The sequence below is a fragment of the Campylobacter sp. RM16188 genome (assembly GCF_012978795.1).
Lineage (GTDB): Bacteria > Campylobacterota > Campylobacteria > Campylobacterales > Campylobacteraceae > Campylobacter_A > Campylobacter_A canis.
This window is the reverse complement of the sequence record NZ_LIWQ01000001.1, coordinates 113039-202294: the sequence shown is the minus strand read 5'-3', so window position 1 is coordinate 202294 and position 89256 is coordinate 113039. Positions and strand designations below refer to the sequence as shown.

Here is an 89256-nt window from a genome sequence, read left to right as displayed (position 1 = left end):
ATATCGTACTTGCCCAAGACGGTCTTAGTGCGCTAAATGAGCTAAAACAAAGCGGATTTAAGCTCTATGCGACGGCAAGTGGCGGCAAAAACGTAAACGAGATGAAATTTGGTTCAAAAACGGCTCTCATAATGGGCAGCGAGGGTGAAGGAATGCCAAAAAAAGCGATCCTAAAGTGCGACGAGTGCGTCGGCATAAAGATGAAAAACGACTGGGATTCGCTAAATGTAAGTGCAGCTTTTGCCATAATTTGCAATAGGATTATAAATGAATGAAATTAGTATATTACGAGAGATAGGGCTAAGCGAAGCAAGTAGAAAAACACATATCGAAGCGGAACATTTAGGCTATATCGCCGATAAAAATTTTGAAAAATTGGCAAGACTGAATGTGCATGGGTTTGTTAAAATTTTAAAGCGCGAATACGATATTGATTTTGAGCAGTGGCTAAACGAATACAACGCCTTTATGGCGGAGCACGGAGAAGAAGTTAAGCACAAAACCATAACAATATCGCCTAAAATTCCCGCATACACGGCAGATGGGCATAGATCATCTGGAGGATGGCTCTGGATGATTATCGTACTTATCTTAATCGGCTTTGCGATATGGTTTTTTGAAGGATATAAATACATAGGAAATATCTCGAATTTATTCGAAGATAAAAATCGCAGTGTAAGCTACTCAAATAACGTAGTAGTAAATGAAGCTAAAAATAACCTTGGGTTAAAAGACACAAACCTAACTCCAAATTCACCATCTTTAAAACCAAAAGAATCCGAAAAAGAAGAAAAAATAAACGAGCAAACCGAAGCGGCTTTAATCATCGCCGATCAAACGGCAAAAGAAGAGGTAAATACGACATCAGAGCTTAAAGATGATACAAAAACCCAAGAAGCAGAGTTAAAAACAGAAGAAAAAGCAACAAAAGAAGAAACACTTGAGACAAATTTAAAAGATGAAGCAAATGCGACAAATTTAAATAATGCAAGCGTGGCAGAAAGCGGCTCTAATGAGTACTTAACCTCAAATGTAGATGAATTTACAATAACTCCTAAAAGCAAAGTTTGGGTCGGCATCATAAATCTTGAAGACGGCAAGAAAAAAACTCTAAATAGCGAGAAACCAATAACAATAGAAGCTAACAAAAGACAGCTTATAGTAACAGGTCATGGAAACATCACTTTAAACATAGGCGATGAAAACATAAAATTTGACGCGGTAAATCCTAAGCGATTTCACGTAGAAAAAGGCAAAATAACCCTTATAACCTTTGATGAATTCGTAGAGCTTAATAAGGGCAAAAAGTGGTAAGAAAATTTATCATATTGGCCATAGCGGCAACTTTAAATTTCGCTTCAAACGTAGTTAGCATAGCAAACGGTCTGCTTGGCTCAGAGAGCTCAAAAGTAGCGAGCCTGTTTGGCGACGGCAGAGACTTTATAGACGAAAACGGCAATGCCGATATAGCCAAAATTTCAAATTTACTCAAGTCAAAATCGCTTCTTACACTCTCATATAAAAATCAAGCCAATCTTGATATAGTTTTTATTAGCGAACAAAAATCGCCGCTGCTTATGATAAAAATTTTAAAAGACGCGTTAAGTCGTCTGGGTTATAATGAAATTTTAACGACGGAATTTGCAAATGCGGATAGCGCAATTTGGGGCATTAGACTAAATACCAAATTTATGCTTGATCCGGGTTCGCTTTACACGGCTTTAAAAGAGACAAACACATTCATAGAAGGCATTGAAAGAACAAGCGAATTTAGCTATAAGTATTTGATAGACATTTCAAAGTCATCGCTAAATTTAACTCCGGTCGAAATAGGCAAGGAAATCGAGCTTTCAAAGCCGCTTGAGCCGTATTTTATCGATATAAACGGAGCTTCAAAGGTCAGCATAAGCGCTCAAGCTGGCGATAGCTGGTTTGCTCTGGTTAGAATTTTGGATAAAAACTTAAACCTTATCGATGAAAAACGAAATTCCAAAAAAACAAATAAAATGAACTTAGCTATCCCAAAAAATGCAAAATATATAACAATAGATGATTTAAATAGCCTTGAAAATATAAAAAGAGGTCTTAAAATTTACTTACAATAATTAGGAGAATTTATGTTCAGCGAAATTCGTTTCAATACAATCGAGCGCTTGCCAAACTACGTTTTTGCCGAAGTTAATGCTATAAAAATGGCAGCCAGAAGAAACGGAGATGATATTATCGACTTTTCTATGGGAAATCCCGAAGGCAGAACTCCTCAGCATATAGTCGATAAGCTTTGCGAAAGCGCACAAAAGGATAAAACTCACGGATACTCCGTATCTCAAGGAATTTATAAGCTTAGACTTGGGATTTGCAACTGGTATAAGAAAAAATACGACGTGAATTTAGATCCTGACACCGAAGTTGTGGCAACAATGGGAAGCAAAGAGGGTTTTGTGCATCTTGCTCACGCCATCATAAACCCCGGCGATGTCGCCATAGTGCCTGATCCTGCATATCCGATACACACGCAAGCTTTCATCATCGCAGGTGGAAATGTCGCCAAAATGCCATTGGTTTACAACGAAAAATTTGAGCTTGACGAGAATAAATTCTTTGAAAATTTACAACACACCATCAACTCAAGCTCACCGAAGCCAAAATACGTAGTAGTAAATTTCCCTCACAATCCTACAACCGTAACCGTTGAAAAGAGCTTTTACGAGCGCTTAGTAGCGCTTTCTAAAAAAGAGAGATTTTATATCGTCTCGGATATCGCTTATGCGGATCTTACATTTGACGGATACAAAACGCCGAGTATTTTTGAAGTAGAAGGTGCAAAAGATGTCGCCGTTGAGTGCTACACCTTATCAAAAAGCTACAACATGGCCGGTTGGAGAGTCGGCTTTGTATGCGGCAACAAACGCCTTTGCGCCGCACTTAAAAAGATTAAATCATGGTTTGACTACGGCATGTTTACACCTATTCAAGTTGCCGCTACTTACGCGCTTGAGAGCGATCAAAGCTGTGTTGAAGAGATTCGTCAAATTTACGATAAGCGACGCGAAATCATGCTTGATGCGTTTGCAAACGCAGGCTGGCAGATGCACAAACCGAGCGCAAGTATGTTTATCTGGGCGAAACTGCCTCCACAAGTAGGAAATATGGGAAGTTTAGAATTTTCAAAACAACTTCTTACAAAAGCTTGCGTAGCGGTAAGCCCCGGTGTCGGATTTGGCGAAGCGGGAAATGACTACGTAAGACTTGCGATGATAGAAAACGAAAATCGTATCAGACAAGCGGCAAGAAATATCAAAAAATATCTTAAAGAGTTTTAATGAACGTAGCGATACTTGGAGTTGGAACCGTCGGCGCAGAAGTTGCCAACATACTGATAAAAAATCAAAAACTAATCACCGCAAGAAGCGGCAAAGAGATAAAACCCGTTATAGGCGTGGTTAGAAATTTAAACAAAACCAGAAACACGACTATCCCGCTAACCGATGATATAGAAAGCGTCATAAATCGCGATGATATCGATGTGTATGTAGAGCTTATGGGCGGAGTAAACGAGCCTTACCGCGTAGTAAGTGAAATTTTAAAGCGAGGCAAAGCTGTCGTAACGGCAAACAAAGCTCTTCTTGCGTATCATCGCTTTAAATTGCAAAATTTAGCGTGCGATACTCCTTTTGGATTTGAAGCGAGCGTTGCAGGCGGAATTCCTATCATAAAAGTCCTACGAGAAGGACTGAGCGCGAATCAAATTCTATCGATCAACGGCATAATGAACGGCACGAGCAACTATATCCTTACCTCTATGATGAACGGCGGAGTTAAATTTGAAGATGCGCTTAAAAAAGCTCAAGAGCTTGGATATGCAGAGGCTGATCCTACATTTGACATAGGTGGATTTGACACGGCGCACAAGCTGTTAATCCTTGCAAGTATAGCTTACGGTGTGCACGGAAACCCCGAAGACATACTCATCGAAGGCATCGAGAAAATAACAAAAGAGGATATATTTTTCGCCAACGATTTTGAGTATGTCATCAAGCTACTTGCCATAGCAAAACGAGTGGGTGACAAGATAGAGCTTCGCGTCCATCCTGCGCTTGTGCCAAAAGACAAGATGATAGCCAAAGTTGATGGTGTGATGAACGCCGTTAGCGTAATCGGCGATGCGGTAAATGAAACTATGTTTTATGGTCCAGGAGCAGGCGGAAGCGCAACGGCAAGTGCGGTTATAAGCGATTTAATCGATATCGCAAGAGAGATCAAATTCCCGATGCTGGGATACAAAGCTCCGCTTGAAATCATGCAAACAGAGCTACTTGAGCAAGACGAGATAAGAACGAAATATTATTTCAGACTAAAGGTTGAAGACAAGGTCGGAGTCCTTGCTAAAATCACAAATTTGATGAGCGAAAATAACCTCTCGATAGATAGCTTCTTGCAAAAGCCTCACGTCAAAAAAGAAGATGACGCAACGCTGTTTTTTACCACTCATACGAGCCTTGAAGCGGATGTTAAACGAGTAGTAAAAATACTAAAAGAGCAAGAATTCGTAAAAGAAGAGCCGTTTATGATGAGGATTGAGTCTTAAGTGGGACTTAGCGAATATCTTTTGGGGAAAAGCGCAGAAAGCGATGCTTGCGACTTTTTACAAAAAGAAGGATGTCAAATTTTAGATCGAAATTTCAGCTGTAAATTCGGAGAAATAGACATCATAGCCAAAAAAGATGAAATTTTGCATTTTGTAGAGGTAAAAGCAACTCAAGGCGATTATGAAGCGGCGTACAGGCTAACCGGCTCTAAAATGCAAAAGATATTAAAAGCGGTTGATTATTATCTGCTTAAAAATGGTCTTAATAGCGATTTTCAGGTTGACCTGATAACAATTGAGAATAATAAAATAAACTGGATAAAAAATATCAGCTTATAATTTTTCTTATTATCTTAAATTTAAACTTATTTATGTATAATTGCAACCAAATTTCAAAAGGAGAAAAAGATGGGAAAATACATAGAACTAACATCGGAAAATTTCGACATAGCTAAAGAGGGTGTTGCATTGGTAGATTTTTGGGCGCCTTGGTGCGGACCTTGCAGAATGCTTGCACCTGTTATAGATGAGCTTGCCGAGGAATTTGACGGTAAAGCTAAAATTTGCAAAGTAAATACTGACGAAGTGCAAGATCTAGCTGTAGAATTTGGTATCCGCTCTATTCCTACGCTACTATTTTTCAAAAATGGCGAAGTAGTTGAGCAAATGGTCGGAGCACAATCAAAACAGGCAATCGCGGATAAAATCAACTCACTTCTTTAATGAGTGCAAAAAGACGGGGGGTGTCTTTCCCCCTGACATCTGTTTTCGCATCGTTTTTTGGTGCATTTTTAGTTGCTTCGGTCTTTGCTTTTAACAATTACAGATTTTCAAAGTATAAATTTATAGATTTTAGCTCTTTGATCTTTTACGAAAAAAGTGAAATTTTTTCTCCCAAAGATAAAAAATTTCTGCTTGTCGTATTTAGCTCAAACATGCCTAACTTAAATGAAATTTTAGAAATTTCAAACAAAAATTTGCCTATAGTTGCTATAGACATATTTCAAAAACGACTCGCAAATGAAGGAAATTTAAGCTATATAACATCAGACATCAATACTATTTTAAAGCTTATGAATCTCCTAAACATTACAACTTTGCCAAGTAGTGTTGAGGTGATCCATCAGGATAATAAAATTTATAAACAAGATTCAAAAATAAATAAAATTTAAGGAAAAATCATGTTAGATTTAGCGATTATCGGTGGCGGTCCTGCCGGACTAAGTGCCGGACTTTACGCTACTCGCGGCGGGCTTGGAAATGTCGTAATGTTTGAGCGAGGAATGATCGGAGGACAGATAACTGGAAGCTCTGAGATAGAAAACTATCCTGGTCAAAAAAACCCAGGCGAGAGCGGACTTGACTTCATGAGTACTTGGAGCAAGCAGTGCATGCACTTTGGACTTAAACACGAAGCGGCAAACGTCTCTAAAGTATCAAGAAACGAAGACGGAAGCTTTAAAATTTCTCTTGAAAACGGCAAGGAGATGAACGCAAAAGCCGTTATCGTAGCTACTGGCTCAACGCCTAAAAGAGCCGGATTTAAAGGCGAAGACGAATTTTTCGGCAGAGGCGTAAGTACGTGCGCGACTTGCGACGGATTTTTTTATAAAAACAAAGAAGTTGCCGTTCTAGGTGGTGGCGATACGGCTCTTGAAGAGGCGATTTATCTATCAAATATCTGCTCAAAAGTATATTTGGTGCACAGACGAGACGGATTTCGCGCAGCTCCTACAACCGTAGAAAAGGCTAGAAAAAACGAAAAGATCGAATTTGTCACAAGTGCGACAATAAAAGAGGCTTACGGCGATAAAATGGGCCTTGGCGGACTAACTCTAAATACTAAAGAAGGCGAGCGAGACTTAAAGGTACCCGGAGTTTTTACTTTCGTTGGACTTAACGTAAATAATCAAATTTTGCTTCAAGATGACGGCAAATTCCTTTGCGAGATGAGCGAAAACGGCGAGATGATCGTGGATCTTAAGATGAGAACGAATGTGCCTGGATTATTTGGCGCAGGCGATATCCGTATAGACGCTCCTAAGCAGGTAGTTTGCGCTGCGGGAGATGGCGCAATGGCTGCTCTTTCAGCTCTAAGCTACATAGAAAATTTACACTAAAATTGAAATTTGACCGAGCAAGTTCGGTCAAATTCGCTCTATTTTAATATACTTTCATCAAAAGTCGTTGTTTGTTATTTGCGACTCAAATATAAATTTAAAAGAGAAATTTGGCTTCTATTGCAATTAAAAATTTGATAATTCTAGTTGCAACTAGACGCTTAAATTTGCCATAAAAACTTATTTGATATGCGCAAAAGTGCAACTCAAATTTTACTCGATTTTACTTAAATATACTCCGAAAAGTTTTAGGATAAATTTAAATAAAATCAATCCGGGTAAGATCGCTTTAATATTCACTAAAGCGATCCGCCGGACTCAAAAGCTAGTTATTTAGGATTGTTAACGCTAATTACCTCGTTACTCTCATCAAGATAAAGTCTAGCCGCCTCTTTTATATCGTCATTGCTTAGCGAATTTATCGCATCTTCTTGCCACTTAAGATCAAAAAGCTCGCTGTCATACAGCCTATTTGCCGTGATATTTTTAAGCCAAAATTCAGGCTGATCGTGAGTTTGTTTAATTCGCAAAATGGCTGATTTTTTATAGTTTTCAAGCTGCTCTTTCGTTGCACCCTCGCTCTTTAGCTTCTTAATTATCGCTCTAACGCCACTTATCACATCATTTGTATTTTTTGGCGAGCAAGTAAAAGATATATTTGCGTTTGAACGATCATAAGGCTCCTTGCTAAGCTTAACAGCGACTGAAAATCCATAAGTTTCGCCTTTATCTTCTCTTATGTTTTCATAAAGAGCCATTTTAAAGACTGCGCTTAGAGCTTGAGCTTTTATGGCGTTTAGTTGCGAAAATTTCACGCTTTCGTTTTTAAGATTGATAACCACGTCAGATCTAGGAGTAATCTGATAATCGCGCTCAAATTTATGCACGCCTTTTATGCTTCGCACACCGTCATCTACGAAATTCTCTTTGCTGTTTTTGCCCGGGATAGTGGCTATATATTTTGCGATTAAAGGCTCTAAAGTCTCCACTTCAAAATCGCCTACGAAAATAAAATCAAACGAACTAGCATTAGTAAATTTGTCATTTACGATTTGCCTTAAGCTCTCAAGCTCAAGTGCTGCTATATCGTTCTTTTCAAGCGGTCTCATGCGCTCGTTATTATCATATAAAAATTTCGTAAATTCGTTGCTAAATTTGTGCTCGGGCAAATTTTCTCGTTTAGTAAGTCTTTCGGTAGCGACGGTCTTAACCTGCTCAAGCGTCTTTTGATCAAGGCGCGGTGAGTTAAATTCAAGATGAATCGCCTCAAGAAGCCACTTGATATCCGCACGATTACTCTGTCCGTAAAAACCTTGCGAAAGTAGATCGATACGTTTATCATATCCTACATATTTGCCGTTTAGGATTTTAGCCAGCTGATAGTTATTAAACTCCCCTGCCCCGCTTTCGTTTGAAACCTGCACGGCAAATCTGCCAAGCTTCGGATCGCTTAAATTTGAAACTCCGCCCTTGCTAACCGCCGCAAAAGTAATGTGATCCTTTTTGGTTTTAAGAGGTTTTAAGATCGCCGTAGCCCCGTTTTCAAGCTCAAGAGTAAAGATACCGCTCTTTTCGTCAAAACTTTTTGAAACTATCTTTTTTGGCTTTATATTTTCATCTACCAAATTTTTAGGAAGATTTGAAGATGAAATTCGAGTATCATAAGGCTTTGCGTTAGATTTTATCTCATCAAATTTGGTCTTTTCAAGCTTAAAATTTTTAACGCTAAAAACGCTTACCGTTTCATTTTTAAGAGCCAATATTCGTCTAAATTCGGCATTTACCTCATCAAGAGTAACCTCATCTAAAAGCTTAAGCGCTAAATTTCTTGAGTCGGCTTCGCTTTGCAAGATGCTTCCCGCATCAAGAGAATTTAAAATTTCATTAGCCATATCTTCCGATTTTTTAGTTTTTGACTGAGCGTATCTGGCGTTTATAGAAGTTTTTAAATTTATCTTCGTATCGTTAAAATCACTCTCATTAAAGCCAAATTTCCTCACTCCTTCAATCACGCCAAGCATATCTGATAGCGCGTCTTCATAGTCGTTTTTGATCACATTTGTGCTAAAGCTAAACATGCTTTGGCTAAATTCAAGCGGTGAGGAGAAAAATCCCGCACGAAGAGACGAGCCCTCATCTATCATCTTCTTTTCATAAAGCGTTGAAAAAAGTTGCGAGATAAGCATGCGAGTTAAAATTTTGCGTGCATTTACCTCGCTATCTCTTGGCAGATACTCGTCAAAAAAGGCTATACTAATACTATCCGAACCGGTTTCGTTTGAATCATAGTTATAGATGTTAAATCCTGATTTTTCAGGGATTTTTCTGCTTGGCTGAAGATAGGAATTTGTATTTTTGACACTTGAGAAATTTGACTTGATCATCTGCTCTATCTTGCCTTTATCAAAATCCCCTGTAGCCACGAATTCCATAAATCTAGGCTGATAAAGTCTCTCGTAAAAGGCTCTTATCTCGCCTACGCTTACATTTCTTATCACGTCCATATCGCCGATTGGCTCTTTGCCGTCATAAGCGCTTTTTGCGTACCAGTGCTTTGCTTGCTCTTTATAAAGTCTGTATGAAGGGGTATTTCTTGAGCGCTCCTCTTCGATGATGATACCCCGCTCCTTTTCAAGCTCGTTAGCATCAAAACTTATACCGTCCATCCAGTTTGAAAAAACTTTAAAAACGTCATTTAAATTCTCGTCATTAACGCTTATTTTTAGGTTATAACCCGTAGCGTCATAGCTCGTATAAGCGTTTAAATCGGCACCAAAAACCACGCCAAGACTTTCAAGCTTCCTAATCAGATCATTTTTCTTAAAATCCCTGCTTCCGTTAAACGCCATATGCTCCACAAAGTGCGCCAAGCCTCTTTCGCTTGCGTTTTCGTCGATTGAGCCAACTCTAATCGTAAGATAAAAATAAGCCGTATCTTTTGGAAGAGAATTTTGCTTAATGTAGTACTTAAGCCCGTTTTCAAGCTCGCCTTTGGTTATATTTGCATCCCACGACATAGCAAAAGCCGCTACCGCCGTCAATAAAAATAGTAAAAGTTTCCTCATTATTTTCCTTTGATTTAAACAAACCGAAATTATATAAGAAGTTTTTTAAAGATAGGAAAAAGTATTACTCAAGAGTGGTTACTAAATGAGCTTTTTATAAATTTTATGCTAAATTTTACAATCAAATTTTCAAAAAGGAAGCGATATGGTAAGAGTTGGAATTCACGGCGCAAGCGGCAAAATGGGAAAAATGATCATAGAGTGCTTGAAAGAAAACAAAGATGCAAAACTAACAGCCGCTTATACGATAGAGCCGATTGATTTTAGCTTACCGAAAGATGTCATAGTAACCGAAAATTTTAAAGAGCTGTTTGATAACTGCGATGTAGTAATTGATTTTACCATCAAAGAGGGTGCGATAAATTTGATAAATTATGCCAGAACCAACCCAAAACCGCTGGTAGTAGGCACAACCGGACTTGGCGAAGAGGGGGCAAATTTACTCAAAAGCGCAAGCCTTGCCATGCCGATCCTATATGCTACAAATATGAGTCTTGGAGTTGCTGTGCTAAACCGCCTTGCAAGCATAGCTTCAAAAGCGCTTAGGGAATTTGATATCGAGATAGTCGAGCAGCACCATAGGCACAAAAAAGACGCTCCAAGCGGTACTGCCATAACTTTGGGCGAACGCGTGGCGGAGGCTAGAAATTTAAAGCTAAAAGATGTGATGATAAGCGGCAGAGAAGGACTTGTAGGAGCAAGAAGCAAAGACGAGATAGCCTTGCTTGCCATTCGAGGAGGCGATGTCGTGGGAAGACATACGGTGGGATTTTATAACGACGGAGAATTCATAGAGCTAAATCACACCGCAACCAGTCGCGCTACCTTTGCAAAAGGCGCTATAAAAGCCGCCATCTGGATAAGCGCTCAAGAAAACGGGCTTTACGGCATTGATGACTGCTTAGGGCTTTAAGAGTGATAAAATTTAGCCTAGATAATACCGAAGAATACGAAAAAGAATTCGGCAAGGAATTTAAAATACCGCCGAAAAATGAGCGAACGGCTTTAAAAAAAGGCGATTTGGTAAAGCTTATTTTTAGATTTGAGGATAGCGATTTTGCGCAAGTTGAGCGAATGTGGGTTGTGGTTGATGAAGCAAAAGACGGCTGTTTTGTCGGAATACTTGATAATGAGCCTTTTACCAAAGGTAGCGTTGTAGCGGGAGATCTCATAAAATTTGATCATACCAACGTGCTTGAAATTTATAAAGATTAATTTAAAACAAAAGGATAAAAATGTGTGCGATCGTCGGGATAATAAATTCTAAAAATGCGGCTAAAACTGCGTATTACGCGCTATTTGCTATGCAGCACAGAGGGCAAGAGGCCAGCGGTATAAGCGCAAGCGATAACGGTCAAATCACTACTTTTAAAAAGCTAGGGCTGGTAACTGAAGTCTTTGACGAGGAGAGTTTTAAGCTGCTAAAAGGCGATATGGCGATAGGTCACAACCGCTACTCAACCGCCGGCAATGCATCTTTTGACGATGCTCAACCGATTGCTGCAAACTATAGTCTTGGCTCTATTTCGCTCGTGCATAACGGAAATTTAGTAAACAAAGACGAGACAAGAGAAGCCCTTATCAATGAAGGAGCGATATTTCAATCAAATATGGATACCGAAAACATCCTTCATCTAATCGCAAGAAGCAACAGTCAAAGCCTAAAAGAGCGCATTATAGAGGCGGTTAAGAAGATTGTAGGCGCTTATTGCTTGTTAATCCAGTCGCGACATAAAATTTTTGCCATACGAGATAGATACGGCGTGCGTCCGCTCTCACTTGGAAGGCTAAAAGACGGCGGATATATCGTAGCTAGTGAAACTTGCGCATTTGATCTGGTTGGAGCGAAATTCATAAGAGACATAAAAGCCGGTGAGATGATAATCTTTGAAAACGGCAAAGACGAATTTGAGAGCATTCAACTTTTTGAGTCCGAGCCTAGAATTTGTGCGTTTGAATACATCTATTTCGCGCGTCCTGATAGCGTGATAGAAGGCAAAAGCGTCTATGAAGCCCGCAAAAGAATGGGTGCGGCACTTGCTAAAAAGAGCAAAATCAAAGCCGATTTCGTAGTGCCGGTTCCTGATAGCGGTGTGCCTGCGGCGCTTGGCTTTGCAAACGAGAGCAAAATTCCCTTTGAGCTTGCCATAGTGCGCAACCACTACGTAGGCAGAACTTTCATAGAACCTTCTCAAGAGACACGTGATCTTAAGGTAAAGCTCAAGCTAAACCCTATGTCAAGCGTGCTTGAGGGCAAAAGCATAGTCGTCGTAGATGATAGCATCGTGCGAGGCACCACTTCTAAAAAAGTTGTAGAGCTGTTGCGTGCGGCGGGCGCTAAAGAGGTGCATTTCAAAGCGGCTTGCCCCGAGCTAAAATACCCTGAAAGATACGGCATAGACACTCCAAGCTTTGAAGAGCTGATAAGCGCAAACAAAAACGTTGAAGAGGTGCGTAAATTTATAGGTGCGGACAGCCTTGAGTTTTTAGGCATTGACGAGCTAGTAAGTAGCCTTGGAGACGAGCGCAGATACTCTCTTGTAAGCTTTGACGGGGATTATTTTATAAAATAAATTTTATAAATTCGGCAAAAATTTGCCGAATTTAAACTATAATAAACCTAACTACAACTTAGCTTCGTAACAAAAGTAGGCTTCTTAAAATAAGGCGGATAAGGCATAGAGACGCTAAAATTTCTAAATTCTTTAGCTTTTAAATTTTTAGCGATGCTAAATTTATACTCAACGGTATTTGGTCTTTCGTCTTTGCTATCGCCTAGTTTCATCCAAGAAAATAGTGAAAGCCCGCTTGGTTTAAAGAGAGATTCACCCTTGAGGCTTTCTCGGTTGAGCGGATCGTTGATAAGCTTGATAATAATCTTGCAATTTGCTATATCAAATGATCCTACATTTCGCACGACGCCTTTAAAAACTATAGTTTCGTTTATCAAAACGCGCTGATTGGTAACTTTCTCAAGAACGGCTTTTTTGGTGTATTTATCAACAACAAACATTAAAAATACGCCTATTAAAAGAGTTACTACGAAATTTATAACGACAAGAGAGATAAAAATTTTTCTATTTTGTTCGTGTTGCGAAAGATAAATTAAAAGCGCAGAAAGCAACAATAAAGATACAATAATAAGAATATGAAAAATATTAAAATAACCAGCCATCAATAACACTCCGAAGTAGCTATTATATCGTAATTTTCAAATCTAAATCCATCTATCACGCTTTGCTCTTGCGTTGTTTCGCCTGCATCAAGGCTCTCTTTTAGCACCAAATTTGACCTTAAGAAAGGCTTTAGTTTATTTAGTTCATTTTTTATAAAATTTGATGATGGAGTATAAAATTTAAGCTTTATACTGCAATATTTAAAAGAATTTGCTGATAAATTTGTAAGATTTAGATCCACAATCAAAGTATTTGAGTATGTAAGCTGCTTTGTGTCCGTTATGAGCACGCTTCTTTGCCTTAAATTTTCATCTAAAAATTTATGCAGATAAAACGCGCCGAATAAGAAAGCAAAGATAGTTAAGATAAACATCAAAACGCCTGCTACCGGATGCTTGGACATGATATAAAAGCAAGCAAAAACGATAGTAAAAAAGAGTAAAACAAGCCAAACATAAGAAGCAAAATCAATCCATCCAAGATGAGTGAGATAAAAATTTATCCCCTGCTTGAGCTCATTTATCATCTCTTGAGTTCTTCTCCTCTATCCCGCTTATCCCCATGCGTCTTGCAAGTTCGGCTTTAACGCGCTCAGGATGAATTCCGTGCAGTGCAAGCGCTACAAGCAAATGAAAGCACAGATCAGCCGCCTCGTAAATCATATCGCTTTTGGATTTTTCAAGCATTTCCTCAAGCAAATTTTGCTCTATTTTTTGATTTTCCTTAGGCTCTGAGGATAAAATTTTACTCTCGTTCTTGTATTTTGAGACATCCTTACAAGCCATCACAAATTCGGTTGCCTCTTCCCCGACTTTTTTAAGTATAGCATTTTCGCCCTTTGCAAAAAGACTTGCAACGTATGAATTTTTAGCGTCCGCATTTAGTTTGCGCTCAAGTATAGTGTGATAAATTTCATCGATTACGCCGTAATTTGGCTTTGTAGATAATCTTGAATCGGAGTTTAAATTTTTAGCCTCTTTAAATTCTCCCTGCAAGCCAAAATCCGCTTGATCTTTAAGCTCAAATTCTTTAAAAAAGCAGCTCTTTGCGCCCGTATGACAAGCCACTCCACCAAATTGCTTAACTTTCATTAAAAGCGTGTCGTTATCGCAGTCAAGATACATAGACTCGATCTTTTGGATATTGCCGCTCTCTTCGCCCTTTTTCCAAATTCTATTTTTAGTGCGAGAAAAGTAGTGAGCAAAGCCCGTTTGTACGCTTAAATTTAAAGCCTCTTCGTTCATATATGCAAGCATTAAAACTTCGTTCGTTGCGCTTTCTTGCACGATTACAGGCAAAAGCCCCGCAACCTTATCCCAATCGATTTTCATTTAATCCCTCTCATATATGCTTAGAGCAAATTTAGCGATATCAAATTCGCAAAGCGAGTCGCCTTGCTATAAAATTTGATACAGATCGCTAAAAATTAGCGATCTGTGAATCAAAATTTATTTTATCTATCCATAACCGACTGTTTGGCTTTATCTTTGGTATCAACCCAGATATTTGGCACCGCACCGCCAGGAGTTAGGAAAATTTTAGCGTCTTTGTTATCGCGTAACGCTTCGTTAAATTTGCCTTGAGTTTCGATCTGTTTTAACTCAAGTAAGTTGCCATCCAAGCTCTTTGCAACCTCTCTGTTTGCGTATGCTTGTGCGTCAGCTTCTATCTTAACGGCATCGGCTTTACCCTTTGCTTCGATGATAGCTGCTTTTGCCGTACCTTCAGCAAGAGCGGCTTTTTTAAGAGCCTCTTGATTTGCTCTTTCTACTTCGTATTTGGTTCTTTCCGCCTCTTGTTTTGCGATTTGAACGCGCTCGATCTGCTCTTTTACCTTTTCAGGAAGTATGATCTCGCGAAGTTGGACCGTAAGCAACTCAACAGGCTTATTTGGCTGAGAATCGATATCTTTACGAATTCCGTCATCAATCGCGGCCGCTATCTCGTTTCGCTTAGTAGGAAGCTCTTCTGCGGTATATTTACCAGCTATACTTCGCACTACATCGCGCACGACAGGATCTACGATCTTGTTTTCCCAGCTTAAGCCCCAAGACGCGATAGTCTGAGGTGCATTTTCAGGGTTTAGGCGATATTGAACGGTTATATCGATACTTACAGGCAAGTTTCTAGCGTCCAAAACTGAAATTGAGTTTTTACGAATAATTCCAGCTTGAGATTGGGTCGAAAATTTTTGTGCCTCGCCCATATCTTCGCCCGAAGTATAGTTTATAAGGCGAACTCTCGTATCTACGATGATAACCTTTTGTATAAACGGGATAAAGAAGTGAAAGCCTGGCTGCATAGGCGACGCATCGTATTTACCTGCAGTTGCCTTGATGCCGACTTCGCCCGAATTTATCACCACAAAAGGCTGAGTGATGGCTAAGACCGCTATAATCACGATGATAACGTAAGCAAGTCCTGACATTTTGCCAAAATTTTTAGGCAAATTCGGGGTTTTAAAATTTAGCTTTGGCCCTTGATTATCATTGCCGCCACCTCCGCCGCTATTTGAGTTTCGTTTTTTAAAATAATCATTTAAATCTGCTGGCATTTATATCCTTGTTTAGAATTTTAAATATAAGTTAGCATTGAAGCGTATTTTGGATTTCGTCCGTAAACTACGTCAAAATAAGCATCTTGCAGCTTTTTAGTAACTTCACCTCGTCTTCCGCTTCCGATAACCCTAGCGTCGATACTACTTATCGGAGTTACTTCAGCTGCCGTTCCCGTGAAGAAAGCCTCATCGGCCACGTAAGCCTGATCTCTCGTGATACGCTCGCGGCGAACTTCATAGCCTAAATCTTTTGCGATTTTGATAACGGTATCTTGAGTAATGCTTGCTAGGCTATTGTCATTTGGAGGAGTTACGATAGTGCCGTTTTCCACTATGAAAAAGCACTCACCAGGACCTTCTGCTACGAAGCCTTCACCGTCTAAAAGCAGCGCCTCATCGTATCCAGCATCTTTTGCTTCGTAATTTGCCATTTGCGAGCTTAGATAGTTTGAACTGGCTTTGGCTCTATTCATTTGCCCTGACGGATTTAGCTTGGCAAAGCTTGAAATTTTAACTCTAATACCTTTTTCAAGTCCCTCATCGCCAAGATAAGCGCCCCACTCCCAAGCTGCGATTGCGGTTTGAACGGGAGCTTTTGTGTGAGCTAGCCCCATTATGCCGTATCCTAAAAATATAAGCGGGCGAATATATACGTTGCCGTTAAATTTATTAGCCCTTAAAAGCTCTATTTGTGCGTTTTCAAGCTCTTTTTGAGTGTAAGGGCAATTTAAAATTGTCATTTTTGCAGACTTTAAAAGCCTATTTGTGTGATCTTGTAATCTAAATATCGCTAAACCTTTATCGGTTTTATAGGCTCTTGTGCCTTCAAAAACGGCATTTGAATAGTGAAGAGAGTGAGTTAAAACATGAACTTTAGCCTCGTCCCATTTTATTAATTTTCCATCCATCCAGATAAATTCCGAAGCATTCATCTTGTGCCTTTCATCTTGTAAAATTTACGGAGTTTAGCAAAATAATCTTTAAAATTTAATTGTTTTGTAAATAAACACGAAAAAGCGCCATTAAAACCTTGTAAATACAAAAGTAAATCATATAGCGACACCTACAAATAAAATTTACAAATTTAAGAATATAAAAAAGAAAAATTCCAAAGATAAAAATCTAAATAAGGACATTAAATTCAAGATAAATTTAAAAGAAAATTAAAGAGCCAAGCGGTATCGCTTAGCTCAAATCGGGAGTATTATTTAGAGAATGCCTTTTCTATACTAAACGGAAACGCTTGATAACCCATAGCGTTTGTCATTTTAATCTCGATTGAAGGCTCTTTTGCACCCCATTCAAATTCGTTGATATGCGGACTTGGTACGCCTACAGGTTTGCCTGCTGCGATGTCAAACTGCATTCCGGCAACTGCCGAATAAGCAAATACGCTATCAAGGTCGTCTTGGTACTCAGCAAGGCTAGTTACCGAGCTATACCAATCAGCTCCTCTTTGTTTGCCGTATTCCCAAACTTGCTCTACGGTTTTAGCCTTCTCATCTACCTTATAAACTACCGCGCGAGAGTATTTCATGCCCGCTATTGCAGGTTGTTCAAATCCTCTGCTGTCGCCGTTATCAAATACGGTTAGATACACTACGCCTTTTTTGGATTTGCTATCGATTCTAAACGCGGTGTGCTGAGTGTATTGCCAGTCAAATCCGCCCGTGTCGCTTTCATATCCCGGGCATTTTGTGTAGTCATCTTCACAAACGATCTTTTTGCCGTTTTTATCTATAGGCTGTAAAAGAGCGTCTTTAAATTTATCGCCCCAGCCTTTATGCCCGCCGATTATCCACTTAACTTTCTTGTCGCGTCCGATTTTGATAACCGCATTTTGATGGCGTGAGCTTATGATGATACTATCGTCGCTTGGGTCGTGATCCACGCTATTTACATGAGCCCAGTTACGTCCCGGTCCGCTTCCTACGATATCGCCCCATTTGTCGTTTTGATCCATTTGCATTAGCTCATCGGAGGTTGCGGTATGTCCCGCTTTGCTAGCGTCGATGTTTAAGCAAACGGCTCCTTGGTCAAGCACTTTTAGCACGACGTCTCTGTAAGGATCAAGGATATCATAAAGCCTCCAATCATCAACCACGTTTCCGTCTCTATCAACCTCTACGATCACGTCTCTAACGGTGCGAACGTTTTTGCCGTCAGCCCTTTTGTAGTTTGCGTTAGCAACGCGAAGCAAGTAGTGTCCGTTATCCATAGGATCCATAGAGTGGCTGAAGTCGTTATAGCTTGCAGGAAGTTCGCGGTTAAAAATTTCGCGTCCTAAGATGTCGTATTTAACGTATCTTTGTCCATATCCCCAAGTGATAGCTCCGTCTTTATTTTGTTTAAAGCCCATCATAACGCCTGCGTTAAAAGGCTTTTTAAGGTCGTAAATTTTGCTAGGCTCAAGATACCATCTAACTTCACCTTTGGTATCAAGGATAAAGTTGCTAGGCGTATAGTTCCACTCAAGAGCGCCGCCTGCAGGGTTGTTCCAAACTACCTTAGTGCCTTTGCCCGTTTTATTATAGAAGTTATTTACATAGTAAAGTCTATTTTCAAATTTCTTACTTGGAGCTTTTGTAACCTCAATCTTATCAAATAAAGCTCCCTTTTGGCTTGGATGTCCCGTAGCCTCAAGATAGATAGCCGGAGCGTAAATTTTATACGTCTCTTTTACCCTCTCTTCTTTGCCTTTATAAGTTTTTGTATATTCTACTTCAACCGTATTTTGATAGTCGGCATACATACCAAATACGGGAATTCCGCCGTGAGTGCGAAGGTGCTTGTTGGCTACGTCATAGCTTATTAATTGTCCGCCAGGTTTTGGGACGATAGTTACTTTGGCGTCTTTTATGTCGTATCCGCCGTTTTTAATAACAGCCGTTAAAGGTGCGCTATCATAAGGATTTACTACAACTTCTCCAAGTTTCCCCGTAATAGCGTAATCTATGCTATGTTTTGAATTATAAATTTTTAGTATATCCCCCAAGAAGATCTTGGGGGAGGGAATTTTAGTAGTTATTATTTTTTGCTTTTAACTTTGCGGTCAAATGCTTTATCAAGATGTATAGGTATGGCTTGATATCCTATGCCTGTTCCTTCAAATTTCATTTGAAGACCAGGCTCGGTAGATCCCCACTTAAATTCAAGCAACTCAGGAGCAGGCTCTCCTACAGGAACGCCTTTTGACAAGTCAAACTGCATGCCCGCCGTTGCAGAATAAACTAGCAATGAGTCTTTATCGTCATGGTATTCAGTAAGGCTCGTAACCGCACTAAACCAATCTCCGCCTCTTTGTTTGCCGTATTCCCAAACTTGCTCTATAGTCATTTTGTTTTGATCTATCTTATAAACAACACCGCGTGAATACTTCATACTAGCAAGAGCAGGTTGTTCCATGCCGCGGCTATCTCCGTTATCAAAAGCGGCTAGATAAAGGATATCTTTATTTGTTTTTGAATCTATAATAAACGCCGTATGTTGTGTCCAAGTCCAGTCAAATCCGCCTTTTTCGTTTGTGTATCCAGGGCATTTGCTATACTCGTCCTCGCAAACGATTTTGTTTCCTTTGCTATCGACAGGTTGCAATAGGTATTTTTTAAATTTCTCACCCCAACCTTTGTGAGGACCGACTATCCATTTGATTTTCTTATCGCGTCCGATTTTTACCATCGCATTTTGGTGGCGGCTGGAAACTACTATAGAATCATCATTTGGATCATAATCAACGCTGTTTACGTGAGCCCAGTTTCTGCCTATTCCCGTTCCTGCTATATCGCCAAATTGATTATTTTCATCAAGCTTAGCCAGCTCGTCAGCTCCTATAGTATGTCCGGCTTGAGAAGCATCGACGTTTAAGCAAACGGCTCCTTGGTCAAGAACCATGATAGCATCGGCTCTATAAGGATCCATGATCTCATAAAGTCTCCAATCGTCTACGACATATCCGTCTTTATCAACCTCTACTATCGTATCTCTAACGGTTCTAACGTTTTTGCCGTCAGGGCGTTTTGTGTTAGATGAGCCGACTCTTAGTAGATAGTTGCCGTTTTGTGCGTTATTTAAAGAGTGAGAAAAGTCGTTATAAGCAAGCGGAAGTTGGCGATCAAAAATTTGTCTTCCCATCAAATCGTATTTAACATATCTTTGTCCAAAGCCCCAAGCAAGAGCTCCGTCATTATCTTGCCTAAATCCCATTTGAATACCGGTTCTGTAGATATTGCCAAAATCCAAAAGCTTGTCTGAGTCAAAATACCATCTAACCTCGCCTTTTGTATCTACTATAAATGAATTTGAAGCGTCATTCCACTCCAAAGCGCCACCTGAAGGGTTATTCCAAACGGCTTGAGAGCTTCTGCCCGGAGCTTTTCCCGGAACGTTGTTTATAAGATATAATCTATCTGCAAATTCCTTATCTGCTTTTACAACGGTTACTTTTTCAAAAGGAACTCCAGTTTGCATAGTAAGTCCTGACGGAGTAAGTCCTATGCCACCTGTCGTTACTTGATACTTTTCGGTAATAGTTTCATCCTTAAAGCCCATGGCTGATTTAGTATAAGTAACTTCAACCGTATTCTTATAAGACGGATATAGCCCAAAAACCGGGATACCGCCGTAAGTTTTTACCGTTTGGTTATCTACCTTATAGCTGATAGTTTGACCTCCCGGTTTTGGAACGATAGTTACTTTAACGTCTGATAAAACATAGCCGCCGTTAGTGATGATAGCTGTTAAAGGTGCATATCCGTAAGGATTCATCTTAACAACTCCAAGCTTGCCTTGTTGTTGATAATCATTCTTTGGACCGCTTGGACCGCCTATAGCAAGAGAAGAAGTAGTTAAGCCTCCGACTAGTAGCCCTGCCACAACAATTGATGAAAGTAAATTTCTAGCCTTCATACGGACTCCTTTAATTATAGATTTTGTAAATTTTACTTTAAAAGTAAAATTTATCAAACCTACCTATCAGGATAGAATACAAGATAGATTTTTTGACTTTTTTAATACTATTTCTTATAAAATTTTATTAGTGTAATTTTAAAAAAATTTACTAACATAAAAATCACACAAATATTAAAATATCTTTAAATAATTTTACATAATATAAACTTCTTATAAAATTTAAATTTGCGAACAGTTATTAAAATTTGAACTGAATTTTATCATTAAAATATGACTAAAATACCTAATTATAAATTAATACAACAAAATATCTAAAAAATAATCAAGCTAATAAAATTATATAAATTTAAATGTTGCTAAATAATAGTTGTGGCTTTATCAGCAGATACGGATCTTAAATTTAAAAACAAATTTATATTATTTTTTCCTTAAAAAACTTTTGTTTATATGATTATAACTACCGATAGATTATATAAATTTTAGATATATAGTCATAAAATTAAATTAAAAAATAAATTTTATATATATTAAAGATTATAAAATTTCAGTTGTAACAAAAGTGTTGATTAATCTAAAAATATGTTTTTACTTTAAGTCGGTTGTTAAGTTAAATCTTACTCGGATTACAAAACCGCAATCCGAGTAAAAATTTTATTTAAAAGCTTTTTGCAGATCGATAGGAAGCGCTCGGTAGCCGATAGTAGCAGCACCCATCTCGGTAAATTTAATCTCCACTTTAACATCCTGAGTACCATATTTTACTTCATTTAAAATAGGTTCGGTTTTACCCATTTTAAGAAGTTGTTTAGCTAGACCTGCAACAGCAGAGTAGATAAACATCGAATCATACTGCGGCTGATACTCCACAACAGAAGTTATAGGGCTATACCAGTCAAATCCGCGCTCTTTACCGTATTGCCAAACCTGCTTAACAGTCATATTTTTCTCGTCTATTTCATATTCAACGGCACGACTGTATTTTTCGGTGGCAAATGCAGGCTGTTCATTATGCCTAGCATCACCATTATCAAATACGCTTAGCATAAATTTTTCAGGCTTACTCTTTTCGTTTATTTTATAAGCAGTATGAGAAGTCCAAGAGAAGTCAAAATCGGTATTTTCGCATCTTCCATTATCATCACAATCAAGAGCTTTGCCGTTCTTATCAACAGGAGTTAATAACTTTTTGGCTAGTTTTTCATTCCAACCATTTTTTGAAGCAAGTATCCACTTGACCTCTTTATCTCTACCTATTTTTACGACAGCACTTTGATGACGGATAGAAAGGATGATACTATCGTCTGTAGCATCATAATTTACTGAATTTATATGAGCCCAATTTCTACCTATACCAACTCCTGGTATATCCCCCCAAGGGGCATTCGGATCTTCAAGTTCTTCTTTGTTTGTAGTTGTTCCGGCTTTATCTGCATCAACATTTAAACATACCGCACCCTGATCAAGTGCCAAGATACCCACATCTCTATAAGGATCTAAGATCTCATAAATTTTCCATTCATCTATAACTTTTCCGTCCTGATCAAGTTCTATGATAACATCACGAACAGATCGGACATTTTTGCCATCTGCTCTTTTTTGATTAGCGCTTGCGACCCGCATTAGATATGTGCCTTTTGCGGTTTGCTCTATATGGTGAGAGAAATCTATATAAGAATTTGGCAATACTCTATCAAATACTATACGTCCCATTAGATCGATTTTAATATATCTTTGACCCATACCAAAGAGCATATATCCATCTTTAGTTTGCTGAAAGCCCATAATATTACCCTTGCGGTATAAATTATCCGGATCGCGTATAACGTCAGACTTCATGTACCATCTTATATCGCCATTTGTATCTATAATCCAGTTCATGGCTTCAAGATCCCAAGGTAAAGCGCCTCCTTCAGGGTAATTCCATAATGTTTGTCCTGCATTTGGTAACGAATTTCTAATCAAATGATTTATAAGATAGAGTCTATCTTTAAATTTCTCATCCATTTTTACAATATTTGCTTTTGGCAAAGAAGTCTGCTGTCCTGTGCCGCTTGTATTCATAAATATAGCAGGAGCGTGAATTTTATATGTTTCGCTCATAGCTTCGCCATTTCTTTTGTAGCTAACTTCTACATTATTCACATGATCAGCATATAGTCCCCAAACAGGAATACCTCCGTGCGTTAAAACATCCTTGTCTGATACTAAATATTTTATATCTATACCTTTTTCACCCTTTCCTTTTACGACAACTTTGACATCCTTTAAGTTGTACCCGCCGTTATAAATGATAGCAGTAAGAGGAGCCATTTTATAAGGGTTCACAAGAACCGCACCAAGCTTTCCCGGTGCCTTATAGCTAACAGGACCGCTAGGTCCACCTAATGCAAGAGCATTTGTCACTATAAGCAAGCTTGCAACTATTGCTGATGAAATCAAATATTTTGTTTTCATAATCGCCTCCTTGGTTGGTAAATCTACATATGCATTTTACTACTATATATAATTTTAGCAAAGATTACTAACACAAAAACCACACGAGAGTTAAATTTATCTTAAAATAAATTTAGAATTATTATTTAATTTATTATATTAATATTTGTGGTAAAATTTATCTTAAATTTATTTTCGTGTTATTTTTGTGGAAGTTCGGTTGTATAAAATTACGATATCAAATTTATTCCAAAGGAGTTTAGATGAAATCTCTACTTACAAAAACAACTAAAATTTTAGCTGCAGTTGCGCTTTTGGGCGCCGTAAGTGCTAATGCTTTTACAGAAGGTAAGGATTATATGGTTCTTGAAAAACCTCTGAGCGTAGAGAAAGGAACTCTAACTAAAGTTTTTAGCTACGCTTGCCCGTTTTGCTACAAATACGATAAAAGCGTAACTCCGAAAGTAGTTGAAAAAGTATCCGGCCTAAAATACGTGCCGTATCACTTAAAAACCAAGGCCGAATACGGAGAGGCTGCAAGCAAAGTTCTTGCCGTTTTGGTAGTTAAAGACCAAGAAAAAGGGGTAAATTTACTTGACGATAACTCAATGTTCAAAAAAGCGAAATTTGCTTACTACAAAGCATATCACGACAAAAAAGAGAGATGGAACGACGGCAAAAATCCAGAAGCCTTCATAAAAGCAGGGCTTGATGCTGCGGGAATGAGCATGGATGAATACAACAAAGAGCTTGAAAATCCAAAAGTAATCGAACTTCTTAAAAAATGGGACGAGTCTTACGAAGTGGCTAAAATTCAAGGCGTTCCAGCGTTTGTAGTAGACGGCAAATACCTTATCTACACAAGCACCATCACTTCGGTAGACGGCTTTGCCAAGCTTATAGAAGAGTTGCTTAAAAAATAGGCTTTCAAGATGAATATAGTAAATAAAATTTCAGCTTGGCAGGATACTAGATTTCCTTGGTTGCTGATGGCTTTTGCGAGCATTGCGCTGGTTTTACTGGCGCACTCACTCTTTCAAAAGTACGTCTATATGCCGCCTTGCGAACAGTGCGTATATATAAGATTTGCTTTTTTATGTATGGCATTTGGCGGTTTGGTAGCGGCTATCAATCCTAAAAATTTAGTTCTTGCGTTTATAGGATATGTGTTTGCGTTTTGGGGAGCGATCCAAGGGATAATGTATAGCGTTAAGCTAGCCAAAATTCACACTGCGGTTCATAGCGACGATCCTTTTGGAGTTCAAGGATGCTCAACGGATCCCGTATATCCGTTTAACCTACCGCTTCACAAATGGGCGCCTGACTGGTTTTTGCCTACGGGAGATTGCGGATACGATAACCCTATAGTTCCTGACGGAGTGGCTTTAAGCGGATTACAAAAATACCTTGTAGACTTATATCAAGACGGCTGGTATCTAATCCCTTCAAAACACTTCATGTCAATGGCGGACTGCACGCTTCTTGGCTTTGGTCTATGCTTTATAATCCTGCTTGCAATGGCGGTATCTAAAGTCATAACCTTAGTTAAAAACCCTAAATAATCTAATAAAAGGTCTGAATTTTCAGACCTTTTTAGATATACTGCTTGCCTAAACAAGGAGTAGTCCGGTGGGTATTGATATATTTAACAGATACAACTTCAAAATTTATATCATCATAATCCTATCCAGCCTGTTTGTGATACTTCTTGGCGCAAACGTATATAAAAACGCCAAACACCACATCGCGACCCTTTCAAATACAAACAAGATAGCCACTAGCGAAAACATCGTGCAGATATTTCAAATTTGGCTTGATGAGAGGATAAATTCTCTTGTGAAAGCCTCTAAGCTTATACAAAATGCCGATATTTTAGACGATGAAGAGCGTATTAAGAAATTTACTCAAGCCTTTTTGGGCGACTTGGGTGAATTTGATCTGGTTCAGCTTTTAAAAGATGACGGAGAGATCTATATAAACGGCGAAAAATTTCCAAAAAGCCCCAAAGAGATAAATTCCAGACTAAGCCTTATCTGGTATCTGGAGACAAAAAACAGTAACAAACCTACGGTAAATTTCATGCCCGAGCATGCGATTTTAGAGCAAGAGACTTTAAATTTATGCGTACCAAACTACAAAAACGGTAAATTTGCAGCGGTTTTATGCGGAGTAGTCAAAGTAAAAAGCATATTTGACAACATAAGCAACTTCAAGCTTCCTCCCAACTCATACTCCTTTATCGTAACGCACAGCGGCGAAATTTTAACCAAGATGAAAGATGAAAAGTTCAAAACGCAAATTGAGGATAAATTTCAAGAGCTGTTTTTAAAAGACGAGGACATAAGCAGCATAGTTGTGGATTCAAATTTCATATCCATAGCGGAAATTCCCTCGCTTAATTGGTTCATAGGCGCAGGCACGGACAACGCAAAAGAGACAAAAGAGCTGCTTGAAGCAACGACCAAAAACGCACTTACGTTACTTTTTGCGTTTATCGCGCTTGCCTTTATCGCAAATTCGCTTCATAACTTTATGTATGCCAAAATCAAAAAGCGTCAGGATGAATACGAAGCCATTCTTGCGCACAAAGCCAAGATGAGCGAAGCGGGCGAGCTCATAAGCGGGATAAATCATCAGTTCATTCAGCCCGTAAATTCGCTAAATTTAGCCATATCAACATTGCTTATGCTAAAGCGAGAAGGCAATCTTGACGAGCAGATGCTGCAAAACATACTTGAAAAAGGGCAAAAGTCCATATTGCTACTAAGCAATACCATAGATATCTTTAGAAATTTTTACAAAACAAGCGAAAACATAAGAGAATTTAGCGTCAAGCAGAGCATTAAAAATCTCTTAACTCTTATGCACACCGAGCTTACAAGAGCCAATGTGCATGTGGTTTTAAGCGAATTTGAAGATAAAAAAGTAAATCAGATAGAAAATATAATCCAGCAAATTTTACTTATCTTAATCCACAATGCAAAAGACGCTTTGGTGGATAAATTTAAAGACGATATCAAGTCAAGAAGAGTGCAAATAGATGTAAAATTCGATGAAAACAGGTGTTATATAGATGTCATCGAATTTGGAAGCGGGGTGAGCGAATCGATGAGCCACAAGATATTTGACGAGCCAAAAACTACTAAAAAACAAGGCAGCGGCATAGGACTGTACTTCGCTAAAAAGCTTGCCAACAGAAAGATAAACGGAGATATTAAGCTTGTAAATAGAGCGCTTCCTACGGTATTTGAGTTAAATTTCGATGTTGATTTAAAGGGCGATAAATGAATAACGAATCTTTAAAATTACTAAAAAAGCTATCGATTTTGATCGTTGAAGACGACGATATGTCAAGAGAGCTTATAGCAAGCGGGCTAAAGCCGTATTGCACTAGTGTTAGAGTCGCCGCGGATGGATGCGAGGGGCTTGAATGCTTTAAAAAACAAAAATCAGACATCGTCATAACGGATATCCATATGCCGATAATGAACGGATTTGAGATGATGAAAGAGATTTCAAGGCTTAAACCTCATCAAAAATTCATCGTCTTTACCTCTTACGATACGGATATAAATTTGATGAAAAGCATAGAACAAGGTGCTGCGCTATTTTTAAAAAAACCTATCGACATCAAAGATCTTCGCTCAATGATAATTGCGTTAACCTACGAAAAAGACGAAAAATTAATCAAAATCAGCGACGAAATAAGTATAAATTTAAAAGAGGAGAAAATTTATAAAAACGGAGAGGAAATTTATCTGACATATCTGCAAAATAAATTTTTCTGGCTCTTTGCGTATAACTTAAACAAGCTTGTTAGCTACGAGATGATAGAGGAATTCGTCTATGAAAACGAGGTCGTGAGCAAGGGTGCTATACAAAATATCATCTTGCGTCTAAAGCGAGAGCTTGGGATAAAATTTAAAAATATCTCAGAAGCGGGTTACATCCTAGTAGCAAGCCAAAAAGAGTAAAAGGGCTTGCAAAATTTGATTGGAAATTTAAAAGAATTTTGCCCGCTTGATAAATAAAACGGGCAAAAATGCTAAATGATTAAATTTAGCAGGCTATCAAATACAAAATTTTAATGCTAGATGGGATTTATCTCGCTACTTCTTGCGTTATAAACGAACCAACTTAAGATCATAACCAAAAACACCGCTCCAATCAGAGTAAAAGAGCCAAATCCAAAAAGAGATATTGTATCTCTTGCTTCATTTGATCCAAAGAAATTTGCATTATCTGGCGCAAAAACAGCAGGCAACATCTTATGAAGCTCAAGACCGAACGGAAAACTCACAGTAAGCTCGTGGATGTTAAAATTCTCAGCACCGTTTGAGTAGCTAAGACCAAATATCACGCCCAAAAATATAAACGCATATGCGACAAGCTTTACGATGAATGATTTTGGATTTATCATCGCTATAATCGCGCCAAAAGCGATGAAAATAAGCGCAAATCTAAGCTGAACTAAAAGCAAACTGTTTGCAAAGCTAAAGCTAAGTGCAAAAAGACCAAGCACAACCGCGAGCAAAATCGCCCACGGAATTATCGTGCGCTGCAAATTATAAACAAAGCAGACAAAGCCTTTATTTTCTCTATTATAATCAACCATGGCGCAGACTTATTTAGCTATAAGAAATTTGACGATTTCGCTTAGCTTATCAATGCTTGTAGCCGAGCTTAAATTTATCAAATATTTGCCGTTTACCACAAACGCTGGCACTCCGCTAATAACGGCAATATCATAGCCGTCATCCCAGCTAGTTAAAATCTCTTGCGCTCTTGGCGAATTTAAAGCCTTCTCATAATCGCTTTCGCTCACGCCCGCGGCCTTTAAAGCAAGCTTGATCACGTCGCTTTTGTCGCCTTTTAAACCGCCTTTATCGTGTTGAGCTCTATAAATAGCAAATTTCGCTTTTTTAAATTTTGATTTATCGTCAAAAAGACCGACTCCGCTTTGCTCGTCAAGCGCCATCATGGCGGCTAAAATTCCGCTTACGGTCTCGCCGAATTCGCCCTTAGTCTTTAGATGATAAGGCTTAAACTCAAGCCCTTGGATACTAGCTACAACTTTTCCCGTGACTGATTTATCAAACTGGTAGCAGTACTTACATCCGTAGCTAAAAACCTTTACCAATACGTTTTGTCCGATATTTAAAGGCTTATCAAGGACCAAATAATCCTTATTTTCCTCAAACGCTGCCGCAAAGGAGCTCAAAAGTCCAAAGACAACTAAAATTCGCACAAATTTGCTTAGTATTTTCATGCAACTTCCTTTCTTACTAATGACTTGCAAAATACTACAAAAGAGATGATAAATTTGAGGTTAAAATTGCTCTCTTTCATCTTGCCATACAACATCGCTTGTATATCTTGGAAGCCGCCATGCACCACCTGCTACACCCTTACAAAGCCCGGTTGTGCCCTCGCTAGCTCTTACGAATTTCTCTCCGTCCCAAACTTCGGTTCGATAGTAGTAGCAGTCCCCTACTCCTCTTATCTTTTGATTTGCTCTAAGCTCGCCTTTATAGTAGTCGTTTAAGTCGTTATCAAAGGTCTGAATCACTTTAGTAAGTCCGGCATCCATGACAGCAAACAAATCAGATTCGTTATAGGCGCTCATAGAGCAGCGAGTTTGCACAAGAGAGTGGGTTTCGTTTAGCTTATGCACCCAGATATCGCTGTGCCCGTGATCGTAAAACATACTAAAGCAGTCGTCTTTATTTGTAGTTGATTGAAGAAGTTTATATATCGGCTCATAACTCGCTTCGCCTATCCTTATGGTCTTTTCATCGCCTATCGTAGCAGCCGCGTTTATGACAGGCGCTTCTGCTGGCTCATAGGGCTTCATACCTTCTAATCTTCCTTGATACTCAAGCGATTTTAGCCAGACGGCATTAAAGCCCTTTGGCGATAAAACAAGAGTAAAATCCCTTATCTTAAACTCAACTTTAGGGTTTCCTTTAAGCGCTTTTACGAGAGCCTTTATCTGCTTTTCATCAAGCCTTGCCGTATCATCTCCACTTTGCGTTATATCAACCTTGCCGTAGCTTTTACCGTCTATAAAAAGCTCGGCGGTTTTATCCTTATCCATATCGACTCTATCGTCATTTATCTGGACATATCCGTAAATTTCACTCTCCTCGCCCGCTTCTGTGGCAAACATAACAGAAACAAGCCCTCTGTCTTCATCGCTTTGATAGCCAGTGATCCTGCAAGCGCCGGTGTTATCGCAAACTACAAGCCAGTCTTTATGCTCCAGATACGTGCCGTCAAACCCCTCAAAACCAAGCAAAGTAATCGCACAAAACGTGCAAGAAGCTAAAATTCGTGCAAATTTATTCATAATTTTCCTTTCGGTTCAGTTATATATGTGGTTTAGTTTTAAAATTCTAATGATGTTAAAAAGGCTGTTTAGATCAGCCGCGATCCTTTTATCTAAATTTTTACTAACGATACTTTGATGGATATCAGGCTCAAAGCTATCGATGCCTCTGTTTATCTTGATGTAAATTTTATCTTCAACAAAGCTTATTCCGATAGGAACTCTCATGTTTTTAGCAAGCTTTACTATGGACTCCATTAGCGCAGGAGTTAAGATATACATCGCGTTTTGAATATCGGTCGTATATACCTTAAAAAGCTCGTTAAATTCAGCATTATCGACGATGATTTCTTTAGCCGAAGGTTCATCGGGCTTGCCGCCAGATAGCACAAAAGTCTTTGACTCTATCTTTTTATTAAAACTCGCTACGAAAAATAACCCCTTAAAAAACCTTACCTCAACACTCTCTTGCTCCATAGTTACGGGATTAAAGAAACTATCTTTACCGATTAAATTTAAATCGCTAAAGCCAAATTTAACCCCGTCTATCTCTCCGCTTACAAGATCATTTCCAAACTGTTCGGTTATGCTAAAGAACAATCTACTTTGCATAATATAAATTTATATGATTATTCATCTCATATTTAAACCCAAGCGAGTTAAAATAGCTCTCAAGATAGAATTTTTTATATTTTTTCGCAAATTCACTTTTTTCCTTTTTTGCAAAATAGAAGAAAAGATTATGATAAAAGATACAAGCAATGATCAAAGAGAGCATGAGAGCTAAAATTTGACCTAAATTTTTACCTTGCAAAAAGCCTATGTGCATACTTGGCGGAATTTGAGTAAAAATTTGATTAAGGATGTAAAAAACGCAGATAAATATCGCTAAAGTAACCGCTATGCGATATGAGAAAAATTTAGAAAGTATGAGCTTTCGCTCTTTTTCAAGCTCAAGTAGGGTTTTCAAATACAACCTTTTAAATTTGATTGATTATATCAAATTTAAGCTTTCAAAAAGGGTTTTTGGTGGGTAAATCCACCCTGTTAAAAGATAAAGGATAAGCCCGACAAGCGTTTGGCTTATCGGGTTAGGTTTATTTTTCTTTAAAATACTCCGCTTCAAGCTTCTCAACCTCTTTTATAGCTTTTCTTTCGTAAAGCTTAAATTCAGGCGAATAGTACTGAAGCACGGTTTTTAAGCCTTTGTGCCCCACTTCCAAGTGGCAGCTTGCACAACCTATTTTATTTTCCGTATCTAGCAAACTTACGTAATGCTCGTGCATCTCTATGGCTTTTTTAGAAAATTGCTCGTTGGTTAAGTAGTTTGGATGACACTTTATACATCCGTCATCAAACACATACCTAGCTCTATGCTTCATATTGGCAAGCCAATACGGGCTAGTTTTGTTAAAATCATCTGTAAAAAAGTGCTTATACCCCTCGACTACGCCGTTTCTAGCCTTAGTGTAGATATAATTCACAAGGCTATCATGCGGTAAATGGCAATCCACACAATCAACTTTAATTCCCGTCTTACCCGCTCCGCCATGCACATCTTTTCTATAGGCTATCGCCATAGGTATCATCTCGTGGCAAACTACGCAAAATTTCTCATCGCTAGTTGCCTTCAGCGCTCCGTAAGTTACGTATGAAGCGGCAAGACCCAAAAAGCCTCCGATAACCACCCATAATAAAATCTTTTTCATGGCGTCTTCCTCATCCACTGCTTAACCTCCCTCTCATGACACTCGTCGCACATATTTACCGACTCTTTGTGCTCTCTGTGACACTCGTCGCAGTATAAATTCGGACCGTCATGAACGGAGTTATGAGGATTGGCTTTTAGCAGATCCATGTAAGCAAGGCGCTCTGCCATGTATTTTTTACTCTTATGACAGGCGAGACAGGATCTCTCTCCCGGATCTTTAAATTTTTGAGGATCGTCTCCTTGCTCTGCGTGACAATTTAAGCAGTTAAACATAAGCACGCTGTGATGATCCTTGATGGGATATTTTTCTAAAAGCTCTTTCGTCATTCCTAAATTTTTATCGGCAACCTTGGTTGCATTGCCGTCGGCTGCCGATAAATTCGATATAGCCATAAAAAAGATACTAATTAATATTAAGATCTTTTTTTGCATCAATATCTCTCCGATAAATTAGATATTTTCTCCGGCAATCATACCAAATACCAAACAATCGGTAATAGCGTTACTTCCTAGGCGGCTCGCTCCGTGAGTACCACCCGTAACCTCTCCTGCCGCATAAAGATTTGGAATCGGCTCATTTGTCACAGAAGATATAACTTGCGCTTTTGTATTTATCTTTAATCCGCCCATTGTGTGGTGAACTTTCGGAGCTCCTCTAACCGCATAAAACGGTGCTACGGATATATCTATACCTTTTGTTGTTTTAGCATCTACAGGTTTTCCAAAGTCTGCGTCTTTGCCCTCTTTTACAAAGCCGTTATATCTCTCAACCGTCTTTTTAAGCTCATCGGCAGGGATTTTAAACTCGGCTGCAAGTGCGTCAAGGGTGTCAAATTTTTTCACTAAACCCGCTTCAAGAGCTTTTTCGTAATGCACAGGAAGCATGTGAGTAAGCGCTCTTGAGTCGCAGAAATTTATAGGATAGTTTCTGTCATCCTCGCCTTTTTCATAAATTACTTTAAACATCGCTTCACTTCTGGTTCTTCTGTCTGCCAGCTCGTTCATGTAGCGTTTGCCTGTTCTTGGATTTACAGAAATTCCAAACATAAACGCACCGTTTACGTTAAACATAGATCCAACGCCAAATCCAGGCTCATCAGCGCAAGCCCAAGGTCCGTATTGTATCCAGCTTGGTTGAACAGGATATGCACCCACTCTAAACGCCGCTAAAAGTCCGCCCGCAGTTGAGCCGGGTTGGTTAGTAGAATCGGTCTCAGGAGTAATTCTTGGATCTTGAAGTCTTCTATAGACTTTATCTCGGCAAAATCCGCCGCTTGCTAAAACAACCGCTTTTTTAGCTTTAAAATACTTCACGTCGCCGCTTTTATTTTCGGTATCATCGCTTAATAATTTGCCGTCAAATTTATAGTTTTCTCTTGCCATAACACCGATTACCGCACCTTTATCATCTAAGATAAATTCATCAAATTTAGTTCTTTTTTTGATAGTTGCGCCTTCCATTTTTTCAAATGTTTCAATCATCGGAAGCACTATACCCGCACCGCTTCCATTTTGGGTTTGCAAGCTTCTTGGAACCGAGTGTCCGCCTGCGTGAGTGATTTGGTCGATATATTTCGCACCGCAGTCAAGTGTTAATTTATAAGCATCTTGCGCTCTTTGTCCGATTATCTCTAAAAGCTCTTTGTGGTTGATACCGCGTCCCGCTTTTAAAGAGTCTTTCATAAATAGCTCGGTGCTATCTTTGATGCCCGCCTTTATCTGCAAATCGCTGTTAGGCACGGCGAAAATTCCTCCGTTGATAACGGAATTTCCTCCAAGGCGACCCATCTTTTCAAGCAAGACTACTTTGTTGCCTTTTTTAGCAGACGTTATACCCGCAGCCAAAGCCGCAAAGCCAGAACCAATGATCACAACGTCAAATTCCTCATCCCATTTAACGTCTTTAGCGTTCATAGCAGCATTTGCATTAACGCCACCTAGCGCTAGCATACCCGCGCCTACCGCACTAATCTTAACAAAATCCCTTCTAGATAGATTTTGATTTTTCATTATATCCTCCTATGAATATGGTTTGAGATATTGTTTAAATTAATTATATCAAATGGCTTAAGTTCTATCCTGAAATAACAAACTATGCTAAAAAATAAAAATATTTTATATTTATTAAGCGTTAAAAATACAATCAATATCGTCATTTTTGAGTTTTATTTATGAATTTAAATATCAAATAACACTCTCGTTTTTCTTATTTTTTGTCCAAATTTTATTTATTTTCTTAAAATATTATTAAAATGAATAACTAGATTTAAGTTTTAAAAATAAATTATTTAATATTTTTAAAATTTGCCTGACATTACTTTTAATAAATCAAATTTGGCTATAATTTTTCAAATTTTATAAGGAGAACAGATGCCTTTCGTAAATATCAAAGTTTCAGCGCCCGAGCCTACTAAGGAGCAAAAAAAGCAAATTATCGCCGAAGTTACCGACACTCTAGTAAGAACGCTAGATAAAGACCCTGCTGCGGTGCTTGTGATGATAGAAACACTTGAAGCCGAAAGTATTGGCAAAAGCGGACTTAGCTTGGAAGATTTAAGGAGTAAAAAATGAGTTGCAAGAAAAAAGAAGCTTGCGAAGTAAAAAGTGAATTTAGCAAAGAAGATATAGAGCGCAAAGTGACACTTGCGACAGGTGATAAAGCGCCAAATTTCAGCCTTGAAAATCAAGATGGAGCAAGTGTGAATTTAAAAGACTTCATCGGTAAAAACGTCGTGCTTTATTTTTATCCAAAGGACAATACGCCCGGATGCACCACCGAAGCTTGCGAATTTAGCGCGATTTACGATGATTTTATCGCTCAAGATACGGTCATAATCGGAATAAGTCCTGATAGCGTAAAAAGTCATGCGGGCTTCATACAAAAGCAAAATTTAAAGCATATTTTACTCAGTGACGAGAACAAAGAAGTAGCTAAAGCCTACGGGGTTTGGCAAGTTCGCAAAAACTACGGCAAAGAGTATCTTGGCATCGTTAGAACAACATTTGTTATAGGCAAAGACGGTAAAATTTTAAAAGTTTATAAAAGCGTAAAAGCCAAAGATCATGCAGCAAAAGTGCTTGCCGATTTGATCAAGTAAGATAAATTTAACGAAGTCAATTTAATATAGGCTTCGTTAAATCTTCGTTGCAAAAAATTACAATTAATTAAATATATAATAAACTAGATCTTGAAAAAATATTTTCTTAAATACTAAACTTATTAAAAATTTTTAATATTATTATGGATTATTAATACAATTTTAATCAAAAGGAAAAACAATGCCTCTGACACAAAGTCAAATTTCGGCTTTATACATAGCTTTATTTGGTAGAGCAAGCGAAGGTGCCGGTAACAAATTTTGGCTAAACGGATCAAGAAATTCAAATTTAAGCATGGAGGAAGTGGCTAGCGCCATGCTTGACACTGTTGCTTCAAAAGACTTTTTCGGAGATAGCCTTAAATACTAATGATAAGTTTATTGAGCATATCTATACAAATGTTCTTGGAAAGAGTGCAAACACAGATAAGACAGGGAAAGATTTTTGGATAGGCAAGCTTAAGGAAGGTGCCAGCAAGGGATTTATCGTTAGCGAATTATTGAAAGCCACACTAAATCCGGTCTATGCCAAAAGCACGGATCCCGACACAAAAGCTGCCCATGAACTGCTAACTAATAAAATTATTGCTTCAAATATCGTAGCGGATAGCATATAAAACATTTCTCAAGCTGAAGCAGGAATTAAGCAAGCCTTAAAAGCATTTATAGAAATAAATAATGCCATAACACCAACTGCAAAAATAGAAGATATCAAAAAAGCGATTGAAGACAATAAAGCAAATTTATCTCTTGATATTAGTAAATTTCAAACATCTATTAGCCAAAATTCAAAGATAAAAATTTTATCTGAAGCAACAGGCAGGAGCCAAAACGAGATCAAAGAGCTTCTTCCAAAAGAAGAACCAAAAGAACCTCAGAAAAAGTCTAGTGAGATCAAAAAAATCACTACAAATGATGGCTGGGTAAAGCTATTTGACGATCAAGAAAGAGCTGTAAAAATAGATGGAGTAAAAACTGTATATAAACAAGATGGCAAATTTTTACTGACGAAAAAGCAACGAAGCCACTTAAAATAAAAGGACTAGAAGAGAAAAAAGATGAATTTGGCAGCGTATTAGATAAAGATCCTGACGGCTTTCAGCTTGGATTTGATGATATATATACGCTAAAAAACACTATAAAGATAACTCATGTAAAGATTGACGATAAAACACAATATATCTTTAAAAATCCTCTTCCCGCAGATAAAGAAACCCTTACAACAGGAGTTGAAGCTGTTATTTCTCGCAAACAAACGATAGTAACTCCATCAGGAATAGTTGAAAAAATAGCAAACGGAAGTTATTATAAAGGTATAAACGATAAGGCTTTAGAAGCAAATGCAAGAGATGGAGATATGCTAAAACATAGTAACTACACAATTACTATGAAAGGTGAAAAAGCTGTAAAAAGTATAAAAACAGACGACTTTGAGCTTATCAAATCTTCTAGTTCTAAACTAGGCTTAAAAGATGCAAAAACTATAGCCGGACTTACCAAAGCAGAGCTAAAAGCTGGTTTTAGTAGTTTGAAAGCCGATGAAAATGATGAAATTAAAATAAACAAAGTGACATATATACTTAAATCAGGTGGTGATATCAAAGCTCTTAAAGACAGTAGCGTAGTTACATTTGATGATCAAGTGATTCTTAGCCCTTCTGCTTCAAGTAGCCTAACAAATGGAGCCATAAAATCAGCAGAATTCACATTAGCTCAACTTAAAGCATTTACTTTAGCACAATCTAATCCTGAAAAATTTGCGAACTTATCTATCAAGCTCATAGATCAAAATCCACTTACAAGGACAGATCTAAAATTTGTAGAAACGTTTAAAGATAAACTCGCAAACGAATCCATAAATAAAGTAGTTTTAACTACTAATGAAATAAATGAATTTATTGCCAGTGGACTTATCTCTAAATTTGCAAACAAAGCTATAAAGGTATCCAATAACGATCCTGTTACGCATGAGGCTCTTCAGCAATTTAAGAAATTTGAAAGCAAATTTGAAGATTTCAGTAAAATTAGCTCAACTCCTGCAGAGACTCTTAAAACTGAATTTACAGTTCAAGAATTTTTATCATTAACTGATGATAATCTATATAAACTACCTTTTAATAAAGTGACATTAAAGGATAATGATATTAATCCTATCATAATAAACTACACAGACTACTCTAACTTAGGTCTAAGGTTTGAGAGTATACTTTATAGATTAAAAGATGGTGAAATAAAAAATTTAAAAACAGATCATTATTATGTTGTGCAAAGATTGCTAGATGATAATTTTATATCAAAATTTGCTAATAACTCTATCACAATTTCAGAACCAATGAATATGCATAGCGACTGGCATATTGTCAAAGAAAATATGAATAAAATAGCTGAAAATAGAATTCCAAAAATTATTTTATACGAAATAACATCAGATAGCCTTGATGATGCCTTTGCTTTTCTCACTTCTAACTTATCAAAAATTAAAAATAAAGCTATAGATATAATAAATATGAACAGAAAAATAACAGGAAATATAGATAAGATAATTTCTAATCTGGATAAAATAGAAAAGATTGTTACATATGACAATATTAAACTATCACTATCACAATATGATCAGATAAAAGACAAAATTTTTACTCCTGATGATTTTTCAAACCCTAATGTAAATATATTAAATATTACTAGTGGAGTTAAAAGCTCAAGTAACGCTGATGATTTTAAAAAGATACTTGATGAAAAAATTGAATCTTTTACAATTGAATTTGCTGACAACCAAAGAATTATAGATATAAATTCAATAGATAATGCAGAGTCAATAGTAAAAATTATACAAAAAGCAAATTTTGGTCCAGATGTATATGGTTTTAAAATCACAAATCCTGCTGACTTTTTTAATATAAAGAGCAATCATAATACCTATAACAATAAAATAGCAGCTGTTGCATTTAACGATGGAGAGAATGTGTTTAGCTTGGATGGTATAAATAATTTATACTTTACAATGAATGACAATACTACTATCGTCATACCATCAAACAATACCACTGTCATACTTAAAGCAAATAGTTTTCAAGAATTTGAAAAGAATGGACGCTATGATATTAGTGGTTTAGAAAAACTAGCATCTATGTATCTTAAACTTGTAGACAGTAAGAATCCAACAAAAAAGCTATTTTAAAAGCAAACATAACCTCAGATCAAAATAATCCGATAATATTAGAATACGATAGCAATTACCATGATGACGTATTTGCTAATTATAACAAACTAACATTTGATACATCTAACCACATACTGTATAAAAAAGTATCAGGCGAAATAAAAGGAAAAGATGCGACAGAGGTATATGAGATAGCTGATTATGCAGGGGAAGCTGAATTTGCGGGTAGAGTAAAAATAATAAACTTCTCATCACAAGATAAAATCAGATATAATACAATAACAGAAAAATTTGTAGAATATAGTAGCTCAGCTCTTAATATAACAGCAGAGAAAAACTTATACAAAGCAACTCTTGATATAGACAGCAAAGACTACTCAAATACTGATTTTGGTTCTCTATTTTCTGCTTCAGGCACTCCGTTTTCTCTTAATGCGGCTGCGAATGCTTCAGCATACATCATAGTAAAAGATGATACTCAAAATATCTCACAGCTCTACAAATTCCAAAACGATAACAATGAAACCATTGAGCAAAACGAAGTAAAATTTATAGGAACTGTAGATACTGATTTAGGAGTTAATGATTTTATAGCGTAAGATAAGCCCGAATGGGCTTATCTCTACAACCATTATTTTAATCTTTTGACAAAACTATCTTAAGTCCAAATCCAACTAGCAAAGCGCCCATAAATCTCTCTATGCCTTTTTTAAATTTATAAAATTTACTTACTAAAATTTCGGTCGAAAACAAGCAACCAACCGCCATAAACCAAACTAAATGCACCAAAGATATCAAAGCCCCAAAGCTAAGCTGCACCCATATTGGAGTATTTGCCGTGATAAGCTGAGTGAAAATACTAAAAAATAAAATAGTCGTTTTGGGATTTAAGACATTAGAAACAAAGCCCATTTTAAAAGCCTCAAACGCCGAAAATTTCTCATTTTCTACACAGCTTGCATTAATATCAACAAGAGATTTGGAAGTAAAAGTTTTATAGCCGATATAGATAAGATATGCGGCACCCAAATATTTAATGATAGAAAAAAGCGTGATAGACTGGGATATAATGAGAGCAAGCCCCGCGATAGAGTATCCTACGTGAACCCAGATCGAAGCGGCTATGCCAAAAGCCGAGTAAATTCCTGCCTTTCTTCCGTGCATAATAGAATTTCTAACCGTTATGACAAAATCAGGTCCTGGACTAACGGTGATGACAAAAATTATAAATATAAGCGCTGAAAACTGGCTTGCATAACTAAAAATATCCATAAATTTTACTCCTTTACCACTTCAAATTCGAATAAAATATTACAAAAAAATTATGAAATATTATATAAAGGCATAAAATTAAATTTCTGCTGAAAGATTTGTTTTTATTAATGTTTTATATTTATATCGGAAAGTTTGTGTATATTGAAGATGGTGCGGATGAAAGGACTTGAACCTTCACGCCGTGAGGCACCAGATCCTAAGTCTGGCGTGTCTGCCAATTTCACCACATCCGCACGTGTATAAAGAATGGAAGTTTATCTAAAAAATATTAAATAAACCAAATGGTACGCCCAAGAGGATTCGAACCTCTGACCTACGGCTTAGAAGGCCGTTGCTCTATCCAGCTGAGCTATGAGCGCATAACAACAAAGTGGCGCGCCCGATAGGAGTCGAACCCATAACCTACAGATCCGAAGTCTGTCGCTCTATCCAATTGAGCTACGAGCGCCAAAGTGGGGTGAGTGATGGGAATTGAACCCACGACCCTCAGGACCACAATCTGATGCTCTAACCGACTGAGCTACACTCACCACATAGATGGTCGGGGTGAAAGGATTCGAACCTTCGGCCCCTTGGTCCCAAACCAAGTGCGCTAACCAGCCTGCGCTACACCCCGAAGTATGTGTGCCCTACTTCATTGAAAAAGCGCATTTTAACCAAAATTCAGCTCAATGTCAATAAATTTTAGATTAAAATTTATTTTTTAGCTAGATATCTTCATTTAAAACTTAAAAACAACCAAATTTAACTAAATTAGCAAAATTTATCTAAAAATTTACATATCAAATTCTAAGTTTTACGAGCTCATCTTTGACGCTCTTTTGCACCCGAAAACTATCTCTTATCTTTGAAATAGTTTTGTTTTGCACAAATTTATCAAGCCTTTTACTCTCAAGCAAATTTAAAACAGGCTCTTTAAATTTGATAAAAATTTCAGCCAAAGCCCATGCCATAGCCATTTTGACATAGTATCTCTCGTCTTTTTCATTTATGCAAATTTCAAAAAATTTATTAAGCTCAAATGCCGCCAAATTTCTCATATAATAAACATAGAAAAAGCGCTTTTCATACTCCAAATTTGAGCTAAGACACTGCGAAAGAAGCAAATTTACAAATCTACTATCCTTAAATTTTATCGCGTCAAACTGATCGCAGATCGCCCAATTTGGCATAGTTTTTACAAATTCGCTTGCAAGAGCAAATTTACTCTCGTCATCTTTTAGATTGATGATTAAAAACGCTTTTATCGCAAATTCCTCATGAAAAACAGGCTTAAAAAGACGAATTTCTTCTATGTCTAACTTGAGCGAAAAATCTTTGGCTATCTTTTTAAGCATAGGCGTTCTCACGCCCAAAATTTCAGGCTGAGATATTAATTTTTGTGAAAAAATCCTAATTTTTTCTTCCTTATGAGTTTGTAAAATTTCAAATAAACTATCCTTAAACTCCACTGCTATCCTTTTTGAGTAATTTTTTAAGCTTAAAATACATATAAACCAAAAAACATCCCGCCGTAAAATAGACGTTAAAAAACATGCCGACCCAAATATCTACAAGCACCCCTTGTAGTACATAAACCACAAATGAAAATATGCAAATTTGAAGCACGATCAGTCGCATAGCGTTTAATACAAACGCCATTGTAGGTTTTTTTATCGCTTGCAGGGCGCTGCCTGAGATATTTATGACTCCGTATCCGAAAAATGCGAAAGAATTTATAAGAAGGTAGCTTTGTCCCGCACTTAAAACCTCGGCATTTGTATCAAAAAGCGAGATGATATAAGTGCCGCAAAACACGCAAAAAGCACAGGCGAACAAACAAAAATAAAGTAAAATTTTAAGCGCGCATTTATAGCACTCTATCACACGCTCATACTCTTTGGCGCCGAAATTTCGAGATATGATGCTAAGAACGGCGGCGGCTATGCCGATGGTAGGTAGGGCGACAATCTGCTCGATCCTAAGCGCGATACCGTATCCTGCAACCGCGTTTGTGCCGTAATGGCTTATAAATTTTAGCAGTATCAGTCCGCCAAGCGACATGGAAAGATAGTTTAAGCATGCAGGCACGGCTTGCCTTAAAATCTTAGAGTAAATTCGCCAATCAGGCAAAAACATAGCCGGATTTTGAAAATCAATCATACCCGTTTCACGAACTTTTTTAGACAGATAAAGAGTGCCTAAAAACTGCACGCTTGCCGTCGCAAAAGCTATCCCACCCACTCCAAGATCAAAAATATATACATAAACATAGCAAAAAAGAGCGTTGATAAAAAGCCCTACAAACAGCCAATTTCTAAGCGTTTTTGTATCCCCAAGCGCGACTAAAACGCCGTTTAATCCCTTGATAGCCAAGAAAAACGGCGAAGCCAGAAAAATCACTCTTATATACTCAAGCGCTTCGCTTAAAAACTCATCGTTTGCACCCAACAAAACAAGCAATTTAGGCGTGATAAGATAGCCTAAAATTCCCATTGAAATAGCAAAAAGAAGCACGAAAGCAACGCCCTTTTGAGCGTAAATTTTAGCTAAAAATTCCCTTCTTTGCCCAAGCGAATTCCCAATCAGCGCAGTAAGAGCCGAACCGAATCCAAGCCCGATACCGACGACGCTAAGATAAAGCAAAAAGCTCATCGACATGCCCGCAACCGCAGTCGTTGAGATCGTAGAAGCAAAGTAAGTGCCCGTAACGTTATAAAGAGTGTTAAACATCATAGCAAGCCCTGCAGGCGTAGCTATGGTGATGATAAGCGGGCGAATCGGGTCTTTTACGAGGTTCAAATTTTGCCTTTTTGCTTAGTTGCGGACAAATTTTAGCAAATTTATTCAGCCCATAGGGTTAAATTTCTAAATTTATATAGGTCTTTTGATTAAAAACGAATTTAATCGCAGCCTGTATGACTTTATAAATTCCACAAATAATGCGTTATAAACATTTTATTTTGGGCTATTTGCAATTTATCGGCAAGCAAGCTACTCTGCAAAAAATCATTGCGAAAAACTAGCGAATTTAGGATTACAAAGATCAAGTCTTACTCATAAGGCAAATAGTTTAAATTTGATGACAATACAGCTTTAAGCCGTTCGGACTATAGGCATATAAGATAAAAGCAGATTTATATTTTATAGATTTCAAATTTGTCGCCCGCATAAAAGCGAGCGAGCAAAATTTGATTTTTAAATTTTAGGCTTTACTTTCGTCTTCAAGTCGTTTTGCTTTTTTGCGAGCATAGATGTTTAAAAGCTCGACCGCAAGCGAAAATCCCATCGCAAAGTAGATATAAGCCTTAGGCACGTGCAAGCCGAGTCCTTCGCCCACAAGAGCAAATCCGATCAGGATAAGGAAGGCAAGAGCGAGAATTTTAATCGTAGGATTGTTATCCACGAAATTTGATATCGATTTTGAAGCAAACATCATCACACCAACTGCGATGATAACAGCTAAAATCATAATCTCGATGTGATCTGCCATACCGACCGCCGTTATAACGCTATCAAGCGAAAAGACTATATCAAGGATAGCGATTTCAGTGATGATAACTAAGAAATTTGCCTTTTTTGCCGTCTCTTTGTGCGATTCGCCGTGCTCGCCGGTTACGTTTGAGTGTATCTCAAGAGTTGATTTGGCAATAAGGAAAAGTCCTCCTAAAATAAGCACCAAATCACGCCCCGTAATCGTAAAATCAAATACGCTAAAAAGCGGTTTTGTAAGCTTCATGATCCAAAATAGCGAAAGCAACAACAATATACGAGTAATCATCGCAAAACTTAGCCCCATCAGTCTAGCCTTATCGCGCTGATGAGGAGGGAGCTTGCCGACTAAAATCGCTATAAATATGATGTTATCGATACCCAAAACTATCTCAAGTCCGGTAAGCGTAACTAGCGATAGCCAAGCTTCAGGAGAGCTGATCCATTCAAACATTCCGATATATCCTTTGTAGAAATTTAAATTTGATTATATGTAAAATTTGGTTTAAACTTTATGAAATTTTATTATTAAATCAAAGCGCCTTAATATCTCGCACAAGAGCTTCCACATCCTCTTTTACGCTGGACCAGCTTGTGCATACTCTGATGAAATTTCCCCCGTCTTTCGTCTTGTAAAAATTTGCAAACAGATATTTTTTACTCAGCTTTTCAAGCTGCTCATCGGTTAGGATAAAAAACTGCTGATTCGTATAAGAATTCGCCTGAGCTTTTATGCCTTTTGCCTCAAAAGCTTCTCTTATCTTAAGTGCGTAAGAGACTGCATTTTTGCAAATTTCAAAGTATAAATTATCGCTAAAAAGCACGTCAAACTGAAGCCCAAGCATCCTGCCTTTAGCTAAAAGTGCTCCTCGCTGCTTCATAATATGCCTAAAATCTCTTTTAAGAGCGTCATTTGTGATTACAACGGCTTCGCCAAACATCGCTCCGCACTTCGTGCCTCCTATATAAAAAATATCGCTAAGTGTTGCGACATCGCTTAAATTTAAATCGCAATGCTTGCTCGTAAGTGCGTATCCAAGACGCGCGCCGTCTATAAAAAGAGGTAAATTTCTTTGTTTGCAAACCTTACTTAGCTCGCTAAGCTCTGCCTTAGAATAAAGCGTGCCGCTTTCTGTAGGAATAGAGATATAAACCATCCCGGGAGCTACGGTGTGACATCTTACGGGATCGTTTTCGTAAAGCTCGCAATACTCCTCAACCTGAGCGGCACTTATCTTGCCGTCTATTGAAGGCAGGATCAAAACCTTATGCCCGCCGGCTTCTATCGCTCCCGTTTCGTGTACGGCGATGTGTCCGCTATCAGGAGAGAGCACGCCTTGATGAGGTCGCAATATAGAAGCTATAACGACTGAATTAGTCTGTGTGCCGCCTACTAAAAAATGCACATCCGCATTAGGCGTACCGCAAGCCGCTCTTATCTTGTCCGCTGCGCTTTTGCAGTATCTATCATCGCCGTATCCCAGAGTTTGATCATCGTTGGTTAAAGCAAATTTTTCAAGTATTTTTGGATGAACTCCGCTTGCATAATCGCACTGAAAATGTATCATATTTCCTCTTTGTTATTTTATTCAAGCCCGAATTATACAACAAAATTATTTTTAAGGTTTCAAATTTAATTAATCAAATTAATTTTTTTGACATTTATTTAATTCTCATTAAGCTTTTTTTATTAATTCATTAACTAAAATAACAACGATTATTAAAATCCATACTAAGGAAAAAAATGAAAGTATCTATGGCTTTATCTATTTTACTGGTTTGTCCGATTATCTTATCGGCAAATAACGATCAAAATTCGCCGGTAAATTTAAAAACATCCAAGATTGAAGAGGTGGCTGATTTGGATATCACCGAAAAAACCGGCTCATACACAACCTCTCAAATGACTACCGCAACAGGACTTGAGTTATCCATAAGACAAACTCCTCAATCGGTAAGCGTAGTAAGCAATAAGCTTATAAAAGATTTGGCTTTAAACGAAGTAAGCGATGCTCTTGGATACTCAACGGGAGTTTATGTAAATTCCGAACTGGGCAGAAAAAATATGCAAATTCGAGGTTTTAATATAGACAATGTTCAAGAAGACGGAGTCGCATCTTCAGTCGCAACTTCACTCCAAGGAGATCTTGGTTACTCAAAAGAGATGAGTTCTCTTATCTTTTACGACAGAATCGAGGTTTTAAGGGGCGTAGCGGGTCTTACTCAATCAAATTCGGAGCCAAGCGGAACTATAAATCTAATACGCAAAAAACCTACGAAAGAATTTCAAGCATCAGGCAGCTTAAGCGCTGCAAGCTGGAGTAACTATGGAGGAAATTTCGATATTTCGGACAGCCTAAATTCAAGCAAGACTATAAGGGCTAGATTTATAGGAAGCTTAAACAAAACAGGATCTTTTAAAGATACTATATCGGGACGAAAAGAGGCTGCAGGAGTGATGTTTGGCTTTGATATAGGCGATAATAGCGTATTAAATGCCGGCACTATATATCAAAAAACAGCCGGAGTGTATGACGTTTATGGAATTCCTTCAGTTGACGGCAACGGAAATTTATTAAATTTAGATAGAAAATCTTATTTTGGAGCCGATTGGAGCCAAGATAAATATCAAAAAATAAATACTTTTGCGGATTTAACTCATTTCTTTAGTGACGATTGGAGCTTATCGGGCAAGATTAATTACACCAAAAGCGAGGGAAATTTTAAATTCGGACAACTTTGGGGAGTTAATCCTTACGGCCAAAGAACTCACTTTATAAGAAGGCAAAAATTTGAAAATTCGGGCGATGAAATAAATTTCAAATTAGATTTAGTCGGAAAATACGAACTACTAAATCAAAATCACGATTTTTTTACAAATGCCGGAATTTCAAAAGAGAAATTTACCACACAAAGCAAATGGGGTAGAAATTTGCAAGGATATTCGATATATGACTTTGACGCAAAGAGCATACCTGAACCAAATTGGGATTTAAACTCAAATTTAATCCTTAACAACAAAAGCCTCACAACTATATATCAGCAGTCCGTAACAAGCGGAACAAGGATCAATTTTACGGATAATTTACATCTGCTGGCAGGTGTTAGATTTAGCAGAGTTAAAAGAGAAGGCGCAAGCGAAAATTTACTAAGAAATATTTCTACAAATAACCAAATAATGACCAAGAGCAAATTTACTCCTTATGCAGGTCTTACTTGGGATTTTGCTCAAAACCACTCTTTTTATATAAGCTACGCAGAGATATTTAAGCCTCAACCCGTAAAATCAAAAGACGGTAATTATATAGAACCTTTGGTGGGTTCAAGCTACGAAACGGGTATAAAATCGGAATTTTTTGACAAACGCTTAAATACGGCTATCGCTCTCTTTCGCATAGAGCAAGAAAATAGAGCCACATCTGATATAGCGGATCCGACATCGTTTTTTGCCGACGGAAGAGTAAGAAGCGAAGGATTAGACATTGAAATTTCAGGCGAAATTTCAAAAAATTGGCAAATTTTTGCAGGATACACTTTAAATAAAAGTAAATATGTAAAATCAGAAATCACGAGCAGAGATACCGATACTACAAAAGGAGCGCTTGCGAATGCATATACGCCAAGACATATATTTAGGTTGTATACGAGCTATCAGGTGCCGACATTTGAGGCTCTTAGAGTATCTACAGGAGTTAGATATCAGTCAAAAACAAGCTCAAAATACAAAAAGACGCTTGCACTTACTCCACCCGATCAAGAAGCTTACGCTCTTTGGGATGCAAACATAAACTATAAGATTAATAAAAATTTCGATATAGGATTTAACATCAAAAATATAACCGATAAAAGATACTTTTTAAATACAAGCACAAGAGTTGCGGGAGGAAGAAATTATTACGGAGATCCAAGAAATTTCACACTAACTATCAACTATACTTATTAAATTTAAATTTTCAGGTCTATCTTGTAGACCTGAAAATAAAAAACCGCTTTAAATCTTACATAAAATAATTGTCTATTAAGAAGTGTAATGCTACAATTTGTGGTTTTATTTTTGAGATTTTATAAGAAATTTGGTGACCCATACGAGACTCGAACTCGTGTTACCGCCGTGAAAGGGCGATGTCCTAACCGCTAGACGAATGGGCCACTGAATTGCCGAAATGTGATTTTATCTCAACAATATTTAAAAATAGCTTAATAAAAAGTGAGTAAATGTATAAAATATTAAAAAATTTGTTTTTTGTAGCGATAGTTTTTTTGATTTCGGGTTGCGCTTCGCTTAAAACCCCTAAAATTTCAAACAGCTTTCAAATCACGATACTTTCGCCGGCTATTAAAATAAACGACGTAGGGTTTTTGCATAAGAGTAAAAATTCCATAAATTTGCAAATTTATAGCTCGGGTATAAATACGCTAAATATCAAAATTAACGATAAAATTTGCACAAATCAAGTGTGTTACGAAAAGCCGGAATTCAATAAAAAATTCTTAGGAAATGAACACTACGAGGAGCTTTTTAGCGAAATTTTGCAAAGAAAGCCGATATATAACCAAGCGAATTTAGAAACAAATTCGTGCGGATTCAAACAAGATATAAGCAAATATTCATTAAAATACGAAGTTTGCCATGAAAAAACAAGTTTTCAGGACACAAAAAATCGTATAAAAATAATAATTAAAGAGCTTAAATGAAATATATCGGAGCGCACGTAAGCGCAAGCGGAGGCGTAGAAAATGCGCCTTTAAATGCGATGAAAATCGGCGCAAACGCATTTGCATTGTTTGTTAAAAATCAACGCCAGTGGAGTGCAAAGCCGCTAACAAAGGAAAATATCAGCCAATTTAAAGAAAATTTGCGCCTTGCAAACATAAGTCCCAAGCACGTCTTACCGCATAATAGCTACTTAATAAATTTAGGCCATTTTGACGATGAAAAACGCCAAATTTCAATAGACGCTTTTTTAGACGAAGTCGCACGCGTAGAACAACTCGGGCTTGAGCTTATAAATTTTCATCCGGGCTCGCACTTAAAAGAAATTTCAACCGAAGCTTGCTTGGACAACATCGCAAATTCTATAAATTTCATCCTTGAAAATAGCCAAAACGTAAAACTTGTCATCGAAAACACGGCAGGTCAAGGAAGCAACCTCGGCTTTAAATTCGAACACCTCGAATACCTCATCAACAAATGCAACGACAAATCCCGCATAGGCGTTTGTCTTGATACGTGTCATACGTTTGCCGCGGGTTATGACATAAAAGAAAACTACGATAAAACCATGAAAGAATTTGACGATATAGTAGGTTTTAAATATCTTTGCGCGATGCACTTAAACGACACCAAATTCGGTCTTGGATCAAAAAAAGATAGGCACGAGAGTCTAGGCAAAGGGTGTTTGGGCTCTAAGACTTTTGAAAACATAATAAAAGATAAAAGAACTGATGAAATTCCTCTGATACTTGAGACTATTGACGATAGTATTTGGGCGGATGAAATTAAATTTTTAAGAAATTTTACAAATTAGGAGGTAATTTATGAAAAAATATCTGATCGGCTCTTTGGTAGCCTGCACTTTTTTAAGCGGTGCGGGATTTAAAATTTCAGAACAAAGCAACGACGGAACGGCTCTTTTAAACTCAAACGTCGCCACAAGCTTTGGTCCTGACGCATCTTATTACAACCCTGCAAATATGATGTTTTTAGATGATTCTAGGCACTATTTTGAAAACTCGTTTTCGTATTTGCACCTTAACAAGATAAAATTTACCGATAAAAGCGGTCAAAAATACGAATCAAAAGCGGCAAGAGCGTTTGTTCCGACATTTCACTTCGTATCGCCTGAATACTACACAAACTGGAGATTTGGTCTTTCTTTATTTGCTCCTGCAGGAATTGCCATGAGATGGGATCATCCTGCCGCCAAAGCAACCGCACAAAAATTTCAGCTAAAAGTTTTTGAAGTAAATCCAACCGCAGCTTATAGGATAACTGACGATCTTGCCATAGGTTTTGGTCTAAGAGCGCTTTATTCTCAAGGTAGGGCTTCAAGCGAAGCGATGATACCTAGGGCTGGAGCAACAAGTCGCACACTAAAAGGCGACGGTATAAATTTTGGCTACAACGTAGCGCTTACCTATAAACCTACCGAAAATTTCAGCCTAGCTGCGACTTACCGCTCAAAAGTAATGATGAAACTAAAAGGAGATGCTAAAATAGACGTGCCGGTAGGCGCTGATTACGATAACAAAGCAAGAGTAGAAGTCCCTATGCCTGCTGCTCTTGTTTTGGCTACTTCATACAAATTTAAAGACACGACGTTTATGTTTGCTTATGAGAGAACCTACTGGTCGGCGTGGAAAGAGCTAGACTTTAACTACGATAACGCAACTGCGGCTCAAAACGCAAATCCATTCTTTCAGGCATATGACAAAGCCCACCCAAGAGATTGGAAAGATACCAACTCATACCGCCTAGGTGTGGCTCACGATGCTACAAACAAGCTAAGAGTAATGGCAGGCTTTATGTATGACGAGGCGGCTTCTCGTGCCGATAAAACAGGATTTGAGCTACCTGATACTAAATCATATGTCTATTCCGCAGGTTTTAACTACAAATTTAGCGACGACTTGGAATTCGGACTTGCTTATATGTACCAAGACAGAAAGGCTAGAGAGGTTACTAGGACTATAGATTTTTATCCGAACGGGAAATTTGAAAAAGCAAACGCCCAAATCGTAAATCTAGGTGTGAAATATAAATTTTAAGGCACAAAATGAGTTACATTTATCAAAATTTCTACGAGATGTTTAACGCCTCTTACTATAAAGGCAAAAAGAGCATAGCCATATACGGCGAAGGATACAAAAGAAGCTACGGCGAGCTAAAATTCGAGATAGACGCTATAGCGGCATATCTGCAAAGCTCAGGCGTAGGTTTTGGCGACAAAGTGGCGATGATAGTTTCAAATTCGGAAGAATTCATCACATCTTACTTTGCTATTTCGGCTATCGGAGCGGTAGCCGTGCCTATCAACACCTTCTTAAAATACGAGGAATTTGAATACATACTAAACGACTGTTCGGCTAAAATTCTCTTTGCCGCGGCAAATTTAGCCAAAGAGATCAAAGGGCTTGAAAACAAAACAAACATCAAAAAGATAATCTGGATAGGCGATTTTGAAAATTTAAACGAAACAAACATCAGCTTCAATCAAGCCAGAATGTGCAAGATAGAGCTAAATTTGACCAAGCAACCGACTCTTGACGATCTGGCTCACATCATCTACACCTCAGGCACTACCGGCAAGCCAAAGGGTGCGATGCTAAGCTACCGTAACGTATTTTCAAACATCATGGGAGCGATGGAGCTTTTTTATATCGGTAAAAAAGATAGATTTATGGTCTTTTTACCGATGTTTCATAGCTTTACGCTTACGGTCATGATACTGCTTCCGATATTTTCGGCAAGCTCGATGATACTCGTTAAATCGGTCTTTCCTTTTTCAAACGTGCTTAAGCAAACTCTGCTTAAAAGAGCTACGATATTTCTTGGCGTGCCGGCTATTTACACGGCTATCGGCAAGGCGAAAATTCCATGGTATTTTAAGTGGTTTAACTGCGTAAGGCTCTTTATAAGCGGCGCAGCACCTTTAGCGGAACAGACCATAATCGACTTTAAAAAGAAATTTCCGCGCGCAAAACTTCTTGAAGGCTACGGTCTTAGTGAGTGTTCGCCTGCGGTCGCGATAAATCCAAGTAATAGACAAAAGATAGCAAGCGTTGGGCTTCCGCTACCGGGATATGAGATAAAAATCGTAAATGACGAGATGATGGAAGTGCCTGTAGGCGAAGTGGGCGAGATCATCGTAAAGGGCGATTGCGTCATGCAAGGCTACTTAAATATGCCTGACGCAACGGATGAAACGATAATGAACGGCTGGTTAAGGACGGGCGATCTTGGTAAAGTCGATGAAGACGGATATCTATTTATCGTGGATCGCAAAAAGGATTTAATCATTTCAAAAGGCATTAACGTATATCCAAGAGAGATCGAAGAAGTTCTGTTTAAGATCGAAACCATCGAGGCTGCGGCAGTAGTAGGCATACGCGATGCGCACGCGGACGAAGAGGTCGTGGCGTTTATACAGTTTAAAGACGATATGAGCACGGATGAAAAAACCATAAGAGCTCATCTTAAAAAGCATTTGGCTAATTTTAAAATTCCAAAACATATACATTTCGTAAAAGAGCTGCCTAAAAACGCTACGGGCAAGGTTTTAAAACGAGTTTTAAAAGATCAAATCGCAAAGGGCGAACTAAGTGAAATATCTTCTTGAATTTATCGGCTCAAACGCCAAAGACTCAAATTTAAGCGCGCTCATAAACTGCAATGAAAACGAGGCTAAAATCCTTCAATTTCTAAGCAAAGCCTACATAGACGGCAGCGCTCAAAACAGCGTTTATGACGTGCTTAAAGCTATATTTGGCGACGAGAGCGGATATAAATTCCTAAATCATTTGGAAGATATCAGATCACTTATTGATAACGGCTGGATAAATCAAAGCTTTAGTATATTTAAAACCGCCGAAACCAAACCCAACCAATCAAATTTACTAACGCTTTTGCACGTAGAAATTTCACTCTCTGCGGCGTTTTTAAAAATTTTAGAAAACGGCGATGTTAGTATTAAAATGCCCCAAATAACCGCATACGATGATCACTTAGAATACCTTAAAGATCAATTTTTACGTATCGAGCTTTATGCAAGACTTGCTCTTTTTGATCCAAATAGCACAAATGAGGCTAAAAATAGGCTTCAAAAAGAGATTCAAACTCTTGGCGAAACGATAAAAAAGCGACTAAATTTAAGCAAAATCGCCCTTGTTGTAGAGCAAATTTTTAAAGAAAATTCGCTTGATGAAAATGAGCAAATTATCTTTTTAACTCTTTTAAAAGAAGAATATGCTGGCGAATTTGACGGAATGCGAGATCTAAACGCTCTTGTGGGAATTCTAGGCGGAGATGAGTTTCAAAGAGCGAAAAACAGATCGCTGCTTGATGAGGGCTCAAAGCTGATTGAGAGCGGGTTGGTTGATTATGACGAGGTTTTAAGCGCACTTGGAAACATAACGCGAAGTTTTTTCATAAATGATGATATTTTGCAACGCATAATGCATCCTAAAAACGAGAAAAAAAGCAAAAAACTTGAGCTTGCCAGCATAGTCAAAGAACAAGATATTTTTGAGCTAATCGAACCTAGCTCAAGCATCGAAGATGTGGTTTTAAACGACAAGACAAAAGAGCTAATGGATGCGATTTTAAAGCAAGTTGATAAAAAAGTCTTAACGCGTCTTTCAAGCTGGAGGATCAAATCTCGCCGCGCCATAGACGTTAAGATCATCTTTTACGGAGCTGCGGGAACAGGCAAAACGATGAGTGCAATAGGGCTTGCAAAGAGTCTTAAAAAGATGGTTTTAAGCTTTGACTGCTCTAAAATTTTAAGTAAATACGTAGGCGAAAGCGAACAAAACGTTCGTAAAATTTTTGATACGTATAAGGAAATTTGCGCTAAAAGCAAGAGCGAGCCAGTGCTGCTTCTAAATGAAGCCGATCAGTTCTTAAGCACAAGGACGGAGAGTTCAAGCGGGGCTGATAAGATGCACAATCAAATGCAAAATATATTTTTAGAGCAGATTGAGAAATTTGAAGGCGTCTTAATCGCTACGACGAATTTCTTGCAGAGCCTTGATAGTGCGTTTTCAAGAAGATTTGACTATAAAATAGAGTTTAAAAAGCCTGATTTTGCGGCACGCCTTGCGATTTGGCGAAAAGTAATGCCTGAAAATGCGAGCTTTGAAGATGGATTTGATATAAAAGAGCTTGCCAAATTTGACTTAAGCGGCGCGCAAATCATGCTTGTGCTTAAAAACACGGCTCTTAAAGTTGCCATTAGAGATGATGGAATTTTTACTCTTAAAGACTTTGAAAACGAGATTAAACGCGAAATTTCAAGTGCCTTTGACGAAGAGAAAAAAGTAGGGTTTTAAACTAATATTTTCAAATACAAAAAAATAAAATCAAGCAAAATTAGCTTGATTTTATGTAGTTCTATTAAACCGCAGCCTTTGGCGAGATGACCGAGTTATCTAAATTTGGCTCGGTGTTTTCTTCCATTATGCGTAGTTTTTTGCTTCGCTTTATCTTTGCATCATCCTTAAATATCGCTCTAACCTTATCCATACCCGCATAAAAATCGCGCATCAAAACAAGGCAGATATACTTACCAAAAAACGTAGGTTTAATCACTCCGTTTTCTTCATAGATAGCATTTACAAGTTTAAGCAAATTTAGCTCGACAAAGAGCTCCTTATGGATGTTTGCACGGTTAAATTCATTGTATTTAGCTATATCGACTCCACCGTCAAAAAGCTCAGTTAAGAATATGTATTTAAGGCGATCTTTTTTAGTAAAGCTACATTTTGCGATGACCGGGCTTTCGTGGTTTTTAACCATTCTGCCGTAATCAAGCAGATTAAACGCGTTTATGAGAAGCTCTCCGTTTAAGAAGCTAAACGCACCGCTTCCGACTCCAAGATACTCGTGATGGCTTCCTACATATTCATCTCGTAAATTTGCATTATCGCGACCAAACGCCCAAGCGTTGCTTTGGTGATAATCACTGAAATTTTCACAAATTAGCTCATAAAACTCGCGCTCGTTGTCGCTATCATCCACGCCAAGAGATCTGGCTATAGCATCGCGAGTAAGGGGTGATTTCATAAGCGGATAGAACGTTATCTGCTCCGGAGCAATTGATTTTGCGATTTTTATATCCGTTAAAAGCTGCTCTTTGGTTTGATTTGGAAGATTGAAGATAAGATCAAGGCTTATCGTAGGCAGCACTCCCATAGCCTTTTTTAGCTTTTCTTGCAACACTTCGCTTGAGCCGAATCGATCATATCTGGCTACTTTTTTTAAGATGTCATCGCTAAAGCTTTGCACGCCTACACTTAGACGGTCGATCAGTCCTTGAAATCTCTTTAAATTTTCAGGCTCTATGTGGTTTGGATCGCTCTCGCAGGATATGTCTTTGATATCAAAGAGTTCTTTTGCAAGCACAAGCGTCTTTTCAAGCTCAGGTTCATTTATAAGTGTGGTTCCGCCACCGACATACATCGACGTGAAGTTAAATCCCGCCTCTTTAACCTGTCTCATTTCTTCGCGTAAATTTGCAAAATAATGCACCGCAAGCTCTTGTTCGTAATGATACTTATGAAATGAGCAGTAAGGGCAAAAAGTGTGACAAAACGGCACGTGCGCATATAGCATATATTCGGTATCGGGCTTTGGAATTTTGTTAAATTTGTTATCCAAAATGTTTATATTTAGTCCGTTATAAAGTGACTTTTGCATAGAATTATGAGCATAATTAACTGCAAATTTCTCTATAATATTCTTAAAACCCATAATTAATTATCCTAACTAAAATATTTTTTAAACTTTAAATAGTAGCTAAAATTTTATTAAATTCTTCTTTTTATTTATGACGTTGATCTATAAACCAACCGCCAAGTGCTAATTTTACATATATAAAATCAAATTTCAATACATCTTGTATTAGCGGATTATTTTATAAAAAAGCTATAAATTTCAAGCTTTATAATTTAATTTAGAGCTAAAACAAAAGTCAAATTTACTATAAAAGCTTTTACAATCCGGATAAAATTTGATCTTATAAAACCTACTTTAAGATAGCCGCTTACGATATTTTACTTTACTATAAATTCATTTTTTATAGATAGCTCAGGCTTAAAATCGCTCTTTATATTTAACTCTTCCGTTTTAAGCAAAAAATTATTTTAAATTTTTAAAATTAATTGGAAGCTCTAAGTTTAAGCCCTTAACTATCCTTATACACTCTTGCAGATCGTCAATCGACTTGCCGGTTACTCTTACCTCTTCGCCTCTTATTGCGGCGCTTACTTTTAGTTTGGCGTCTTTTATAGCTTTTGTGATCTTTTTTGCGTTATCGCTATCAAGTGTGTCATTTAGCTTAAGAGTAGCTTTTATATTTCCTCCGCTTGCGCTTTCTCGTTTGGTTTCGCTAACCGCTACAGGAGGGATATTGCGCTTTATAAGCTTTGAGATGACGATATCTTTTAACACGTCGATTTTATTATCGCTTGAGCTAAGAAGAGTGATAAATTTGTCCTTTTCGTTTAGCTCTATTTCAGCGGCGATACCTTTAAAGTCATACCTTGCGGTAACTTCCTTTTTGGCGGTTTCAAGTGCGTTTTTCACCTCCATCAGATCAACTTGCGCACTTATATCAAAGCTATGTTCGCTAGCCATTTAACTCTCCTTTATAAAATCTTCTATATTTTTTACTATCAAATTTATGAGCTTCTCGCGCGCTTCTTTGCTCGCCCATGCAACATGCGGAGTGATTATCAAATTTTCTTTGTTTTTGATATTTAAAAGCGGATGGTTTTGCCTCATCGGCTCACTTTCAAGCACGTCTATGCAGGCTTTTAAATTTCGCTCGTCTATCGCCTTAGCAAGTGCGGCTTCATCAACTATCCCGCCGCGTCCGAAATTCATAAGCACTGCGCCTTCTTTCATCAAATTTAGCTCTTTAGAAGAGATTAAATTTACAGTTTTTTCATTAAGAGGGGCGTGTATGCTTACGATATCGCAGCTCGTTAAAAGCTCGTCTAAATTTTGCCTTTTAAACTCGCCATTATCGTTTGCTCCGCTTGTTGAGTAGTAGCTCACGTTTGCGCCAAAAGCCATAGCTATCCTAGCCACGCTTCGTCCTATCTCACCAAGTCCTATGATGCCGAAATTCTTGCCGCTTATCTCGCCGATAGATCTATCTAAATTAGTAAAAATTTCGCTCTTTACCCACTCGCCGCTTTGCACATAATCATCATAAAATTTAATGCGATTTACTAACGCTAACAAACAAGCAAAAGTATGCTGTGCGACACTGTTAGTCGAGTAGCCTGCGACATTTTTAACGGCTATGTTTTTAGCTTTTGCATAGTCTAGATTGACATTATTCATGCCTGTTGCGCTTATGCAAACGAGCTTTAAATTTGTCGCGTCCATAACGTCACGGCCAATAATAACCTTGTTAGTTATCACGACATCAGCGCCCTTTAAACGCTCTATGGTTTGACTCTTACTCGTCTTATCATAGCTTACAAACTCGCCGAATTTGCCAAAAACATCAAGGCTAACGTCACTTCCTAAAGTTGAAGCGTCAAGGCAGACTATTTTCATGTTTACCCCTTTATGTAGTGTCCCACGAATTTAGAAGCGTTGTTTAAAATGTCTCCGCCTTTTCTATACCCGAGCGCGCAAGCCTCATAAGCAAAAAATACTCCCGCCTGATAACTATCACCTCTTTCGTCTTTGTTAAATTCGTAAAATTCTTGATACACGGCTCTATTTTTCTCGTATTCGCCATCACTGCTAACACTAACGCTTCCGTCAGCTTCTATAATGCTAACGTTTGCTCCTTCACGCCCAAATATAGGCTTTTTAACACATTTTTTACCTACTAACGGTTTGTCTGAAGCCTCAAGCAAAAGCGGATGATTTGGGTAAAGATCCCAAAGAATTTTTAAAATACCCTTGCTTTGAAACATCAGCGTATAAGCAGGATTTAAGATAATGGCTCTTTGATTTGCCATTATATTTTTAAGAATTAATGCAAGCTCACCCTCCTGCACGGCGATATCCTCCCATGGAATTAGCTTAAACCAGTATTCGTAATTTTCACCACCCTTAAATATACCCTCTTCGTCGTTAAATTCAACCTCATCGACATAGGCAAAATTCGTATGAAATCCGGCCTCTTTAGCGATATATTCAAGTAGTTTTACGCTCTGTTCATCCTCAACACTGCCGGCAATAGAGCTAAAGAGAATTTTCCAACCCTCATAAAGCTTGCTAAATTCGCTTGTATCCTCACTAAGCGTTACAAGACGCTTGAAATTTTCTTTCAAAGCTTCGTAAAGATCGTTAAACTGCGAACTCTCATCCATGCCGTTAAATTTCAAAATCGCCCACTGAATAATCGCGGTTTCAAATATCGCAGTCGGCGTATCGGCGTTAAATTCGATTAGTTTTATCGGCTTTCCGTTAAGTCCACCTGCCAAGTCAAATCGCCCGTAAAGATGCCAATGAACCTCGTTTTCCCAGCTTTCTTTTACAAGATCGACAAGATTAAAAGGTATGCCAACCTCGTGATAGAGGTTATTATCTATTATATGCTGCCCTGCGGTTACAAACATATCGTATAGCTCGTTTGCCGCCTCATAGTAGGCTTCAGCCTCCTGTTCGCTAACCTCCACAAGCTCATCTGAAATATAGGAGCTATCGTCACTATCGGTATGCCAAGCAAAGCCTATGCTTTCTAAAAACGCCTTATCTAAAGGCTTAACTTTTTTTAAATTTATCATCATCCACCTACCGATTGATTAGTCTTGCTTCCACTACCGAAAAATCCGCTCTTGCCGCCCGTAGGCTTGCTCGCCGAGCTTGTAGCCTTGGCTTTATTAAAGCTATCAACGCTTCTTGAGTAAGTTGAAGGATTTTTATAAGCGCTCTGGCGGTGGTTTTGAAAAGCTTGATTGTTAAAGAGCTTATTTCCTATCCAGCTTCCTATCAAATATCCCGCGGCAGAAGCCAATATAGCTTCGCCAAGACCAAGCCCACCGCTACTAAGCTGCGCATCAGGCTTTGTCAAATTTGAAGTGCCGTTATCGATCTTAGCGTTTTCTTCGGCGATTAGCTTATCCATCTCCTCTTTTGTTAGCACTCTTTCAGTGCCGTCAAGCTGCTTTAGCACGACTCTGGTTTCGCTGCTTGGATACTCTTCAAGCACCTTATAAGACCCTTTCGCCGTCTCTTCGATGATAACAAACGCTCCTTGCGCTTGAGTATCCTCGCGCACTACGCTTTGATCTTCTCCTCCTCCGCTACATCCGGCAAGTCCCGCCATAACTATCGCGCCAAATCCGCCTACAGCGGCATAAGTTGCAATTTTTTTGATTCTTTTCATACTTCACCTACTATCTGTTTTATTGATTTTTCGTTTCTTACCCATATCACGCCGTCTTTAAATTTGATAAATTTCGACTTGCCGATATTTTTAATGATCATTTTTTGTATCTTTTTTTTCTTTTTATTTTTTGAATTTAGTCCATTTAAAAACTCACTCAAGCTAAGCCACTTTTTGATCTTAGCTTTATCTTTTTCTTCGCTTTTAAATTCACTATAAACTTGAGTTTCATGAACTTCTTCGCCTTCGTCAAATTCCACATCGATCGGGCGGATATACTCGCCGTTTTGTCTTGCTAAAAGCGGTCGCTCAAGCATTTGTAAAAAATATCTAAATTTCTCGTCTCGCTCTTTATAAATTTCAGATATTTCATCTTTATTAGCGATTAAAATTTCCTCTTTTTGAGCGTGCAAACGATCCTTATCCTCTTGTAAATTTCTATTTTGCTCTTTTAGCTCTTCAAGCTGCATTAGTAGAAATTTGACAAATTCGCTTTTTTCTTCTGTAGTTTCGCCTGAATTTTCACTAACATTTTTTGTAGATTTTTTAGCGCTCGGCTTGGTTGTTTTAGATTTTGTTTGTGGCTCGTTAGCGGACTTATCGTCTTCAATTAAAACGTATTTAAAGCCATTTTCGTCGATTGATTTTAAACTTTTTCGTCTTATCCTGTTATAAATCGCCTCTTTTGTTATACCTAAAACTTCGGCGGCTTCGCTAACGGATAACTTACGCATAAATTTCCTTTTCTTTAAAAATGCAGATATTATGGCAAATTTAGGCTAATAAAGAAGTTAAACTAACTAACACGAGGTTAGTTAGTTTAATTTGGTTAGAGTTTTGACTCGTAGCGTCTAAGCATATAAAGACGTTTAAGCATTTTTTTACGAGCTGAAATTTTTTGCTTTTTGCGAATTTCAGTCATAGGCTCGAAAAATCTTCTTGCGCGAACTTCCGTTACGATAAGATTTCTGTCGACTTGCTTTTTGAATTTCCTATACGCTTCGTCAAAAGACTCATTAGGATGTACCTTGATTCCTGGCACGACCCTCACCACCTTTCGATTAAAATAGAGTGCGATTATACTTAAATTTTATTAAATTTCAAAATTTGATCCAAATTCTACTATCGTTTAAATTTAGCTCGCATATCACCCTTTTACTTTATTATATGCTCGGCCGCTATCATAGCCGAAGTTATACAATCAGGCACAGAGCAGCTTGTAAGCCTGCTATAGCCGTGAACTCCGCCCGTAGCTTCGCCAACCGCATATAGATTTTTAATAGGACTATCATCATAAACGCCAAGAACTTCAAAATTTAAATTCGTTCTAACACCGCCTTGAGTGTAGCTTATGCCCGGAGCTCCCAAGATAGCGTAAAACGGCGCTTTTGCTATCGGCGCAACGCTCTTTTTGCTTAGATCTTTCTTAAAGTCGGTATCTGCTTTTTCGCTTATTAGCTTATTATATTTTTCTATTTCGCTATTTAAAGTTTGCAAATTTAGCTTAAATTCCTGCGCAAGAGCCTCAAGCGTGTCAAATTTCTTAAGCTTTCCGCTGGTTATAAATCCTTCAAGACGCTTTGGATCGTGACTTGAATTAAAGCCGACACTATCAAAAATAATCACAGGAAAGAGTGTCGAATCATTATTTTGCATATTTTCCAAGATATTGTTTGACAGAGTTTGTCTATCGCCGTCCTCGTTCATAAAGCGTTTTGTGTTTTTGCCGTCTACTATGATAGAAAATATCAAATCCTCAGTAGGAATTCCAAACGAATATCTCGCGAGGCTAAGCTGTACGGGCGTAGCTCCGGCTTTTAGCATTATCTTAAGAGCTCCCGCCGTTGCACCTGCGTTTGAAGGAGTATTAGCCAAAGAGAGTCTTGGATTTTGGATAAATTTAAACTCCTTATCCGCAGAATATCCTCCGCTGGCAAAGATAACCGCTTTTTTAGCTTTATAGAATTTAACCTCTCCTGAAGTGTTTTGAGCGTCATCGTTTTTGAGTTTTCTGTCAAATTTATAATCCTCTCTTACTTTTAGCCCGATAACTACGCCGTTTTGATCTTTGATTATCTCATCGGCTTTTACTCTTTTTAGAGTTTTTCCGCCTTTACTTTCAAAGTGCGCATTAAGCGTTTGTATGCACGCTCCGCCACCATCTACTGTCTCTAGGCTTCTTGCTACGCTATGTCCGCCAAGATGCTTTAACTTATCTGCGTATTTTACGCCGCGAGCTTTCATAAACTCATACGCCCTTTTTGAATTTTCAGCGATTCTGCGAGTTTGGTCAATGTGGTTAAAGCCTCTACCGGCTTTATTTAGATCCTTGATAAAAAGCTCAACTGAATCCTTAATCCCCGCATTAACCTGCACATCTGATCCTACACAAGCAAAATCAAGCTGAGATATCACGGAATTTCCGCCGGTTCGAGACATCTTTTCAATTAGCACGGTATTAAGTCCCGCTTCGGCGGTTATGATACCCGCGACATTCGCGCTAAGTCCGCTTCCTACGATAAGTACGTCAAATTCACTGTCCCATTTGATCTCGTTTGTCTGATCGTTCGCGCTTAAATTCATAGCACCTACGGCACTGATAGAAGCTGCCGCAAAGCCTGTTTTTAAAAACTCTCTTCTTGATAACTTTTTCATTCCGCCTCCTGTTTAAATTTTTCAGCTAAATTATAAAAAACAAAGCATAAAAGCTTAATTAATAGATATTTAATAAGTTTAAAATTATAATTTAGCAAAAAATATAATTATTTTGTAACTTACTGTTTTCAAATTTCAAAAGGATTTTTATGAGCGAGCAAAATTTAAAAAACAATCCGAACTACGCTAAAAAGCGTTATATGTTCTACGCAATCTTAACCTGTATCGCGCTTATCTTGCCTTTTGTTAAGATAAACGGTAATCACTTCTTCTTGCTAAGCTTTGACAAAAAACAACTCCATCTGCTCTTTAACAGCTTTGACACGCAAGAGCTTTATCTGATGCCATTTGTGCTTATCATATTTTTTCTTACTATATTTTTTCTTACAACTCTTGGCGGAAGGGTTTGGTGCGGCTGGAGTTGTCCGCAAACGATATTTCGCGTGATTTATCGTGATCTAATCCAAACTAAAATTTTAAAGCTTCACAAAAATACGAATAATAAACAAAAGCCTATAGAAGGGCAAAATTTCAAAAAATTTGCAGGCGTAGTTATATGGTCGGTCTTAGCCTGTTTGGCAGCAGCGAATTTCTTATGGTTTTTTGTACCGCCTGAGGATTTTATAAGCTACGTTAAAAATGCCGGGGAGCATAAATTTTTAATGGGAATTTGGTTTTTTATAACGGCATTTATAGTATTTGACGTAGTTTGGTTGGCGGAGAAATTTTGTATATATGTCTGTCCTTATGCGAGAATTCAATCAGTTATGTTTGATGAAGATACGATACAAGTTATCTATGACGAACAAAGAGGCGGTAAAATTTACGATAAAAACATCAAGCTTTGGAAAAAACCGCCAGAGCCTGAAAACGAATGCACTGGATGTGAGGCATGCGTTAAAATTTGCCCTACTCATATAGATATAAGAAAAGGCATGCAACTTGAGTGCATAAACTGCCTTGAATGCGTGGATGCGTGCAGTAAAGTCATGGGCAAGCTTGGCAAAAAGACGCTTATAGACTGGACGAGCGACAACTCGCTAAAATCTGGCAAAGGGGTTAATTATCTAAGATTTAGAACGGTCGCTTATATGGCTGTTATCGCCGCTACTACTGTCATCTTGGCATTCATGAGCACAAAAAAAGAATACATGCTGCTAAACATAAATCGCACGAGCGAACTATATAAGATAAAAGACAACGGCGAAATCGAAAACGCATATACGTTTTTATTCCAAAATACCGACAATAAAGATCACAGCTATTACTTTGACGTAAATGACACCAATATAAAAATAGCACGCCCTAAAGAGCCTATCGAGCTAAAAAGCGGAGCGAAAAAGAAAGTCGTAGTCGTTTTAACCTCTAAAAATTTAAACTTAGGCGATAAAAACGATGCGCCGATACATATCAAGATAAACGCTTACGCAAAAGACGAAAAAGAGAAAATAAGCATCGAAAGAGAGACGATATTTGTCTATCCTAAACAATAATGAATTTAAATCTTAAATTTATAAATTTAATGATATAGTAAAAGCCAAATTTAAACTCGCAAGGAATAGCCATGACAAAAATGTCAAAACGTGGTCACGAAAGATATGAAAAAATAACACAAGTCGCACTTGAGCTATTTTTAGAAAAAGGCTATGAAAACACCAGTTTAAACGATATCATCGACAAAAGCGGAGGCTCGCTTGCAAGTATATATAAATTTTTTAAGAACAAAGAGGGTCTTTTTAAAGCGATAGTAGATAAAAGCATAGATGAATTTTGTAACGAAATCGACGAAAAGATAGATCTAAAACTCTCTCATAAGCTTGAGGATTTTTTGCATAAATTCGCAACCGTATTTTTTGATATCATCTGCGAAAGAAAAACGACTTATATAGCCCGCACTATGATAATTGAAGGTTTTAAAAACGACTCCGCACTGGGCAATATGTTTTTAGAGCAAATTTTAAATAAGATACATAAAATTTTAGTTGATTTCTTTAACCGAGACGAGATCAAAGCCAAGCTTTCAGGTATAGACGCAGATCTTGCCGCGGGCTTGTTCTGCGCTCTGGTAAGAAGCCCTTATCACTATAACGCCGTACTTCTAAACAGCGATATAACTTTATCAAAACAGCAGCGCGAAGAGCACGTTAAAATTTGCGTTGATCTATTCTTAAACGGAGTTTGTAAATCTAAAAATTAAACCAAAGTTAATTGACAAAAAAAATGAATAATAATATAATTGCGCAAAATAATTGTAACTTAAATTACAAAATATCACAAACCAAAATATCACAAGGTTACTATATGAAAAAACTTGCAAATTTTTCTCTAATAATGGGAATTTTAATCTCTTTTTCGGGCTGCTTTAAGGACGATAAAGCAAATACAGCGGGTCAAAGACCGCAGATGCCGCCTGCAAAAGTAGATATCATAAAAGCCAAAAAAGAAGACATCCCGATAACTTTTGAATATCCCGCTAAAATCGTAAGTGACCAAGACGTAACGCTTCGTCCTAAGGTTTCAGGCACTCTTATTAAGCAGTATTTTAAAGCGGGCGATAGTGTAAAAGCGGGCGATAAGCTGTTTTTAATCGACCCTGAAAAGTATCAGGCAAGCTATGACGCTCTTGAAGCAAGCGTGGGCGTAGCGAGCGCAACTCTTAAAAACGCTCAAACCGAATTTAATAGAGTAAAAAAACTTTATGAGAAAAAAGCCGTAAGCCAGAAGGAATTTGACTCTGCAAAAAGCGCTCTTGATATCGCAAACGCAACCTTGCTAAGCGTAAAGGCAAATTCCAAAAACGCAAAGATAGATCTTGGATATACGACAGTTGTTGCGCCGTTTGACGGAATTTTGGGCGAAAATTTAGTAGATGTGGGCTCTTTTGTTTCAGCTAGCGCAACGGAGCTTGTAAGGCTAACCAAAATCGATCCGATAAGCGTTAAATTTTATATCGCCGATGTTGATAATCTAAATAGAATCAAAAACGTACAAAGCGGCTCTTGGGAGCAAAATGGCGCTAACGCCACGCTAAAAACGGGAGGCGAAATTTTTAAAGGCAAAGTAAACTTTATAGATAATGTAGTGGATGTGAATGTAGGAAGCGTTTTGGCTAAAGCGGAATTTGAAAACAAAGACGCAAAGCTAATGCCGGGAGCTTTTGCAAGCGTAGTCATGGATGGATTTTATCAAAAAGACGGATTTAAGATTCCTCAAGTAGCCATCCAGCAAGACGCTATGAACACCTTTGTACTTGTGCTAAAAGATCAAAAAGTAACGCAAAAAAACATAGAAATTTCATATCAAAAAGAGGACTATGCGGTAGTTAGCGGCGGACTTGAAGAGGGAGATTTGATCATCATAAACAACTTTAAAAAGATTAGAGTGGGAGCGGATGCGCAAGTTGATAAGGAGAAAAACTAGATGTTTTCTAAATTTTTTATAGACAGACCGATATTTGCTACGGTCGTATCTATAATCATAGTAATAGCAGGCGCAATGGCAATTAAAGGTCTGCCGGTAGAAGAGTATCCGCAACTTACCCCGCCTCAAATTTCAGTAAGCGCGGTTTATACGGGAGCTGATGCGCAAACCATTGCGGATTCGGTTGCAACTACTATCGAAGATCAGATAAATGGCGTTGAAAATATGCTTTATATACAAAGCACTTCAAGCTCAAGCGGTACTATGGGCATAAACGTATATTTTAAGATAGGCTCTGACTCAAAACAAGCCGCAATCGATGTAAATAACCGCGTTCAAGCGGCTCTTGCAAAGCTTCCTAGTGAAGTTCAGCAAAGAGGCGTAACGGTAAGAGAAAGAAGCTCAAGCATACTTGAAGTTATCACTTTTACCTCTGAAGATATGGATATCATTAAGATGCACAACTACGTGCTTGCAAATATAGAAGACGAGATAAAAAGAGTAGACGGCGTAGGCGACACCGCGGTAATCGGCAATAAAGACTATGCTATGAGAATTTGGCTCAAGCCTGATCTGCTTGCGAAATTTAACATCTCGACAAGCGAGGTTATAGCCCAGATAAATCAACAAAACAAACAATACGCAACGGGCAAAATCGGAGAGCAACCAAATACTACCGATAACCCTTATGTCTTTTCCATTAGACCGGAGGGGCGATTAAAAAGCGTTCAGGAATTTGAAAATATCATCATAAGAACTTCAAAAGAAGGCACCGTGCTAAAGCTAAAGGATATAGCCGAAGTTGAGCTTGGCGCAAAGAGCTATGTCTTTGAAGGTATGCTAAACGGCGAAAAGATGGTTCCTATGCTAATCTTTTTGCAAAACGGCGCAAACGCTCTAGCTACGGCTAACGCGGTCAATAAAAGACTTGAAGAGCTAGCAAAAACCTTTCCTGCGGGCTTTAAACATAACGTTTCTTACAATCCTACCGAATTTATACAGGTGTCGATAAACGAAGTTATGAAGACCTTTATAGAGGCGATGATACTCGTAATGGTCGTTATATATATGTTTTTAAAGAGTTTTAGAGCCACAATCATACCTATGATCGCCGTTCCCGTATCTATCATAGGCACATTTGCGGGGCTTTATGCGATGGGCTTTACGATAAATTTGATAACTCTTTTTGCTCTCGTGCTTGCTATCGGCATAGTCGTGGATGATGCGATTATCGTCATAGAAAACGTGGAGAGAATTTTACATGAAGAAAAAGATATAAGCGTAAGAGACGCTACCGTTAAGGCTATGGAGGAAATTTTTGCGCCCGTTATATCCATAGTGCTTGTTCTATCGGCTGTTTTTATCCCGGTTGCTTTTATGGAGGGCTTTGTAGGCGTTATACAAAGGCAGTTTGCGCTAACTCTTGTTGTTTCGGTTTGTATCTCAGGACTTGTGGCGCTTACTCTAACGCCTGCGCTTTGTGTTGTAATGCTTAAAAAGCAAGAGTCAAAGCCGTTTTGGTTTGTGCAAAAATTTAATGACTTTTTTGACTGGAGTACAAAAATTTTCAGCGCAGGAGTAGCTAAAGTGCTGCGTCATATAATCCCAAGCTTCATCATCATAGCCATAATGGGATATGCTATATTTACGCTGTTTAATAAAATTCCTTCAAGCCTAGTGCCATCAGAGGATAAAGGCTCGATCATAGCCATCACATCTCTTCCGCCGGCTTCGGTAATGGACAGGACAAAAAATGAGATGAAGGATATAAGCAGCGCATTTACCAAAAATCCAAACATCGAATTTGTAACAGGGCTTGTAGGATATGATATGTTTGCCGGCGCACTTAAAGAAAATTCAGCCGTAGCCTTCATCAGACTAAAAGACTGGAGCGAAAGAAAGAGTCCGGATAGCTCGGCAGGTGCGCTAGTAGGGCAATTCAATAAGATATTTTGGGGTTCAAAAGAGTCTATGACCTTTGTCGTCAATGTTCCGCCGATAACCGGGCTTAGTATCACGGGTGGATTTGAGATGTATCTACTTAATAAAACGGGTAAGACTTACAACGAGATCGAAAAAGACGCCCTTAAGATAGTCGCCGCGGCAAATGCACGCCCTGAGCTTACCAGTGTGCGAACTACGCTTGAAACAACCTATCCACAGTATAATATAAGCGTAGATAAGCAAAAAGCAAAGCTCCTTGGAGTAAGCGAGCCTGATATATTTAGCACGATAGCTGCTACAGTAGGCTCATACTACGTAAATGACTTTAACATGTTAGGAAAATCCTACGACGTTCAAGTAAGGGCTTTAGATAAATATAGAAATTCTCCTGAGGACTTTAGAAACATATTCGTTAAATCAAATTCGGGAGAGATGATACCTCTAAATTCACTCGTTACTCTAAAACGAAGTGTAGGGCCTGACATAGTCGATAGATTTAACCTCTTTCCTGCGGCTAAAATTTTAGGCGATCCAAAGCCCGGATACACTTCAGGCGATGCGATAAGGGCCATAAGTGAAGTGGTTGCGCAAAATCTCTCAAGTGACGAATACTCCATAAGCTGGTCGGGAAGCGCCTTTCAAGAGGTTAGCTCACAAGGCACGGGCGCGGTAGCATTTGCTTTCGGAATGGTGTTTGTGTTTTTAATCCTAGCCGCACAGTATGAGAGGTGGCTTATACCGCTTGCGGTTATTACCGCGGTTCCTTTTGCCGTATTTGGCGCACTAGTAGCCACTTGGCTAAGAGGACTGCATAACGATATATATTTTCAAATAGGTCTGCTTTTACTCATCGGACTATCGGCTAAAAACGCGATATTGATTGTAGAATTTGCAATGCAAGAGCGTCAAAACGGAAAGAGCGTCTTTGAAGCTGCGGTAAATGCCGCAAGGCTAAGATTCCGCCCGATAGTAATGACATCTATCGCCTTTACGCTTGGAGTTTTTCCTATGGTTATCAGCACGGGAGCGGGTGCGGCTTCTCGTCATGCGCTTGGTACGGGAGTTATAGGCGGCATGATAGCGGCAACCACTATAGCGCTGTTTTTCATACCGATGTTTTACTATCTGCTTGAAAATTTAAACAACAAATTTTGGGACAAAAAGCTAAAAACACAGGAGGTAGCCAATGCGTAATCTCATCATAATCATCGCTGCGATATTTTTTGCGGGCTGCTCGTTTAGACCCGACTTGCCCAATGTAGATACGAAATTTGAAGCGACTTATCAATTTACGAGCGATATAAAAGACAGATGGTGGGAGGAATTCGGAGATGAAAATTTAAATGCTCTTATAAACGATGCTCTTAACAACAACATAGATCTTAAAATCGCATTTTTAAATTTGCAAAAAGCAGAGGCAACGCTTGGAGTAAGAGAGGCTGATACTTTACCCAACGTAAATTTAAACGTCAGCACAAACAGAACCAAAAACAGCGGTCAAATACGCGGCGAGCAGACGATTGACTCTATATCTTTGGGGCTAAATTATGAGATTGATTTTTGGGGTAGAGTTAAAAACAGCATAGAAGCGGCTAAATCAAGCCTGCAAATGAGCAAATTTGACTATGATACTGTAAGACTTAGTATAAGCTCTATTGTGGCGCAAAGCTACTTCACGCTGGTTTCTTTAAATATGAAAGAGAAAATTTTAAAAGACACGGTTAAAAACTATGAAAATACTCTTGAATTTAGAAACTCGCAGTTTGAATTAGGCGCTATAGACGAGGTAGTTTATCTGCAAAGTAAAGCCGCCGTGCAAAGTGCTAAAGTAAATCTCATAGAAGTTCAAAATCAAAAAAGTTCGCTAATCACATCTTTAAGCATTTTAAGCGGTAAAACAAACGACGAAATTTTAAAAAGCTCCATAAAAAGCTCGAAAAATCTACCAAAAGAGCCCGAAATAAAAGCCGGAATCAGCTCTGACATACTCTTTCAAAGAAGCGATGTAGCAAGTGCTTATGAAAGCCTAAAGGCAACTAATGCCCTAATCGGCGTAGCAAAGGCTGAGTATTTCCCGACGATTTCGCTGACGGGATTTTTTGGATACTCAAGCGACAATCTAAAAAATATTTTTAAAAACAATGCCAATACATGGAGCTTTGGCGCTACATTGGTTCAAAAGATATTTGACTACGGCAGAACCAAAAACAATGTAAAAATAGCTCAAACGAACGAGCAAATAGCGGCTTTAAACTACGAAAAAACAATCAAAACCGCTCTAAGCGAGGTAAAAGACGCTCTTACAAACAGAGAAAACGCCAAGCGATCTCAAGCCGAGATTAGCGACCTTTTAAGCTCTCAGCAAAAAATTTATAATATCGCTCAAAGCAAATTTGACGAAGGCTACAGCAGCCATCTAGAGCTACTTGACGCTCAAAGGAATTTGTTATCGACTAGATTGCAAGATGCAAACGCCAAACTAAATTCCATAAATTCGGCAGTTGGTGTTTATAGGGCATTTGGCGGAGGATTTAAGCTACAAGATATGGAAGAATAATTCTTTCGTATCGTATTTGCAAAATGCAAATTTTATAAAATATCTTACGCTTTACAAAGAATTTTCACTATACTTTCAGGCAAAATTTCATGCTCTATGGCGTGGATTTTTGCCTCAAATTCTTCAAGACTCATACCATCGGTTTTCTCAAAAGCTCTTTGCATTATGAGCTTCCCGCCGTCAAGCTCTTCATTTACATAATGCACGCTAACACCTCCTACTAACATCTCGCTTTCAAAGCTCTCCTTGATAGCATGAGCCCCTTTAAAAAGCGGTAAAAGCGACGGATGAAGGTTGATAGCTTTTATGTTAGTCGTAAAAATAGGGGTTAAAATCCTCATAAATCCCGCAAGAACCGTTAAATCAATATCATGCTTTTTAATCTCACTAACTAACGCCGCATCAAATTCCTCGCGCGAACTAAATTTCGTATGCTCTATAATCACGCTTTCAAGCCCGTATTTACGAGCTCGCTCTATGCCGTAAGCGTTAGCTTTATTTGTGATTGTTAGCGCGACTTGGATTTTGATGTCGTTAAAAATTTTATTATGAACTCTTTGAAGGATAGCTTCTAAATTTGAACCGCTTCCGCTAAATAAAACCGCTATTTTTTTCGTAACCATTTAAGCCCTTTGATGATATCTTTAGGAGTTATCGAGTAGTTGTTTCGCTTTGATTTTCGCACGCTTAAAGCATGTGCCAAAGTACCGCTTATAGCCGCATCAAGCGTAGTGTAGCCTTGAGCGAGTAAAGAGATGATTATGCCACTTAGTGCGTCTCCGCTTCCCGCTTTTGCAAGAGCTGCGCTTCCATAAGGCATCAGGTAAATTTTCCCCTCAAAAGCAATTATGGTGTTAGCGCCTTTTAAAACTAACACATTTGGAAATTTTTTGCTCCACATTCTGGCAATTTCAAATCGATTTTCTTGCACCTCTTGCACACTAAATTTGCCAAATCCGCCAAGCTCTAAAAGCGAACAAAATTCCTTTGGATGAGGAGTTATCACTATCTCTTTTTTTGATTTTAAAAGCTCTATAGTAAGCTCTTCGTAGCACATATCAGCATCAAGCACCAACGCCTTTTTGTTTTTAAGCGTGTTAAAAAGCTCTATTTTTTTAGTCTCATCAAGCTTTCCAAGCCCCATTCCAAGAGCTCCATAAGCCATTTTTTCAGTTATTGAGCTTACATTCATCAAAAGCGGATCGGTTATCAAATTCTTAGACTCACTAACGATACTAACAAGCCCTGCTCCCATAGCTAAAGCCGATTTGCCGGCTATTTGAGCAGCTCCGCTAAGCTCACCGCTAACTATAAAAACATGCCCGAATTCACTCTTGTTAGTGTTAGCTTTAATTCTAAAAGGCAAATTCATATCGCTTTTTAAAAGCCTGAAAGTATCGGTTGCTCCTTCAAATTTACTAGCTGCAAGCCCCAAATCAGCCACTTTTATCTTGCCTGTAAAATCTTTAGCAAAATCAGAATAAAGTCCGATTTTAGCAGCTCCCATAGTTATAGTTATATCGGATTTAAAAACGGCGCCGCAACTATTTCCAAGCTCATTAAGCCCGCTTGGGATATCGCATGCTATCTTGTAAGCTTTTATTTCGTTTAAAGAATTTATAAGATTTATCGTCTTTTTATCCAAATTTCGATTAAGTCCAGAGCCAAAAATCCCGTCGATAATGCATTTATATTTGCCTATTTTTTTAACGGGTTTAACTCCAAGCTTAAATGCTCTGTCAAGCTGAGTTTTAAGCGTCTCGTTTTGCTTATCAAACGCTAAAAAAAGCTCGCACTCATACTCGCCGCTTAACATTCTAAGAGCGGCTGCTACGTCTGCAGCGTTATTTCCGCTACCGCAAACTCCTAAAATTTTTGCGCCCTTTTTAACTCTCTTGTGCACATGTTTTGCAAGAGCATTTGCGGCATTTTCCATCAAAATTTCGTTGCTTAAACCAAATTTTAAGCAAGCCGTTTCATCGAGTTTGGAAGTGTTTAAAAACAGTTTTTTCATGCCTCGCTCCTTACGCGAAAGCTTAAAGCCTCTAAGATATGAGGCTTTTTAATTATCTGCGAGCCGTCAAGATCGGCAATTGTGCGAGCTACTTTTAGAGTTTTATTTATGCCTCTTTGAGTAAGAGCAAATCGCCCGACCGACATATCCAGCACGATTTTAGCTTCACTATCGCAAATGCAAAATTTAGCTATCTCTTCATCGCTTAACTTGCCGTTTAGCTCGCTTTGACCCCGCTTCATCTGCACCTCAAAAACTCGCAAAACTTCACGCTGTATATCGGCACTCGCGACATCGCTCTTATCGCTACTTGCAACCTCGTCCATAAGCACGTGCAGGTCGATCCTATCCAAAAGAGGCTCGGAAATTTTAGCCTTGTATCGCTTGATATCGGTTTCTAAACATCTGCAGTTTAGCTGTTTTGAGAACAAATTTCCGCACGGGCATGGGTTCATGGCACCCACAAACATAAATTTCGTCTTGTAAGTTATCTTGGAATTTACTCTTGAGATGTGGATTTGATTATCTTCAAGCGGCTCTCGAAGGCTTTCTAAAATTTGCTTACCGAAGTGGGGAAGCTCGTCAAAAAACAAAATTCCGCCGTTTGCAAGAGCGACCTCGCCTATCCTTGCGCTTGCCGTTCCGCCTCCAAAGATAGAGCTTTTAGTCGATGTATGATGCGGGCTTCTAAAAGCTCTAAGCGCGCTAAACTCATGATCTTGCAAATTTAGCGACGAGTATGCCGCACTGAGTAAAATTTCATCTAAATTTTGAGGCGGAAGGATATATCTTAAGCGTTTTGCGCTCATGCTTTTGCCACAACCCGGGCTTCCTTCAAAGATGATATTGTGCATACCGCAAGCTGCTATAAGGCAGGCTCTTTTGGCTCTAGCCTGGCCTTTGATATCCTTAAAATCAAGATCAAATTTTGAGTTTATAACATAATTTTTACCGCAAATTTGAGTCAAATTTGCAAATAAAGGATGAGTATCTTTTACTAAACACTGCTTCTTAAATTCGTCATCAAGAAAAAATTTGATCGCTTCATCAAGCCTATTTACAGCGTAAATTTCCAAATTTGGTATCATGCCTGCGCTATTTGCTATCTCTTTTGGAACTAAAACTTTAGCCTTTTTAACACTTGCGCTTAGAAATAGCAGTATAGAAAAAAGAGTTGTCGTACTCTTAACGCTTCCGTCAAGTCCAAGCTCGCCAAATACGAAAAATTCGCCAAAATTTACGACTTCTTTTTGTAAAGCTATCAAAAGCGCGATAGGCAGATCAAAATGGCTTCCCGTCTTTGGCATATCCGAAGGAGAGAGATTTATGATGATTTTTTGTGCGGGAAAAGAGAAATTCTGAGCAAGAAGGGCTGATTTAACCCTTGCTTCACTCTCTTTTATGCTCGTGCCTGCAAGCCCTACGATGCTAAGTGCGGGAAGACCTCTGTTAAAGGTTGATTCAACATCAACGATCCTCAGCCCGTCGGTGTAAGTCGCGCACTTTAGCGATTTCATAGATTTTTATCTCGAAGCTTCTTATACTCTTTATCAAATTTTTTTCTTTTATTGTAACCGATCTTTTCTATAAACAGATGTCCGTCAAGATGATCCATCTCGTGCTGAATAGCTACGGCTAAAAGCCCATCCGCTTCAAGCTCACACTCTTTGCCGTGCCTATTTTGATATCCTAGAGTTATCTTTTCGGCACGCTTTACTTCCTCGTAAAATCCGGGCACGCTAAGGCAGCCTTCTTGGAAAATTTGCTCGCCCTCTTTACGCAATATTTTCGGATTTATTATCTCAAGCAGGTCGGCTCTCTCTTGAATTTCAGTTTCTTCATTTACTAAATTTATAATGAGTACACGAATAGGATTTTTTACCTGAATCGCCGCCAACCCAATTCCGTTTTTGGCTATCATCGTATCATACATATCGTCTAAAAATTTATGCAAATTTTCATCAAACTCGCTCACCTCAATCGATCTTTGATATAGCCTTTTATCGGGATAAGTTAAAATTTCAAGTACCATTATTTACTCTCTACGATTACGTATTTTTCAAGGCTTCTGCCACTTTTTATAAGGCTGTCAAGAGTTTGGGAAAGCACTTCTTCGACCGTTTTTGTAGTATTTAGATCACAAACAGCTATCTCCATATCGATTTCAAATTCCTCGTCGCTTATTAAAAACGTAGCCGCATAAAACATATCGGCAATCCGTTCGCAAGCCTTTTTCGCACCCTCTATATCCGTATGCTTCATAAGCATGGCAAAAATTCCATCGCCATAGTGAGCTAGTATATCGCTTCTTCTTGAAGTTTTAAGCAAAAATCTTGAGATATTTTTTAGCACTATCTGCTTATCTCTAACTCCAAGCATATCAACGGCGCTATCTTTTGGTTTTACAAGCATGAAAGATGAGTTATAGCCGTATTTTTTCACATACTTCATCTCTGAAGTCATGGTTTTTAGGAAAAATTTCTTGTTATAAAGATCAAATTGAGGATCATAAATCGACTGCTCTTCAACCACCTTAAAAACCCTGCTTATCTCTTCATAGTTCGTTTTGATAACGTCTATATGCTTGTTCATAAGCGTATTTAGCTTATCTAAGTCCTCATTAAAAGCGCTAAATACATTTTGCACGGTGAGCAAATTTGCATTTGATTCAAGGCTATCGGAGCGTTTTTTGATGATAGTTTTCATGATGCCTAAATTTTTATAGATAAGCGCAACAGCTTGAAGCATGCTCTTTATCTGAGCAAAACTCTGCTTGATCTCTCGCTCGATGTAAATTTGTCTATCGTCTTCAATCCTGCCTATCTCATCTTCAATCTCTATGATCTCGCCCATCTTTTTTTTAAATTCATCGGGCTTTTTTTCAAGCATTTTTTCAAAAAAGATCGAATAATTTTTAGGAATGGAAGGAATATTCTCTTCGTTTAGCTCTTTGATGATATCTTCGGAAAAATCATAGATATTAAACTCGCCTTGGTCTTTTTCCTTGATGGTTACGGTATTTTCAGCCTTTTTTTTATTAACTTTAATCAAATTTAACCTCGTTATTTAAAGCTTTTCTCCAAAACTTTATCGATTAGCCCATACTCTTTGGCTTCAAACGAACTCATGAAAAAGTCCCTATCGGTATCTTTTGCTATTTTGCTTAATTTTTGACCCGTGTTTTTAGCCAAGATAGAGTTTAGAATTTCTTTCATACGCAAAATTTCTTTAGCTTGAATTTCTATATCGGTAGCTTGACCTCTAGCACCGCCTAGGGGCTGGTGTATCATGATGCGAGAATTTGGAAGCGCATATCTTTTGCCGGGAGTTCCGCAACTTAGCAAAAAAGCCCCCATAGACGCGGCTTGACCTATGCAGATCGTGCAAACATCAGGTTTTATATAGTTCATCGTATCATATATACTAAAGCCGCTTGTGATAACTCCGCCTGGGCTATTTATGTATAAGTAGATATCTTTATCGGGATCTTCGGCCTCTAAAAACAGCATTTGAGCCACGATAGAAGAGGCTATACCGTCTTCTATCTCTCCGCTTAGCATTACGATACGATCTTTTAAGAGGCGAGAATAGATATCATAACTTCGCTCGCCCTTGCTTGTTCGCTCGATTACGTATGGGACGTAATAGCTCATTTATCTGCCTTTTTTGTTGTCTTTTTTTCAGTTTTTGGTTCGTCTTTTTCTTTAGCCGCTTTTTTAGGCTCTTTTTCAGCTTTTTCTTCTTTTTTGTCAAACATTTCGTTAAATAGCTTTTCTTCTATCATAGACATTTTTATAGCCGGTAAAACTCCTTGATTTTTGTAGTTTTCAAGGTGTTGTTTCGGATCAAGTCCCGATCTGTAAGCCTCAAAATAAACAGCTTGGATAAGCTCTTGATCGCTTACGGCTACATTTCTTCTTCTGGCAAGCTCATCTATGATAAACGTTAGTTTTACGCTCTTTTGCGCATCTTCGCGGAATGTCTCGCGCTTTTTAGTTAGAGCGTCTTTATCATCTCTAAAGCTCTTCATCTCATCTTCGCTAAAGCCATTCCATGCACCGCGGAATTGCATATCTATCTCTTGTTCTACGATGTTTTTTGGTATATCGAATTTATACTTTTCGACTATAGCTTCTGCGAATTTCGGTTTAAGCTCTTCATTTACCAGCTTATACTGCTTGTCGGCTCTTATTTGATCTTTGATTCTCTCTTCAAGAAGCTCAACGCTAGCGTTTTCTTCATTTGGCATAAGTTGTTTTAACAGCTCCGCGTCTATCTCTTTTGCTACGTTTTTGCCTTGAATTTCATGCAGTTTTACTTTAAACACAGCCGCTTTGCCTGCTAAATTTGGCGCACCGTATTCAGCCGGAAATGTTACTTCTACATCTTTTTCTTCACCGACTTTTAGACCGATCATTCCATCTTCAAAGCCCGGTATAAACTGACCCGAGCCTATCTCAAGCACATATCCTTCAGCCTTGCCGCCGTCAAACGCAACGCCGTCTACGAAACCTTCAAAATCAAATTTAGCAAAGTCGCCTTTTTCTAGCTTTTTCTTATCAACTTTCTCAAGCGGAGCTACCATCTTTAAAAGCTCGTCTTTTTTCTCGTCAATCTCTTTTTTCATAACGCGAGGAGTTGAAAATTCAGGTATAAGCTCTTCGTATCCGTCCAAATTTACGACAGGTTTAAATGAAATTTCTATCTCGGTATCGATAGCGCCCTCTTCTCTTTCGAATTTTATAAACATCGGCTCGCCGATAACCTCATCTGTTTTTCTATTAAGCTTTTTTAAAGCGGCGTCTATAAGATCTTTTAAAGCGTCTTGTTCCGCATCGCTGGTTAGCTCTTTTTCGTATCTTTTTAAGACTAAATTTACAGGCACTTTACCAACTCTAAAGCCTTCCATTTTCATATTTTTAGCTGCTTTTTTAGCAAGATTTTCAAGCTTTGATTTTATCTCTTCGCTTGAGATTTTAGCCGTTACCGAAGCGTTGGCAGTGTCTATAACTTTGGTTTTGAGTTCCATTTATTTCCTTTTAAAAATAAAAATTTTCTAATGAATATATCAAATTTTTCCTTATTAGTTGTATAAATTTGAAATTTATCAATGCAAAAGGCGCTTTAATGTAAAATGTGGCTAAATTTTAAGGAAATCAAAAATGCAAGAAAATCAGCAAAAAATTAGCTTTGAAAATTCGGTTAAAAACATGCTTGAGATAATCGGCGAGGACGTAAATAGAGAAGGTCTTATCAAAACTCCCGAAAGAGTTTTTAAAGCGTTTAAATTTCTAACTCAAGGTTATGAACAAGATCCAAAAGAGGTGCTCAACGACGCACTTTTTGAAAGCTCAAACAACGAAATGGTTTTGATGAGGGATATTGAATTTTATAGCCTTTGCGAACACCATCTGCTTCCTATAATCGGGCGCGTTCATGTGGCGTATATACCAGACGGCAAGGTTGTAGGGCTTAGCAAGCTTCCTCGCATGGTAAATATCTTTGCCAGAAGGCTTCAAATTCAAGAGCAGATGACCGAACAGATCGCAAGCGCGATTCAAGAAGTTATCAAACCAAAAGGCGTTGGTGTGGTGATAGAAGCAAGGCATATGTGCGTAGAGATGAGAGGAGTTGAAAAGATAAACTCAACCACCACGACTTCGGCGTTAAGAGGAATTTTTATCAAAAATGCGGATACCAGAAGAGAGTTTTTCGCTCTTATAAATTCGCCAAAAGAGGTGAGATTCTAGTGAGTTTACAGCGTCTAAAATCCAAGCTAAACTCAAATTTATCCCTTTCAAACGTCTTTGGAGTGATAAATAAAATTTCATCAACTACTATTGAAATTTCAGGGCTTCGTCCAAGTATTGGCGATATCGTCCAGATCGTTGCTCGCGACAAAAGCAAAAGAGGTCTTGGCATGGTTACCGAGATCAAACAAGACGGAGCTTTTATATCGCCGTTTGGATTTGTCGAGGGCTACAAGATAGGAGATCTTGTCTATCTAAGCGATCAAGGCATGAAAATCCCTGTCGGCGATGCGCTTCTTGGGCGCGTAGTGGATCCATTTATGAGTCCTAAAGACGGCAAGGGAGCTATTTATACCGATGATTTTGCCCCTATCATGAAAGCACCTATTGACGCCATGAAAAGAGGTCTTATAGATGAGATTTTTAGCGTAGGAGTTAAGAGTATAGACGCGCTTTTAACTTGCGGCAAAGGTCAAAAGCTGGGAATTTTTGCAGGAAGTGGAGTCGGCAAAAGCACTCTAATGGGCATGATCGTAAAAAACTCCGAGGCTCCCGTTAAAGTAGTAGCGCTCATTGGCGAAAGAGGTCGCGAAGTGCCCGAATTTATCGAAAAGAACCTGCATGGAGATCTAAGCGGTACGGTGCTTGTGGTAGCTACGAGCGATGATAGCCCTCTTATGAGAAAATACGGCGCATTTTGCGCTATGAGCGTAGCGGAATACTTCAAAAACCAAGGCAAAGACGTGCTGTTTATCATGGATAGCGTGACAAGATTTGCCATGGCGCAGCGCGAGATAGGACTAGCGCTTGGCGAGCCGCCTACGTCTAAGGGGTATCCTCCTTCCGTGCTTACGCTACTTCCTCAACTAATGGAGCGGGCGGGAAAAGAAGAAGGCAAAGGCTCTATCACTGCGTTTTTTACGGTTTTGGTTGATGGCGATGACATGAGCGATCCGATAGCCGATCAAAGCCGCTCCATACTTGACGGACACATCGTGCTAAGTAGGGAACTAACGGACTTTGGAATCTATCCGCCGATAAATATCCTAAATTCGGCTTCGCGTGTGATGAACGATCTAATCACGCCCGAACACAAGGCAAACGTGGCTAAATTTAAAAGATTTTATTCACTTATAAAAGAAAATGAAATTTTGCTTCGTATCGGAGCTTACCAAAAAGGCAACGACAAAGAGCTTGATGCGGCGATCTCAAAGCGAGAATTCATCGATAAATTCCTTAAACAAGACGAAGATGAAGGCTTTAGCTTTGAAAGAAGTCAAGAGATGCTAAAAGAGATAAATTAAGCCTAAAACAGCGCTATAATCTTAGCTTAAAATTTGCACTTTAATTTCGTTTTTATCGAGTCTGCCAAAACTAACTTTATAACTTCCAAGCCAAGCAAGGCTTAAAATTTGACTCGTTTCAGAATGAATTTCAAATTTATAGTCTCAATGCTTATGCACAAAAGTCCGATAATAACGCAGCAAAATCCTAAATGTAAAAATTTGTAATATAATACTCATTACAAAGAATTTAATATATAGTGGCGCAAGCTAAACCAAACAATACCGACAAATCAATCGAATTTGCGGGACAAAAAGGAGTTTGGTATGAAATTTATACGAAAATACGGTGAAATTTAAGGCATTAAGATGCTGATAATATATCCGTTTTATCTTTTGATCTGTATTTTTATCTTCATATTTGCTATCAAAAAAATGAATTTGAGCAAATTTATAGGCTCTTTTATACTGATAATAGCTCTTTTAACCCCTTGGAGCTTTTATCTAATCGCAAAAATTCTAACCGTTAGCTACTGCAAAACGGCTCAAAATTTTATGTTTGAACTGCACGAAAATCCTAGCTTTTTATTTACCGATTATGCGTTATATAACGAGGCTAAATTTTCTTGTGAAAAAGCAGGCAAGCACGCTAGAATCGGATTTGTAAAAAGAGAAAATATAACCGTAATAACCTGCGATCCGGAAGATAAAAATATAATCCCTTTAAGCGGGTACAGCCTGTTTGACTTTAATGTAACTGCCGAAAAGATAGGGTTTTTACCTCTGATGCAAAATTTTATAGACGGCAAGCGCATGGTTGTGGTTGATAACAAAAGCCAGAAAAAAGTAGCCTCAAACACATCTATCATAAATAGCTATCATAGCGCTTTTTTAAACGAAAAAAACGGCGAATTCCTATTTCAAAGCGGTGAAGCCTGTGGAGATATGCTCGGCTTTTACGAAAAGCTGTTTTATCCAAGATGATTTTATATATCTTATATCTCAAAACTTTATGTTTAAAAGTAACAAAATATAAATTTCTCAAATAAAATTGCGCATTAAGAGAAGTTAAATTCGAGCTATGGTGATTTTATATTGAAATACTTTAAGCTTACACAAGCTCATGGCTCTTAAAAAACATAAAAGCCGTATAAATAAAATAAAGCGAGTGAGAAAAATCTTTTTATGGGACAAATCTTTAAAAATTTAAGAAATAAATTATAAAATATCTATGAATTTTAAGAAATTCTCGCCCGAAATCTTAAAAAAATTAATTAATTTTAAAAGCGCTAAATCTCAAATAATGGGTGCTTGTAGTTCAATTGCGAATAATTCATAAATTGATAAAGAATTTCAATATAAATTCAATATCAAAATCATCCCAAATTTGAAAAAATTAAGCCTAAATTTTAAACTAAATTTTATGCAATTTGTTATAATATCCTGAAAAAATAAAAAAGGATAAAATCTATCCTAATTAAAAGGCAAAAATTTGAGAGTTTATTTAGATAACAACGCAACTACGATGGTTGATCCCGAAGCTTTCGAGCTCATGAAACCGTTTTATTGCGAAAAATATGGAAACCCAAACTCGCTTCATAGATTTGGCAGCGAAACTCACCCTGCTTTGCGCCGCGCAATGGATCAGCTTTATACGGCCTTTAACGCTAGGGATAAAGACGATATCATCGTAACAAGCTGCGCGACAGAGAGTAATAACTGGGTTATAAAAGGCGTATTTTTTGATCATATGTTAAATAAAGACAAAGATCATATCATAATCAGTTCTGTAGAACACCCGGCAACTGGCGCGGCATGCGAATTTTTGAAGCAATTTGGCATAAGAGTAAGCCACATTCCGGTTGATGAAAACGGGCTTTTAGATCCAAACGATTTAAGAAATTTGATAGATGACAAAACTGCGCTTGTAAGCGTAATGTGGGCAAATAACGAAACGGGGACAATTTTTCCGGTTAAGGAGCTTGCGGCTATAGCGCACGAATACGGCGCGCTCTTTCACACCGATGCCACACAAACGGTCGGCAAGATAAAAATAAACGTGCAAGATATAAATATGGATTTTATGAGTTTTTCTGCGCACAAATTTCACGGTCCAAAAGGTATCGGCGGACTTTATATCAAAAATTCTCAGCCACTTACAAGCCTGCTTCACGGAGGTGAGCATATGGGCGGCAGACGAAGCGGAACGCTTGACGTAGCAGGTATCGTAGGTATGGCGCAAGCGCTGGAAAATAGCAACAAACTAATGGAATTTGAAAATTTACACGTTAGAAAATTAAGAGACAAGCTTGAAGACGCTCTACTTGAAATTCCTGAAATTTCAGTTGTGGGAGATAGGGCTCATCGCTTGCCAAACACTATTTTAGCCGCAGTTAAAGGCGTTGAAGGCGAAGCTATGCTTTGGGATTTAAACCAAGCTGGCATTGCTGCTTCTACGGGTTCTGCTTGTGCGAGCGAAACGCTTGAGAGCAACCCTATAATGGAAGCGATCGGTGCTGACAAGGAGCTTGCGCACACGGCTTTAAGGCTATCTCTTTCAAGATTTAACACCGAAGAAGAGATCGACTACGCGATAGTGCATATCAAAAAAGCGGTTGAAAGATTAAGAGCGATTTCAAGTACGTTTGCTTATACGCCGGATTGGCACGCAAGCGGGCTTTAATAAATTTATAAATTTAAAAAGAAGGAGCTGATTTAGCAAAGTTGCTAAACAAGCCTCAAAAGGAATAAAATGGCAAAACACGATTTAATCGGCGGCTCGATTTGGGATGAATACTCACAAAAAGTTCAAGACCTAATGAACAGCCCTCGCAATATGGGACAGATAACCGAAGAAGAAGCAAAAGAGCGTGGCGGCAAACTTATAATCGCCGATTTTGGCGCAGAGAGTTGCGGCGATGCGGTGAGGCTTTATTGGTTAGTTGATGAAAAAACAGATATCATCATGGATGCGAAATTTAAAAGCTTCGGCTGTGGAACGGCTATAGCAAGCTCCGATACTATGGCTGAGCTTTGTATCGGCAAAACGGTCGATGAGGCGGTAAAAATCACAAATATAGACGTGGAAAAGGCGATGAGAGACGATCCTGAGACTCCTGCCGTCCCACCTCAAAAGATGCACTGCTCGGTAATGGCTTATGATGTCATCAAAGCGGCTGCGGCAAGCTATAAGGGAGTAAATCCTGAGGATTTTGAAGACGAGATTATTGTGTGCGAATGCGCCAGAATAAGTCTTGGCACGATTCGCGATGTAATCAGAATGAATGACTTAAAAACGGTCGAAGAGATAACTCAATATACCAAAGCGGGTGCATTTTGTAAATCCTGCATTAAACCGGGCGGACACGAAAAAAGAGAGTATTATCTAGTCGATATCCTAGAAGAAACCAGGGCTCAAATGGAAGCTGAGAAGCTAAAAGCTATCGCGGACGCTAAAATTTCAGGAAACGATAGCGATTTGGCATTTGAAGAACTTACGGTAGTAGGTCAGCTTAAAGCGGTTGAAGCGGTTATAGATGCCGAAATTCGCCCTATGCTTATGATGGACGGCGGAAATATGGAAATTCTTGATATCAAGAAAAACGACAAAGGCATTATCGATATCTACATCCGATATCTTGGGGCTTGCTCAGGATGTGCAAGCGGTTCGGGTGGAACGCTATATGCGATCGAAAACGTGCTACAAGAAAATTTAAGCCAAAATATCAGGGTCTTACCTATTTGATTTAATATACACTGACGGCTTTGGAGTTAAATTTGACTTCCAAAAGCCGTCAATCTATCTTTAAATAAGCCAAATTTCTTATCAAATAGCTCAAATTTAAAATAATTTATATAATTAAACCGATTTTAGCTATTTGAATTTATATTTAAATTTTAAATTTGAAATATTTATTTTAAACATTTTATAGATAAGATCGCGAATTTACAAAGCTTTTAAAGTATTATCAAAAATCAAATTAAATTATTTTTCTATATAATTTTATTTTAAGTTTTGCCAAAGTTTAGGCTGTTAAGATTTCACCAAGATTTAAAAATCAAACTAAAAACAAAGGATTTAACATGTCATTCAGCGCAAGAAATCAACTTCAAGCAGAGATCGTTGAAGTAAAAACAGGTGTTGTAAATTCACTTATCGTAAGCAAACTCCAAGGCGGAGAGATAGTAAAAGCAACAGTTACAGTCGAGTCTGAAAAAGCCCTTGATCTTAAAGTAGGCAAAAAAGTCGTTTATCTATTTAAAGCCTCAAGCATAATTGTCGCAAAAGGCGAAAACGAGCTTAAATTAAGCGCAACTAATCAAATCAAAGGTAAAGTCGTTAGCGTTAAAGAGGGTGCGGTAAATTCGGAGATAGACATCAAGATAGCAGGCGGAGATAAGCTAAGCGCTATCATCACAAACGAATCCACCAAAAGCTTGGCCCTTAAAGCCGGTGATGATGTAGTTGCGGTTATCAAAGCAAGCCAAATTATTATCGGTGCTTAATTAATATAAAATTTGTCCGTGCGACTTTGTGCGGACTTTCTTTTCATAAATTTATCTTAAATTTAAATTCTAAATTATTAAAATAAAACACAAAATATAACTGATTTATTATTCATTATAAAATATCAAATATAATCTTGAAAATTATTTCAAACAAGGATATATAATGAAAAAACTAATCAAAATATCGGCTATCGCAGCACTTTTAGCAAGCTTTAGCTATGCGCAAAATTATGCTATAGACCATGCTCACAGCACATTGGGGTTTCAAGTTAAACACCTTAAAATAGCAAAAGTAAATGGTAAATTTAAAGCTTATGATGCTAAAGTTGATTACGACAAGGCAACAAACGAGCTAAAAATGCTTGAGGTAACAATAGACACCAAGTCAATAGATACAGACAACAAAAAACGTGACGAACACCTATCTTCAGAGGACTTCTTTGATGCCGGCAAATTTGACAAAATCACTTTTAAAATGACCAAATTTGAAAAAGAAGGCAGTGATGAAGGCAATATTTATGGCGACTTGACCATAAGAGGAGTAACAAAACCCGTAAAACTTGACTTTGAATACGGCGGAGACACTAAAGATCACCACGGTAATGAAAAAATCGGCTTTAGCATCACAGGCGAAGTCATGAGAAAAGACTTCAACGTAGGCTCAAATTTTGGAGATGCTATGATCTCTGAAAAAGTAAAAATTCAAGTCGACGTAGAAGCTGCGGCAAAATAATTTCATACACAAATTTGACCTTTTTCAAAAGGTCAAATTTTCTTCATATCTCCTAAATAAATTTTACAACTCAAATTTCAGACATCAACTCGCACAAATGCCCAAATCATAGGCTCGCTCTTAAGCTCATAGCCTTCGTTAAAATAGTTTCTTAAACGCTCTTTTTCAATCTCGCTTAACTCGTTTCCTATACCCCAAGTTACTTTTTTGATAAGCTCCTCCGCGCTTGTGGCGGCGGAATGCTTGTTTTCGCTTTTTATAAAATCAAGCCTTGGCAGATAACCCATCTGGGCCAAGATATTTACAAGATAGATATAATCGGGCTTTGGCTCGACCTCTTTTTGCATAGCTCGTAAAATTTCCTCATCGACGAAGCTGGCTCCCACTTTAAAAGTGATATAAACAGCCTTTTTAGCCTTTGAGATGAGCTTAGCGAGTGCGCCACGCAGATCGTCCACCTCAAGGCAGCGCGAAGCAAATACGATATCACAGATCGGCACATCGCCCCAGTCGTGTTCAAAGGCTTTTTGTGCGGTTTTTATGTTGGTTAAATTTAACTTAGCCGCATTTTGCTGCGTAAATTTAAGCATGTTTTTTGAGTAGTCATAAGCATACACGCTTTTTGCTTTAGGTGATACTTTTAGACTCAAAGTTCCCGGACCGCAAGCAAAATCAAGCACGCTTTCAACGCCGTTAAAATCAACCCTGCTTAAAAACTCATCGATATAAATGCTATCATGCACGCTCTCGTTCATTCCTGCTGCTTTATTATCCCAGTCCTCTACGCTTTTTGAGCCAAACGAGCTTTTGGCTCGCTGAGCTTTATAAAGCTCGTTAAAGTCGATTTTATCGTAGTTTGAAGGTAGTATCATCATAAATCCTTTGAAATTTTATACAAATTCATCAAATCAAGCCGTATCAAGACAAGCATCTTGCAAGATACAAATTTGCATTTTAAAGCAAACTAAAGACTATCTTTATACTTCTCGTAATTCACCCCGTAAATTTTATCTACATTTTGAGCGTTTATCAGCTCTTTGCTGCTGCCGAAGTTTAAAATTTTGCCATCTTTTAAAAATAGCACCAAATTTGACACGAATTTCGCGTGCCTTGGATGGTGCGTAGTCTGCACGAAAGTATATCCATCATCTTTTAGTATCTTTATCATCTCTAAAAGCTTTATTTGATTTCCAAAGTCAAGCCCGTTGGTAGGCTCATCCATAAATATCGCCTTTGCGCCTTGAACTAACGTGCGCGCGATATAAGCAAGCTGCCTTTCGCCGCCACTTACGCGAGTATATCGCTCGTTTTTAAGCTTTAAAATTCCCATCTTATCAAGTGCCTGCTCGGCTAAAATTTTATCTCTTTTGGCAAAATTTGAAAACATTGGCGTCCTACAAAGCGCCCCCATTAAAACCACATCAAATACGGTGTATTCGTATGACGGCGCATGAGTTTGAGGCACGCAGGCTATAAGACTTGCTAGCGAATTTTTAGAGTATTTCCTCACGCTTTTGCCGGCGATTAAAACCTCGCCTTTAAATTTCAAAAACCCGAGCATGATGCGAAGTAGAGTGCTTTTGCCGCTTCCGTTTGCACCTAAAATACTTAAAGTATCTCCTTCGTCTATGCCAAAGCCTATATCATCAAGTATAGTGCGGTCCTTATAGGCAAAACTTAAATTTCTAACCTCTATCAACATCAAAAGCCCTTTTTAGCGTGGCGCAAGATGATAACAAACATCGGAATTCCAAAAAGCGATGTAACTATGCCGATAGGAATTTCAAAGGTAAAAATAAGTCGCGAAAAGCTATCGCAAAAGAGCAAAAAGATCGCACCGATCATTGCCGAGCTTACCAAAACGGCTATGTTGTCCGCACCATAAACAAACCGTGCGATGTGTGGAACTATAAGCCCGATCCGGCCGATTATCCCAGCGATCGTGACACTTAAAGCGCTTATAAAAGTAGCTACCAAGATAACAAAAATTTTAACTCTCAGCACATTTACGCCAAGGCTTTTTGCCTCCTCTTCGCCAAGGCTTAATGCGTTTAGATATTTACCGCAAAACGCAAGCAAGATGATGCCCGCAAACATCGGTAAAATCGAAATTTGCATAAAGCTTTTTGAAGCAAAGCTAAGGCTTCCCATTAAAAAATAAGTAATGCTAGGCAGACTATCGTTTGGATCTGCGGCGTATTTTAAAACCGAAAGCAACGAAGAAAACAACGAGCCGCTTATAACACCGCCAATAACCAGCACTATAACGCTTCCTTGTCGCGAATAAAGAGCCGAAATAAGCAGCGAAAAGATAACCGCCAAAAAGCCAAAGGCAAAGGTGCTAAGCTGAACCAGCACGTCGCTTAAGCGAAAGAACATCCCAAGAGCCGCTCCAAAGCCCGCACCCGCTAGTACGCCAAGTATCGAAGGCGAAACGAGAGGATTTACAAACATCGCCTGATATGCAGCACCTGAAATCGCAAGGCTGGCACCGATCAGCAAGCAGGCTAAAATTCTAGGCAGACGAATTTCACTTAGTAGCGTGTGCATGATCTCAAATTCTTTAAGATCTTTACCGCTTAAAAGGGCCTTAAAGTAAGCTATGTATTCGTTTGCGCTAAAGCCGTATTTGCCAAGCAAAAGCGAAGCAAAAACGCAAGAAAGCAGCAAAAAGAGCAAAAACAAAAATGCTTTTTTACTCATCAATGCTCGCTAATTTTACACTCAAAAGACCAGCTAAAAGATAAATTTGTGCAAATTTTAGCCCAGGCTCATATATTATCTTCATTTTTGCCCTAAAATTCTCATCGCCTGCTCGTCGCTTAACGAGATGTCCAAAAACAGCTTGTAAAACTCTTTGGTTTGGCTTACCATATCAAATTTAAAAGCGTCGGGATAAGCTAAATTTATAAGCCATTTAATCCCTAAAAATCTCATAAAAGAAGGCGGGCGATCAAACCAGCTAAAAGGCTCTCTTGGGATATAATACACTCTTTTGTTTTTTACCGCATCAAGCAAAGCCCACTTGGGGTCAGAGTAAATTTTATCGTAAAACTCACGCTCATAAATCAATATCATATCCGGATTATACTTAAGAACCTGTTCAAAGCTTACCTTCACTCGCCCGTAAGAATTTGCATTTTCTTCACCGCATTTATGCACGACTTCGCCTCCGCTTTTTGGTATAAGCGTAGCGTGATACGAGCCTTCACACTCGGTTGAAAGACCGTCTTTGCCTTGCGCATAATACATTCTAACTTTTTTAAGACCGTTTTTAGCAATGTAAGCTTCAATTTTCTCAGTCAAATTCAGCGAATTTTGCGCGTATAAAGTAAGCTCTTTGGCTCGCTGCTCTTTGCCGATAACATGACCTAAAATTTCAAAGCTTTGCACGTAGTCTTCTAGGCTTGTAGCACTAAGATAGAGCATCGGCTTTTTGATAGAGCCAAAGACATCTTTCATCTTTTTGCTGTTTTTAGAATTTGCGTTTATGAGAATAAGCTCAGGATTTATGCGAAGTAGCATCTCGACATTTGGGATCTTACCCTGCCCGAAAAATCCGCCGACCACGGGCTGATTAAGCACGGACTCTTTTATATACGGTCGCTCGTAGTCGTTCCACTCGAAATTTGAACCAATGATCCTTTCCGGAGCTAACGCATAAAGCAGGTAAAGAAGCGTAGGACTGCTTGCGTAAATTTTATCAGGAGCACTCTTTAAAAGCTCGTAATTATCGCTATTTTGCTCTATATAGCTTTTGATCTCAGCCTCGCTCATACCAAAAGCAAAAGAAAACGACAGTAGAAAAACCAAGAATTTCTTAAGCATTTTTGATCCTTTGTGGTTGTAGTTTATTTTAAAAATCTAAATTTTCGGTTAAAAGCTTAGATTTTTAAAACTAATTTGGGAGAATTTAAACCTCTCCCAAATTTTAGCTATCAAAAAGTTTGCAAGATAAAGCTTTGGTTGCTACTAAAATTTATATCGAATATTTGAGAAAAATACCCTTCCCTCTTCAGGAAATCCCTCGCGATATTCGTAGTTTTTATCAAACAAATTTGAAATTCCCGCATCGATCATCAAATTTTCAGTCGGTTTATAAGTAAATTTGAAATTTGTTACGCCAAAACCGCCCATTTTGGTTATCTCTTGTGATTTTGAATAAAAGCTTGAACTCATGTATTGAGATAGATACAGGCTAAATTTAGGCAGGATTTTAAAATCAACATAAGCAAACGCCTTGTGTCTTGGCAAATCTTCTATTTTATCGCTTCTATCTTTGTATTTTGCGCTTATGTAAGTGTAATTACCGCCAAGCTCAAAGATATCGGTTGCAAAATAATTAGCCCCAAGCTCAAAGCCTTTGTATTCGGCTTTGTCTATGTTTATAGCCTGCTTTAATTTATTTGCGCCCACCGTTACTTCATGCTCGCCGATGGCGTCTTTAACTTTTGAATAAAACACGGCACTTTCAAGTCTCAAATTCTCCCCAAAGCTTCTTTGGTATCCTATCTCGTAGTGATTGGCTACTTCGGGCTTTAAGTAAGGATTTGGCTCGTTTCTGTTAAATCTCTTTGAGTAACGCTCCTTCATGCTTGCAAAATATGTCTTTTTAGCAAAGCTAAGACTTAACTCATCGCTTCCGTCAAAGCTGTGTTTAAGTGCCGCTTGATAATTAAAGGCGTGACGTTTGCCGACTTCAAAATCATAAATTCCATACACGTCTCTTCCGCCCTGCTTTCTTAAGACTATATAATCCTGCGCACTTACGGCATCTCTAGTATCATAGCTTGCGCCTAGGATAAGCCTTGTCATATCGGTAAATTTGTATGTATTTTCAATACCGAAAGAGTAAGTCTTGTCGGCTGATTTTTGCCAAGGTTCCTCTCCTATTTTTACACCCGCATCATTATATATATCGTTTTTTTCTTTATGAACGTCATATTTGTAGCCGGTTGCAAATTTCAAACTGTTTTTATCGCTCATATCCCAGCCGAGCTCCAACCCGCCGCCGTAAGAGTGATCATCATAATAGCTCGGAGCATTTTTTGCATCATGCTTACTCATAGCTTTATCGCCGTAAATTTTTAAAGAATTATTAAATGAGTCGTAAAAAAGCTTTGATTTGATATATAAACTATCAGATATTTGAGTGTGAGACAAGAAATATACCCCTTCTTTATCCCACTTAGGCCAGCCCCAATATCTCTTGGCTTGATTATAACCTTTGTATCTTCCTGCATAAAACGGCTGCTCTTTTGCGCCTTTTTGATTTATATAAGCGATTGCGTATTCGTCCGTTTCGTTTGGAGTAAAGCCGAATTTGATGTTAAATTTCTTATCTCTTTGAACGGAATTTTCACGTCTTCCGCCATCTTCATTGCCGTTTATGTCCTTAACAAAACCGCTTGAGAGCTGCTGACCTCGATCTTCCATAAAGCTTCCGCCCGCTTGCACATAAAACATCTCTTGACGCGAGCCTAAGTTAAAATCCACATTGTTGCCGAAAGTATCTTTACTCTTACCCAGTTCAATCCCATATCCGATGTTGCCTTCAAATTCGCGCGTAGGCTTTTTGGACACTAAATTTATCGCACCACCCATAGTGTTTGCACCGTAAAGCACACTGCTTGCGCCTTTTGAGATTACGATTTGGCTTAGATCAAAGGTGGTAAAACGACCAAAATCCGCATTTCCGTCATACGGGATATAAACGGGGATTCCGTCTATAAATAGCGGTACGCGCCTAGCGTCAAAGCCGCGAATATAGAAATTCTGCTCAGCTCTTGGACCTTTCTTATCCACATAAACACCGGCTGTCGAGTAAGCGACCTCAGAAAGCCTTTTTATCTCGTCTTTTTGCATCTTTTGAGTACCAATCACAACAACATTCGTGTCACTTTTTTGTAAGCCTTCAACGCTTGAGACAACTTCAACCTGTCCAAGTTCAAAAACTTGAGCATGCAAAACAATGGCGACACTACATGCTATTAATGCGCTCTTTTTCATCCTAACTCCTATATAAATTTAATTTTTATATTTTTAAATAGACTGTATATAGATGTAATGCAATATAAAATATATAAAAATAATTTTATTTAAGAGTTATTTAAAAGAAACTGAAATTTATTTAATAAAATTTAAATTTTTAGAGAGCAAAACGGCTGAATTTAGGGCAAATTTAAAAAACGGATAAGTGTAAAAACAATAGTAAAAATTTAAGCTTTAAAATATATATTTATATATTACAACTTCTAAATTTCTGGCTTCTATCTCCGAATTTGGCTTCAACTATCAACACAAGAGTATAAAAAATCTTCTCGTCATTTAGTCTTGCAATATCCCTTAGAGTCTGATTTTTGCCATCAAATTTAACTTCGCCATCTTTTAAAATTTCAACAAGATCATCGGCATCGATTCGCAAAGTATCGGCGATAGTTTGGATAGTGTGATTTTCAAGCGCCATAACGAGCCTATCCATGTTGCAAAACGAGGGATTTTTCCTAGCCAAAACCACATCAAGAAACTCGTTAAAGAGCTTAATGAGCTTTCTTCGCTTGATAATGATATGAAGCATAGCCACAATCAAAAGTGCAAAACCGCAAATCCTATGCAGTAGCATAAGAAATTCGCTGTAATCTCCGCAAGCGAATTTAAAGCCCGAATACCCTAAGAGCAAAAGTCCCGCTGCAAGCAATACGATAAGCGCAAATTTATAAACTATCTTAACTTTAAACATTCAAAACTATCCTTATTCCACCGCCTAAATAGGCAGTTGTAGCAGCTTGGCTTGCTTGTGTCGCAAACGATCTCGTCCTCATCGCTGTCAAGCAGAAATTTATCACACTCTTTGGCTAAAATTTTAGCACTTTCGTAATCAAATTTACCTTTCAAGAAGACACCGCGCTCATCAAAACAGTCAAATTTAGCCACTAAAAGCCTCTAAGATCTTTTATATCACAAGCTTTAAATTTGCCGTTTTTATTTCTTTTTACAATCAAAACAGCTCTAAAATTTCTAACTATAAGCTTTAAATCAAAGCCCGTTAAGACTATTTCGTCTTTATCCACTTGTTTAAAATTTTCATCCAAAATTTCATCTATAAAGCCCGAATTTAAAATCTCTTGTGCGCTCATCTCATCTTTTTGAAGTCTTATTTTGCCTTTTATCCTTCCGTCATTTCCACTAAGTCTAAGAGCTATGCCCGCAAGCGCTCCTATCACTCCCCTGCCTTCATTTTTAAGCTCTTTAAGATAGATGTTTTGTCTTTTTGCCTCATCATAAGCTTCATCTTTTGTTATAAACTCAACTTTTGCTCTTTTGCCAAATTCGATAAGAGAATTTAAATTTAAGATATCTTTTTCAAAGGCAACCGCAAGCCCTGGCTCACTGCTAGGTGCGCTTTCTTTTATCAAAAAAGCTTGTGC

At 38.2% G+C, this 89256-nt stretch carries 84 protein-coding genes and 6 tRNA genes (1 of these 90 running past the window's edge); 39 read left to right on the top strand and 51 right to left on the bottom strand.

Translation table 11 applies throughout. The annotated features are described in order from the left end of the window. The 9 genes from CDOM16188_RS01055 to CDOM16188_RS01015 form a co-directional block, all read left to right on the top strand. Window positions 1-275 (top strand): TrmH family RNA methyltransferase (locus CDOM16188_RS01055; protein ID WP_216656200.1); only part of this gene is annotated, 275 nt, incomplete at its 5' end. Then, window positions 268-1314, top strand: a complete 1047-nt coding sequence (locus CDOM16188_RS01050; RefSeq protein WP_172197479.1) for a phosphatidylglycerophosphate synthase — start codon at window positions 268-270, stop codon at window positions 1312-1314. The genes CDOM16188_RS01055 and CDOM16188_RS01050, both read left to right, overlap by 8 nt. Next, a complete protein-coding gene (locus CDOM16188_RS01045; protein ID WP_172197476.1) occupies window positions 1308-2105 on the top strand; it encodes a hypothetical protein in 798 nt (265 codons plus the stop codon). Before CDOM16188_RS01050 ends, CDOM16188_RS01045 begins: the two co-directional genes overlap by 7 nt. 12 nt (window positions 2106-2117) lie before the next feature. Beyond that, window positions 2118-3323, top strand: a complete 1206-nt coding sequence (locus tag CDOM16188_RS01040) for an LL-diaminopimelate aminotransferase (RefSeq protein WP_172197473.1) — start codon at window positions 2118-2120, stop codon at window positions 3321-3323. Next, the gene (locus CDOM16188_RS01035) at window positions 3323-4588 is read left to right on the top strand and encodes a homoserine dehydrogenase (RefSeq protein ID WP_172197470.1); all 1266 of its coding nucleotides are present in this window, start codon (window positions 3323-3325) and stop codon (window positions 4586-4588) included. Before CDOM16188_RS01040 ends, CDOM16188_RS01035 begins: the two co-directional genes overlap by 1 nt. Beyond that, window positions 4589-4927: a YraN family protein gene (locus tag CDOM16188_RS01030; RefSeq protein ID WP_172197467.1), complete on the top strand. Its 339-nt coding sequence runs from the start codon at window positions 4589-4591 to the stop codon at window positions 4925-4927. A 69-nt stretch (window positions 4928-4996) separates the two neighbouring features. Continuing rightward, the gene (gene trxA / locus CDOM16188_RS01025; RefSeq protein WP_169943053.1) at window positions 4997-5311 is read left to right on the top strand and encodes a thioredoxin; all 315 of its coding nucleotides are present in this window, start codon (window positions 4997-4999) and stop codon (window positions 5309-5311) included. Beyond that, window positions 5311-5760, top strand: coding sequence for a hypothetical protein (locus CDOM16188_RS01020; RefSeq protein ID WP_172197464.1), 450 nt, complete (start codon window positions 5311-5313; stop codon window positions 5758-5760). The genes trxA and CDOM16188_RS01020 overlap by 1 nt, the downstream gene beginning before the upstream one ends. A 9-nt stretch (window positions 5761-5769) precedes the next feature. Continuing rightward, window positions 5770-6708, top strand: coding sequence for an NAD(P)/FAD-dependent oxidoreductase (locus tag CDOM16188_RS01015; protein WP_172197461.1), 939 nt, complete (start codon window positions 5770-5772; stop codon window positions 6706-6708). Window positions 6709-7037: 329 nt separating this feature from the next. Here CDOM16188_RS01015 and CDOM16188_RS01010 read toward each other — a convergent pair whose 3' ends face one another. After that, the gene (locus CDOM16188_RS01010) at window positions 7038-9773 is read right to left on the bottom strand and encodes a pitrilysin family protein (protein WP_172197458.1); all 2736 of its coding nucleotides are present in this window, start codon (window positions 9771-9773) and stop codon (window positions 7038-7040) included. 145 nt (window positions 9774-9918) lie between these two features. Here CDOM16188_RS01010 and dapB point away from each other — a divergent pair, with 145 nt between their 5' ends. The 3 genes from dapB to purF are packed head-to-tail and all read left to right on the top strand — an operon-like array spanning window position 9919 to window position 12346. Beyond that, a complete protein-coding gene (gene dapB / locus CDOM16188_RS01005) occupies window positions 9919-10686 on the top strand; it encodes a 4-hydroxy-tetrahydrodipicolinate reductase (protein ID WP_172197455.1) in 768 nt (255 codons plus the stop codon). 2 nt (window positions 10687-10688) lie between these two features. Next, window positions 10689-10988: a DUF2314 domain-containing protein gene (locus CDOM16188_RS01000; RefSeq protein WP_216656199.1), complete on the top strand. Its 300-nt coding sequence runs from the start codon at window positions 10689-10691 to the stop codon at window positions 10986-10988. A gap of 20 nt (window positions 10989-11008) precedes the next feature. Next, the gene (purF, locus tag CDOM16188_RS00995) at window positions 11009-12346 is read left to right on the top strand and encodes an amidophosphoribosyltransferase (protein ID WP_172197452.1); all 1338 of its coding nucleotides are present in this window, start codon (window positions 11009-11011) and stop codon (window positions 12344-12346) included. A gap of 47 nt (window positions 12347-12393) precedes the next feature. Here purF and CDOM16188_RS00990 read toward each other — a convergent pair whose 3' ends face one another. The 8 genes from CDOM16188_RS00990 to CDOM16188_RS00955 all read right to left on the bottom strand — a co-directional run bounded on the left by CDOM16188_RS00990 (window position 12394) and on the right by CDOM16188_RS00955 (window position 22868). Then, window positions 12394-12900, bottom strand: a complete 507-nt coding sequence (locus tag CDOM16188_RS00990; RefSeq protein ID WP_253908104.1) for a DUF2393 family protein — start codon at window positions 12898-12900, stop codon at window positions 12394-12396. Window positions 12901-12947: 47 nt separating this feature from the next. Continuing rightward, window positions 12948-13475 carry a DUF2393 family protein gene (locus CDOM16188_RS00985; protein WP_172197449.1) on the bottom strand — a complete coding sequence of 176 codons (528 nt, stop codon included), beginning with the start codon at window positions 13473-13475 and terminating at the stop codon, window positions 12948-12950. Further along, the gene (hisIE, locus tag CDOM16188_RS00980; RefSeq protein WP_172197446.1) at window positions 13465-14280 is read right to left on the bottom strand and encodes a bifunctional phosphoribosyl-AMP cyclohydrolase/phosphoribosyl-ATP diphosphatase HisIE; all 816 of its coding nucleotides are present in this window, start codon (window positions 14278-14280) and stop codon (window positions 13465-13467) included. Before hisIE ends, CDOM16188_RS00985 begins: the two co-directional genes overlap by 11 nt. Window positions 14281-14402: 122 nt before the next feature. After that, window positions 14403-15503 (bottom strand): prohibitin family protein, encoded by a 1101-nt coding sequence (locus CDOM16188_RS00975; protein ID WP_172197443.1) that lies wholly within the window; start codon window positions 15501-15503, stop codon window positions 14403-14405. Between the two features lie 20 nt (window positions 15504-15523). Next, window positions 15524-16438 carry a branched-chain amino acid transaminase gene (locus tag CDOM16188_RS00970; protein WP_169943042.1) on the bottom strand — a complete coding sequence of 305 codons (915 nt, stop codon included), beginning with the start codon at window positions 16436-16438 and terminating at the stop codon, window positions 15524-15526. A gap of 272 nt (window positions 16439-16710) precedes the next feature. Continuing rightward, window positions 16711-18501 (bottom strand): aryl-sulfate sulfotransferase, encoded by a 1791-nt coding sequence (locus CDOM16188_RS00965; RefSeq protein ID WP_216656198.1) that lies wholly within the window; start codon window positions 18499-18501, stop codon window positions 16711-16713. 32 nt (window positions 18502-18533) lie between these two features. Then, a complete protein-coding gene (locus tag CDOM16188_RS00960) occupies window positions 18534-20411 on the bottom strand; it encodes an aryl-sulfate sulfotransferase (protein WP_172197440.1) in 1878 nt (625 codons plus the stop codon). A gap of 654 nt (window positions 20412-21065) precedes the next feature. Further along, window positions 21066-22868, bottom strand: a complete 1803-nt coding sequence (locus CDOM16188_RS00955; RefSeq protein ID WP_172197437.1) for an aryl-sulfate sulfotransferase — start codon at window positions 22866-22868, stop codon at window positions 21066-21068. Window positions 22869-23110: 242 nt separating this feature from the next. On the opposite strand from CDOM16188_RS00955, the gene CDOM16188_RS00950 reads away from it, so the two are divergent. From CDOM16188_RS00950 to CDOM16188_RS00935, 4 genes are all read left to right on the top strand, one after another. Continuing rightward, window positions 23111-23770 carry a thiol:disulfide interchange protein DsbA/DsbL gene (locus CDOM16188_RS00950; protein ID WP_172197434.1) on the top strand — a complete coding sequence of 220 codons (660 nt, stop codon included), beginning with the start codon at window positions 23111-23113 and terminating at the stop codon, window positions 23768-23770. 9 nt (window positions 23771-23779) lie between these two features. Continuing rightward, window positions 23780-24409, top strand: coding sequence for a protein-disulfide oxidoreductase DsbI (gene dsbI / locus CDOM16188_RS00945; RefSeq protein WP_169943039.1), 630 nt, complete (start codon window positions 23780-23782; stop codon window positions 24407-24409). A 67-nt stretch (window positions 24410-24476) separates the two neighbouring features. Beyond that, window positions 24477-26135: a cache domain-containing protein gene (locus CDOM16188_RS00940; protein WP_172197431.1), complete on the top strand. Its 1659-nt coding sequence runs from the start codon at window positions 24477-24479 to the stop codon at window positions 26133-26135. Beyond that, complete coding sequence (locus tag CDOM16188_RS00935) at window positions 26132-26821, top strand: response regulator transcription factor (protein WP_172197428.1); 690 nt, start codon at window positions 26132-26134, stop codon at window positions 26819-26821. The genes CDOM16188_RS00940 and CDOM16188_RS00935 overlap by 4 nt, the downstream gene beginning before the upstream one ends. A 116-nt stretch (window positions 26822-26937) precedes the next feature. Here the strand turns inward: CDOM16188_RS00935 and CDOM16188_RS00930 are convergent, their stop codons facing one another. From CDOM16188_RS00930 to CDOM16188_RS00895, 8 genes are all read right to left on the bottom strand, one after another. Further along, entirely contained in the window at window positions 26938-27462 is a 525-nt protein-coding gene (locus CDOM16188_RS00930; RefSeq protein ID WP_172197425.1) for a hypothetical protein, read from the bottom strand. A 9-nt stretch (window positions 27463-27471) separates the two neighbouring features. Beyond that, window positions 27472-28116, bottom strand: a complete 645-nt coding sequence (locus CDOM16188_RS00925) for a thiol:disulfide interchange protein DsbA/DsbL (RefSeq protein ID WP_172197422.1) — start codon at window positions 28114-28116, stop codon at window positions 27472-27474. Window positions 28117-28176: 60 nt separating this feature from the next. Beyond that, window positions 28177-29196, bottom strand: coding sequence for a DUF1176 domain-containing protein (locus CDOM16188_RS00920; protein ID WP_172197419.1), 1020 nt, complete (start codon window positions 29194-29196; stop codon window positions 28177-28179). A 15-nt stretch (window positions 29197-29211) separates the two neighbouring features. Beyond that, window positions 29212-29787 (bottom strand): DUF3137 domain-containing protein, encoded by a 576-nt coding sequence (locus tag CDOM16188_RS00915; RefSeq protein ID WP_172197416.1) that lies wholly within the window; start codon window positions 29785-29787, stop codon window positions 29212-29214. After that, window positions 29777-30145: a hypothetical protein gene (locus CDOM16188_RS00910; protein ID WP_172197413.1), complete on the bottom strand. Its 369-nt coding sequence runs from the start codon at window positions 30143-30145 to the stop codon at window positions 29777-29779. Before CDOM16188_RS00910 ends, CDOM16188_RS00915 begins: the two co-directional genes overlap by 11 nt. Window positions 30146-30272: 127 nt before the next feature. Next, on the bottom strand, window positions 30273-30884 hold the full coding sequence (locus tag CDOM16188_RS00905; protein ID WP_169943032.1) for a NapC/NirT family cytochrome c: 612 nt from the start codon (window positions 30882-30884) through the stop codon (window positions 30273-30275). Continuing rightward, window positions 30881-31279 carry a cytochrome c3 family protein gene (locus tag CDOM16188_RS00900; RefSeq protein WP_249934726.1) on the bottom strand — a complete coding sequence of 133 codons (399 nt, stop codon included), beginning with the start codon at window positions 31277-31279 and terminating at the stop codon, window positions 30881-30883. Before CDOM16188_RS00900 ends, CDOM16188_RS00905 begins: the two co-directional genes overlap by 4 nt. A gap of 57 nt (window positions 31280-31336) precedes the next feature. After that, a complete protein-coding gene (locus tag CDOM16188_RS00895) occupies window positions 31337-32896 on the bottom strand; it encodes a flavocytochrome c (protein ID WP_169943030.1) in 1560 nt (519 codons plus the stop codon). 360 nt (window positions 32897-33256) lie between these two features. Here CDOM16188_RS00895 and CDOM16188_RS00890 point away from each other — a divergent pair, with 360 nt between their 5' ends. The 5 genes from CDOM16188_RS00890 (at window position 33257) to CDOM16188_RS00870 (ending at window position 37162) form a co-directional block, all read left to right on the top strand. After that, window positions 33257-33457 (top strand): 4-oxalocrotonate tautomerase family protein, encoded by a 201-nt coding sequence (locus CDOM16188_RS00890; RefSeq protein WP_172197410.1) that lies wholly within the window; start codon window positions 33257-33259, stop codon window positions 33455-33457. A 65-nt stretch (window positions 33458-33522) separates the two neighbouring features. Next, on the top strand, window positions 33523-33984 hold the full coding sequence (gene bcp / locus CDOM16188_RS00885) for a thioredoxin-dependent thiol peroxidase (protein WP_172197500.1): 462 nt from the start codon (window positions 33523-33525) through the stop codon (window positions 33982-33984). Window positions 33985-34165: 181 nt separating this feature from the next. Then, complete coding sequence (locus CDOM16188_RS00880; RefSeq protein ID WP_172197407.1) at window positions 34166-34354, top strand: hypothetical protein; 189 nt, start codon at window positions 34166-34168, stop codon at window positions 34352-34354. Next, window positions 34305-34601 carry a DUF4214 domain-containing protein gene (locus CDOM16188_RS00875; RefSeq protein WP_172197404.1) on the top strand — a complete coding sequence of 99 codons (297 nt, stop codon included), beginning with the start codon at window positions 34305-34307 and terminating at the stop codon, window positions 34599-34601. Before CDOM16188_RS00880 ends, CDOM16188_RS00875 begins: the two co-directional genes overlap by 50 nt. 770 nt (window positions 34602-35371) lie before the next feature. After that, the gene (locus tag CDOM16188_RS00870) at window positions 35372-37162 is read left to right on the top strand and encodes a hypothetical protein (protein WP_172197401.1); all 1791 of its coding nucleotides are present in this window, start codon (window positions 35372-35374) and stop codon (window positions 37160-37162) included. Window positions 37163-37780: 618 nt separating this feature from the next. On the opposite strand, the gene CDOM16188_RS00865 is transcribed toward CDOM16188_RS00870, so the two are convergent. The 10 genes from CDOM16188_RS00865 to CDOM16188_RS00820 form a co-directional block, all read right to left on the bottom strand. Next, window positions 37781-38416 (bottom strand): LysE family translocator, encoded by a 636-nt coding sequence (locus tag CDOM16188_RS00865; RefSeq protein WP_172197398.1) that lies wholly within the window; start codon window positions 38414-38416, stop codon window positions 37781-37783. 151 nt (window positions 38417-38567) lie between these two features. After that, window positions 38568-38652: transfer RNA gene (locus CDOM16188_RS00860), tRNA-Leu, on the bottom strand. Between the two features lie 49 nt (window positions 38653-38701). Continuing rightward, window positions 38702-38778, bottom strand: a tRNA-Arg gene (locus CDOM16188_RS00855). Between the two features lie 12 nt (window positions 38779-38790). Next, window positions 38791-38867: transfer RNA gene (locus CDOM16188_RS00850), tRNA-Arg, on the bottom strand. 5 nt (window positions 38868-38872) lie between these two features. Beyond that, window positions 38873-38949, bottom strand: a tRNA-His gene (locus tag CDOM16188_RS00845). An 8-nt stretch (window positions 38950-38957) separates the two neighbouring features. Then, window positions 38958-39035: transfer RNA gene (locus tag CDOM16188_RS00840), tRNA-Pro, on the bottom strand. A 166-nt stretch (window positions 39036-39201) separates the two neighbouring features. Beyond that, window positions 39202-39870 carry a DNA alkylation repair protein gene (locus CDOM16188_RS00835; protein WP_172197395.1) on the bottom strand — a complete coding sequence of 223 codons (669 nt, stop codon included), beginning with the start codon at window positions 39868-39870 and terminating at the stop codon, window positions 39202-39204. Beyond that, window positions 39860-41200 carry an MATE family efflux transporter gene (locus CDOM16188_RS00830; RefSeq protein ID WP_172197392.1) on the bottom strand — a complete coding sequence of 447 codons (1341 nt, stop codon included), beginning with the start codon at window positions 41198-41200 and terminating at the stop codon, window positions 39860-39862. Before CDOM16188_RS00830 ends, CDOM16188_RS00835 begins: the two co-directional genes overlap by 11 nt. A gap of 403 nt (window positions 41201-41603) precedes the next feature. Next, on the bottom strand, window positions 41604-42344 hold the full coding sequence (locus CDOM16188_RS00825; RefSeq protein WP_169942988.1) for a TerC family protein: 741 nt from the start codon (window positions 42342-42344) through the stop codon (window positions 41604-41606). Between the two features lie 79 nt (window positions 42345-42423). After that, entirely contained in the window at window positions 42424-43458 is a 1035-nt protein-coding gene (locus CDOM16188_RS00820; protein ID WP_172197389.1) for a low specificity L-threonine aldolase, read from the bottom strand. A 176-nt stretch (window positions 43459-43634) separates the two neighbouring features. Here CDOM16188_RS00820 and CDOM16188_RS00815 point away from each other — a divergent pair, with 176 nt between their 5' ends. Beyond that, complete coding sequence (locus CDOM16188_RS00815) at window positions 43635-45833, top strand: TonB-dependent siderophore receptor (RefSeq protein ID WP_172197386.1); 2199 nt, start codon at window positions 43635-43637, stop codon at window positions 45831-45833. Window positions 45834-45964: 131 nt separating this feature from the next. On the opposite strand, the gene CDOM16188_RS00810 is transcribed toward CDOM16188_RS00815, so the two are convergent. Beyond that, window positions 45965-46039 (bottom strand) — tRNA-Glu (locus CDOM16188_RS00810). Window positions 46040-46105: 66 nt separating this feature from the next. Between CDOM16188_RS00810 and CDOM16188_RS00805 the strand changes: the two genes are divergently transcribed. Genes CDOM16188_RS00805 through CDOM16188_RS00785 form a run of 5 tightly spaced genes read left to right on the top strand, consistent with a single transcriptional unit; the run spans window position 46106 to window position 51940 of the window. Further along, window positions 46106-46585 (top strand): hypothetical protein, encoded by a 480-nt coding sequence (locus tag CDOM16188_RS00805; RefSeq protein ID WP_172197383.1) that lies wholly within the window; start codon window positions 46106-46108, stop codon window positions 46583-46585. Beyond that, the gene (gene nfo, locus CDOM16188_RS00800; RefSeq protein ID WP_172197380.1) at window positions 46582-47418 is read left to right on the top strand and encodes a deoxyribonuclease IV; all 837 of its coding nucleotides are present in this window, start codon (window positions 46582-46584) and stop codon (window positions 47416-47418) included. Before CDOM16188_RS00805 ends, nfo begins: the two co-directional genes overlap by 4 nt. Window positions 47419-47428: 10 nt before the next feature. Further along, on the top strand, window positions 47429-48658 hold the full coding sequence (locus CDOM16188_RS00795) for an OmpP1/FadL family transporter (RefSeq protein WP_172197377.1): 1230 nt from the start codon (window positions 47429-47431) through the stop codon (window positions 48656-48658). Between the two features lie 8 nt (window positions 48659-48666). Next, window positions 48667-50229 carry a fatty acid--CoA ligase gene (locus CDOM16188_RS00790; protein WP_172197374.1) on the top strand — a complete coding sequence of 521 codons (1563 nt, stop codon included), beginning with the start codon at window positions 48667-48669 and terminating at the stop codon, window positions 50227-50229. After that, window positions 50213-51940 carry an ATP-binding protein gene (locus CDOM16188_RS00785; protein ID WP_172197371.1) on the top strand — a complete coding sequence of 576 codons (1728 nt, stop codon included), beginning with the start codon at window positions 50213-50215 and terminating at the stop codon, window positions 51938-51940. The genes CDOM16188_RS00790 and CDOM16188_RS00785 overlap by 17 nt, the downstream gene beginning before the upstream one ends. 64 nt (window positions 51941-52004) lie before the next feature. On the opposite strand, the gene CDOM16188_RS00780 is transcribed toward CDOM16188_RS00785, so the two are convergent. From CDOM16188_RS00780 to CDOM16188_RS00745, 8 genes are all read right to left on the bottom strand, one after another. Next, window positions 52005-53360 carry a coproporphyrinogen III oxidase family protein gene (locus tag CDOM16188_RS00780; RefSeq protein ID WP_172197368.1) on the bottom strand — a complete coding sequence of 452 codons (1356 nt, stop codon included), beginning with the start codon at window positions 53358-53360 and terminating at the stop codon, window positions 52005-52007. Window positions 53361-53747: 387 nt separating this feature from the next. Further along, window positions 53748-54245: a YajQ family cyclic di-GMP-binding protein gene (locus CDOM16188_RS00775; RefSeq protein ID WP_172197365.1), complete on the bottom strand. Its 498-nt coding sequence runs from the start codon at window positions 54243-54245 to the stop codon at window positions 53748-53750. Next, window positions 54246-55178 carry a D-2-hydroxyacid dehydrogenase gene (locus CDOM16188_RS00770; RefSeq protein ID WP_172197362.1) on the bottom strand — a complete coding sequence of 311 codons (933 nt, stop codon included), beginning with the start codon at window positions 55176-55178 and terminating at the stop codon, window positions 54246-54248. It abuts the gene before it with no gap. Window positions 55179-55180: 2 nt separating this feature from the next. Continuing rightward, window positions 55181-56362: a glutathionylspermidine synthase family protein gene (locus CDOM16188_RS00765; RefSeq protein ID WP_172197359.1), complete on the bottom strand. Its 1182-nt coding sequence runs from the start codon at window positions 56360-56362 to the stop codon at window positions 55181-55183. Continuing rightward, entirely contained in the window at window positions 56362-56964 is a 603-nt protein-coding gene (locus tag CDOM16188_RS00760) for a UPF0323 family lipoprotein (protein WP_172197356.1), read from the bottom strand. The genes CDOM16188_RS00765 and CDOM16188_RS00760 overlap by 1 nt, the downstream gene beginning before the upstream one ends. Beyond that, window positions 56961-57698: a helix-turn-helix domain-containing protein gene (locus CDOM16188_RS00755; RefSeq protein WP_172197353.1), complete on the bottom strand. Its 738-nt coding sequence runs from the start codon at window positions 57696-57698 to the stop codon at window positions 56961-56963. The genes CDOM16188_RS00760 and CDOM16188_RS00755 overlap by 4 nt, the downstream gene beginning before the upstream one ends. Before the next feature lie 95 nt (window positions 57699-57793). Next, window positions 57794-58006, bottom strand: coding sequence for a 30S ribosomal protein S21 (gene rpsU / locus CDOM16188_RS00750; protein WP_169943001.1), 213 nt, complete (start codon window positions 58004-58006; stop codon window positions 57794-57796). A gap of 113 nt (window positions 58007-58119) precedes the next feature. Further along, complete coding sequence (locus CDOM16188_RS00745; protein WP_172197350.1) at window positions 58120-59619, bottom strand: flavocytochrome c; 1500 nt, start codon at window positions 59617-59619, stop codon at window positions 58120-58122. 149 nt (window positions 59620-59768) lie between these two features. Here CDOM16188_RS00745 and ccoG point away from each other — a divergent pair, with 149 nt between their 5' ends. From ccoG to CDOM16188_RS00720, 5 genes are all read left to right on the top strand, one after another. Then, on the top strand, window positions 59769-61112 hold the full coding sequence (ccoG, locus tag CDOM16188_RS00740) for a cytochrome c oxidase accessory protein CcoG (protein WP_172197347.1): 1344 nt from the start codon (window positions 59769-59771) through the stop codon (window positions 61110-61112). Between the two features lie 71 nt (window positions 61113-61183). Next, window positions 61184-61816, top strand: coding sequence for a TetR/AcrR family transcriptional regulator (locus CDOM16188_RS00735; RefSeq protein ID WP_172197344.1), 633 nt, complete (start codon window positions 61184-61186; stop codon window positions 61814-61816). Window positions 61817-61920: 104 nt separating this feature from the next. Beyond that, window positions 61921-63039, top strand: a complete 1119-nt coding sequence (locus CDOM16188_RS00730; protein WP_172197341.1) for an efflux RND transporter periplasmic adaptor subunit — start codon at window positions 61921-61923, stop codon at window positions 63037-63039. Continuing rightward, window positions 63040-66177, top strand: a complete 3138-nt coding sequence (locus CDOM16188_RS00725) for an efflux RND transporter permease subunit (RefSeq protein WP_172197338.1) — start codon at window positions 63040-63042, stop codon at window positions 66175-66177. It begins immediately after the preceding gene. Next, entirely contained in the window at window positions 66170-67540 is a 1371-nt protein-coding gene (locus CDOM16188_RS00720) for an efflux transporter outer membrane subunit (protein ID WP_172197335.1), read from the top strand. The genes CDOM16188_RS00725 and CDOM16188_RS00720 overlap by 8 nt, the downstream gene beginning before the upstream one ends. Before the next feature lie 44 nt (window positions 67541-67584). On the opposite strand, the gene purN is transcribed toward CDOM16188_RS00720, so the two are convergent. From purN to tig, 7 genes are read right to left on the bottom strand one after another with little or no spacing between them, the layout of a single operon-like run. Further along, entirely contained in the window at window positions 67585-68163 is a 579-nt protein-coding gene (purN, locus tag CDOM16188_RS00715) for a phosphoribosylglycinamide formyltransferase (protein ID WP_172197332.1), read from the bottom strand. Beyond that, window positions 68145-69554 (bottom strand): NAD(P)H-hydrate dehydratase, encoded by a 1410-nt coding sequence (locus CDOM16188_RS00710; RefSeq protein ID WP_172197329.1) that lies wholly within the window; start codon window positions 69552-69554, stop codon window positions 68145-68147. The genes purN and CDOM16188_RS00710 overlap by 19 nt, the downstream gene beginning before the upstream one ends. Next, complete coding sequence (locus CDOM16188_RS00705; protein ID WP_172197326.1) at window positions 69551-71071, bottom strand: YifB family Mg chelatase-like AAA ATPase; 1521 nt, start codon at window positions 71069-71071, stop codon at window positions 69551-69553. Before CDOM16188_RS00705 ends, CDOM16188_RS00710 begins: the two co-directional genes overlap by 4 nt. Beyond that, on the bottom strand, window positions 71068-71586 hold the full coding sequence (gene def, locus CDOM16188_RS00700; protein ID WP_172197323.1) for a peptide deformylase: 519 nt from the start codon (window positions 71584-71586) through the stop codon (window positions 71068-71070). Before def ends, CDOM16188_RS00705 begins: the two co-directional genes overlap by 4 nt. Beyond that, window positions 71586-72605, bottom strand: coding sequence for a diguanylate cyclase (locus CDOM16188_RS00695; protein WP_172197320.1), 1020 nt, complete (start codon window positions 72603-72605; stop codon window positions 71586-71588). The genes def and CDOM16188_RS00695 overlap by 1 nt, the downstream gene beginning before the upstream one ends. 11 nt (window positions 72606-72616) lie before the next feature. Then, on the bottom strand, window positions 72617-73207 hold the full coding sequence (clpP, locus tag CDOM16188_RS00690; protein WP_169943013.1) for an ATP-dependent Clp endopeptidase proteolytic subunit ClpP: 591 nt from the start codon (window positions 73205-73207) through the stop codon (window positions 72617-72619). Next, entirely contained in the window at window positions 73204-74583 is a 1380-nt protein-coding gene (tig, locus tag CDOM16188_RS00685) for a trigger factor (RefSeq protein WP_172197317.1), read from the bottom strand. Before tig ends, clpP begins: the two co-directional genes overlap by 4 nt. 133 nt (window positions 74584-74716) lie before the next feature. Here tig and folE point away from each other — a divergent pair, with 133 nt between their 5' ends. The 7 genes from folE (at window position 74717) to CDOM16188_RS00650 (ending at window position 81829) form a co-directional block, all read left to right on the top strand. Next, complete coding sequence (folE, locus tag CDOM16188_RS00680) at window positions 74717-75304, top strand: GTP cyclohydrolase I FolE (RefSeq protein WP_169976409.1); 588 nt, start codon at window positions 74717-74719, stop codon at window positions 75302-75304. Beyond that, complete coding sequence (gene fliI / locus CDOM16188_RS00675) at window positions 75304-76608, top strand: flagellar protein export ATPase FliI (RefSeq protein ID WP_172197314.1); 1305 nt, start codon at window positions 75304-75306, stop codon at window positions 76606-76608. Before folE ends, fliI begins: the two co-directional genes overlap by 1 nt. Window positions 76609-76956: 348 nt before the next feature. Next, window positions 76957-77571: a hypothetical protein gene (locus CDOM16188_RS00670; RefSeq protein ID WP_172197311.1), complete on the top strand. Its 615-nt coding sequence runs from the start codon at window positions 76957-76959 to the stop codon at window positions 77569-77571. A gap of 508 nt (window positions 77572-78079) precedes the next feature. Then, the gene (locus CDOM16188_RS00665) at window positions 78080-79270 is read left to right on the top strand and encodes a NifS family cysteine desulfurase (RefSeq protein WP_172197308.1); all 1191 of its coding nucleotides are present in this window, start codon (window positions 78080-78082) and stop codon (window positions 79268-79270) included. 69 nt (window positions 79271-79339) lie between these two features. Continuing rightward, window positions 79340-80332 carry an iron-sulfur cluster assembly scaffold protein gene (locus CDOM16188_RS00660; protein ID WP_172197305.1) on the top strand — a complete coding sequence of 331 codons (993 nt, stop codon included), beginning with the start codon at window positions 79340-79342 and terminating at the stop codon, window positions 80330-80332. A 338-nt stretch (window positions 80333-80670) separates the two neighbouring features. Further along, window positions 80671-81093: a molybdopterin-binding protein gene (locus tag CDOM16188_RS00655; RefSeq protein WP_172197302.1), complete on the top strand. Its 423-nt coding sequence runs from the start codon at window positions 80671-80673 to the stop codon at window positions 81091-81093. A 166-nt stretch (window positions 81094-81259) separates the two neighbouring features. Then, window positions 81260-81829, top strand: a complete 570-nt coding sequence (locus tag CDOM16188_RS00650) for a YceI family protein (RefSeq protein ID WP_172197299.1) — start codon at window positions 81260-81262, stop codon at window positions 81827-81829. A 77-nt stretch (window positions 81830-81906) separates the two neighbouring features. On the opposite strand, the gene CDOM16188_RS00645 is transcribed toward CDOM16188_RS00650, so the two are convergent. From CDOM16188_RS00645 to CDOM16188_RS00610, 8 genes are all read right to left on the bottom strand, one after another. After that, complete coding sequence (locus tag CDOM16188_RS00645) at window positions 81907-82701, bottom strand: class I SAM-dependent methyltransferase (protein ID WP_172197296.1); 795 nt, start codon at window positions 82699-82701, stop codon at window positions 81907-81909. A 92-nt stretch (window positions 82702-82793) separates the two neighbouring features. Beyond that, a complete protein-coding gene (locus CDOM16188_RS00640; protein WP_172197293.1) occupies window positions 82794-83531 on the bottom strand; it encodes an ABC transporter ATP-binding protein in 738 nt (245 codons plus the stop codon). Continuing rightward, window positions 83531-84532 carry an iron ABC transporter permease gene (locus tag CDOM16188_RS00635; protein ID WP_172197290.1) on the bottom strand — a complete coding sequence of 334 codons (1002 nt, stop codon included), beginning with the start codon at window positions 84530-84532 and terminating at the stop codon, window positions 83531-83533. Before CDOM16188_RS00635 ends, CDOM16188_RS00640 begins: the two co-directional genes overlap by 1 nt. An 81-nt stretch (window positions 84533-84613) precedes the next feature. Further along, window positions 84614-85657, bottom strand: a complete 1044-nt coding sequence (locus CDOM16188_RS00630; protein WP_172197287.1) for an ABC transporter substrate-binding protein — start codon at window positions 85655-85657, stop codon at window positions 84614-84616. A 144-nt stretch (window positions 85658-85801) separates the two neighbouring features. After that, window positions 85802-87838, bottom strand: coding sequence for a TonB-dependent siderophore receptor (locus CDOM16188_RS00625; RefSeq protein ID WP_172197284.1), 2037 nt, complete (start codon window positions 87836-87838; stop codon window positions 85802-85804). 229 nt (window positions 87839-88067) lie between these two features. After that, window positions 88068-88568: a chemotaxis protein gene (locus CDOM16188_RS00620; RefSeq protein WP_172197281.1), complete on the bottom strand. Its 501-nt coding sequence runs from the start codon at window positions 88566-88568 to the stop codon at window positions 88068-88070. Beyond that, the gene (locus tag CDOM16188_RS00615; protein WP_172197278.1) at window positions 88550-88762 is read right to left on the bottom strand and encodes a molybdopterin biosynthesis protein MoeB; all 213 of its coding nucleotides are present in this window, start codon (window positions 88760-88762) and stop codon (window positions 88550-88552) included. The genes CDOM16188_RS00620 and CDOM16188_RS00615 overlap by 19 nt, the downstream gene beginning before the upstream one ends. Further along, window positions 88762-89256, bottom strand: partial view of a hypothetical protein gene (locus CDOM16188_RS00610; RefSeq protein WP_172197275.1) — the 3' portion only. Its footprint extends 237 nt past the window's final position; 495 of the gene's 732 nt are visible here — the last part of the coding sequence; the start codon falls outside the window, past its right edge; it ends in the stop codon at window positions 88762-88764. Before CDOM16188_RS00610 ends, CDOM16188_RS00615 begins: the two co-directional genes overlap by 1 nt.

Coding starts and splice junctions, on each gene's coding strand:
- CDOM16188_RS01050 (WP_172197479.1), top strand. CDS start 268: ATGAATGAAATTAGTATATTACGAGAGATAGGGCTAAGCGAAGCAAGT.
- CDOM16188_RS01040 (WP_172197473.1), top strand. CDS start 2,118: ATGTTCAGCGAAATTCGTTTCAATACAATCGAGCGCTTGCCAAACTAC.
- CDOM16188_RS01035 (WP_172197470.1), top strand. CDS start 3,323: ATGAACGTAGCGATACTTGGAGTTGGAACCGTCGGCGCAGAAGTTGCC.
- trxA (WP_169943053.1), top strand. CDS start 4,997: ATGGGAAAATACATAGAACTAACATCGGAAAATTTCGACATAGCTAAA.
- CDOM16188_RS01020 (WP_172197464.1), top strand. CDS start 5,311: ATGAGTGCAAAAAGACGGGGGGTGTCTTTCCCCCTGACATCTGTTTTC.
- CDOM16188_RS01015 (WP_172197461.1), top strand. CDS start 5,770: ATGTTAGATTTAGCGATTATCGGTGGCGGTCCTGCCGGACTAAGTGCC.
- CDOM16188_RS01010 (WP_172197458.1), bottom strand. CDS start 9,773: ATGAGGAAACTTTTACTATTTTTATTGACGGCGGTAGCGGCTTTTGCT.
- dapB (WP_172197455.1), top strand. CDS start 9,919: ATGGTAAGAGTTGGAATTCACGGCGCAAGCGGCAAAATGGGAAAAATG.
- purF (WP_172197452.1), top strand. CDS start 11,009: ATGTGTGCGATCGTCGGGATAATAAATTCTAAAAATGCGGCTAAAACT.
- CDOM16188_RS00985 (WP_172197449.1), bottom strand. CDS start 13,475: ATGATAAATGAGCTCAAGCAGGGGATAAATTTTTATCTCACTCATCTT.
- hisIE (WP_172197446.1), bottom strand. CDS start 14,280: ATGAAAATCGATTGGGATAAGGTTGCGGGGCTTTTGCCTGTAATCGTG.
- CDOM16188_RS00975 (WP_172197443.1), bottom strand. CDS start 15,503: ATGCCAGCAGATTTAAATGATTATTTTAAAAAACGAAACTCAAATAGC.
- CDOM16188_RS00970 (WP_169943042.1), bottom strand. CDS start 16,438: ATGAATGCTTCGGAATTTATCTGGATGGATGGAAAATTAATAAAATGG.
- CDOM16188_RS00960 (WP_172197440.1), bottom strand. CDS start 20,411: ATGAAGGCTAGAAATTTACTTTCATCAATTGTTGTGGCAGGGCTACTA.
- CDOM16188_RS00955 (WP_172197437.1), bottom strand. CDS start 22,868: ATGAAAACAAAATATTTGATTTCATCAGCAATAGTTGCAAGCTTGCTT.
- CDOM16188_RS00950 (WP_172197434.1), top strand. CDS start 23,111: ATGAAATCTCTACTTACAAAAACAACTAAAATTTTAGCTGCAGTTGCG.
- dsbI (WP_169943039.1), top strand. CDS start 23,780: ATGAATATAGTAAATAAAATTTCAGCTTGGCAGGATACTAGATTTCCT.
- CDOM16188_RS00935 (WP_172197428.1), top strand. CDS start 26,132: ATGAATAACGAATCTTTAAAATTACTAAAAAAGCTATCGATTTTGATC.
- CDOM16188_RS00930 (WP_172197425.1), bottom strand. CDS start 27,462: ATGGTTGATTATAATAGAGAAAATAAAGGCTTTGTCTGCTTTGTTTAT.
- CDOM16188_RS00925 (WP_172197422.1), bottom strand. CDS start 28,116: ATGAAAATACTAAGCAAATTTGTGCGAATTTTAGTTGTCTTTGGACTT.
- CDOM16188_RS00920 (WP_172197419.1), bottom strand. CDS start 29,196: ATGAATAAATTTGCACGAATTTTAGCTTCTTGCACGTTTTGTGCGATT.
- CDOM16188_RS00915 (WP_172197416.1), bottom strand. CDS start 29,787: ATGCAAAGTAGATTGTTCTTTAGCATAACCGAACAGTTTGGAAATGAT.
- CDOM16188_RS00905 (WP_169943032.1), bottom strand. CDS start 30,884: ATGAAAAAGATTTTATTATGGGTGGTTATCGGAGGCTTTTTGGGTCTT.
- CDOM16188_RS00900 (WP_249934726.1), bottom strand. CDS start 31,279: ATGGCTATATCGAATTTATCGGCAGCCGACGGCAATGCAACCAAGGTT.
- CDOM16188_RS00895 (WP_169943030.1), bottom strand. CDS start 32,896: ATGAAAAATCAAAATCTATCTAGAAGGGATTTTGTTAAGATTAGTGCG.
- CDOM16188_RS00890 (WP_172197410.1), top strand. CDS start 33,257: ATGCCTTTCGTAAATATCAAAGTTTCAGCGCCCGAGCCTACTAAGGAG.
- CDOM16188_RS00880 (WP_172197407.1), top strand. CDS start 34,166: ATGCCTCTGACACAAAGTCAAATTTCGGCTTTATACATAGCTTTATTT.
- CDOM16188_RS00870 (WP_172197401.1), top strand. CDS start 35,372: ATGAAAGGTGAAAAAGCTGTAAAAAGTATAAAAACAGACGACTTTGAG.
- CDOM16188_RS00865 (WP_172197398.1), bottom strand. CDS start 38,416: ATGGATATTTTTAGTTATGCAAGCCAGTTTTCAGCGCTTATATTTATA.
- CDOM16188_RS00825 (WP_169942988.1), bottom strand. CDS start 42,344: ATGTTTGAATGGATCAGCTCTCCTGAAGCTTGGCTATCGCTAGTTACG.
- CDOM16188_RS00820 (WP_172197389.1), bottom strand. CDS start 43,458: ATGATACATTTTCAGTGCGATTATGCAAGCGGAGTTCATCCAAAAATA.
- CDOM16188_RS00815 (WP_172197386.1), top strand. CDS start 43,635: ATGAAAGTATCTATGGCTTTATCTATTTTACTGGTTTGTCCGATTATC.
- CDOM16188_RS00805 (WP_172197383.1), top strand. CDS start 46,106: ATGTATAAAATATTAAAAAATTTGTTTTTTGTAGCGATAGTTTTTTTG.
- nfo (WP_172197380.1), top strand. CDS start 46,582: ATGAAATATATCGGAGCGCACGTAAGCGCAAGCGGAGGCGTAGAAAAT.
- CDOM16188_RS00795 (WP_172197377.1), top strand. CDS start 47,429: ATGAAAAAATATCTGATCGGCTCTTTGGTAGCCTGCACTTTTTTAAGC.
- CDOM16188_RS00790 (WP_172197374.1), top strand. CDS start 48,667: ATGAGTTACATTTATCAAAATTTCTACGAGATGTTTAACGCCTCTTAC.
- CDOM16188_RS00780 (WP_172197368.1), bottom strand. CDS start 53,360: ATGGGTTTTAAGAATATTATAGAGAAATTTGCAGTTAATTATGCTCAT.
- CDOM16188_RS00775 (WP_172197365.1), bottom strand. CDS start 54,245: ATGGCTAGCGAACATAGCTTTGATATAAGTGCGCAAGTTGATCTGATG.
- CDOM16188_RS00770 (WP_172197362.1), bottom strand. CDS start 55,178: ATGAAAATAGTCTGCCTTGACGCTTCAACTTTAGGAAGTGACGTTAGC.
- CDOM16188_RS00765 (WP_172197359.1), bottom strand. CDS start 56,362: ATGATAAATTTAAAAAAAGTTAAGCCTTTAGATAAGGCGTTTTTAGAA.
- CDOM16188_RS00760 (WP_172197356.1), bottom strand. CDS start 56,964: ATGAAAAGAATCAAAAAAATTGCAACTTATGCCGCTGTAGGCGGATTT.
- CDOM16188_RS00755 (WP_172197353.1), bottom strand. CDS start 57,698: ATGCGTAAGTTATCCGTTAGCGAAGCCGCCGAAGTTTTAGGTATAACA.
- CDOM16188_RS00745 (WP_172197350.1), bottom strand. CDS start 59,619: ATGAAAAAGTTATCAAGAAGAGAGTTTTTAAAAACAGGCTTTGCGGCA.
- ccoG (WP_172197347.1), top strand. CDS start 59,769: ATGAGCGAGCAAAATTTAAAAAACAATCCGAACTACGCTAAAAAGCGT.
- CDOM16188_RS00735 (WP_172197344.1), top strand. CDS start 61,184: ATGACAAAAATGTCAAAACGTGGTCACGAAAGATATGAAAAAATAACA.
- CDOM16188_RS00730 (WP_172197341.1), top strand. CDS start 61,921: ATGAAAAAACTTGCAAATTTTTCTCTAATAATGGGAATTTTAATCTCT.
- CDOM16188_RS00725 (WP_172197338.1), top strand. CDS start 63,040: ATGTTTTCTAAATTTTTTATAGACAGACCGATATTTGCTACGGTCGTA.
- CDOM16188_RS00720 (WP_172197335.1), top strand. CDS start 66,170: ATGCGTAATCTCATCATAATCATCGCTGCGATATTTTTTGCGGGCTGC.
- purN (WP_172197332.1), bottom strand. CDS start 68,163: ATGGTTACGAAAAAAATAGCGGTTTTATTTAGCGGAAGCGGTTCAAAT.
- CDOM16188_RS00710 (WP_172197329.1), bottom strand. CDS start 69,554: ATGAAAAAACTGTTTTTAAACACTTCCAAACTCGATGAAACGGCTTGC.
- CDOM16188_RS00705 (WP_172197326.1), bottom strand. CDS start 71,071: ATGAAATCGCTAAAGTGCGCGACTTACACCGACGGGCTGAGGATCGTT.
- def (WP_172197323.1), bottom strand. CDS start 71,586: ATGGTACTTGAAATTTTAACTTATCCCGATAAAAGGCTATATCAAAGA.
- clpP (WP_169943013.1), bottom strand. CDS start 73,207: ATGAGCTATTACGTCCCATACGTAATCGAGCGAACAAGCAAGGGCGAG.
- tig (WP_172197317.1), bottom strand. CDS start 74,583: ATGGAACTCAAAACCAAAGTTATAGACACTGCCAACGCTTCGGTAACG.
- folE (WP_169976409.1), top strand. CDS start 74,717: ATGCAAGAAAATCAGCAAAAAATTAGCTTTGAAAATTCGGTTAAAAAC.
- CDOM16188_RS00670 (WP_172197311.1), top strand. CDS start 76,957: ATGCTGATAATATATCCGTTTTATCTTTTGATCTGTATTTTTATCTTC.
- CDOM16188_RS00660 (WP_172197305.1), top strand. CDS start 79,340: ATGGCAAAACACGATTTAATCGGCGGCTCGATTTGGGATGAATACTCA.
- CDOM16188_RS00655 (WP_172197302.1), top strand. CDS start 80,671: ATGTCATTCAGCGCAAGAAATCAACTTCAAGCAGAGATCGTTGAAGTA.
- CDOM16188_RS00650 (WP_172197299.1), top strand. CDS start 81,260: ATGAAAAAACTAATCAAAATATCGGCTATCGCAGCACTTTTAGCAAGC.
- CDOM16188_RS00645 (WP_172197296.1), bottom strand. CDS start 82,701: ATGATACTACCTTCAAACTACGATAAAATCGACTTTAACGAGCTTTAT.
- CDOM16188_RS00640 (WP_172197293.1), bottom strand. CDS start 83,531: ATGTTGATAGAGGTTAGAAATTTAAGTTTTGCCTATAAGGACCGCACT.
- CDOM16188_RS00635 (WP_172197290.1), bottom strand. CDS start 84,532: ATGAGTAAAAAAGCATTTTTGTTTTTGCTCTTTTTGCTGCTTTCTTGC.
- CDOM16188_RS00630 (WP_172197287.1), bottom strand. CDS start 85,657: ATGCTTAAGAAATTCTTGGTTTTTCTACTGTCGTTTTCTTTTGCTTTT.
- CDOM16188_RS00625 (WP_172197284.1), bottom strand. CDS start 87,838: ATGAAAAAGAGCGCATTAATAGCATGTAGTGTCGCCATTGTTTTGCAT.
- CDOM16188_RS00620 (WP_172197281.1), bottom strand. CDS start 88,568: ATGTTTAAAGTTAAGATAGTTTATAAATTTGCGCTTATCGTATTGCTT.